This window comes from Caballeronia sp. PC1, from assembly GCF_021353155.1.
In the GTDB taxonomy this organism is placed as follows: domain Bacteria; phylum Pseudomonadota; class Gammaproteobacteria; order Burkholderiales; family Burkholderiaceae; genus Caballeronia; species Caballeronia cordobensis.
Genome location: NZ_JAJUBH010000003.1, coordinates 342,895 through 456,806, shown reverse-complemented (window position 1 = coordinate 456,806; position 113,912 = coordinate 342,895). Strand labels below are relative to the sequence as shown.

Here is a 113,912-nt window from a genome sequence, read left to right as displayed (position 1 = left end):
GCTCGAACAGATGATCAAGAAAGGCGCGCCTGCCGATTTCATTCAGGATGTTGCGTTGCCGCTGCCGTCGATGGTCATCTCCATCATGCTCGGCGTACCGTATCAAGATCACGCGCGGTTGCAGCAGTTGAGCAGCAATCGCATGAATCTCGACATCAGCCCGGAATTGCTCAGGCAGTCTGCGCAAGAAATGGAGCAATACATCGATTGTCTCCTGCGCGAAAAGGAACGCGATCCTGGCGAGGGCAAGGACCTCTTGAGCCGTCTCGCGATCGAGTGGATCAACCCGGGGAAACTGTCGCATGCAGACGCGGTGCAGATGGGCGTCCTGCTTTATCTGGCAGGACACGAAACGACCGCCAATCAGATTGGTCTCGGCCTCTTGAGCTTGCTGGAGGATCCGGGGCAAGTGAAGGCGCTCATCGCGGACCCTTCGCTCGTGAAGGGCGCGGTGGAGGAGATGCTGCGCTTTCATTCGATCACGCATATGAATTCCGCTCGTGTGGCGACCGCCGACGTCATGATCGGCGGTCAGCTCATTCGCAAGGGAGAAGGCGTATTCGCGCCGGTGCAGGCGGCCAATCACGATCCCGAGGCGTTCCCGGAGCCCGACCGTTTCGATATTCGTCGCGATGGCAAGGGCGCCTCGCATGTTGCATTCTCGTTCGGTGTACACCAGTGCCTGGGCCAGCCGCTTGCACGCCTCGAACTACAGGTCCTGTTCGAAACGTTGTTTAAACGGCTGCCGGCACTGCGTCTCGCGGTGCCGTTCGATGCGCTCGAGTTCAAGCGCAATGGCAATGTCTTCGGACTCGTTTCATTGCCAGTCGAGTGGTAGCTTCGTTCGAGGGAAAAAGATGACGCAATCCGAGCGAGCCATTCTCTGTGCGACGCTGACCGTACGCGAAAGCGACGAAGAGAACTTCGTCGCCTGGCACACGCGCGAGCATTTGCCGGAGCGCCTTGCCATTCCCGGATTTCTGCGTGGCAGGCGCTTCGAATGTACGGATGCCAGACGCAGCTATCTCATTCTCTACGATGTCGACAGTCTTTCCGTGCTGTCCCGGCCGGATTATCTCGAACGCCTGAACAATCCTACCTCCTGGACGCGTGCCACGCTTCCGGCCTTCCAGGATGGCCGTCGCTCCGCATACCGGTTGATGGCGAAAGCCGGAAATACCGAAGGGGCGTTTGTCATGATGGTCAGTGCGCGGCCTTCCGATCCGCCCAGATTGAACGAAGCGATCACGCCCGAGTTGCTTGACGGCTGGTGCAAACGGCCGGGCATCGCGCGGATTGTTTTCGCGCAACCTGACGAGACCGCTTCAACGCATGTGACGGAAGAGAGTCGTCGAAGCGGCAATCGCTTTGCCGAAGAGTGGATTTTTTTGGTGGAAGGGATCTCTGAAGCGCATCTTCGGGATTTTGCTCGCGATGAATTCACTGCTTCACGCTGCAATCTTTGGGGCGTAGTCGAAGATGAATGCTGGAAGATCTACGGTTTGCAGGTGAGTATCGGTGAGGTCTGATCGCGGTTGCGCGGCGAGGAAGCGAAGGCCGCGCAACCGCAAGGGCGCTTAACCGCCGCTCGCCTGATTCAACGTCAAATGCTTCGTCTCGGGCGCCCACGCAATCGACACGATCATGCCGACGAACAACACCGCGGCAAGCGCCATCATCGTCATCTGAACGCCGGCCTGCGCGATGCCGATTGGCAGCAGGAACGTGCCCACCGCCGATCCCAGGCGGCTGCACGCGATCGACAACCCCACGCCGCACGCCCGCGCCTCGGTCGGAAAGCACTCCGGCGGAAACACGCCGACGAGATTCGAGAACGCCGACATCGTCAGCGTGAAGAGGCCGAACGCGACGATCATCCCGAGATTCGCCGACGAAGGCAGCACGCTCAACGCAAACAGCGACAGGCAACACACCGCGAACGAGCCGATCAGAAACGAGCGGCGCGACAGCCTGATCGTGAGCCAGATGCCGAGCAGCGCGCCCAGCACGAGAAACGCGTTGAGCAGCAGATCGGCGCCCGAACCTTCGGGCAGACGGATCGCCGTGAGAATGCTCGGCAGAAACGTATAGATCGCGAAGTAGGGGATCACGAGGCACACGAAGAACGCGCAATTGAACACGGTGCGCCGGATCAGGTCCGGCTCGAACAGCCGCGCGAAGCCGCCCTTGCCGGCGAAGTGCTCGCCCGTATCGCCATCGAGCGTCACGTTCGGGCCGAAGTGTTTGCGCACGATGCGCATCGCTTCGTCCTTGCGGCCCTTGCCGAGCAGCCAGCGCGGCGATTCCGGCGTGCCCATGCGCAGAATCAGCACGATGAAAGCCGGCACGCCGGCGGATGCGAGCAGCCATCGCCACGCATCGGGCGATGCGTCCGCGTAATGCATGCCGAGCACGTTCGCGATCACATAGCCGATGGTCCAGATCACGCTGAACGAGCCGAGCAGCGTGCCGCGATGCTTGCGCGGCGAAAATTCGGCGAGGATCGCATGCCCGACCGCGAAATCGCCGCCCATGCCGAAGCCGATCAGCACGCGCAAACCGACGAGCATCGCGGGCGTGGTCGCGTAGAACTGCGCGAAGGCAGCGGCGGTGATGATGATGAAGCTCAAGAGGAAGATCTTCTGCCGCCCGAGTCTGTCGGAGAGCCAGCCGAACACGAGACTGCCGAGAAAAATGCCGATCAGCGCCGATGAACCGAGCAGGCCCATCCAGAACGCATCGAGCGGAATCTGTTTGTTCAGCGACGACAGCGCGTAGCCGATCGTGCCGAGCGCATAACCTTCGGTGAAGTGTGCGCCGAAAGTCAGGCCCGCGATTTTGACGTGAAAGCGGTTCAACGGCACGTCGTCGAGCGCGATGCGCCCTTGCGCGGCATCGATGAGCGCGGCGGCGCGCGGGGCGAGCGGTTGCGCGCCCAGGCTTTGCATATCCAAGATTATCTCCTCCACTTCCGAGTGGCGCGGCGCATCGTACGCCGCCTGAAAACCGCGCACGCGATGGCTTTATCGTTCGTGCGTGCGCGGCGAACCGGTGAATCAGCGGCCGAGGCCCGCCATCATCATGTACTTGAGCTCCATGTATTCATCGAGCCCGTACTTCGATCCTTCACGGCCCAGCCCCGACTGCTTCACACCGCCGAACGGCGCGACTTCGGTCGAGATGATGCCTTCGTTGATGCCGACCATGCCGCTCTCAAGCGCCTCCGCGACGCGCCACGCGCGCCCGAGATCGCGCGTGTAGAAGTACGCGGAGAGGCCATAGGGCGAGTCGTTCGCCGCGGCGATGACATCCGCTTCCGTCTCGAAGCGGAAGCACGCGGCCACCGGGCCGAAGGTTTCTTCATCGGCGATCAGCATGGAAGGCGCGGCATCCGCGAGCACGGTCGACTCGTAGAACGTGCCGCCGAGCGCGTGCGGCTTGCCGCCCGTCAGCACCTTCGCGCCCTTGCTCACGGCATCCGCGACATGCGCGCGCACCTTCTTGAGCGCGGCATCGTTGATGAGCGGTCCCTGATCGAACTCGCCTTCGAGGCCGTTGCCGACGCGTAGCGTGTGCACCGCGCGCGTCAACGCCTGCGTGAACGCGTCGTAGACGCCGTCCTGCACGTAGAAGCGATTCACGCACACGCAGGTCTGTCCGGTGTTGCGGAACTTCGACGCGATCGCGCCCTGCACGGCGGCGTCGATGTCGGCGTCGTCGAACACGATGAACGGCGCATTGCCGCCGAGCTCCAGCGACAGCTTCTTGAGCGTATCGGCCGATTGCTTCGCGAGCAGCTTGCCGACGCGCGTCGAACCGGTGAACGACAGCTTGCGCACGTCCGGCGATTCCGTCAGCACCGTGCCGATGGCCACTGCATCGCCGGACACGACGTTGAACACGCCCGCCGGAATGCCCGCTTCCTCGGCCAGCACGGCGAGCGCGAGGGCCGAGAGCGGCGTTTCTTCCGATGGCTTCAGCACCATCGTGCAGCCCGCGGCGAGCGCGGGGCCCGCCTTGCGCGTGATCATCGCGAGCGGGAAGTTCCACGGCGTGATGGCCGCGACCACGCCCACCGGCTCGCGCGTCACGATGATCTTCGAGTTGGGCTTCGGGCTCGGAATCACGTCGCCGTAACTGCGCTTCGCTTCTTCCGCGAACCATTCGAAGAAGCTCGCCGCATACGCGACTTCGCCGAGCGCTTCGGCCAGGGGCTTGCCCTGTTCGCGCGTGAGCAACTCCGCGAGCGTGTTGCGGTTCGCGAGCATCAGTTCGCCCCAGCGCTTCACGCGCGCGCCGCGTTCCTTGGCCGTCAGCGCGCGCCATGCGGGAAACGCGCGCTTCGCCGCGTCGATCGCCTGGCGCGCTTCCGCGCTGCCGCCGCGCGCGACATTGGCGATCACGTCGCCGGTCGCGGGATTGCACACCGGATACGTGCTCGCGCTCTCGCGCCATGCGCCGTCGATGTAATGATTCGATTGCAATAGGTTCGTCATGCCGCGCGCTCCAGTGCGTTTTCGAAGACGCCTTGTACGGCACGCGCCTCGCGCGCGATGCGCCGGCCCGCCGTGTAATCGTTGATGAGATCGCACGGCGTGTAGTTGCGGTCGAGCTCGTGCAGTTCCTCGTCGTCGAGCTTCGTGTCGAGCGCGGCGAGCGCGCTGTCGAATTGCGCCGCCGAATCCGCGCCGACGAGCATCGACGAAATGCCCGGACGGCTCAGCACCCACGCCTGCGCGATCTGCGCCGCCGACACGCCGCGCCGCGCCGCCACGCGCGCCACTGACGCCGCGATCTCGTGCGACACGCGATCGCCGTACATTTGCGCGGTGAAGAAATCGGTCTGATTGCGCGTGGATTTCGCATCCGATGTCAGCAGGCCGCGCGCGAGCGGGCTGAACACCGAGACGCCGACGCCCTGATCGATGCAGTACGGCACCATCTCGCGCTCTTCCTCGCGATACGCCACGTTCAACTGCAACTGCATGTTGATGGGCTTGTGCCAGCCGTGCTTCTCGCACGCCTGCATGATCTTCGCGAACTGCCACGTGTACATGGTCGACACGCCGATGTAGCGCGCCTTGCCCGCGCGCACGATGTCGTCGAGCGCCTGCATGGTCTCTTCGACGGGCGTGTTCACGTCGAAGTAATGCAGCATGTAGATATCGACGTAATCCATGCCGAGACGCCTGAGCGATCCGTCGATGCCGTCCATGATGTGTTTGCGCGAATGGCCGCCCGCGTTCGGATAGCTCGCCATGTCGTAGCCGACCTTGGTCGTGACGACGACTTCCTCGCGTTTCGCAAGCCGCTTCAGAATGCGGCCGACGACTTCCTCGCCGACGCCCGTCGAATAGAAATCGGCCAGATCGATGAAGTTCACGCCGCGATCGAGCGCGTGCTTCACGATCGGCTCGCTTTGCGCTTCATCGAAAATCCACGGCTTCCATTGCGGCGTGCCCATGTTCATCGTGCCGAGGCACAGGCGCGAAACCTTCAGGCCGGATTGGCCGAGACGCACGTATTCCATGTGATCGTCTCCTTACTTCTTCGGCGTGTAGAACGGGTTGGACACGTCGCGCGCGGCCTTGAACACGGCTTCCTTGCGCGGCAGGCCTTCCATCGCGGCGACGATCGCGTTCTTGCACGCGCGATAGTTGTTCTCGAAGACGGCGTCGAGATCGTCGGTTTTCGGGTTAACCCAGTTCGCCGACACGACGACCCAGTCGTTCTCCGCTTCGGGCGGCAGCGTGCCGTTTTCGAGCGATTCGGCCACCGCCTTCGCGATGCCCGCCTGCGATGCGCCCCACGTCGCGTTGCCGTGGAAATCGCCGTCGATCTGCGCCTTGTTGACGTAGAGCGTGAGCGGCTTGGTCGGCACGCCCGGCTGCGCGATCACGACGAACGGCGCGTGCCCGGCGGAGGGCGTCGCGAGCGCGGTCGCGAATGCCTGACCCGCGGGGCCGTTGCGCGGCCCGACCAGCACGTTGATATGGGCGAGGTTCACGCCCGGCCCTTCGAAGCCTTCGCCGATGAAAAGATTCTTGTCCATCTGTCTCGTTCCTTGTGTCCGGTTGCGCCACCGATGCGGTGGATGCAGGGCATTCTGCGGCGGGCTTCGCGCGGGGAGGAACCGACGATTTTTGAGGGCGGCGTTGAGGAAAGCTCAACTCGGGGTTGACCCGTAGGCTGGATTGTTGCGGTTTGCGCGCGGTTTTCGTCCTCTTAAGCGGTTCATAAGGTTCGCGTCCCGAAAATGTTGGTTTGTTCCTGAATGCGGAGCGTTCCGGCGCGAGTGTGCCGCCACCGCCGCCTCCGCAGACGCGCATGCCCGCCACCGACTCCATTCCCACGCCGCAGGCCGCCGACGCCCCGTGGCGCTATTTCGATCTCGCCAAGGCGCGCGTGCAGATCCACGAACCGCCCGCGCCCGGCGAGGTCTATCTCTGGCTGGTGCCGACGGAATTCCGCTTCGCATCGGCGTCGAACATCGGCAACTGGCTCAGCGCCGCCGAACGCCGGCGCGCGAAACTGCATCCGAACTCCGCGCTCGGCCGGCGCTTCAGCGTTGCGCGCGCCACCTTGCGTCTCGTGCTCTCGCACATGTTCGGCTGCACGCCGCAAGACGTGACCATGAACGATGAACCCGACGAACGCATCGTCGTCGCCCATGCGCCCGGCGAGCGCGCGGTTCACGTCGATGTCGCGTATTCGGGCGTGTGGATCGTGATTGCGGTGGCATCGGCGAAAATAGGGCTCGGGCTGACCGTCGAGACGGCCGGCGCGCACGATGCCGCCGCCCGACAAGCCGTGCGGGACGAGGCGGCGCACATCGGCAGAACGCGCGCGGAACGCGGCGGCGCGCGCGAGGACGCGCCCGCGCCCGACTGGCACAGCCTTACACTGCCGATGCCGGGCGGCATCTGCGGCGTGCTCGTCACAGACGCGCCCGTGGCGCGCGTGCAGGCGTTCGGCTGGGAACGGCCGGTCGAAGCGGAGGGCAGCGCGACAGCGTCCTGAGCCCGCGCGCGGCGGGCAATAACGGAGAAACAGGACATCATGGATTACACGGCGCTCGCGCAACGCCATGCGGTTGCGATCATCGCAATCGCGCTTTTCATCGTGCCGTCGATCGCGGCTATTGCCTGGCGTCTCGCCGCGCGCCGACGCCGCGCATCCGGCGCGACGATCATCGCGGCGGCGCTGGCGGCGGCCGTGCTCGGCGCGGCCGTGTTCATCGGGATCGCGACGCGCATTGCGCACGGCACGGCGTTTTCATCGGCGGATCAGCGTCTCGTCGACGCCGTGCGCGACGGCACGCCCGCCGTGCTCGCGCGAGGCTTCGCCGTGCTCACGCATCTCGGCGATCCGTGGCTCCTCACGACCCTCTGCGCGCTCATGTGCGTCGCGCTTCTCGTCACGCGCCGCTTCGGTCTCGCCATCTACCTCGCCGCGGTGACGGGCGTGGGCGGCCTGCTCAATCAGGCGCTCAAGGCGATGATGCGGCGCGACCGTCCCACCGGCTCGACGGTTCCGCTGCCCGAGAGTTTCGCGTTTCCGAGCGGGCACACGTTCGGCTCGATGGTCTGCTACGGCATGTGCGCGTACGTGCTGCTGCGCCTCGCGCCGACGCGCCGCGATCCGCTCATCGTCGCCCTGGCGTGTTTCATCGTGCTCGCGATCGGCACGAGCCGCGTCGTGCTCGGCGTGCATTTTCCGGGCGACGTGCTCGGCGGTTTCGCGTCGGGCGGCGCGTGGCTCGCGGCGTGCATCGGCGCGGCGGAATGGGTGCGCCAGCGACGCGCCCGTGCACTTTCGGACTAGGTCGATTGAACCGCGCGGCGGATGCCGATAGCTTCGGACCTTTTGCAAGGGCTGAAGCGAATGATCCAATCGAAAGCATGTCTGGCATGGGCGCTCGTCTGCGCCGTGCTCGGTCTGAACGGCTGTGCGGCCTTTATCCCCGACCCGAATCCGACCGAATTCATGAGCCGCGTGAAGATCGGCATGACGCGCGCGGATGTCGAGGACAGGCTCGGCCCGCCCGATGGCAACTGGGGACCGTGGCATTCGCAGTGCACGGAATACGGCTTCGGCAAGCATGGCGCCGACCGCTACGCTGTCTACTACAACAACCAGAGCCGCGTGGTGTTCACGGAGCACGCAAACTGCAACGTCGAGCGAGCGAAGGAAGTTGGCCTTCGCTGAGCGTCGAAACGAAAAACCCACGCAAATACGTGGGTTTTTTTTCAAGCGAACGATTCAGCGCATCAATTCGCCGTGGGCCGCCACTTCAGCAAACGATGCTCGACTGCGGTGAGCAGATAATCCGCCGCGAGCGCGACCACGGCCAGCACGATCATCGCCGCGAACACGCCGCTCGCGTTGAACGCGCCTTGCGCCGTCGAGATCAGAAGGCCGATGCCCTGCTTCGAGCCGAGAAATTCGCCGACCACCGCGCCGACGAGCGCGAAGCCGAAGCTCACGTGCAGGCTCGCGAGAATCCACGACAGCGCGGACGGAATCACGACCGACGTCGTCACCTGCCGCCGCGACGCGCCCAGAATCTGCGCGTTCGCGATCATGTAGCGGTCCGCCTCGCGCACGCCCTGAAACGCATTCGCGAACACCACGAAGAACACCATCACGACCGCGAGCGCCACTTTCGACGCCATGCCGAGACCGAGCGCGATCACGAATACCGAGCCGAGCACGACGCGCGGAATCGAATTGGCGATCTTGATGTAGAGGCTGAACACGTCCGAGAGCAGCTTGTTACGGCCGAGCACGATGCCGCAGACAATGCCGCCGGCCGAGCCGATCAGAAAGCCGAGAATCGTCTCCTCCAGCGTCACCCAGACTTGCGTAAGCAGCGGCCCTTGCGACGTGCCCTCGACGAACCATTCGACGATCTGCTCGAAGATCGCGGACGGCATCGAGAAGAAGAACGGATCGATCCAGTGCAGGCGTGCCGAGAGTTCCCAGCCGCCGAGCACGAACACGAGCACCGCGATACGCAGTCCGATCACGAGCGCATGGCGCTGCTTGATGCGCTTTTGCGCTTCGCGTTCGACTTGCGCGAGCGCGGCCGGGTCGATGCCCGCGGGCATCGCTTGTTGAGGCGTGGACATATTTGATGTTCCTTTCGGACAGGTTCAACCGATCTGCACTTCTTCGCGCAGGTCGTGCCAGATGTCGCGCGAAATCTCGATGAAGTGCGGGTGATAGCGGATTTCCGACGTGATGCGCGGACGCGGCAGGTCGATCTCGTACACCTTCTTGAGCGTGGCGGGCCGCGCGCTCAGCACGAACACGCGGTCGGCCAGCGCGATCGCTTCTTCGAGATCGTGCGTGACGAACACCACCGAGCCCGCATTGCCCGACCACAACTGCAGCAGTTCGTCCTGCATCAGCGTGCGCGTCTGCATGTCGAGCGCGGAGAAAGGCTCGTCCATCAGCAGGATTTCGGGCTTGTTGATGAACGTCTGCGCGAGCGCGACGCGCTTTCGCATGCCGCCCGACAACTGATGCGGATAGTGCTTGCCGAACTTGTCGAGGCCGACGCGGCGCAGCCATTCGTTGGCTTCGTCATAGGCGGCGGACTTCGAGCGGCCGCGATAGAGCGGGCCCGTCGCGACGTTGTCGAGCACCGAGCGCCACGGGAACACCGCGTCGGCCTGAAACACGAAGCCGATGCGCGGATCGATGCCATCGACGGGCTGGCCCATGACGCGCACTTCGCCGGTCGTCGGCTTGAGCAGGCCGGTGATCATGCTGAGCGTCGTGGACTTGCCGCAGCCCGTCGGGCCGACGATCGCGACGAACTCGCCCTTCGCCACCGACATGCTGAAATCGCGCAATGCGACGGTGGCTTTGCCGTCCGGCGAGATGAAGCGGCACGAGACGTGGCGCAGCTCGATTGCGGGTTGAGCGGATTGAGTCATCGTGAAAGCCTCACTTCGACGCCGTCGCCGTGCCCGCCACGTATTCGTTCGAATACGTGCGCGCGAGATCGATATGCTTGCCCTTCACCGAAGGATTGAAGGCCGAAAGCACCTTCAGCACGGTGTCGGGGCCGTCGGCGGGCATCTTGCCGTCCTTCGTGAACATCGGCAGCGAGGCCTTCAGCGCGGCCACGTACAGGTCCTTGTTCTTCGCGTAATAGTCCTTCGGCATCTTCGCGGTGATGTCTTCGGCGCTGTGCGTCGCGATGAAGTTGAGCGTCTTCGCGAACGCGCGCGAGAGCTTCGTGGCGTCGGCCTTGTGCGATTCGGCCCACGCGCGCTGCACGTAGAAGCTCGATGCCGGATACGTGCCGCCGAGCGCGGCGCGCGTGCCTTCGAGCGTGCGCATATCGACGAGCACTTTCGCTTCGCCGGTCTTGAGCAGCTGCGAGACGGTCGGCTCGGTGGTCATGCCCGCATCGATGCGCTCCTGCTTGATCGCCGCGATGAAGCTCGCGTCCGCGCCCACCGGCAGCAGCGTGTATTCCTTCGAGCTCACGCCCGCGCGCTGCGCGAGATATTGCGTGAGAAAGCTCGTCGATGAACCGAGGCCCGTGACACCGAGCGTCTTGCCCTTGACGTCGGCCATGCTCTTGATCTTGTCGGCCTGCTTCGTCGAGACCATTTCGACTTCGCCCGGCACCTGGCCGAAGATCACCAGCGCCTGCACTTCCTTGCCCTTGCTTTGCAGGTCGATGGTGTGATCGTAGAAGCCGACGACGCCTTGCACCGCGCCCGCGAGCAGCTCGTTTTCGGCATCCACGCCGGCGGGCTGCGAGAGAATTTCGACGTCGAGCCCTTCGTCCTTGAAGTAGCCGAGTTGCTCGGTCAGCTTGGCGGGCAGATAGATGATCTTGGTCGCGCCGCCGACCATGATGGAAATCTTTTCGGCGTGCGCGGACACGGACGTTGCCGCGAGTGCGAAAGCCATACCGGACACAGCAGCGATCTGGCGCAGAGTACGCATCAGAAGTCTCCTTGAGGTGGGGCCGCGTTGGAAGATGGGCCCGCTTTTCGAATGTGTGCGGCGATTATAGGAACGGGAAACCTTCTGCCAGCTTTCTATGCCGAAGGCAAAGCATGGGTGTTAACCCGATGCGATGCCCGGCGCCGAAGCCCCTACAATCGCGCCACCATGAAGCTGCTTCTCATCGAAGACAATCCGACGCTCTCGCTCTGGCTCGCGAAGATGCTGGAACAGGAGTCATTCGCGCTCGAAGCCGTGCAGGATGGCGAGTCCGCCGATCAGCGCCTGCGCACGAATCAGTACGATGTCGTGCTGCTCGATCTCAACCTTCCGCGCCTGTCCGGCAAGAACGTACTGCGAAGAATGCGCCAGCGCGGCGATGCGACGCCCGTGATGATCCTGACCGCGAGCGGTTCCATCGACGAGAAAGTGGAGTTGCTCGGCGCGGGCGCGGACGACTATCTCGTCAAGCCATTCGAAGTGCGCGAACTGGTTGCGCGCGTGAAGGTGATGATTAGGCGGCGCTCGGCATCGACGGCGAATGAAGTCGCGTGCGGCGATCTCGTCTTCGATATCGACACGCGCCAGTTCACGCTCAAGGGCGCGGCGCTCAACGTGACGCCGCGCGAGCGCAGCGTGCTCGAAGCGCTCATTCTGCGGCTGGGCAAGACGGTCTCGAAGGCGTCGCTTCTGGATGCCATCTTCACGCACGAAGACAGTCCGAGCGAGGACGCGCTCGAAATCTACGTCTCGCGGCTGCGCAAGAAGCTCGATGGCAGTTCGGCCGCGATCGTCACGCTGCGCGGGCTGGGCTATCTGCTGCGCAAGAAGGACGATGACCAGTAGATGACCAATAGCCTGCGCGTGCGTCTTTTGTGGTGGCTGCTCGTGCCGCTCGCGATCTACGTGTTCGTGACCGGCAAGGCCGCGTACGACAACGCGCGCCACACCGCCGATCTGGTGCAGGAGAACACGCTGCTCGCCTCCGCGCGGATGATCGCGGGCGAAGTGGAATGGTCCGATGGCCGCCTGCTCGTCGATATTCCGCCTGCCGCGCTGGAGGTGTTCGCGTCGCCGCAGGGCGATCAGGTGTTCTACAACGTGAGTGTGGACGACGGCCGTCTGCTCGCGGGCGCGCCCGACTTTCCCACGCGCGCGAGCGCGGGCCACGACGCACCCGTTTACTACGACGCCGATCTGCACGGCAAGCCGATTCGCGCGGTCGGCATCGTGCGCCAGATGTACGACAACGGCGCGATCCGGCGCGTGCTCGTTTCCGTCGGCAAGACGCAGGCGTCGCGCGATGCGATGCTGCGCGAGCTTTGGCGTCCGCAACTCGTGCGGCAGATCGAGATGGTGCTGCTGGCTGTGGCGCTGGCATGCATCGGCCTGACCTTCGAATTGCGGCCGCTCCTGAAGGTGAAGGAAGAGGTCATCGACCGCGATCCGATGCAGCTCGAACCTTTGCGCGTCGAGCGATTGCATACAGAGTTGCGGCCAATCGTCGAGGCGATCAATCAGTGCATCGCGAGGCTCGGGCTTCAGGTGGCGGCGCAGCGGCGCTTTATCGCGGATGCGGCGCATCAGTTGCGCACGCCGCTCACGTTGCTGGAGACACAGTTGCAGTTCGCGCGGCAGCATCGCGAGATGGAGCCGTCTTTGAACGAAGCGCTCGCGGCGATGCAGCGAAGCAACCGGTCGATGGTGGGGCTCACCAACAAGCTGTTGCTGCTCGCGCAGGCGGAAGCGGCGGACTACGCACAACTGGCGAAGCAGCGAGTCGATCTGGCGGCGATCGCGCAGGATGTGATCGAAGATCTCGCGATGTTCGCGCAGAAACGGGACATCGATCTCGGCGCGGAGCTGGTGCAATCGGCGCCGATGATCGGGCATGAGGGATTGCTGTCGGCGCTGGTCTATAACATCGTTGAAAACGCGATTCGCTATACGCAGCCGGGCGGGCACGTGACCGTCGCGGTGGCGTGCGATGCGGCGCGCGTGACGCTCTCCGTCACCGACGATGGCCCCGGCATTCCCGCCGAGGCGCGCAGCCGCGTGTTCGAGCCGTTTTATCGCGCTTCCGCGGATACGGAAGGCACGGGGTTGGGGCTTGCGATTGCGAGGGAGATCGTGCAGGCGCATCGGGGGGAGATTGGGCTGGGACACCGCGAGCATCCGGCACGCGGAGTCATCGTCACGGCAAGCTTCGCGATTTTCGACAGTCTTATGTAATGACCATTCGATTCCCGTCACCCGTTTCAAAATATACTTCTCGCTGCGAGGCATAGCCGCGGAGAAGAACGATGACGCGATTCAGAGCGGGGATATTTGCATTATTGTTAGGAATGCTGCTGAGCGCGTGCGGCGGAAGCGACAGCGACATCGGCGCTCAGGACAAAGCCACGAGCAAGGGCTACGCATTATCGACTGTCGTGTGGAAGCGGATGCCCATCGGCGTGTGTTGGGACATGAGCAATGCCGATTTCGCGCTTTACGCCACGCAACGCGACTGGAGCCGTCTGGCGGTCGAGGCGAGCTGGTCGGCGCACTCAGGCGCCTCGTTCACGGGCTGGCAGCAATGCACGAACGATCCGAACTACTACGGCATACGGATTTCGATCGAGGATAACGCCACGAACGGGCCGCACACGCAAGGCCTCGGAACGATGCTGAACAACGTCGTCGGCGGCATGGTGCTCAACTTCACCTTCCGGAACTGGAGCACGAGTTGCGTGGGCCGCGAAGCGTATTGCATCCGCAACGTAGCCGCGCATGAATTCGGTCACGCGCTCGGTTTCGCGCACGAGCAGAATCGGCCGGATACGCCTTCGACATGCAGCGAGCCCGCGCAAGGCACCTACGGCGACATGATGATCGGCGCGTGGGATCTCGCATCGATCATGAATTACTGCAATCCGGACTGGAACGGTAACGGTCAACTGAGCGCAACCGATGTGGTGATGGCGGAGATGTTCTACGGGCCGCCGCCGGCCGTCCAGGCGGTGACGCAAACAGCACCGTAAAGAGCAGAAGCGATCGCGAAACACGAGAACGCGCGTCCTAATATTTTGGATCCAAAATCCTTGATTCAATTTTAAGATAGGCGCACAATCGCCCGGTCAGCGTCCCATCTCACCTGAGGGAGCCATTAATGTCCGACCGCGCCAACGCCGTTGCGAACCCCTACGCCGCCGGCGACAGCCCACGCGTTTCGTCCAAATCCCGGCGCGCCGTCACGGCCGCGGTCGTCGGCAACATTCTCGAATGGTTCGATTTCGGCACCTACGCGTTCCTCGCGACCGTCATCGCCAAAGTGATGTTCCCCGCCGGCGACGATTTCGCCGCCATGCTCGGCACCTTCGGCGCATTCGGGTTAGGCTTCGCGGCGCGGCCGCTCGGCGCGATCATCTTCGGCTGGCTCGGCGACAAGAAAGGCCGCAAGTGGACGCTCACCTTCGTCATGCCGCTGATGGCCGCCGCCACGCTATTCATGGCGCTGCTGCCGTCGTATGCGTCGATCGGCATCATGGCGCCGATCCTGCTCGTCGCCGCGCGCATGCTGCAGGGCATCTCCGTCGGCGGCGAACTGGGCAACGCGGTCGCGTTTCTCGTGGAATGGGCGCCGCCGAACAAGCGCGGCTTCTACGGCAGTTTCCAGCAATGCAGCACGCTCGGCGGCATGCTGCTAGGCTCCGGCGCGGCCGCGCTCATGACGACGATGCTCAGTCAGGAAGCGCTGCTCGACTGGGGCTGGCGCGTGCCGTTCATCGTCGGCGCAATCGTGATCGGGCCGATCGGCTGGATCATTCGCAAGCGCAGCGAAGAGACGCCGGTCTATCAAAGCGCCTCCGACGAAGCGCCGAAAACCAAAGGCCGCTCACCCGCGCTGCTCGGCTTGCAGGCCTGCGGACTCGTCATCGTGTGGACGGTTTCGCTCTACGTGCTGCTCAACTATCTGCCGGCCTTCACGACGAAGTACGTCGGCATTCATGCGTCCACGGCGCTGTGGCTCAACACGGCGGGCCTGATCGTGATGACGGTGTCGATTCCGTTCTGGGGCGCCGCCTCGGACCGCTACGGACGCAAGCCGATCTACACCATCGGCTGCATCGCGTTTCTGGTGCTGCCGTATCCCATCTTCCATCTGATGCTCGAATACAAGTCGGCGGCGATGGTCGGCGCGGTGCAGGTGCTGGGCGGCGTGGTCATCGGCATCTTCTCGGGCGTCGGTCCCGCCGTGCTCTCCGAACTCTTTCCGACGAAAATCCGCACGACGTGGATGTCGATCGGCTACGGCATCGCCAACGCGGTGTTCGGCGGTTTTGCGCCGATGATCGCCATCGCGCTCATCAAGGCGACCGGCTCGCCGCTCTCGCCCGCGTATTTCGTGATGCTGGCCGCGCTGCTTTCGACGATCACGGTCTTCACGATCAAGGAGACGGCGCACGCGCCGCTGCAATGACGAGCGAAGCCATCCCGGATGTGGTGGTAGTCGGCGCGGGCATCGTCGGGCTCGCGTGCGCGTGGGCCGCGTTGCGCGAGGGCGCGCGCGTGACCGTGATCGACCGCGATTTCGAGGGCGACCGCGCATCGCACGGCAATGCGGGCGGCATCGCGGTGACGGAGAGCACGCCGATCGCCGTGCACGGCATGTTCACGAAAGCCGCGAAATGGCTGATGGACCCGCTCGGCCCGCTCGCGCTCGACTGGAAGCATGTGCCGAAGGCGCTGCCGTGGTTCATGGCGTTTCGCCGCGCGAGCGAGCCTGCGCGCTTCCAGGCGATCTCGCACGCGCTCGCGCTCCTGAACAACCGCGTCTACGACGACATCCTGCCGATGTTCGACGATATCGGCGCGAGCGCAATGCACTATCGTCGCGGCGCGCTCACCGTCTACGAAACCGACGAAGCCTTCGCCGCCGATCAGCCCGAATGGACGCTCAAGCGCGAACTCGGCGCGCGCTGGCATGCGCTGAACGCGCAAGAGGTGCGCGAATGCGAGCCGTCGCTGGCCCCCGTCTTCAGGCACGGCGTGTTTCTCGACGACTGGTCGCATATCGGCGATCCGCGCCGCATCGTCGCGCTGCTGCGCGAGCGCGTGCGTGCGCTCGGCGCGCGCTTCGTGACGGGCGTCGCGCGCGCCATTGAACCGGCTAATACGGTCCTGCTCGCCAACGATGAGCGCGTGCAGGGACGATGCATCGTGATCGCGGCGGGCGCGTGGTCGGCGGCGCTTGCGACATCGCTCGGCGACACCGTCTTGCTCGAAAGCGAGCGCGGCTATAACGCGACGCTGCCGAAGCATGGCGTCGCACTGACGCGCGAAGTGATCTTCGCGGAGCGCAAGTTCGTCGCGACGCCGCTCGACGTGGGCTTGCGCATCGGCGGCGCGGCGGAGTTCGCGGGGCTCGATGCGCCGCCGAACTATCGCCGCAGCGACGCCTTGCTGGCGCTGGGCAAGCGCTTCATTCCCGGCATCGACGATACGGACGCCGCAAAGTGGATGGGTCATCGCCCCGCGACGCCCGATTCCTTGCCGGTGATCGGCGCATCGCCGCGCGCGCCGTCCGTCGTCTACGCATTCGGGCACGGCCATCTCGGCCTGACGCAATCCGCGACGACCGCCGCGCTCGTCGCAGACATACTCGCCGGCCGCACGCCGCGCGTGCCGCTCGCGCATTACTCGATTGCACGCTTCGATAACCGAACCTCTTGAAGGAGCAACCATGCAAGTGAACTGGAAAGGCGTGTTTCCCGCAGTCACGACGAAACTGAAAGCGGACGGCTCGCTCGATCGCGATGCCATTGTGAGCGGGCTGAATCGCCTGATCGAAAACGGCGTCGGCGGCGTCGTGATGATGGGCATGGTCGGCGAGAACGCGCAACTCACGCCCGAAGAAAAGCGCACGGTGCTGAAGATCGCGGTCGAAACGGTGAACGGGCGCGTGCCCGTGATCTCCGGTCTCGCCGAACTGAACACGGCGAACGCCATGCAATTTGCACAGGATGCCGAAACAATCGGCGTGCAGGGATTGATGGTGTTTCCGGGCCTCACGTACCGTTCGGACGATCGCGAGACGGTCGAATATTATCGATCGATTGCGCGTTCGACGAAGCTCGGCCTCATGATCTACAACAATCCGCGCGGCTATGGCGTCGATATGCGTCCCGATCTGCTGGCGCAACTCGCCGATGAACCGAACGTCGTCGCGATCAAGGAAGAGACTTACGACACGACGCGCGTCACCGACCTCTACGCGCGCTTCGGCGAGCGCTTCGTCGTGTTCTGCGGCGTCGACGATCTGATCGTGGAATCCGTCGCGCTCGGCGTGAAGGGCTGGGTCTCGGGCATGGCGAACGCGATGCCGAAGGAATCCGTCGATTTGCTGAATTACGCGGTGAACGGCGAGTACGACCGCGCCCGCGCGCTGTATCGCGCGCTGATCGATCTCTTTCATCTCGACACGCACGTCAAGCTCGTGCAGTACATCAAGCTTGCGGAGAACATCACGGCGGGTTATCCGGAATACGTGAAAGCGCCGCGCCTGATGCTCGAAGGCGAGGAGCGGCAGCGGACCATCGCGATCGTGGAAAAGGCGATCGCGAATGTGAGGGCGCTCGCGCAATGAAGTCCACATTCTTCTGCATCGACGGACACACATGCGGCAATCCGGTGCGTGTCGTCGCGGGCGGCGCGCCGCCGCTCGAAGGCCGCGACATGATCGAACGGCGCGCGCATTTTCTGCGCGAATTCGACTGGATTCGCACCGCCTTGATGTTCGAGCCGCGCGGGCACGAAGTGATGTCCGGCAGCATCCTCTATCCGCCGACGCGCGCGGACTGCGATCTGGCGATTCTCTTCATCGAAGTGAGCGGCTGCTTGCCGATGTGCGGGCACGGCACTATCGGCACGGTCACGACCGCGATCGAGCACGGACTCGTGCGGCCTCGCGAGCCTGGCGTGCTGCGGCTCGATACGCCCGCGGGTCTCGTTCTCGCGCGGTATCGGATGAATGGCGAGCATGTGGATTCGGTGCAGCTCGTGAACGTGCCTTCGTTTCTGCATTCGCGTGAGTTGTCCGTCGAAGTGGAAGGCATCGGCGAGATTCGTTTCGATGTCGCTTATGGCGGCAACTTCTATGCGATCGTCGAGCCGCAGCCCAACTACGAAGGCCTGCATGCGCTGAAGCCTTCGGACATACAACGGCTGAGCCCGGTGCTGAGGCAAAAGGCCAACGAGAAGTACGCATTCGTGCATCCGGAAAACGATGCGATACGCGGACTCAGTCACGTCATGTGGACGGGCGAGCCGACCGTCGAGGGCGCGAGCGCGCGCAACGCGGTGTTCTATGGCGACAAGGCCATCGACCGTTCGCCGTGCGGCACGGGCACGTCGGCGCGCATGGCGCAGCGCGTCGCGAAGGGCCAGTTGAAAATCGGCGAGCGCTTCGTGCATGAAAGTATCATCGGCACGTTGTTCGAAGGCGTGCCGATGGAAGCCGCGCGCGTCGGCGACTACGACGCCATCGTTCCGTCGATAGAAGGATGGGCGCGCGTGACCGGCCACAATACGATCTTCGTCGACGACCGCGATCCGCTCGCGCACGGATTCCTGCTGAAATAAAGGGAGATTCACGTCATGCTGATACTGAAGAACGCCCGCGTGCTCGACGCCGATCACGAGCGCGACGACGGCCGCTATTCGATCGTGATCGAAGGCGACACGATTCGCGAAGTCACGCGCGAGCCAGTCGAGGCGAGCGGCGCAAAGGTCATCGATGTCGGCGGCAGGACGGTGATGCCCGGCATGATCGACTGCCACGCGCATGTGATCGCATCGGTTGCGCATCTCGGCAACAACAGCCGTTTGCCGAATACGTTCGCCGTCTTGCGCGCGGTGCCGATTCTCGCGGGCATGCTCAATCGCGGCTTCACGACCGTGCGCGATGCGGGCGGCGCGGACTACGCGCTCTCGCGTTCGATCGAAGACGGCACCATCGCCGGGCCGCGCCTCTTCGTCGCGGGCAAGGCGCTTTCGCAGACCGGCGGCCACGGCGATTTTCGCGAGCGCTTCGACAACTCGGACCCCGACCCGTGCGGCTGCAACCGCAACATGGGCGCGATCGGCCGCGTGGTCGACGGCGTCGATGAAATGCGCCGAGCCGTGCGCGAGGAAATGCGCGCGGGGGCGCATCACATCAAGATCATGGCGTCGGGCGGCGTGGCGTCGCCGACCGATCCCATCGGCAATCTGCAATTCTCCGTCGATGAGGTGAAGGCCGCCGTCGAGGAAGCGGAGTCGCATCAGACCTACGTGATGGCGCATGCGTACACGCCGAAAGCGATCGCGCGCGTGGTGAAGCTCGGCGTGCGCACCATCGAGCACGGCAATCTCGCCGATGAAGACGCCGCGAAGGTCATGGCGGAGCACGGCGCGTATGCGGTGCCGACACTCGTCACGTATGACGCGATGTCGAAGGTCGGCGCGCAAATGGGACTCGCGCAAGACACGCTCGACAAGAACGAATCGGTGCGCAAGCGCGGTCTCGAAGCGCTCGCGATGCTGCACGGCCTTGGCGTGAAGATCGGCCTCGGCACGGATCTGCTCGGCGACATGCATCAGTATCAGAGCGATGAACTCTCGATACGCGCGGATATCGTCGGCGCATTCGAGGTCATCCGGCAAGCGACGGCGACCGGCGCGGAGATCGTCAACATGAAGGGCAAGCTCGGCGTGATCGCGGCCAACGCGTATGCGGATCTGCTCGTGGTCGATGGCGATCCGCTGAAGGATATTCGCGTGCTGACGGGGCAGGGCGAGCGCATCGCGGGGGTGATGAAGAATGGCGCGTGGGTGCGTCAGACTTTGCTGTGAAACCGCGTGCTACGATGCCGCAACCCTTCGAATAGCACCGAAAAGCCATGTCTCGCGTCGCCACGAATCCGAGCCCAAGCGACTCCACGCACAAGATCGTGCGCACGACGACGGTCGAGCTCGTCACGACGGCGCTGCGGCAACGCATCCTGTCGGGCGATCTCGCGCCGGGCGAAGTGCTGCGCCAGGAAGCGCTCGCCGACGAACTCGGCGTGAGCCGCGTGCCGGTGCGCGAGGCGATCACGCGGCTGACCGGCGAAGGCCTGCTGACGAAAGTGCCGCACAAGGGCGCGTATGTCGCGGAGCTGTCGATCGAAGAGGTGCAGGAGACGTTCGAGATTCGCCTGCGGCTGGAGCCGTGGCTTTTTTCGCAGGCGATTCCGCGCATCACCGAAGCCGAAATCGCGAAGGCCGAACGGCTCGTGCGCGACATGGACGATGCGGATTCGGGCGTCTGGGGTCAACTGAACTGGCGTCTGCATGAAACGCTTTATCTGCCCGCGCGGCGCGACATCACGCTGCAAATGCTGCGCGTGCTGCACGATCGCAGCGACCGCTACTTCCGCTTTCAGGTCGTGCAGGTGCCGATCCGCGAGCAATCGCACGACGAACACATGAACCTGATCGACGCGTGCCGCAAGCGCGATGCGAAGCTCGGCGCGAAGCTGCTCGAACAGCACGTGAAGACGGCGGGCCAGCAGATCATATCGGTGGTCGAGACGATCATGGCGCGATGAAGCGCACCGTCGCGGGCTGTGCCGCATCGCGGGCATCGATTTCGATGTCGAGGTGCGCTTCGACGCAAGCGAGTTGCGCGAACGCGGCTTCATCGACCATCACGACGGGCACGTTCGACGCATAGAGCTCGTTTGCGACGATCGCCCCGATCGACAGGATGAGATCGCGCTCCGCGAGCACGATGCCGGCGGGCCCGGTGCCGTTGCGCAACGCTTCGGCCAGCACGCTGCTGCTGGAACTCGATCCGCGCGCCCGCGGCATCACGAGAATGCGCGACGCGAGACTTTGGCCGAGACCGGCATGCGTGGCATCGACGATCACGCCGCGTCCGGCGTCATAGCCTCCCCAGAAGCTGAGCGGCGGCAACGCGATGGCCGCGGCGCGCGCGCGTCCCGGCACGAGCGTGACGGCTTCAAACGAGTTCATCGATGCACACCTTTCCTTCGAACGCCGATCGCACACATTCGCTCATGCTGCCGAACGCGACGGTCACGCCGATATTCGCCGGCGCGTAGTGCGCCCATTTGCCCGAGTTGGTCATCACGAGCCCGCTGATCTGCTTCATCACCGGCGTGATGTACGTGCACGTGTCCACGACGATCTGCACGCGGCGCGCGGCGAGCCTGTGCGCAATGCCTTCCGCTTCGAGCTGCCAGAGCACGAAGCGGCTCGTGTTCACATAGACGTCGCAGCGTGGCGCGCCTTCGTGCTGATCGAAGAGCGCGTCGAGCGCGCGGAATTCATCGACGGAGAAATGCGGCGTGCCGAGACTCACGGCGGCGAGCGCATCGCCGGGCTTCGCGCGATTCCAGCGCTTGCGCACCGCGTGAAGATCCACCGCGCTCACGGCAAGCGTGCGTTCGGGCGCGTGGCCCTGCAACGCGAGATCGAGCGTCGCGGCTTCGGGCGTGATGCCGACCGCGTGAAACAGCGCCACCGCGCCGCTCGATGCCGCCGCCGCGCCGAGCGCCTTCAGCTCGTCTTCGGTGGTGTCGCCGGGCAGATTCGTGATGGCCGCGATGGTCGCGCCGGCTTCGTGGCCGAGCAGAAAGCCGAGCGCGGCGAAATCCGCATCGCGATGCGGCGAGGCGCGCAAGTCCGGCGCTTCGATCACGATGCGCGCCGCGCGGTTCGCGCTCACGTGCAGGCCCGCGTTGGGCACGCGGCCGGTGATGGCGGCGGCGAGATCGAGGAAATCGCCATAGCGGCTCGTGCGCGCGCCGAGCACGGAGTTGGCGAAGACGATCGCGTTCGATTCGGCCCATGCAATCTGCTCGCCGAGCTTCGGCCGATGCTTCAACTGATACGGCGCGCACGTGAAGCTCGCCTCGCAGCCGAGTTCGACATGCGCCTTCATGAGCCGCGTGCCCGCGCTCGCGATGGCGGCGTCGCCGCGAAAGAGTTCGGGATGAATGAGATCGAGCGAGCCGACATTGAGCGTGGTCGGCACGGCGACCTTCGCGCCGCTCGCCACGAAGCGCTCGACGAAATCGAGGCTCGCGGCGCCGTGATAGAGACAGCCGTCGATATGTGCGCAGGCAATGTCGATGAGCGTTTCGGCGTCCATGACGCGCGCCGTCGCCGCGACGATGCGCATCGCGAGCGCGAGGCCGTCGCCGAAATCGCCGCCGAGCATGGCGGTGTCGCGTGGGGAAAGAGTAAGCATCGGCTCCGATGACCAGCGCTTGAGGATGTCGTCGCAGGATAACGGATCGGGCGGAATCGATCTACCCGCGCGGGGTGGTCCCGTGCGGCGCGGAATCTGGCTTACTGGACGCGCGTGAATCTTTCAAATCTGGAGGGAAGTCGTCATGGGCGTATTGAGCGGAGTTCGGGTTCTGGAGTTCGAGGCGATCGGTCCCGCGCCGTTCGGCTGCATGTTGCTCGCCGATATGGGCGCGGATGTGCTGCGCATCGACCGGCCCGTCGCGGCGGCCGATCTCGGCCCGAAGGTCAGCGGCAAGCACAAGAACGTGATGGGACGCGGGCGGCGTTCGATCACGCTCGACCTGAAGAAGCGCGAATCGGCCGATGCCGCGCTCGACCTGATGTCGAAGGCCGATATCGTCGTCGAAGGGTTTCGCCCGGGCACGATGGAGCGGCTCGGGCTCGGCCCCGACGTGGCGCTCGCGCGCAATCCGCGGCTCGTGTACGGGCGCATGACGGGCTGGGGCCAGACGGGGCCGCTCGCCGCGCGCGCCGGCCACGATCTGAACTACGTCGCGCTGTCGGGCGTGCTGTCCGGCATCGGCCGCGCGGGCGAGGCGCCGGTGCCGCCGCTGAATCTCGTCGGCGATTACGGTGGCGGCGGCATGCTGCTCGCGCTCGGCGTGGTGGCAGCGCTCTTCGACGCGCAGCGCGGCGGCGCGGGGCAAGTGGTCGATGCCGCGATGATCGAAGGCGCCGCGCAACTCGGCACGACGGTCTGGGGCTTGCTCGCATCGGGCAACTGGCGCGAGACGCGCGAAAGCAATCTGCTCGACGGCGGCACGCCGTGGTACGACAGCTATCGCACGCGGGACGGGCACTACATGGCCGTCGGCGCGGTGGAGGCGCGCTTCTATTCGGAGTTGCTGGAGAAGCTTGAACTCGCCGATGAAGATTTGCCCGCGCAGCACGACCGGGCGGGATGGCCGGTGCTGAGGCAGCGATTCGCGGCGGTGTTCGCCGGGCGCACGCGCGAGGAATGGTGCCGCGTGTTCGACGGAAGCGATGCCTGTGTCGCGCCGGTGCTGGGATTTTCGGAGGCGCCGACGCATCCGCATCATCGGGCGCGCGGGAGTTTCGTCGAATTCGATGGCATCGTGCAGCCCGGCCCCGCGCCGCGCTTTTCGCGCACGCCGTCGCGGATCTCGCGGCCGGTGCCGCAGCGCGGAGAGGGCGGACGGGAAGCGTTGGAAGAGTGGGGATTCGACGACGCGCGCATCTTGGGCTTGCAGGCGCGCGGGCTGGGGTTCGTCGCGGAAGACTGAGCAAGGGGGAACGCCGCGAGCCTGCATGCGGCGTTTGCCGGCGGCTCGCGGCCCGCGGCTCGCGTGCTCAGTCGCTCGCGCGACGCGCGATATGTGAAGCCGGAGCGGCCTGATATAACGCGTCGATCAGATGCGCGCGGCGGGTTCGCGCCATCGCCTGATTGACGTAGCCCTTGTCGGCGATTTCATTGGCGTCGAGCGAGGGCGGCTCGGCCATCAGCATCAGCCGCTCGATGACGAGCGTGGCGCCGCCTGCCTTCTGCCGCGCAAGACGCCGGCTCAATTCGGCGACGACGAGCGGATGCGCGACGAGCGCGTCCGCGTCCAGCGCTTCGAGTTCGGGCGCGATGCGCCGGCACGCCGCGACGTTCGGCCATGCGAGCGCCGCCAGATAGTCGCGGTCGTGCCCGCAGATCACGGCGTCGGACAGGAGCGGCGCGCAGCCGTCGATGAGCGCGAGCCGCACCGCGCCCGTGCGCACCCAGGAGCCATTCGCGAGCTTGAAGTCCTCGACCGTGCGTCCGGCGAAGATCATGCCTTGCGCCGGGTCGGCGGGATCGGCAAGACGCACGGCGTCGCCGAAGCGGAAGAAACCTTCTTCGTCGAATGCGGCCGCGGTCAGTTCCGGCTGGCCGATATAACCGCCGAACACGTTCGGGCCGCGCAGGCGGATTTCATAGCGGCCGCCGCCGCCTTCAAGCGGCACGAGCTTCACTTCCGAGCCCAGCGCAGGCGTGCCGATGTTGCCCGGCGCGTCCGTCGGCCAGCTGCAGTACGTGCCCATGCCGCACGTTTCCGTCGCTGCAAGACCGGTGCAGAACGCGATGCGCTCGCCGATCGTCTCCTGCGCGACGGTCTGGATGCGATTGCACACGTCCGCCGGCAGGCTCGCGCCGCCGTAGCCGAAGAAGCTCGCGCGGGCGAAGAGACTTTCCGCGAGCTTCCGATCCCGTTCGAGTTCCGTGGCGAGCACGGTCCACGCGGACGGCACGGTCGCGAAAATGGTCGGCGACACGTCGCGCAGATTGCGCACCGTGCGCTCGATCATCCCGGCAACGGGCCGGCCATCGTCGATGTAATGCGTCGCGCCGAACTGGATCGCGCGGCCGAAGTGCAGCACGCCGCCCAGTCCGTGATGCCACGGCAGCCAGTCGAGAAACACCGGCTGCGCGTCGTGCAGCCATGCGAGGTTGTCCGAGAAATACGCGGCGACCGCGCCGAGATTGCCGTACGTGAGCCGCACGGCTTTCGGCAGACCGGTCGAGCCGGAAGTGAAGAGCACGCGGGCGGTGTCGTCGGTCCGGATGGCGGCGTGTGCGCGTTCGACTGCGCTTTTTGCGGTTTCATCGAGCGGACGATGCGCCAGCGTTTGCCACGCGAGCTGTCCTTGCCGCGCGCCCTCGACCGCGATGACGGGCGCGTCTGCGAAATCGATCGACGCGAGCGCCGGCGCATACGGCGCGGCCGACTGCACGAAGATCCCGCCCGGAGGCACCGACGCGCAGACGGCCTTCAGGCGCGCGAAGTCCTTGCTCGCCAGCGCATAGGGCGGCGAGACCGGCGCGGCCGGAATGCCCACGTATTCCGCCGCGAGCAGCGCCACGGCCTGCTCGATGGAATTGCCCGACAGCAACATGAGCGGACGTTGCGCGTTCAGTCCTGCTTCCAGCAGCGCGGCCGCCACCGACCGCACTTGCCGCCACAGTTCGGTCCAGCTGAGCGAGCGCCATTCGCCCTGTGCGTCGCGCTCGCAAAACGCGGCGGTGTCGCCGCGTCGCGCGGCCCAGAGCGCAACGAAGTCCACGAACGAACGCTGTTCGATGCGGGGCAGCGCGCGAGCGCTGCGCAGAATCAGCGTGCCGTCCGCGCGGCGCTCCACGAGCGTCTCGCGCTCGGGAAACCGCACGGGGCGATAGGACGGCGACACCTTGCCGCTTGCTTCGAGCGTGCTCATTGCATCTGTCTCCCGAGCATGAATGCCTGCCGGACGCGGGGTGCAAAGCCCCGCGCCCTTGTGCGAAGTTCTGGCCGCGCTCGCCTGCGCGAAACGCGGCCGCCCGGTTCTACATTAAGTGCGCGCGTGAATGGCATCGCCACCCGAAACAGGGAGGACAGGGAAAACGCGTCCCGCGCAATGTGTCACGCCGCGCGGACAGTCTGTCTTGGCGCGAGCGGCGGATGCGCCTCCACGGGCTTGTTCGCGCGAATGGCATCGTCCTTGCATGGGGGTGTTCCCTTGGTCTTTCGAACCCTCGTTCAGCCCTTCAAGGAGAGTGCTCATGAGTCTGGATCTGACGTTTCGCGCCGGCGAGGCAACCGTGCTGGCCGCGCCCGGACAAGCGACCGACGCCATGCCGGAGATTCTGATCGGCCGCGTCGACGGCCCGGTCGGCCACGCGTTCGCCAACATGATGGCGCAGTCGAAAGGTCACACCGCCATGTTCGCGATCCGGGCGTGCAACCAGCTCGTGCGCCCCGCGACGATGATCGTTCCGAAGGTCACGCTGAAGGACATGGCGAACATCGACCTGTTCGGCGGCGTGGTGCAGTCCGCAACCGCCGATGCCGTCGTCGATTGTCTGATCGAGGGCATCTTGCCGAAGGATCAGGCGAACGAGCTGTGCATCATCAGCCTGGTGTGGATCGATCCGCGTTGCGCGACGGACGCGAACCTCGACAAGAAGGACATGTACCGCACCAATTACGAAGCGACGAAGCTCGCCATCCAGCGCGCGATGAACAACGAGCCGAGCGTCGACGAACTCATCGCGAACCGGCACAGCATCAAACACGACATGGACGACTGGAGCTGATCAGCGGCTTCCCGTGGGACGCGGCTCGCGTTTTCGCGGCGCGGCGCGGCGGCGCGGGCGGCGCGATGGCGCGCTGCTTTCATCGATCGCGGATTCGGCCGTCTTGCCCGACGCGGCGCCGGGCAGCGCGAGATCGGCCGCCGTCAACGTGAAATTGACGTGCACGGTGTTGTAGGGAAACACGATGCCGCCCTGTTCGTCGTGTTGAAGCAGGCCGGCTTCGAGCAGCGCCTTGACATCGCGATGCACGCCTTTCACATCGCGCTCGAGCCGCCGCGACAGTTCGCGGATCGACATCGGACCCGCGCCGGTCATCGCGCGGATGATCTGCCAGCGCGGCGTGGTGAAGGTGCGAAACAGCAGTTCGGGGGTGGCGTAGCCGAAGAAAGCGCCGTGGTACTTGCCGGTATCGAGTTCGGCCAGCGTCTGCTGAGCGAATTCTTCCATCGTAGCGATGCCAATTCTCACGGTCTCATTCATCTCGACCTCCACCTGTTCCACACCTGCACGTTCAAAAATAAGTCGGCGCTCAATTGCTTGACCGACCTGAATTCATAGGGCGTCTCGGCGCTCACGAAATGACGGTGATCGCCCTTGCCCCGTTCATTGTCATAACGCAGCACACACTCGCCGTCCACAACGTAGGCGAGCCTGTACTTGTATGAATGCGTACAACCCGGGACGGGTTCGGGAACTTTCCAGATATTCAGTTCAACGAACCCTCCGGGACCTGCTTCCTCGCGTCTTTCTACAATTCTGATGGCTTTTCTGTTGGACATTTTGACAACACCCTCGTGTGTTGTCAAATACTCCAACATCTCGACGCCGCCGACCATTTCCCGAACGGACGACTTGACGCATCGCCGGATTCGGCGTTCGCGCATTTCATCAGCCAAGCGCGCGAGACGCTGATAGACTGAAAGACCCTGTCTCGTCATGCGAGGCACGTACGATCCGCAAGAAGCTTTCATGACGAACCGCAGCCTTCGTCATTCTGCACTGCAGCAAGCCGCGAGCAATTCGCAAGCGCTTTTCGTCTTATAGCCGTCTCCTATCAACGGCATTGCAAAAATCGCATTCTATTGAGGGTCGCTCTCACGTATTTTTTAAGGTGGAACAGGCCCGTCTCGACGATCCACGCATCGCCCGATGCAGGCCGCGAGCTCTCTTTGGCAGTCGGTAGCAGAACAACTAGTGGGTACGTCCTCGCAAGGAGATAACGCATGTCGAACGAATCGAAGTGTCCGTTTACTCATGCCGCAGGCACAGGCACGACGAACCGTGACTGGTGGCCGAAGCAACTACGGGTGGATCTGCTCAATCAGCATTCGACCAAGTCGAATCCGCTCGACCCTGGCTTCGACTACGCCGAGGCGTTCAAGCGCCTCGATCTCGCCGCGGTCAAGAAAGACCTCGCGGCGCTGATGACCGATTCGCAGGAATGGTGGCCTGCCGACTTCGGTCACTATGGCCCGCTCTTTATCCGCATGGCGTGGCATAGCGCCGGTACGTATCGCATCGGCGATGGCCGGGGGGGTGGCGGTCGCGGCCAGCAGCGCTTTGCGCCGGTCAATAGCTGGCCGGACAACGTCAGCCTCGACAAGGCGCGGCGTCTGCTCTGGCCCGTCAAGCAGAAGTACGGCCAGAACATTTCCTGGGCCGACCTGCTGATCCTTTCCGGCAACGTCGCGCTGGAAACGATGGGCTTCAAGACCTTCGGCTTCGCGGGCGGCCGCGAAGACACGTGGGAACCGGACCAGGACGTCTACTGGGGCAATGAAAAGACCTGGCTCGGCGGCGATGTCCGCTACGGCAAGGGCGCGGCCGGCAACGACGACGACCAGGGCGTGATCACCGCCGACGAACAGAAGCACGGCGAAGAAGTCAGCCGCACCGATAACGGCCGCAATCTGGAAAACCCGCTCGGCGCGGTGCAGATGGGCCTGATTTATGTCAATCCGGAAGGCCCCGACGGCAATCCCGATCCGCTGGCGGCGGCGCACGATATCCGCGAGACCTTCGCGCGCATGGCGATGAACGACGAAGAAACGGTCGCGCTGATCGCGGGCGGCCACACCTTCGGCAAGACGCATGGCGCGGGCCCGGCCGATAACGTCGGCCCGGAGCCGGAATCGGCCGATCTGGAGAACATGGGTCTCGGCTGGAAGAACAGCTTCGGCAGCGGCAAGGGCGCGGACACCATCACGAGCGGCCTCGAAGTCACCTGGACCACGACGCCGACGAAGTGGGGTCAAGGCTTCTGGGAGAACCTGTTCGGCTACGAGTATGAATTGACGAAGAGCCCGGCGGGCGCGAACCAGTGGGTCGCGAAGGATTCGGGCGAAACGGTTCCGCACGCGTACGATCCGTCGAAGAAGATCAAGCCGACGATGTTGACGACGGACCTGTCGCTACGCCTCGACCCGGAGTACGCGAAGATTTCGAAGCGCTTCTGGGAAAACCCCGACCAGTTCGCCGATGCCTTCGCCCGCGCGTGGTTCAAGCTGACGCACCGCGACATGGGCCCGAAGGCGCGCTACCTCGGCCCGGAAGTGCCGCAGGAAGAGTTGCTGTGGCAGGACCCGATTCCGGAGGTCGATCATCCGCTCGTCGATGATGCGGATGTCGCGTCGCTCAAGCAGAAAGTGCTGGCGGCGGGCCTGTCCGCATCGGAGCTCGTGTCGGCGGCGTGGGCGTCGGCATCGACGTTCCGTGGCTCCGACAAGCGCGGCGGCGCGAATGGCGCGCGCATCCGTCTTGCGCCGCAGAAGGACTGGGAAGCGAACCAGCCCGAGCAGCTCGCGAAGGTGCTGACGGCGCTGGAAGGCATTCAGAAGGCGTTCAACGGCGCGCAATCCGGCGGCAAGAAGATTTCGATTGCCGACCTGGTTGTGCTCGCGGGCGGGGCGGCGATCGAGCAGGCAGCGGAGAAGGCCGGCCAGAAAGTGACCGTGCCGTTCACGCCGGGCCGCATGGACGCGACGCAGGAAAAAACCGACGTGCTCTCGATGTCGGCGATGGAACCCGTCGCCGATGGCTTCCGCAACTTCATCAAGGGCAACGTGCGCGTGTCGCCGGAGACGCTTCTCATCGACAAGGCGCAACTGCTGACCTTGACCCCGCCGGAAATGACGGCGCTCGTCGGTGGATTGCGCGCGGTCGGTGTGTCCGCCGGAACGACGCCGCATGGCGTGCTGACCGACCGGCCCGGAACGCTGACGAACGACTTCTTCGTCAATCTCCTCGACATGGGCACGGAATGGCTGCCGCTGTCGTCGAGCCGCGATGTGTTCGAGGGACGCGATCGCAAGACGGGGCAGCGGAAGTGGACGGGCAGCCGCGTCGATCTGGTCTTCGGGTCGCATTCGGTGCTGCGTGCGCTGTCCGAAGTCTATGCGAGCAGCGACGGGCAGGCGAAGTTCGTCAAGGATTTCGTCGCAGCGTGGACGAAAGTGATGAACCTCGATCGCTTCGATCTGAAGAAGTAAGCCTCGCGGCGTCTTCGCGACGTGAAGCGGCTCCGGTTTTTCCGGGGCCGTTTTTTTTGGGGGGAAGACATGGGCGGGAGACGAAATCACGCTTGATTGCCTTGCGACGCATCGAGCAGCGCATTCGCGGCGAATCGCGTATCTTCTACGTTCCGCCCGATCATCGACAGGAGGCACGCCATGCCCCGCACCGTCGCCGAGAAACGCGCCGCTTTTCGCGCGCTGCACGAATCCGGTTGCTTCATGTTGCCGAATCCCTGGGATGCCGGTTCCGCGCGCTATCTCGAAACGCTCGGCTTCAAGGCGCTCGCGACGACGAGTTCGGGCTTCGCATGGTCGCAAGGACACGCGGACAATCACGTCTCGCGCGATGCCGTGCTCGCGCATCTGCGCGTGATGGTCGAGGCCACCGATCTGCCCGTCAACGCGGATTTCGAGAGCGGTTTCGGCGCGAGCCCGGAAGAAGTCGCGCAAAGCGTGAAGCTCGCGGTGCAGACCGGCGTGGCGGGCTTGTCGATTGAAGATTCGACGGGCGACGCAGCGGCGCCTTTGTTCGATATCGATGTCGCCGTCGCGCGCATGAAGGCGGCGCGGCGCGCGATCGACGAAAGCGGCGGCGATACCTTGCTCGTCGGCCGCGCGGAAAACTTCTTCGCCGGCAAGCCCGATATCGACGATGCGATCGCGCGTCTCAAGGCCTACGCCGACGCGGGCGCGGATTGTCTCTATGCGCCCGGCATCAAGACGCGCGAGCAGATCGAGGCGGTCGTCAAGGCGGCCGGCCCCAAGCCGGTGAATCTGCTGATCGGCGGCGTCTCCGAATTCACATTGAGCGACGTGGCCGGGCTCGGCGTGCGGCGCGTAAGTGTCGGCGGCGCGCTCGCGCGGGCCGCGTGGGGCTCGTTCATGCGCGCGGCGCAAGGGCTCGCCGATGGACGTTTCGACGGCTTCAGCGACGCCGCAGCGGGGAACGATCTCAATGCGATATTCGAGGGCCGCGCGTAGCCGGCGCGGGCCCTTCCGAATGAAGCCGCGCGCTCAATCCGCGTGCGCGCGGTCGAACGCCCAGACCTCGGGAAAACCCATCAGCTCGCACATGCCGGAGAACGAATACAACGCGTCGGCAGCGCCTTCCGTGCCCTTTTGCGCGAGGATCTCGCCGTACACATCCTTGAGCGCCTTCGCGACGGCGAGAAACCCCGACGCCGGATAAATCGCCAGCGAGAAGCCGAGCCGCTGCAATTCGGCAGGCGGCAATTGCGGCGTGCGCCCGCCTTCGACGACATTCACGAGCAGCGGCATATCGAACGCGCGCCCGATCTTCTCCAGCTCTTCCACACTCTCCGGCGATTCGATGAACAGCACATCCGCGCCGGCCTTCGCGTACGCCTCGCCGCGACGCAACGCTTCGTCGAGCCCGAGCGAGGTCCGCGCATCCGTTCTCGCGACGATCTGAAAGTTGCTGTCGCTGCGGCTTTCCACCGCGACCTTGATCTTGCGCACCATGTCTTCGAGCGCGATCACGCGCCGCCCCGGCGTGTGGCCGCATTTCTTCGGGAACTCCTGATCTTCGAGCTGGATGCCCGCCGCGCCCGCGTGCTCGTAGCCTCGCACCGTATGCGCGACGTTGAGCAGGCCGCCGTAACCCGTGTCGCCGTCGCAGATCATCGGCGTTTGAGTGCCGCCGCAAAACGCCGTGACGCGATTGACCATGTCGGTGTACGTGGCGAGGCCCGCGTCGGCCAGGCCGAGGTACGACGCGACCGTGCCGAAGCCCGTCATGTAGAGGCAATCGAAGCCCATCGAGTCGGCCATCTTCGCGGACACCATGTCGAAGATGCCGGGCGCGGTGACGATTTCCTTGCGCGCGAATCGCGCTTTCAATGCCTGACGCTTGTTTTCGTGCGTGACGCTCATGAGTGTGTCCTCTGAAAGTTTCAACGATGCGATTCCCGCGTGACCGCCGACGCCGCGAGCGCGCCATCCGTATCCGGCGCGGGCGCGATGTCTTCGAGCGAGCGCCGGTTCGTTTCGATGCCGAACACCGCCAGCACGACGGCCATCACGACCAGCGCGCCGATGATCATCGAAAGCACGTCTTTCACGCCGCCCGTGGCGTACATCACGACGACGAGCTGCGGCGCGAAGATGCCGGTGATACGCCCCGCGCAACCCGCGATGCCGTTGCCGCGCATGCGGTTTTCCGTGGCGAAAAGCTCGGGCACGTAGGTCGCGACGCCGAGCGCGACCATCAGATATGTCAGCGTGAAGAGCAGGAAGCCGAGCAGCGTGGCCATCGCGACGCCGGTGGAGTGGCCGTAGAGCCAGCCGATCACGGCCGCGAGCACCGACACCGCGATCAGCCCGTTCTTGCGCCCGACCTTGTCGGCGATCAGCACGCCGATGAGCGCGCCCGCCGGGCCGCCGAGCGACATCAGCGTCGTATAACCGAGCGACGACGCCATGCCGATACCCTGCTTCATCAGAAACGTCGGCACCCAGACGATGAAGCCGTAGATCACCATGTTGATCGTGATCTGCACGACGATCGCGAGAAACGTGCGGCGAATCTGCGAAGGCGAGAAGAGTTCGAGCAGCGTGGTTTTCTTCGTCACCGTGCGCGGCGCGTCGTCGACGGGCGGGAGCGGCGAGCGCTTGGCCGATTCCGCTTCGGCGTCGCGCAGGATCGCTTCGGCTTCTTCGTAGCGGCCTTTCGATTCGAGCCAGCGCGGTGACTCGGGCATCTTCTTGCGGATCACCCACACGAACAGCGCGCCGATGCCGACGATGGCGAACATCGCGCGCCAGCCGATCGACGGAATGATGAGATAGCCGAGAAAGGTCGAGAAAAAGAGCGCCGAGTTCGTGATGAGCGACAGATACGCCGACCATTTCCCGCGCACCGCGGGCGGCATGAATTCGCCGACGGAGCCGTATCCCACGACGATCTCCGCGCCCAGTCCCAGCCCCATGAAAAAGCGGCAGACGATGAGCCAGGTCATGTCCGGCGCGAACGCGCCCGCGAGCGACGCGAGCCCGAACACCGCGAGATTGAACTGATAGGTGAACTTGCGGCCTTTCGCATCGCCGAGCACGCCCGCCGTGAACGCGCCGATCAACATGCCGATGAAGGTCGACGAGAGAAACGCGGCGTTCAGCTGCATCGTCGACCAGCCGGTCTTGGCGAGCGCGCCGAGCACGCCGCCCGCGAGATAGATATCGAAGGAATCGAGAAACATGCCCGCGCCGATGAGCCATAGCACGCGCTTGTGAAAACCGGAAATGGGCAGCCGGTCGAGCCGTGGTCCGGCGCTGACGGTGCTTATGGTGGTGCTATCGGTGCTCAGCATGCGTGTCTCCAGTGGATTTCTGGTAATGCTGTTGCGGCCCGGACCGCCCGCGCGTGTCAGGGCGCGCGATGCTCTCTGTCGTAGCGGTCGAGCACCGCCTTTTCGGCGGCGAGGATATGGCAGCGCGTGACGGCTTCCGCCCACGCGGCATTGCGCTGTTCGAGCGCCAGAACGATTTCGAAATGCTGGCGCGCGCTGCGTTCGCGGTCTTCGTCGCTATAGGTGTCGAAGGTCCACTTGATGAGCGGCGTTTCCTTCATCGAGCGCAGCGAACGGTCGAGGCGCGCGTTGTTCGCGGCGGCCGTGATGATCGCGTGGAATTCGCCGTTCGCGGTGAACCACGCTTCGCAGGTTTCGGGCGTCGAGGGATGTTGCGTGATGGCGAGCATCGCATCGGCGAGCGCTTTCAGGCGCGCGATGTCCGCGGCGCCGATGGAAAGCGCCGCGCGCCCGGCCAGATACGGCTCGACGAGCAGCCGCGCTTCGAAGATTTCGCGCGCGTCCTGCAAGGTCCACGCTTTCACGCGCACGCCGTAGTTCGGGCGCGTTTCGACCCAGCCTTCGGCGTCGAGCCTGCGCAGCGCCTCGCGCACCGGCGTGCGGCTCACGCCCAGGCCCTTTGCAAGCTGTTCCTCGCGCAGATACTGGCCCGCGCCGTACTGGCCGCCGGCGAGCGCGTCTTTGATCGCGAGATAGACGTCGTCTGCCGAACGCGCGGGTTCGGGCGGGATTGTATGCAAAGCGGGTTGAGTCTGCGGCATGGCGGCCCCGTTTCAGACGGCTGACGGGAACATTGTATGCAAAGTGGCCGCGATGAAACGTGGGGATTTCCCTTAGTGCCCGCTTACTTCCGGTGCTTCGCCATATAGCCGAGATAGGCGATGACCGCATCGAGATCGCCGTCGCTGAGCGCGTTCTTGTCGAAGCCGGGCATCTTCATGTCGGCCCAGGCGCGAATCGACTTCGGATCGCGGATGAACGACTTCAGCACCCACGGCTGAAAGTATTCGGTCGGATTGTGCGGCCGGTTGAGGTCCGGGCCCATCGAGGCGTCGCCGGCGCCGTTGAGCTTGTGGCACACCATGCATTGCGTCGCGAAGACGCGCTGGCCGCGGCGGATCGGCGAATCCGCGGGCACGTTCTTGCCGACCGCGATCTGCGGCCAGCGCGCGGCGAGCGTCGGCGCGATGCGGATCGCATCGACCTTGAAGGGCCATTGCTCGCTGGACACGCCCGATGCGGCCGGATCGATCCAGACGAGATAGAACGGACCGATATCGCCGCTGCCCGAAACCTGCGGCCACGGCTCGTCCGGCGTCTCGATCGCGAGCCACGGTTCGGCGCGCTTTTTCGCATCGCCGAAAAGCAGCCTGGCGGGCAGGTGCGTGACGAAGCCGTCGGTGGCGGTGATCTGCAGTTCCTTGTCGGCGGGCAATGCGGCGATACCGAGCAGGGCGCGCAACGGCACCGCGCGATACGTCATCGTGCGATGAAACGTGACGTCGTTCGGCACGCGGATCGTTGCGGCATCGGGGCGCGCGAGCAGTTGTTCGGCCGTGAGCGAACGTTCGCCGCCCACGTTGATGACGAGGCTTGCCGCCATCGACGACGCGCAGGCGAGCATCAGGCCCGCCAGCGCGATCATGCGTTTCAGGTTCGTGTTCATCGCCGTCAGAAGAAAGGCCGCGCGAAGCGGCTCAACGTTCATCGCCCGCGAACTGCGTGCGCAGCGACTTGCGGATGACCTTGCCCGTGGCCGTCATCGGCAGTTCGGTGACGAAGCGCACGTCGCGCGGATATTCGTGCGCCGCGAGGCGTGTGCGGACGTGTTCCTGCAATTCGCGCACGAGCGCAGCGCCGGGCTCGAAGCCCTCGTTCAGCACGACGGCCGCGCACACGATCTCCGTGCGCTGCGCATCCGGCACGCCGATGACCGCCGCGAAGCGCACCGCCGGATGCCTGAGCAGGCAATCCTCGATCGGACCCGGCCCGATGCGATAGCCCGCGCTCGTAATGACATCGTCGTCGCGGCCGATGAAGCGGAAGAAGCCGTCGCCGTCGAGCGTGCCGAGATCGCCCGTCAGCAGGAAATCGCCGCGAAACTTCTGCGCGGTCGCGGCTTCGTCGCGCCAGTAGCCGAGGAACATGACCGGATCGGGCCGCGCTATCGCGATGTGTCCTTGCGTGCCGTTGGGCACGGGCATGCCGTCGTCATCGACGATCGCGACGCGATGCCCCGGCACCGCGCGGCCGATCGCGCCGTTGCGCGGCTCGAACCATGTTTCGCACGACGACAGCACCATGTTGCACTCGGTCTGCCCGTAGAACTCGTTGATGGTGACGCCGAGCATGGCGCGCCCCCACGACAGCAACTCCTCGCCGAGCGATTCGCCGCCGCTCGCCACCGAGCGCAACGCGAGACCGTCGCGCTTCGCGTGGGGCGTCGCGCGCATCATCTTGAGCGCGGTCGGCGGCAGGAACGTGTGACTCACCTTATGGCGCGCGAGCAAATCGAACGCGGCGACGCCGTCGAACTTGTCGAAGCGGCGCGCGAGCACCGGCACGCCGTGATGCCACGAGGGCATGAGCACGTCGAACAGCCCGCCGATCCACGCCCAGTCCGCGGGCGTCCAGAACAGCGTGGCATCGCGCGGAAAGCACTGCTGCGACATTTCCACGCCCGGCAAGTGGCCCGGCAGAATGCGATGCCCGTGCAGCGCGCCCTTCGGCTTGCCCGTCGTGCCGGACGTATAAATGATGACGGCGGGATCGTCCGCGGCGGTATCGACGAGCGCGTCGTCGTCGGATGCGGTTTCGATCGCGGGCCAGAAGTTCGTGTCGGTGTCGAAGAGGTGCTGCAACGCCGGCAGCGCGCCGCGAATCTGCGCGATTTTCGCGGCGCCCTCGGCATCCGTGACGACGGCCTTCGCGCCCGAATGCGCGAGCCGGAACTCGATCGCATCGATGCCGAACAGCGCGAAGAGCGGCACCGCGATGCAGCCCATGCGATACGCGGCGAGATGCGCGATCGCGGCTTCGACCGATTGCCGCACGAAGATCGCCACGCGGTCGCCACGCACGACGCCTTGCGCTTTCATCGCGTTGGCGAAGCGGTTGGAGAGGCGCTTGAGGTCGTCGAAGGTATAGCGCTGTTGCGAGGCATCGGCGGCTTCGACGATCAGCGCGAGACGGCCCGAGCCGTCGGCCCATTTGTCGCACACATCCTGCGCGATGTTGTAGCGCGCGGGAATGCGCCATTCGAACGGACCTGCGACGGCTTCATAGGCGTGGCCTGGCGGGAGCATGGGCGTGAGCGCGGGAGGGTGGATCGTGCGCTCATCATACTTCGAGACGGATCAGTCGATGCGCGTCTGCCAGGCCGCGACCGCGCTCGCGCACAGCGCAACGCCGATGATGAAGTAGAAGCCGTCGAGCGAGCTCAGGAAGTTCGCCTGCTGCGTGACGAGCCGGCCGATCTCGCCGACCGCGAGACTCTTCGCCGCCGCCGCGCCGTGGCCCATGCGTTCGAAACTGTCGATCAGGCCTTGATACGTGTTCTGGAAGACCGGATTGAACGGATTGACCGATTCGACGAGCCGCGTCTGGTGCAGCGCGGCGCGATGCTGTTCCAGAATGATGAGGGTCGCGGTCGAGAACGAGTAGGTCAGTTGCTTGACGATGTTCTTGAAGCGATAGCCGTGACTGTATTCGTCGATGGCGAAGATGCGGAACGTCAGGTTGGCGACCGGCAGCGCAATGAAGAGCAGCAGCATGCCGCGCAGGATCATGGGCGCGACGAGCCACGGCATGCTGACATCGGGCGGCATGTTGATCATCCACGCGCCGATGAACGCGGCGAGCAGAAAGCCCGTCATGATCAGCCACTTCTTGTGCTTGATGCGCGATGAAAAGCGAAAATACACGACGGCCATCGCGAGCGACGCCATCGACGTGAAGCCGACGAGCCGCCCCGCGTTCTCCACCGGATAGCCGAGCCCGGCTTCGAGCAGGCGCGAGACGAGAAAGCTCATCGCGTTGCTGATGTAGTAGAACGCGATGTACAGCACGATGCCCACCTGGAACGTCTTCTCGCGCAACGCGTGCAGCCGCAGCAACGGCTTCGGATGGTGCCACTGATGCCATACGAACCAGCCGAGCGCGACGAGTCCGGCGAGCGTCAGCAGAATCAGTTCCGGCGACGTGCTGAAGAGCTCGAACCGCACTTGCTGCATGACGATCTGCAACGCGCCTTGCGCGAACGCGAAGAGGATGTACGGCCAGAAATGCGACTCGCCGCGCGCTTCGGGATGCACGCGCCCCGAAGACGGCACCGCGACATATGCCAGCACGCCGAGCGCCACGCCCGCGAATGCGGTGCACGAAAATAGCGCGCGCCAGCCGACCCACGCGACGAGATAGCCGCCGCACAGCGGCGCGAGCGCGGTGCGGAGCAGGATCAGGTTCAGGAAGCGGCGCGTCGCGGCGGGGCGTGCCTGCGGCGTCAAGCGCGTCTGGATCAGAATGCGCGCGGCGCTCATCATCGGGCCGATGAAATAGCCCTGAAAGCCGCGTGCGAGCGCGAGTTCGATGGCGGACTCGGAAAACGTGGCCGCCACGGCGCCCGCGGCGAATAGAAACAGGCATCCGGCGATATAGCGGCGATTGCCGATCCGCTCGATCCACCATTGCTGCTGCAGAATGCCGAGCACCGACGCGACGGCATAGGCGCTCGACGCCCACACGAGTTCATCGGACGATGCATTGACGCCGCCCGCGATATAGCTCGTGAAGAAAGAGAAGATCGAGTTGTCGAAATAATCGAGACCCGTGGCGAGCGCGATGGACCACGGAAAGAGATCGCCGAGCAGGCGATCCGCAAGCTGCTTCGGATAACGAAACGACGCCGAGATCATTCGACATCCGTGCGCGGCTTGCGCGCGGCCATGCGTTCCTGCAACAGCGCTTCCTTGCTCTCGCCCGCGATTCTGCGTCTCAGATAGTCGAGATCGTGCGCCAGTTCGTTGCGCACCGCCTGCGCTTCCTTCAGTTCGCGGCGCACGGCGGCGATGCGCGCATCCACCGCGTCGAGCTGCTGCGCCAGCGCCTGCTCGATTTCCCGCAAGGACGACGCCGAAAAAGCGGTGCGGCCTTCGCCGAGCGTTTCCATCGGCCGTTTCAGTATTTCGACGATGCCTTGCAACGAGAAACCGAGCGAGCGCAGCCGCAAAATGCGCGCGAACAGTTCCAGATCCTGCTCGCTGTAGAGCCGGTAACGGCCTTCGCTGCGCGTGGGCGTGACGAGGCCGCGCTCTTCGTAATACTTGAGCGTGCGGGGCGTGACCTGCAGCCGTTCGGCGGCATCGCGGATGGTGAGCAGCGCGGGCTTGATCGTGGACATGGCGGGCATCGGGAGTGCGGAGTCGATGCCGTGCAGTATAACGCAAACCTGTACGTTCGCGTACAGGTTTGGCTGGCATGCGGAGTGCTAAGGAAAGGGGGCGCGATGATAGACTTGTCAGCTTCGCGGCGCCGGTTTTCGGCGCTGCCCGAACGTCACGAAAACCGAAACGCATGAAACGATTCTCGATGATCCGCGATTTCCACCTGGCGGACTGGTTCACGCTAGGCAATGCGGTGTGCGGCACGGGGGCGCTGTTCTCGTCGATGTCCTATCTCGACGACTCGGACGTGCTGCATATCTATCTGGCCTGCGCGCTGGTGTTCGCGGCGCTCGTCTTCGACGTGCTCGACGGCCGCATCGCGCGCTGGCGTCAGAAGGCGTCGCTGCTGGGCAAGGAACTGGATTCGCTCGCCGACGTGATCTCGTTCGGCGTCGCGCCGGCGATCATCGGCTACGGATTCGGCATGCGCGGGTTGTATGACCGCGTGATTCTGGCGTACTTCGTCGCGTGCGGCGTGTCGCGGCTTGCGCGCTACAACGTCACGACAGAAGAAATGTCGGGCGCCAGCGGCAAGGTCACGCACTTCGAGGGCACGCCGATTCCGACTTCGTTTCTGATCGTGCTGCTGCTGACCATCGGCGCGTGGTCCGGCGCGATCGGCGAAAGCATGTGGCTCGGCACATGGCGCATCGGCGGTTTCACGCTGCATCCGCTCGTGCTGATCTACGCGATTTCCGGCTCGCTGATGATCAGCCGCATCCGCATTCCTAAGCCATGACTTCGTGAGTTTCGAGCGGCGCAGCGCTGATCGCGGGCGCCGCATCGAACTTTTCCTTCAGCGACGCCGACAAAAACTCCACGAAGGTCCGGATTTTCGCGTCCACATGCTGGCGCGACGGATACACCGCGTACACGCTCGCGCCCTGCAGCGGATAGTCCGGAAAAAGGCGCACGAGCCGCCCGGCGCGAATGTCGTCGGCGACGAAATAATGCGGCATCGCCGAGACGCCCGCGCCCGCCAGCAAGGCGACGCGAAGCGCCTGCGCGTCGTTCACCACGATCTGATCGGCGGCTTCCGCCTGGGCCGCCGCGCAGGATGCAAGCTCCGCATGCCAGTCGCACGGATGCGCGAACGGCGCGTTGATGCGCGTGAGCGCGTGCATCGGCAGATCGCCGATCGATTCGACCGCGTTGCGCTTGAGATACGCGGGCGCGGCGACCAGCACGCGCTGAAACCGCCCGACGATCCGGTACGCGTTGCCCGAGTCCGGCAGCGCCGCGGCCGAGAGCACCGAGACGTCGAACTGTTCCTGCACGAGATCGGGCATGCCGGGAAGCAGTTTCAGATCGACCGTCACTTGCGGATGCGCACGGCGATACTCGACGATGGTGGACATCAGTTGCGTGAGCCCCAGATCCGGGGCCGCGTGCACGCGCAGGCGGCCGCGCGGCGTGGTGGCGGCGTCGCTGGCTTCGGCGTCGGCGGCGTCGATTTCGGCGAGAATCGTCTTGCACTTGCGGTAATAGCGCGCGCCGCTGTCGGTGAGCGAGACGCGGCGCGTCGTGCGCTGCAAAAGCCGCGTGCGCAGGTCGTCTTCCAGCGAGACGACCGCCCGCGACACGATGCCTACGCTGCAATCCATGTCCTTCGCCACACCGCTGAAGCTGCCGGTCTCGGCGACGCGCGAAAACACGCGCATGCTGAAGAGCTTGTCCATGTCCGCCTGCCTCCCGATTCCGCTGTTGTCCTCGATGGAATCAAGATACGTTCGCGCAACGCTTCACGCCATCAGCCGTGCATACAGGCAAGTCATCCTTGCGTATAGGTGTACGCGGCATGCCGGCGGCCGATCAGGACGAAATGCGCCATCGCGATGAGCGGGAAAGCCGTGGCGACCCAGGCGACGAGCGTCCAGCCGCCGCGCTCATAGAGCGGGCTCGCGAAAGCCGAGCCGATCGCGCCGCCCACGAAAATGCTCGTCATGTACACCGCGTTCAGCCGGTTGCGGCTCGCGGCGTGCAGCGCGTAGATTTCGCGCTGGCCGAGCACCATGTTCATCTGCACGGCGAAATCGAGCGCGATGCCCGTCACGACGAGCGCGCCGACGCCCCACGCCGGATGAAACACCACGGGCAAATACGCGAGCGCCGCGAGAATCAGCGCGATGAAGGTCGCGCGCACCGTGTGGCCCGCGTCGGCAAGGCGCCCGGCGATCGGCGCGGAGGTCGCGCCCGTCGCGCCGATCAGCGCGAAGATGCCGATGGCCGTCTGCGAAAGCCCGTAATGCCGCGTCAGCTCGACCGGAATGCCGGTCCAGAAGAGGCTGAACGACGCAAACATCAGCCCCTGATAGAGCGAACGGTGACGCAGCACCGGCATCGAGCGCACGAGATGGCCAAGCGAGCCGATCAACTGGAAGTACGTCGCCCGGTGATCCGGCTTGCGGTTCGGAATGGTGAGCGCGAGCACGGTCGTAATGCCGATCATGAGCACGGCGGCGGCCCCGAACATCGCGCGCCAGCCGAAGTGACCCGCGACGAGGCTCGATATCGGCCGCGACAGCAAGATCCCGAGCAACAGCCCGCTCATGATGGTGCCGACCACTTTGCCGCGCGATTCGTCCGGCGCGAGGTGCGCCGCGAGCGGAATCAGAATCTGCACCGCCACCGAGGAAAAGCCGATCAGCAGCGAAATCACGAGGAACCAGCCGGGCGTGTGCGTGAACGTGGCCGCCGCGAGACTCGCGATCGAAACCAGCGCGGTCGCGATCATGAGCTTGCGGTTTTCGACCAGATCGCCGAGCGGCACGATAAAAAAGAGCCCGAGCGCATAGCCGATCTGCGTCAGCGACACGATCAGGCTCGCGGTGCCGCCCGCCATGTGCAGATCGGGCGCGATGAGTTCGGTGATCGGCTGCGCGTAATACAGATTGGCGACGATCGCGCCGCAGCAAAAAGCGAACAGCGCGATGAGGCCGCGCGTCAGCGGGACGTGCCGGGCCGGGTCGAGCGAGGTCGATGTTGGGGTCGACATGGGGATTCCTTGGATGGCAGTCCGCGACTATACGTCGCCGATGCATAACGCGCTTGCACGGTCCGCGATTCCGTCATATGAAAGGTTCGCGCGGCGTCCCACATATACGTACATATGATTTCGCCGCCGCGGCCGCGTGCGTAAGATGACTTCATCCAAGCGGCGGACGGTCCCATGCCCGCCGAAATTCAGGACAACGCCCTTGCAACCGCCTTCAAGAGTCTCCGTGATCGACGATGACGAATCTGTCCGCGTCGCCTCCTCCAGCCTGCTGCGTTCGCTCGGCTGGGAGGTGAGCCTGTATCCGTCGGCCGAGTCGTTTTTCGATGCCGATCCGCTCGACGGACTCGCGTGCGTCATCACCGATCTCAACATGCCCGGCATGTCCGGCCTGCAACTGCAGCAGCGTCTGCGCGCGCTGAAACCGCGCGTGCCGGTCATGTTCATCACCGCGTTCGCTTCCGATGCCGCGCGCCGGCAGGCCATCGACGGCGGCGCGGTGTGCTTTCTCAGCAAGCCCGTCGATGGCGCGGCCGTCGCCGATTGCCTGGAACGCATCAAAGAAGGCTTTTTGAAGGGATAGAATGCAGTGCGTCATCCGGCCTTTCGCGCCGCGATGTTCTCAACGAACGCTCTTTTCGAACGCCCCATGACCCTGCCGCTCGTTTCGTTCGTCGTTCGTCTCCATTCGCCGGGCTTGGACCGGCTGTGATGGAGACATTTCAAAGCGCGCCGCGCCCGGTGCGTCACGATATCCGCATCGTGTCGATGCTCGCCGCGGCCATCGCACTCGCCGTGTTTCTCATCGACGCGCTCACGCCGCTCGATATTGCCATCGCGGTGCTGTATGTCATCGTCGTGCTGCTGGTCGCATCGACGGGCAATCGCACCGCGACCGTCAGCACGGCCTGGGGCTGCGTGATCCTCACGCTCGTCGGCTTCATTCTTTCGCACGACGAGAATGTGTCGGGCGGCGCGCTCGCGCGTTGCGCCGTGAGCCTGCTCGCGATCGGCACGACGGCGATTCTCTCGCTGCGCAATCTCGCCACCACGACGAAGATGCAGGAGCAGCTCGAACTGCTCAATCTGACGCACGACGCGATCGTCGCGCACGACATGAACGACCGCGTGACGTTCTGGAACCGCGGCGCGGAAGCGCTTTACGGCTTTACGGCGCAAGAGGCGATCGGCCAGCCGATCCAGCGCATGACGCAATCGAATTCGCCCGTGCCGCATACGCAGATACACGCCGAACTGCTGCGCTCGGGCCGCTGGGACGGCGAAATCACGCGCGTTCGCCACGACGGCGGCGAGATCGTGATCGCAAGCCGCGCGGCCTTGCTGCGCGACGCGAAAGGCCTGCCGCACGCGGTGCTCGCGACGAGCAACGACATCACCCCGCGCAAGCGCATGGAAGCCGAACTGCAGTGCCAGCGCGATGCCTTGCAGCGCAGCGAGGCGTTCCTGCTCGACGCGCAGCGCCTTTCGCGCACCGGCAGCATCGCGACGCGCCTGCCCGCCGGCACGATGTGGTGGTCCGACGAGGCGTACCGCATCTTCGACTATCCGCGCGACATCACGCCGTCCATCGACGCGGTGCTCGCGCGCACGCATCCCGACGACCTCGAAATCGTGCGCGGCGCGCATCAGGCGGCCGAGGCGGGCGCGTGCGACATCGAGATCGAGCATCGGCTGCTGCTGCCGGACGGATCGGTGAAGCACGTGCATTTCGTCGCGCATCGTGCATTGACGGAAAGCGACGGCGACGAATATGTCGGCGCGCTGATGGACGTCACCGACACCAAGCGCGCGCAGGAAGCACTCGCGCGCTCGACTGCCGAGCTTGCGCACGTCACGCGCGTCACGATGCTGGGCGAACTGGCCGCGTCGATCGCGCATGAAGTCACGCAGCCGATGGCCGCGATCGTCACGAGCGGCGACGCCGGGCTGCGCTGGCTCAACCGCCCGCAGCCGGAGATCGCCGAGGCGCAGCAGTCGATCGCGCAGATGATCCGCGACGCCAAGCGCGCGAGCGAGGTCATCGCCCGGATCCGCGCGATGGCGCGAAAGCGCGACAGCCAGCTTGCGACGCTCGACGTGAACGAGATCGTCGGCGAGACGATCGAACTGGTGCGGCGCGAGCTCGACCGGCATCGCGTGGACGTGCGCACCGAACTGGCCGCACCTTCGCCGACGGTGCGTTGCGATCGCGTGCAGTTGCAGCAGGTGCTCATCAATCTGATCATGAACGCCGCGCAGGCGATGTCCGGCGTACACGGGCCGCGCGCGCTGCGCATCGTGACGGGCGCGAGCGCGAGCGACGCCGGCTATGCGCAGATCACGGTGCAGGATTCCGGCACGGGCGTGAGCGAAGAAAATGCGCGTCGGCTTTTCGACGCCTTCTTCACGACCAAGGCCGAGGGCATGGGCATGGGCTTGTCGATCTGCCGCTCGATCATCGAGGCGCACGGCGGCAGGATCTGGGCGGAAGCGCCCGAGGAAGGCGGCGCGCGCTTGTGCTTCGTGCTGCCCGACAACGAAGGGGACGACGATGAGCTTTGAGAAGGACGGCGCGATGGTCTACGTGGTCGACGACGACGAATCCATGCGCGATGCGTTGCGCATGCTGCTGCGCTCCGTCGGCCTGAACGTGACGACGTTCGCGTCCGCGCACGAGTTCCTCGCGTACGACATGCCCGAGGTGCCGAGCTGCCTGATTCTCGACGTGCGGCTCAAAGGGCAGAGCGGCCTCGCCGTGCAGGAGCAGATGGCCGCGAGCCAGTTGGGCTTGCCGATCGTCTTCATGACCGCGCACGGCGATATCGCGATGACGGTGAAGGCGATGAAGGCCGGCGCGAAGGACTTTCTGGCGAAGCCGTTCCGCGATCAGGACATGCTCGACGCCGTCGCGCAGGCGCTGGACGCCGACGAGGAGCGGCGCGCGGCGAGCCGGTCGGTGGCGGACTTGCGGCGCTCGTATGAATCGCTCACACCGCGCGAGAGAGAGGTGATGGCGTTCGTCGTGTCGGGCCTGATGAACAAGCAGATCGCGGCGGAGATGAGCCTGAGCGAGATCACGGTGAAGATTCATCGCGGCCAGGCGATGAAGAAGATGGCGGCACGATCGCTCGCGGACCTCGTGCTGAAGGCGGAGGCGCTCGGCGTGAAGATGCCGCTAGGGGCGTCGGTGGCTTCGCGGGCGCAGAGGCTGTAAGTTTCTCGCTGCCGCGGCGAGCGCCGCGTCACTCACTCGTGCGTCTTCAGGACCATCGCTGCTTCCATTGCCGCCGCCCGCTCCAGCGGCAATTCCGTGTCGTGCCCCGCACGATCCAGCGCGCTCCAGTCATGCGGCGCGCTGAACGAATACCACGCGCCGAACGCCAGCACGGCGGCGCAACCCGATAACAGCCTGCGTGTCGATGTATCGCTCATGATGCGCTCCCGCTGCGTGACCATGACATCAGCTTAGAGAAGCGCACGCGCGCCGGCCATTCTACGAACGACTCGGCGCGCTCATACGAACGTTTGATGCCGATACTGCTTCCTCTGCGCAGCTACCATGCGCGGCCGCGGTCGGCGATCGCGGCGACGGCCTGCTCGTCGTTCGTGACGGCTTCGCCGTCGCCATCGGAAAAGCGATAGCTGCCGCGCGCTTCCGATTTCGCCTCATAGAGCGCGGCGTCGGCGCGTTTCAGCGCGCTTTCGAACGGCTCGCCGACGCGCGCGAGCGCAATGCCGACGCTCACGCCGACGCGCAGCGTCAGCCCGCACGAGAGCGCGTAGGGCACCGAGAGCTCGCGAATGATCTTGCGGGCGAAGGCCGCGCTCGATGCATCCGCGACATAGGCCGCGACGATGGCGAATTCGTCGCCGCCGAGACGCGCGGCCAGTTCGCCGCGGCGCATCGCGTTGCGCAGGCGGTCGGCGACGAGCTTGAGCAGTTCGTCGCCGGCGTTGTGGCCGTGCGTGTCGTTCACGCGCTTGAAGCCGTCGAGATCGACGTACATCACCATCACCTTGTCGCGGCCCGCGCCGCTCGCCATCATCCGTTCGGCGTGGTCGCCGAGATAACGCCGGTTCGGCAGCCCCGTGAGCGAATCGTGATGCGCCCAGTGCAGGATTTTCGCTTCCGCTTTGCGGCGCTCCGTCACGTCCTCGATGATGATGACCGCGCTGCCGTCCGGCACCGGGTTGCGGCTCAATTCGAGATGCCGCCCGTCGCGCAAGGGCAGATCGAGCGGCAGGCAGCCCTCCTTCAGCCAGTGCGCGCAGCGCTCGGGAAACTGCGCGCGCAGCGTGTCGCCGAATTTCGCGAGCCCGACATAGCCGATGAATTCCGGCAAGGACACGTCGAGCCGCAGCATGTCCGCGCTCGCGCCGAACAGTTCCGCCGCCTTGCGGTTCGCGATCACCACCTTGCCGGAGGCATCCACGGTGCACAGGCCATGCGGCATGTGCGCGAGCGCCGCGTCGAAGCGCGCGGCGATTTCGGCATGGCCGCGCTCGGCCGTCATCAGCGCGACGAGGCCGCGGTAATGGCGCTGGACGACCGCGCACATCGCGACGATGTATAGAAAGAGCGGCGGCACGAGTATCCAGTAACCCGCCGGCCCGAAAAGCCCGCCGACGCCGATGGGCAGCGCGCCCAGGCAGACCTGCGCGATCGCGAGATGCGGCGTGCCTGCATTGCGCGACGCGACGCCGCCGAGCAGTCCCGCCGTCACCATGATCGCGAGCGCAGCGAGCACTGCGTCGCCGGAAATGACGCAGGCCATCGTGCCGAGGCCGGTCGCAAGACACGTCAGGAGCGCGAACGGTGCATAGCGCGCGGCCCACGGACCGGGTTGCGGCGCGCCCGGCCTGCGCTGCGCGCGATAACGGCACACGATCGCAAGCCGCACGGCGAGCAGAAACAGGTCGCATGCGATCCAGATGACCGTCCACACCGCCGGCTGGCGGCCGAGCGCGATCAGCGCGACGAACGCGCCAGAGATGCCCGAGAGCAGCAGCGGACGAATATCCTCGACGAGCGTCGACAAAAGCCACGCGCGAATCGCGGGCGTGATGCGTCCGTCCTCTGTCGCCGGTGTGGCGAGAATCGAATCGATCAGGGACGGATTGCCTGACATACGGAAGACGGGCGGGCGCAATGAAAAACAACGGCGGTGCTCTCACCGCAGGTGTTCGTGTTTACGGCGTGGTTTGCACAAACTTTAGGCAGCGACGCGGCCCTCCGCGCCACAGGTCGAGATTATTCTCCCACAGCGCATTCTGACTTTCCTCTCAGCCGGATTATGTTTTCCAGGCGACATAGTAATTTACGTCCCAGTCCTTCCAAATTCACCGCGCGCACGGGTTTTGCCTCATCGAAAGCTTTCGTTTCAAAGACGATCATGAGTGGATGTCCCTGCGCGCCGCGCATCGGATGCCGTCGAGTGAAACTGTGATATCGCTGTAAGGACAATGTCGCGAAGCCGGCCGCAAGAACCGTCGCGCGACCCAAAAATGGAGACATCATGGATACGAACTCTGTCACACCGCCCGGTGCAAAAGGCGCGTCGCACGCCGATAACCACAAGCAGACGAAGAAGGCGACCGCGAGCGGCTGGATCGGCTCGGCGCTCGAATACTACGACTTCTTCATCTACGCGCAGGCCGCCGCGCTGATCTTCCCGCAGCTTTTCTTTCCATCGGGCAATCCGAAAGTGGCGATCGTCGCGTCGCTCGCAACATATGGCGTCGGCTACGTCGCGCGGCCGATCGGTGCATTCGTGCTCGGCCACTGGGGCGACACGCACGGCCGCAAGACCGTGCTCGTGCTGTGCATGTTCCTGATGGGCGTCTCGACGATGGCCGTCGGCCTCTTGCCGACGTATCACAGCGTCGGCATGCTCGCGCCCACGCTGCTCGTGATCCTGCGTCTGGTGCAGGGCTTCGCGGTCGCGGGTGAAATCTCAGGCGCGAGCTCGATGATTCTCGAACACGCGCCGTTCGGGCGGCGCGGCTTCTTCGCGAGCTTTACGCTGCAAGGCGTGCAGGCCGGGCAGATTCTCGCCGCGGCCGTGTTTCTGCCGCTCGCGTACTACATGCCCGAGGACGCGTTCAATGCGTGGGGCTGGCGCATTCCGTTCCTGCTCTCGGCGTTCGTGCTGATCGCGGGCTACATCATCCGGCGCGAAGTGCACGAGACCCCCGCGTTCGAGAACGAAGGCGAAAAGGGCGCGGTGCCGCGCTCGCCGATCGTCGATGCCTTCAAGTACAACCTGGGCGACATGTTCCGCGTCGTCTGCATGGCGCTGATGAACGTGATTCCCGTGGTCGCGACCATCTTCGGCGCGGCGTACGCGGTGCAGGCGGCCTACGGCGTCGGCTTTCACAAGAGCGTGTATCTGTGGATTCCGGTCGTCGGCAACATTCTCGCCGTGCTGGTGATTCCGCTCGTCGGCAACCTGTCGGACAAGATCGGGCGCAAGCCGCCGATCATCGTCGGCGCGCTCGCTTCCGGGGTGCTGTCGTATCTGTATCTGTACGCGATCAGCATCCACAACGTCTGGCTCGCGATCTTCGCGTCGCTGATCATGTGGGGCATCGTGTATCAGGGCTATAACGCGATCTTCCCGAGCTTCTATCCCGAGCTCTTCCCGACGCGCACGCGCGTCTCCGCGATGGCCATCTCGCAGAACGTCGGCACCACGATCACGGCGCTGCTGCCCGCGCTCTTCGCGACCGTCGCGCCGCCCGGATCGACCAACATTCCGTTCACGATCGGCTCGATCACGCTCGCCGTGACGATCATCTCGGCGATCGCCGCGTGGAGCGCGCGGGAGACGTATCGCATTCCGCTCAACCAGCTCGGCGAAGCGAACGCGCGGCCCGTCGAGAAAGCGGAGTACGACCGGCTGCGGGCGGAATCGGTCGCCAACGCGCGCGCTTCTTAAATCTCCTTTGCTTTTTTCCTTCTCGGGCGGTGCGTGAAAACGCGCCGCCGGGGTGAACTCGCGTTTTCTTTTTGACACGGTGGAATCGAAGTGAACACAGACTCAGGCAAGACACGTATCGCGGTGGCGGGTGCGGGCTATATCGGACAGGCGCACATGGGCGTCGCGCAGACGAGCGCGGATTGCACGCTGTCGGCCATCGTCGATCCGGCGCCGGCGGCCGCCGCCATCGCGGAAAAAGCGGGCGTGCCGCTCTACAGGACGCTCGATGAACTGCTCGCGAAAGACCGTCCCGACGGCATCGTGCTCGCGACGCCGAATCAGTTGCACGTCGAGCATGCGCGCATCTGTCTCGCGGCGGGCGTGCCGATGCTACTGGAAAAGCCGATCGCGCCGACCGTCGAGGAAGCGCAGGCGCTCGTCGACGAAACCGAACGCTCGGGCGTGAAAGTGCTGATTGGGCATCATCGCGCGCATAGCCCGATCATGGCGCGCGCGAGGCAAGTGATCGAGGAAGGGCGGCTCGGCAAGCTCGTCGCGGTGATGGGCAGCGCCGTGTTCTTCAAGCCCGACGAGTATTACGCGAGCGCGCCGTGGCGGCGCGAGCCGGGCGCCGGCCCGATCCTCTTGAACATGATCCACGAGGTGCACAATCTGCGCATGCTGTGCGGCGATATCGTCGCGGTGCAGGCGTTCGCTTCGCACGCGACGCGCGGCTTTCCCGTCGAAGATACGGTGGCGATCAATCTGCGTTTCGCAAGCGGCGCGCTCGGCACGTTCATGCTGTCCGATACGGCCGCGTGCCCGCGCAGCTGGGAGCAGACCTCGCAGGAGAACAAGGCGTATGCCACGTATCCCGACGAAGACTGCTACGTGATCGCGGGCACGACTGGCTCGCTTTCCGTGCCGACGATGCGTCTCAAGTCCTACGCCCGCGCCGAAGATCGCTCGTGGTGGAAGCCGTTCGAGGAAAGCATCGTGCCGATGACGCGCGACGATCCGCTCGCGCATCAGATGGCGCATTTCGCAAGTGTGGTGCGTGGCGAAGCCGAGCCTATTGTCAGCGCGCGCGACGGGCTGCAGAATCTGCGCATTACCGAGGCTATCGTGCTTGCCGCCAGCACGGGCGGCATCGTCGAAATCGCTTGACTCCGCTTAACTCTCCACGCAAGGAAATCTCATGGCAAAGATCCTGACGCTCCATGGCGTCAACCTCAACATGTTCGGCAAGCGCGATCCGAAGCAGTACGGCACGGCGACGCTCGCGCAAATCGACGAGCAAATGGCCGCGCTAGGCAAGGAGCTGGGCGTGGACGTGGAGTGCTACCAGACGAATATCGAAGGCGAAATGTGCTCGCGCATTCACCGCGCGTTCGAGGAAAAAGTCGATGCGATCGTCATCAACGCGGGCGCGTGGACGCATTACAGCTACGCGATCCGCGATGCGCTCGCCATTCTGAGCGCACCGATCATCGAAGTGCATATGTCGCACGTGCATGCGCGCGAGGAATTCCGCCACAAATCGGTATTCGCGGAAATCGCGAAGGGACAGATTTCGGGATTCGGCGTGGACAGCTATCTGCTGGGCCTGCGTGCGGCGGTCGCCGCGATCAACGCGGGCAAGTAAGGCCGATCAGGCAGGTGAAGCAAGCGGCGAGGCGTGGTTGCGCCTCGCCGGTTCATCGGGTCAGGCCGGGCGGCTGAAATCCTGCGAGCGGCCCGCTTTCGGCTCGCGCTCCGCCTGCGGACGCAGCGGCTCCGGATTGCGCTGCGCTGCGCCGCGGATGAACAACACCGCGCACACTGCGCACAGTCCCCACACTACGGCGATGATGGTCAAGTAGTTCATTTTCACTTCCCCGATGAACGCGGAGCGGCGTGCGTCCGCTCTCGCGCTTAGATCTTGTTTCCTGTTTCCCGGTCCCTTGGTCCTGTCACGCCTGCGACGCGGGCATCGCCAGCAACCGGCCGATCAACTGCTCCGCGAGCGCCTGCTGCTCGGTGATCGACACGGCGTCGGCGTCGGTGGCATCGCGCCCGGCGTGCAAACGCCCGGCGAGTCGCATGATGTTGTCCGACACCGACTGCAGCGTGCTCAGCAACTCGGCCTGCGTGGCCGGCGTGCCGTCCTGCGGTGCTTCAGCGAAACGCTCCGCCGTACGATGCGGCCTGGCGTTTCCTTCCATCGACTGATACATGGCGACTCCCCGTGAGTGGATGATGCGATTGTCCGCCGTCGCGCCGAAATCAATCCTCCGAATAACACCTGATTCCGGTCTCAAATCGTTTGTTGTTCGCTCTGAAGATTGGCGCGCGATCGCGGGTTGTCCACTCAGCAAGGTCTGCGGGCCGCCGGGCGGTAAAATCGCAGACTCCCTTGCCGAGATAGTGAGCGTTTTTTCCGCCGGCCAATATGACCATCCGCACCAAAAAACCACACTTTTTGCCCGATTGGCGGTGCGTGCGAAGGTCGGAATGAGGCAGGAAAGCGAGCGGCGCTTCTAAAGCGGTAATTTGTGCGATACAGCAGGCATTTAACATCGACATGGTTCAGGGCAACACGAACGAAGCTTCTCTCAAGCGCGGCCTGAAAAGCCGCCACATTCAGCTGATCGCGCTCGGCGGCGCGATCGGCACCGGACTTTTTCTCGGCGTCGCGCAAACGATCAAACTCGCCGGGCCCTCCGTGCTGCTCGGCTACGCGATCGCCGGCGTGATGGCGTTTTTCATCATGCGGCAACTGGGCGAGATGATCGTGGACGAGCCGGTCGCGGGCTCCTTCAGCCATTTCGCGGACAAGTACTGGGGGCACGCGTCCGGCTTCATTTCGGGATGGAATTACTGGGCCATTTACATCCTGGTGAGCATGGCCGAGCTCTCGGCGATCGGCATCTACATGCAGTACTGGTGGCCGGCTTTGCCGACGTGGGTATCGGCGCTCGCGTGCTTCGTGATCGTCAACGCGATCAACCTGACGAGCGTGAAGTCGTACGGCGAGACGGAGTTCTGGTTCGCCATCGTGAAAGTCGCGGCGATCGTCGGGATGATTCTTTTCGGCGGCTATCTGCTCGCATCGGGTAAGGCCGGTCCGGAGGCGAGCGTCGCGAACCTGTGGCAACTCGGCGGTTTCTTTCCGAACGGCGTGAACGGACTCGTGATGTCGATGGCCGTGATCATGTTTTCGTTCGGCGGCCTGGAACTCGTGGGCATCACGGCGGCGGAAGCGGAAGATCCGTCGAAAAGCATTCCGCGCGCGACCAATCAGGTCATTTACCGCATTCTCATTTTTTATGTCGGCGCGCTCGGCGTGCTGCTTGCGCTGTATCCGTGGGACAAGGTTGCGACCGGCGGCAGCCCGTTCGTGCTGATTTTCCGCGAGATGAACAGCACGCTCGTCGCCAACGTGCTCAACGTAATCGTGCTGACCGCCGCGCTGTCCGTGTACAACAGCGGCGTCTACGCGAATAGCCGCATGCTCTACGGCCTCGCGCAGCAAGGCAACGCGCCGCGCATGTTTGCAAACGTGAGCGCGCGGGGCATTCCGCTGACAGCGCTCGGCGTCTCGGCGCTCGTGACGGCGGCGTGCGTCGTCATCAACTATGTGATGCCGGGCCGCGCGTTCGGCCTGCTGATGGGGCTCGCGGTGTCGGCGCTCGTCATCAACTGGGCGATGATCAGCATCATCCATCTCAAGTTCCGGCGGCAAAAGCGCGCGCGCAACGAAACGACCCTGTTCCGCAGCTTCGGCTATCCGCTCACGAACTACGTGGTGCTCGCGTTCCTCGCGGGGATCGTCTGGGTGATGTTCGAGACGCCGGACCTGCGGCTGTCCGTGTACCTGATCCCGGTTTGGCTGGCCGTTCTCGTAATCGGCTACTATCTCAAAAAACGGGGCGCTGACGCGCAACGCGCCGGCCGTCTCGAATCCCGCTGAAATCCTCGCTCCGACACACATACCATGTTCGAACATATCGATGCCTACCCCGGCGACCCGATCCTCTCGCTGAACGAAAACTTCCAGAAGGACCCGCGCACGAACAAGGTCAATCTGAGCATCGGCATTTACTTCGACGACGAAGGCCGTCTGCCCGTGATGCAGGCGGTTCGCGAAGCGGAACTGTCGATCCTGAAAGAGCTCGGCCCGAAACCGTATCTGCCGATGGCCGGTTTCGCGCACTATCGCGACGCCGTGCAGCAGCTCGTGTTCGGCCACGACAGCCCCGCGCGCGCCGCGGGCCGCATCGCCACGGTGCAGACGCTCGGCGGTTCGGGCGCGCTGAAAGTGGGCGCCGATTTCATCAAGCGCTATTTCCCGCAATCGAAGGTGTGGGTGAGCGATCCGACGTGGGAAAACCATCGCTTCATCTTCGAGCGCGCGGGTTTCGAGGTGAACACGTACCCGTATTACGACGAAGCCACCGGCGGCCTGCGCTTCGATGCGATGCTCGAAGGCATCGACGAGCTGCCCGCGAAGAGCGTCGTGCTGCTGCATGCGTGCTGCCATAACCCGACGGGCGTCGATCTGGATCAGGCGCAATGGCTCAAGCTCATCGACGTGCTGCAAAAGCGCGATCTGCTGCCGTTCGTCGATATGGCGTATCAGGGCTTCGGTTCCGGTCTCGACGACGACGCGTTCGCCGTGCGCGAACTCGCGCGCCGCGGCGTGCCGGCGTTCATCGCCAATTCGTTCTCGAAGAATTTCTCGCTGTACGGCGAGCGCTGCGGCGGCCTGCACGTGATCTGCGACGACGCCGCCGAAGCCGACCGCGTGCTCGGCCAGTTGACGAGCGCGGTGCGCGCGAACTACAGCAATCCGCCGACGCACGGCGCGAAGATCGTGACGCACGTGCTGAACACGCCCGAACTGAAGCAGTCGTGGGAAAAGGAACTCGCGTCGATGTGCCAGCGCATCGCGCGCATGCGTCAGGCGATCCACGACGGACTGAAGGATCATGTGCGCGGCGAAATGCTCACGCGCTACGTGAAGCAGCGCGGCATGTTCACGTACACGGGCCTCGTCGCGGAACAGGCCGACCGGCTGAAAGAAGAGTTCGGCGTGTATATCCTGCGCTCGGGCCGCATGTGCGTCGCGGGCCTGAACGAGCGCAACGTGCAGGCCGTCGCCGATGCGATCGGCAAGGTGCTCGCGCCACAGTAAGCGCTACAGATCGGGGCAGGACAGCACGTTCTGCCTCGGCAGGCTGCCCGGCCCCGTCTCCACTTTCGTGCCGCGCACTGGCGTGAGGATGAGCCTCACGCTCGTCGTGCCTTCGTTCGCGAGCACGTACACGTCGCCGCTGCCTTCCGGCTGCCAGTACACGCGAAACACCTCGCCTTCCTTGTAAACGTGCAGCGCGCCGTGCCTCACGACGCCGCCGCGCCAGAAATTCACGCTTTCCCCTTCGCGCAGCGCGAACATGCCGTCTTGCCCGTTCGTGGCGCTTTCGAGCGTGCCGCATACGGCGTCGGCGGCGCGCGCATGGGTGCAGACGGCGAGCGCCGCCGCGCACAGGATGATCGATCCGCGGTTCATCGGTCATGCCCTCCTCATGAAAAATTATCGGCAGGCGCGTTCATCGTAAGCGCGTGCGCCGTGCCGCGCTCATCGCAAGATATGCGCCGACGTTCCGCCGCGCGTGTGCTAATTTGAATGGAAGCACTTCGATCTTGGAGGGCGTCATGACCGTGATCGCACCGGACGAAAGAGCGGATTTTCTGGCGATCCTTGCGCGGCATCGGCTGGAGGAAAGCGATTTTCTCGTGCAGGAAGGCGGCGCGTCCGATGTCGTGGACGATGTTTATCCGCTGCAGGGCCACGTCACCATCACGCGGCGTTCCACATTGAAGGAACGCGAATATCGCATCGGACACGGCACGGAATGGACCGCCGCGTTCGAAAAGGATTTGAACAAGGGCGTGTTCGGCTGAACAGGCACGCCGCAGTCAGGTTTTTCACGCACTTTTTCGACGCGGAGCACGCGATGAGACCGTCCGAATTCGAATCGTTCAAGGCGCATGTCGCGATGCTGCTGCGGGATTTGCCGCGCGGCATGACGGCGGATCTCACCGATGTCGCCGTCGCGTACTGGAACGGCACGCAGGTCGTCGGTGCGTATCTGCGCGATAACGGCCGCATCGACGAAGATTTCGAATTCGACGAAAACGCGTGGGGCAACTGGCGCGACGAATTTCTGCTCTGGTTCGACGCACCCCGTTTCACCGAGCGCGCCGACTTGAAGGCCGCGTTCGTCGCCGGCGTCATGACCGCGAACCTGCCCGGCGGGCGCTGGCCGCGTCCGCTCTGACGTCCGCTTTGACTTCATCCCCGACTTCATCCCCGACTTCATCCCTGACGAAGTCCTTGCAGGCACGCCGTTCATTCCTTAGAACGGCACAACGATTGCTCCCTCCGACGACGCCCCAGGCCCGAACCGCGACCGCCCGACGGCCGCGTTCCGGCATCCATCGTCACGGAGGAATTTCGCATGGCTGTTCACGGCAGACTTCATCCGCTCACGTTCTTTACGGCCATCGTGTTCATCGTCATCGGCGCGGCGCTGGCGGCGGGCGGCGCGTATCTCGTGACGCTGAAAGGATCGTGGTACTACGCGATCGCGGGCGCGGCCATCGTCGTGAGCGGGCTTCTGCTGCTGATACGGCGGCGTTCCGCGCTGCTGCTCTTCGCGCTCATGCTGTTCGCCTCGACGATCTGGGCGGTCGTCGAAGTGCGTTTCGATTTCTGGCAGTTGATGCCGCGCCTGTGGATCTGGCTGCTGCTCGCGATCTGGCTGCTGATGCCATTCGTGCATCGCGGCGCGCTGTTCGGGCCGCCGTCGACCGCGCGCGCGGCGCGCACGCCGCTCGCTGCGGCGATCGTGATCGTGCTGCTGCTCGGCATCGGCACGTTCTTCAACGATCCGCACGACCGACCCGGACGCATCGACGTGGACGTGGCCGCCGATGCCAATCAGCCCGATCTCAACGCCGCGACGGGGCGTAAGCCGGGCGACTGGATCGACTATGGCGGCTCGCCGCTCGCGCAACGCTATGCGCCGCTTGCGCAGATCGCGCCGCAGAACGCGCATCAGTTGAAAGTGGCGTGGACGTATCGCACCGGCGACATGCCCGGCGAGGACGATCCCACCGAAACCACGGACGAGAACACGCCGCTCAAGGTCGGCGACACGATCTTCCTGTGCACGCCGCACAGCAAGGTGATTGCGCTGGATGCCGCGAGCGGCAAGGAAAAATGGCGCTTCGATCCGCAGATTCAGAGCCCGGTCGGGTTCAAGCACTGGGAGCACATGACCTGTCGCGGCGTCGCGTATTATGACGCGGCGATGCATCCGATGCCTGCGGCTGCCGCGCCCGCAGCGATCGAAGCGAGCGCGCCCGATGCCGAATCGGCGACGCCCGAAGCGCCCGCGCAGACGCCCGCCCAGACCACCGCGCTGGCCGAATGCCCGCATCGCCTGTTCCTTCCGACGGCGGACGCGCGCCTGATCGCCCTCGACGCGGACACTGGCAAGGCGTGCACGCGCTTCGGCAAGAACGGCGCGGTCGATCTGCGCGCGAACATCGGTCCGTTCACGCCGGGCGGCTACTATTCGACCTCGCCGCCGGCGGTGTTCCGCAACCTCGTGATCGTCGGCGGCCACGTCACCGATAACGAATCGAACAACGAGCCTTCAGGCGTGATCCGCGCGTTCGACGTGAACGACGGCCATCTCGTCTGGAACTGGGACCCGGGCAATCCCGACGCCACCGAGCCGATCGCGCCCGGCGGCACCTACGTGCGCAATTCGCCGAACATGTGGTCGATGTTCAGCGTCGACGAGCAGCGCGGGATGATCTATCTGCCGATGGGCAATCAGACGCCCGATCAGTGGGGCGGCGAGCGCACGCCGCAGGCGGAGAAGTTCGCCGCGGGCCTCGTCGCGCTCGACGCCGCGACGGGCAAGCTGCGCTGGAACTATCAGTTCACGCATCACGATTTGTGGGACATGGATGTTGGCGGCCAGCCGACGCTCGTCGATTTGCAGACGGCGCGGGGCATGCAGCCGGCGGTGATCGCATCGACGAAGCAGGGCAGCATTTACGTGCTGAACCGCGAAACCGGGCAGCCGATCGTGCCGATCGCCGAGACGCCTGTGCCGCAGGGCGCGGCCAGGGGCGACCGCACCGCGCCGACGCAGGCCGTCTCCGCGCTCAATTTCAATCCGCCGCGCGTGAAGGAATCGGACATGTGGGGCACGACGCCGTTCGATCAACTCTGGTGCCGCATCAAGTTCAAGAGCCTGCGTTATGACGGGGCCTTCACGCCGCCCTCGGAGCAGGGCACGCTGGTGTTTCCGGGCAATTTCGGCGTGTTCGACTGGGGCGGGATTTCCGTCGATCCGGTACGGCAGATTCTCATCGCGAATCCGGATTACATGGCGTTTGTGTCGAAGCTGATTCCGCGCGAGCAGATTCCGGAAAGCAATGGCGAGAAGAAGGGCAGCGAGACGAGCGGCATCAAGCTCGCGCGCGGCACGCCGTTCGGCTATGAGATCAGCGCGTTTCTTTCACCGCTCGGGATTCCGTGCCAGGCGCCGCCGTGGGGCTACATGGCGGGGGTGGATCTGCGCACGAACAAGATCGCCTGGATGCACAAGAACGGCACGATCCGCGACAGCGCGCCCCTGCCGATTCCCATGCCACTCGGGGTGCCGAGTCTCGGCGGGACGATGGTGACGGCGGGCGGCGTCGCATTCCTCACAGGCACGCTCGATCAATACGTGCGTGCCTACGATGTGCGCGACGGCAAGAAGCTGTGGGAGGCGCGTCTGCCGGCGGGCGGACAGGCCACGCCGATGAGCTATGCCGATGCGAGCGGCAAGCAGTACGTGCTCGTGACGGCGGGCGGTCATGGCTCGCTCGGCACGAAGGCGGGCGATTACGTGATCGCCTACACGTTGCAATGAAGCGCGGGGGCCTTCGTCGTGCTTTACGCGCGGCGGTAGGCTTCAGCCATCAGGGCGCTGACTTTCGCGCGTGCGGCCAGGGCGTCGCGCGCGGCGCTTTGCAGCTTGGCGGCGATGAACGAAACGAAAGCGATAGGGGTGGCGGCGATGATGCCCATGAGCGAACTCCTGACTAGGGTAACTAACTAGGTAATAACCCTAGGTTAGCATATTCGACGCATTGCAACAAATTCCTTTCGGGAAATGGACTATGCGCGCGGGCGAATCGTCGATGCGCTATATTTATGCATATATAGCGCATCGACCGTTTCATGCTGACGCAAACCATCGAATCCTCCAGCCGTGAGTCCGCCGGCGTCGGCTACGGCGCGACCATCATCACCGTCAAGGCGGCGCGCGATCACGAGCGCGCCGAATCGATACGCGATCTCGTCGATGCGCATCGGCGCTTGCACGGCAGCGTGCTGCGCTTTTTATCCCTTTTCGACGGTGGACGCGCCCGCATCGCGCGAAGCGCGCCGCAATCGCTCGAAGCGTTGGCCGGGCTGCTGGAAGAGAAAGCGCGGGCGGCGGGATTCGGCCGCATGCGTGAGCTGAGCGCGGCCGTGCAATCGGCGCGGGTGGCCGCCCGTCAGCGCGAGTTGCTTTTCTTCGACTCCTTCGGCACCGATACGCCCGCGTTGCGCGAGGCCGCGTGCGCGCTGGAGCGCCTCGACGCGACGCTCGTCGGACTATGCGTGGAGCATGTTCTGCGCGTGAACGCGAAAAGCGCCACGCGCCGCGGCTAGACCGGCGGATCGATCTTCTGCGGCACGGCGTCGAGTTGCCGGAACACGCTGAGCCAGTCTTCGAGATGCCAGGTCTTCGACACGCGGCCGTCGCGCAGTTCATGGAACGAATGGATCGCGAAGCGGATCGGCTTTTTTGTCGCGGCAATGCCCATCAGCGGGCCGGACTGTGTGCCGCTCACTTCCGCGCGCGTGCCCACGCGGTTGTCCTGCACCAGCATGTCGAGAATCTGGATGCGCATGTCGGGCAGCGCGCTCGCGAGATCTTTGAAGATGGGGATCATCTGATCGGGGCCATGCCGTTGTCCGGGCGGCTCGGGAAGGTATTCCCAGTCGGGCGTGACGGCCTCGCGCAAGAGCGCGACGTCCTGCGTGGCAAACGCGCGATAGAGACGCTCGACCGCTTCGCGCGCGGCCGGCTGGGTCAGATGGGCTGCCTGCATGGTGCCTCCTTGGAAACGGTGAGGGCGCGGCACTGCGGATTCACTCTATCCCAATGGGCCTGCGAGCGCAGGAACGGCCGCGCAGCCGTGTTAAGCTCACGTTTCTTCGCTGGGGAGTAGCCGGCTTTTCCGCACCGGAAAAGCGCTCATGTCAACACGCTCGGCCGTTCAGGTCGTGGCATGAGCAGCCGTCACAGGTTGGCAAGACCATCGACAGAATTCGCGACCGGTCGGGCGCGCGTTCTGTCGTTCCATCTTGCCCGACCAGAGCGCTACTCGATGAACCTCGCATCCACGATATTCCTTGCTTTCGCCATGTCCACCGACGCCTTCGCCGCCGCGGTCGGCAAGGGCGCGAGCCTGCACAAGCCCCGCATCGCGGAAGCGCTGAAGACCGGCGTGATCTTTGGCGTGATCGAAGCGCTGACGCCGCTCGCTGGCTGGGCGCTCGGCAAGGCGGCCGCGCAATACGTGACCGCCTGGGATCACTGGATCGCGTTCGGGCTGCTCGGCCTGCTCGGCGCGCGCATGATCCGCGAGGGCTTCGGCGCGCCGAGTCACGAGGAGGAAAAGCCCAACTCGCATTCGTTCTGGGTGCTGGCGCTGACGGGCTTTGCGACCAGCATCGATGCGATGGCGGTCGGCGCGGGCCTCGCGTTCATCGACGTCGATATCTTCTCGACCGCCGCGACCATCGGCTTCGCGACCATGCTGATGGTGACGATCGGCGTGATGGTCGGCAGGATCGTCGGCGCGACGATCGGCAAGCGCGCGGAGATTGCGGGCGGGGTGATGCTGATCGGCGTCGGCAGCGTCATTCTGGCCGAGCATCTCGGCTATCTGAGCTGACGGCGAAGGGCGGCGAATCAGGCGTATCGACTGAAAATTGGCGGAAAAATATTAACAACCACTGCCATTGAATCGATACGATCGGTCAATCCACTGCCTATTGACTGAAATACAGATCGCCATGCCACGTCCGATTTCCGCGCGCATCCATCTCGATGCCATTCGTCACAATCTCCGGGTCGTCAAACGCACCGCGCCGTCTTCGCGCGTGTGGTCCGTCATCAAGGCGAATGCGTACGGTCATGGCATCGAGCGCATCTATCCGGCGCTCGCGGAGGCCGACGGCATCGCGCTGCTCGATCTCGACGAAGCCGTGCGCGTGCGGGAACTGGGCTGGACGAAGCCCGTTCTGCTGCTCGAAGGCGTGTTCGAACCGAGGGATGTCGAGACGGCGGACCGGCATCGGCTGACCGTTACCGTGCATTGCGACGAGCAGCTTGCCATGCTCGAAGCCGCGCGGCCGCGCGAGCGCATCGATATCCAGTTGAAAATGAACTCCGGCATGAACCGGCTCGGCTTCCGGCCGGGCGAGTTCGAGCGCGCGTGGCGGCGCGCGTCGGCAATCGGGTCGATCGGCGCCATCGGTCTGATGAGCCATTTCGCGAACGCGGACGACGGCGCCATCGACTGGCAAATCGACGCATTCGACGCCGTCACGCGCGATCTGCCCGGCACGCGCTCGCTGGCCAATTCGGCGGCGGTGCTATGGCATCCGCGCGCGCATCGCGACTGGGTGCGGCCCGGAACGATCCTGTACGGTGCATCGCCGACGGGCTGCGCGCGCCATATCGAAGACGCCGGTCTGCGCGCCGCGATGACGCTGTCGAGCCGCATCATTGGCGTGCAGACGCTTACGCCCGGCGAAACCATCGGCTATGGCCGCACGTTCGCCGCGGATCGCCCGATGAAGATCGGCGTGGTCGCATGCGGCTACGCGGACGGCTATCCGCGCCACGCGCCCGCAGGCACGCCCATCGCGGTGGACGGCGTGCGCACGCGCATCGTCGGACGGGTGTCGATGGACATGCTCACCGTCGATCTCACGCCGTGCCCCGCAGCGGGCATCGGATCATCGGTCGAGCTGTGGGGCGAGCGGATCAAGGTGGATGAGGTCGCGGAGCCTTCCGGCACGATCGGCTACGAGCTGATGTGCGCGCTCGCGCGGCGCGTGCCCGTTGCCGTCGATGCGGGGGTGATGGCTGAAAAGGAAGCGCATACCGTTTGACCCTCACCGGATTGCGCACACCGCCGGCGCTTATCCGCGCGCTGTCGCAAAACTTGAAATCGACCTTTCGTCCCGCTATACCTTCAAAGAATCGGGAGTAAATCTGTAAGGAATCGCTGTTGCCCGGGCGCTCGCGTATCCGGCGGCGTGTCGTTTCGTCCGGACCGCGGGCACGTTTCGAATCCAGGATCAACGAGGAAACGACATGTACCATCAGACGTACAACCCGCTGGGCAATGTCTTCCTTTCTACGATCGTCGCGGCGATTCCGATTCTCACGCTGCTTTATTTCATTGCGCTGCATCGCCATCGCGACTCGCAGGGCAACGTGCATCTGGGCATATCGGCGCCGTATGCGGCGTTCTTCGGCGTGATTGCCGCGTTCATCATCTCGTGCCTCGTGTTCCGGATGCCGGTGACATCGGCGGTGTCGGCGTTCGCGCTCGGCTCGCTTTCGGGATTTCTCGGCATCATCTGGATCGTGCTGGCCGCGATGTTTCTCTACACGATGAGCGTCGTGACCGGCAAGTTCGAGATCGTCAAGGATTCGATCGTCCATATCTCCTTCGACCGGCGCTTGCAGTGCGTGCTGATCGCGTTTTCGTTCGGCGCGATCATCGAGGGCACGTCGGGATTCGGCACACCGGTGGCGATCGCCGGGGCGGTGATGGTGGGACTCGGCTTCCGGCCGTTCCAGTCCGCCGTGCTGAATCTGCTTGCGAATACGGCGCCTGTCGCGTGGGGCGCGATCGGCACGCCGATCGTCACGCTCGCCGCCGTCAGCGAGCTCGATCAGGTCACGCTCTCCGCGATGGCGGGCCATCAGTTGCCGCTCGTCTCGGTGCTCGTGCCGTTCTGGCTCGTCGCGACCTTCGTGAAAATGGAAGGCGGCTCGTGGAAGGAAGTCTTCGAAGTGTGGCCGGCGATGCTCTGCGCGGGCGGCTCGTTCGCGATCATGCAGTTCTACGCGTCCGGCAGTCACGCGCTGCATTTGATGACGGACGTGGTGTCGGGCGTGTTCTCGGTGATCTGCACGGCGCTGTTCCTGCGTTTCGTGTGGCATCCGAAGACGCGCTTTCTGCTCCGGTCCGAGCGCGAGGCGTTGGCGCAGCAGGGCAAGACCACGACGACGGTCGCGTTGAACAAGGCGGAATGGAAGTACAAGTATTCGGTCGGCGAGACGATCTATGCGTGGATGCCGTGGGTGATTCTGATCGCGTGTTGCGCCCTGTGGGGCGTGCCCGAGTTCAAGAAGTTCCTGAATAACGTGTTCGCGGGCGTTCCGTTCTCAACGACGCTTTTGGGCTCGCCGTTCAAGGGCACGCTGTCGCTGCCGGTGTGGGACATGCCCGCGCTTCACAACCTCGTGCAACGCATGCCGCCGGTCGCGCCTGTCAATGCGAAGGCGGAAGCGGCGCGCTTCACGATCAACTGGCTGTCGGCGGCGGGCACGGGCGTGTTCGTCGCGGCGATGCTCTCGGGCTTCGTGCTGCGTCTGTCCGCGTCGCAATGGAAGGATGCGTTCACGCAGACCATGCGCCGCATGAAGATTCCGGTGCTCGTCATTGCGCAGGTGCTGGGTCTTGGCTTTCTCACGCGCTACTCGGGCACCGATGCCGTGCTCGGCCTGGCGTTCACGGGCGCGGGCGTGTTTTATCCGTTCTTCGCGGCGTTCCTCGGCTGGCTCGGCGTGTTCCTGACGGGTTCCGACACGGCTTCGAACGCGCTCTTCGGCAGCCTGCAGCGCATCACCGCGCAACAGCTCAATCTCAATCCGATCCTTATCGTCGCAACGAATTCGACGGGCGGCGTGATGGGCAAGATGATCGATGCGCAATCGATCATGGTCGCGTGCGCCGCGTGCTATGACGATCCGAAAGAGCGCGCGTTTGCTTTAGGGCCGATTTTCAGGACGGTGTTTTTCCATTCGATCGCGGGGGCGGCGGTGATCGGTGTTATCGCGATGCTGCAGGCTTATGTGTTCCCGTGGATGATTCCGGTGCCGCCGGGGGGGTGAGGGGGGGGGGTTTCGCGGACGCGAAGAAGATGGCTGCGTCATCAACGCTTCAATGGCAGGTTGCGGAGCGGTTCGGGATTCAGCCCGATTTCTCTGGGACGGCAGACCGGCCTTAGCCGACGTCGAGGCTGGTTCCGTTTAACGTCAGCAGCACTGGCGGAGTGCTGGCCTTGCAGCGTCGCGCGGCAGCACCGCAACGGCCTGCATCCCATGCTGTCTCGTAACGAACAACCGCAGAGCCTTAACAGACGTTCTTATCAGACCTCGTCGAGTGGCTACACGCGGCTAGAGCCACGTCGCGATTGCTTCCACGCACCGGTCTATGCCTTCGAGCCCCTCCGAGTATGCGCTGATCACACCCACACCGAAGGTCCCCCATGTCTCACATCGCTCGAGCGAATCGACCTCTGACGCGCCAGGTAACAGGAGAAGAGACAGATCGGGACGACGATTGTCCAGAAAAAGAGAGTCGTGATAGATGTGTGCCGAAGCCATCGCGTCCAGCACATTGCCTCTCCCGCTGCGATACTTTGCGTCAAGAATCAGCATCCTGTGTGCGCTACCTCTGGACGCTACAAGTACTATGTCAGGACGTCGCTCTCTGGACAAACTCCACGCTATTCTTTTGCTGCGTGTTCCGTCGGAACGAAACGTCGCCTGGAACATCAGTTCAAGCTCGTCACCGTTTGGCAGTCGCGCGGCCAAGGTCAGCTCCGGCGACACATCGTCGAATCGTGACTTTCCCGGCTTTAGCCTGACGCCCAATCGCGATTCCAATGCGTTCGCCAAAGCCACGTAACACCATGTCTCATATATGCCCCATGATGGACTGACATGCAGATGTTCTGCTGAAGCATGGTCTTCCACGCCAAGACGCAGGGCCTCGGTACCGGTACGAAAGGCACGCGAATAGATGGGATTCGCAGCGATCTGCGTGAGGCCGGCTGCGGTAATCTCGGGCTTGTCGATAGCCCGGAACGGATAGCGACCTAGCAAACGACCCACGTTCGCATCCAGAGAACGAAGAATGGCCAAACGCCTGTTGCGTCGCCCGAGTGCCTCAGCATCGGACAGTTCTCCACGGTCGGACATAGCCCATGATTCCAGCCCGATGATGGCTCGTTTGAATCGGTTGAGCAGCGCGCAGATAGCCCGGTTCGCTGCAGTATCAACTGTCGCGACAGGCACTTGAGTATGCAGCCGGATGGAATCGATACGCTCGTGCTCGGATAGCCGCCCCGTAGCGAGCGCGACGATTCGTCTGTCGCGCAGTGCGGCCACAGGCAGCCGCTTTATCTGCATCAATGGCAGCAGTTGCCGCATTGGCTTGAGCTTCGCATGAGGTATGCGCGTGATCGATTCCACACACTTTAGAAAAGCGCTGCCGTGCCGCTTCACGCGCTCCCAACGGACGAGTTCGTCGAATTTGCCGCTCATCCCGGCGTTGCCGAATCCCAGACATGCGGAAGCCTGCCCCAGAAGGAGCCGCTGATCGAATCGCCGGATGGCGTCGATCATCGATGCGAACTGGGCGGTGTGCAGTTTGCTGTTTGCCGGAGCGACTTCGAGATAGAACGAAGTTTGCGCTCCCTTCTGGTCGGCAGCAGTGACTTCGACGCGCCCGGCAAAGAAACCAGACGTCCACATGAAGTATCCGTCATTCGCCTCCGCCAACGGCACATCGTCCACATACAAGCGTGTTGCGCCGCTGACCTTTAGAAGATAAGTGGTGTCTTCCCTGAGACCGGAAATTAGCCCTCCCGGACCGATGTTGCCCAACTCTTCCCTAGCCAGGCCCATGGCATGGATGACGAGGTGTTGCCGTGGATCCATGTTATCGCCAGAACCGGGTCGAGCCGGCTTCGTTCAGATCACGCAGCATGTCCTGCACTTTACTGGCGCATCGGGCCAGACCATGCTCCAGGCAAATGGCCTGAGCCTGAGACATTGCTCTGGCCAGGCGATCGGAGTGCTCGCCGCGCAACTTGGGTAACACTTTTGCATAGAGGACATCATCCAGCGCCTTGTTGGAATCGACGCCCAATCCTTGTGTGAATACAAGGTAACTCACGACATCGTCTATGGTCCGCAAACCGAAGTGCAGGCGCACCGGTTCGAGCGCATCCATCAACTTTCCGAGGACGCCTTTGACTTTATTTCGAACCTCTTCAGACGCGAGGTTTGACCACTTCGGGTAGTTTTCCGGGTCGATCTTCCAGAATTCCAACGTATATGCGCGATCGAGGACCTTGTCAGAGAGCCCATGGGTGGTCTCGTCCATGTTGACGGTGCCGATGATGGCAAGATTCGCCGGGTATCTGATCTGACTCGGCACGCCGACGACGTCTTCATCCATTTGATGAAGGTCGATCACGCCTTGTGTTTCCATCGCGGACAGAATCGGGGCGAGATATTGCTCGGGATGAGACAGATTCATCTCGTCCAGAACGGCGACGTACGGACTCGTCGGGTTCTCTGCCGCTCGCAGGAGAAGCTCCAGGAAAGGCGTACCGTCATAAACGTTCTGCAGAAGCGTGTTCATCTGTCCAAGCAAGGGGCCTGTATCGAACCAGCCGGGCTGAATCGGAAACACCTTCACGCTTTCCTGTCCCGCTCGCTGCGGGCCGCACAGCGCCAGTGCGTAGTTGAGCGCGAGCTGCGTCTTACCGGACCCTGACAAGCCAGCCATCACTGCGAAATGACGCACGGGATGAAACCACAGGCCACCGTGCAACTGCTCGATGAGACCTTTGTCCCACCTGAAGTTGTCCGCTGCGGCTTCGGCGAGACGGGATTGCAGCGTCGCCCAATCTGGAAGGGTGAGCTTCGCATCCACCTCCTCCTGAATCTCGATCACGGTGTCGGCAACCTTGGGAAGAGTCGGCGGATCCCATGTTATGAGGTCGTTCCATTGGCGGCCCTCATCCGTCAGGCTATAGCCGTTCGCGGGCTCGTAAGAGATGACCTGCAGACTCATTAGCCAGCCTAGCAACGAGGACGGCGCAAACCCTGTCGTCCAGCCGGGATTGACAGTCTGCAGTATCGCGATCAGTTCAGCCTTGGATTTCGAACCCGCAGCTAAAGTCCGAATGACATAGTCGACACCCAGAACCTTTGTCAGAAGCTGGTCAGCCAGTTCCTGAGGGTCCTGCGAGTCGAGAACGTTGATGCCGCGAGCGGAAAGCTGATAAACCGAGCCGTTGCGCTTACAGAGGTCGAACTCTCGCATGACGACGTTAATGACCGTTCGGATGCTGTTGTCCACCAATGCTGGATTCGATTCACGAATGAGATCGCGAAAGTCCTCGTCGCTCAGACCATCGCCACTCAGCGCCGGCAGATATCCAAGAAGCGTCTGGAAGTAGCCTTTGATGGCCGTGAGGCCCTTGCGGCGAAGCACGGCCGGCACGGGAACCAGCCCGCCTTCGCGAACGGCCTCGGACTGGGCGACGACCGGCTCCTTTTCATCGTTGATACGCTCGTAGAGAAACCACGACAGGCACATTTGCTTCACATCTTCCATCGTTCCTGGGTCCGCCGGGCCAACAATGGCTCTGATCTTCCCGCGGATAGCGTCATGCATCTGAACGGCATGGGCTCGTCCTTTGCCTCCCAGTGCGCGATAAAGCTCGGTGAGCTTCCCCTCGTCTGCCAGCGTAGTAAAGAAGTCAGGAAACAATGCGGACAGCGCCCGGTTGATTTTGAGCAGCGGCCGCTTCCCGCACAATCTTTTAAATCTGGCTGCAAGTTCGTCATGTAATTCAATGAGCCGCGCCGTTGCCTCGTTCGGGTCCGATGGAAGAGGCCTGGATGCATGCTCGGAGAACCAGGCCACGAATTCTTCATCATTGATCGCCGGCGCCACTCTGATGGTACACATGCCTGTCGCCGACACGTTCTCGGAATCGAACAAAGTCTTCAGAAAGTCTTTGTCCCGGAGTTGGACAGCGGATGCGCCACGTGTCGCGATCAGATGACGATGCAACCTCGGCATCCAGTTCTCGACCGCCCACGTCGGCGGCGTCTTATACAGAGATTCGATATCTGCCTGAAATGCAGTTTGATTGAGGGATTTCCCCGTCACTTTCGGCTCCGTCACTTCGGGCGGACGCTCGACCACGGCTTTGCTGCTGGAAAGAGCTTGCTCTGCATCGACAATGCTCAGGAACTCAGCAACGGTGCCGTCGAATTTACGCAGAACGTCTCTCCCTGCCAAAGTAGAAGAAATAGCGAGCTTCACCGTTACAGATTTGCCGTCAGCGGTGCGGCTCACGCGCAACAGACGCTTTGCTGGTTCGATGCCATTCGATAGCCAGATCGAACACCCGTCGCTTCGCGGCTCCACTTTCATTTCCGGCCGCTGTTCTTGGACACTGGCAACAATCTCGTCGAAAATCATTACTTCCCTTTGGGTTTTTGCAATACTTGGCTTGGACACGTCTGAAGGGCGGCCGATTCTGCGCCGGACTTCCCAATCCGCGGAATTGTACTAGTCGAAGGCTCACCGACTGCGTGCTGTAGCGGCTAAGCAGTGGAAGTGGCCCCAAGTTGCGCGCTTGCATCGAATACTCAAGTCGGAAGAAGAATGAACGGCGGCGACTACCCGATACGCGTGCGCAACAAGATGGTGGCGATGACGATTGCCGCAGCGAACATTCAGAACATCGATAGGTGTAGGAAAGCCAAGCAGTCCCGGTTTTGATCGGATCGCATCGTTTGGCGGTCAGGCGGATCACGCGAGAGGAGATCGCAATGAAAAATAGCGCCGTAGCCATTTTGTGCATGACGCTGCTCGGCAGCGCGTTTGCAGCAAGCGAACCTTCGATAACGGAATACCGAGGCATCTGCGACGCTTCGGCGGCCATCGCGCTGGACGAGAATCTGTTCGCAGTAGCCGACGACGAGCACAACGTACTCAAAATATATCGTCGCGGTCAAGCGAAGGAAGTATCGAGCGTGTCGGTCATCGATTCGTTGGGCAATGACGAATCGGATCTCGAAGGCGCCGCGAAGATCGGAAACAGAATCTTCTGGATCGCGTCTCACGGAAGAAACGCGAAGGGGAAACTACGCGAGCAACGGCATCGCTTCTTCGCGACCGACATTGTCGGACAAGGCGATTCAGTGACCCTGAAGGTGGTTGGAACTCCGTACACTCGACTTCTCGATGACTTGCTCGCCGACACCGATTTGAAACCGTTCAAGCTCGACGTCGCGAGTAGCCTGGCAGCCGAAGCGAAAGATGGGTTGAACATCGAGGGACTTGCGGCGACGCCCGATGGCCAGCTCTTGATTGGATTTCGCAACCCGATCATCAAGGGAAAGGCGCTCATCGTGCCGTTGGAAAATCCGCAGGAGATGATCGAGGGAAAGAAGGCACGGCTCGGGGCGCCTATTGCACTCGATCTCCAGAAACGAGGGATACGCAGCATCGAACGGGTGAAGGGCAGCTACCTCATCGTTGCAGGTCCGCCGGCAAAGAAGGGGACGTTCGCCCTGTTCAAGTGGTCGGGGAAGCCGTCGGATGCGCCGGAGCCGGTGAGAAGCGTCGGCTTCGATGGCTTGTCGCCGGAAGCACTCTTCGAAATCCCTGATAAGGAAGCGATTCAAGTGCTCAGCGACGACGGCGAAAGAAAAGTCGGCGATCGGGAATGCAAAGAAATCGAAGATGCGGATTTTCGATTGTTCCGAAGCATGAGCATCCAGATTCCGTAGGTTTCCTTAGACGTTCTTCCTCACTTTAGCGTGGGATGTGCGCGCGCGCGTTCTTTCAAACCGTGCGAGCCATCTTCGTCTTCTTCGACATAGCTGCACGTCGAGCAGGTCGGCACGACAGGGCGGGGGTGTCACATGAGCGATTCGAATATCGACGAAGAGCAGGATGATGGGCCTCGAAGGGTTTCGGTCCTGGATCATTGGGAGAGGAATATCCCGCTCGCGGTCTTCGTTCTGCTGTGCCTGTTCGTTATCGCGTCGTCGGCATCGGTCATTTTCAGCGCTGTCCACCGGCGCGACGGCGAGTCCTGGCAGGGCGTGCTGACGATCGTTCCTTTCGTCGTGTTCATCGCCTTGACGCTGGCGTTTTCGGCGTGGTTCATCGCCTGCTTCACGGGTGCGCCGACCGACGAAAAGCGCCGCCAGAGCTTCCGCTTCGCCTACGCTTTCACGATCACATCGTTCGTCGTGCTGATGATTCCGGTCGCCAACCCTTGGCAACCCGAGATACTCGGACCGGTGAGCCTGATCCGCGGTTGTGTCGTACCCGACTCACCCAACGACAATTCTGTTCCACGCGCCGTCAGCTGCGTTCAGGGCGAAGAGGCCTATTTTCCGAAGAAGACAGGTGCGGCGAATGACGTTCACGATACAGGGGCTCAGACCGTCGTCGTGACGCCGGGCGCGGCGAAGGACATCAGCGCCTATCCGTGGCTCGTGACCATCGGCGGGTTCAACGGTCTGGTCGTCGACACCAAGCCGTCCGGCGGACGCGCGCGCTACAACGTGGTCAGGGGCGGTTTCGTCGTACCGTTCTATGTCGTGCTGCTCGCGCTGGTGGGCGCGGCGGTCAGCCTGACGCGCCGGATTCCCGAGTATCAGAAGCGCAGCGAGATGACGTTCGTTGCAACAAGCGACGTGTCCGCGCTGACGCTGCTCGAAACCCGCGAGGTGGTGGTCTTTCAGATCATGCAACTCATCAGCGCGGGGTTCATTGCGATCGTCGCGTTCTATGCGCTCGCCCCCAACTCGATGAGCACCGCCATCGCGCTCGCCTTCATGTCCGGATTTTCGTCGGAACTGATCCTTCTGCAGATCCGGTCGATCGTGGAGGGGCTTCAGCCCAAGACGACCAAGCCTGTGTCGGCGGGAACAGCCGACGCAAAGGGCAGCATCGAGGGCACGGTCACCAATGCCAGCGGCGTGCCTGTCAAGGATGCGAAGGTGACGATCGACGGGCATGAAGGCTTCAAGGCGCTCACGGACGTTGCCGGCCGATATCTGCTGTCAGGCGTGCCGCCTGGCGATTACACCGTTATGGCGACTGTCTCGGATGCAACCCGGAGGGTGAGGGTGACCGTAGGCGCCGGAGAAAAGGCGACGACGAACATCAGGCTCTAGGCAGGCGATTCATTTTGGCGGGAGGGTGTATGGCATCGAACAATGAAGTCATCGTTTTTACCTTGCGCGGCTCGATCGCCGGCGTTCCCCAGGTTACCGCGCAGGCTGGTGTGCCGCAGAGCCTTGCCAGCAAGACTGAGGTGCTGAATCAGGCGACCGAAGCGGAGATCCGCTCGATCCTCGGCGAGGGTGTCACCGTCACATGCCTGCTCGATTTCCCCCCGTCAAACACGATGCTGCGCGGCTCGGTTATCTTCAACGTGGGCGAGCGAGGCCTTTCCTACAGCGTTCGACGCGCGTTGCCCGACACGATCAAAGCGGCGCTGGCGAGTGTCTTCAACGCCGATCAGGATGTAGCCGCTAATTTTCGACTCACGGTCGTGCACGCCTTTCCCGCGAACCTTGGCGCTTTACCTAGCGAGCCGGCACGAAACCGTCCGCCCATGCGGGAGCGACGCGGCATCGGGCTGGTGGTGTCGCTGCTGATAGGCATCGCGGTGAGCGATGTGTAATGGCTCGTCGCGCGCAGCGAGAAAGCCGACGCGGCGACCTCCTCCGTCGTCTCGAACGCCGACGCGTCGACTGGGCCGATGCGCAGCGCAACGGACCTTCAGGCGCTCTACGCGCGCTCCATCGAAGAGGCGGCCGTGCACACGCCCGACATGCGCGTGACGTTGCGTCCGATCGTCGACGACCCCGTGCGCGTAGTGTCGTTTTCATCGCGTTCTCCGCTCGAACAGGAGAAGACCAGGAACTATACCTGGGTCAGTCAGGCCGTCGATCTCATCGCATTCTGCAAGCGAGCGGCCGACCCTCTGCTCACCGTGCAACAGACACTGGGCCTGCCGCCTTCTCAGAGCGTCGAGGATATGCAGGCGATGCGCGCTTACGTGATGATTGTCAGGAAGGCCGATATCTTCCGGCCCTGCGTGAGCAGCACGGATACCGGCACGACCAGTTGCGAGGTGAACGCGCCCGACTTCCGCGCAGCGACGCAAGCGGATTCCGAAGAACGCCGGATGGTGATGTGGCAATTATGGAAAGCGCACAAAAGCGGCTTCGGCGACCCCGGCTATCCGTTCACCGGTATGGGCTGGACCTACAACTGGAATCCGTCGTCGCGAGATCACATCGGCGTGTCCGAGTATGTCGTGCGGCCGGGCGCAAGCGTCGAGAAGATGCAGGCGATGACCCCTGCCGATTTTTGCTCAGCAACCTTCTAATCTCCTTTGCGAGGTGCACGTCATGGATCCAGCGAACTATCCTGCCGCGGCGAAAGCCGAACTGGTCTTCAAGGATCAGCTTTCCATAGGCGCCAACGGACCCGCCGTGCGGCGTGTGCAGGAATGGCTGAACCTGCATGGACCAGGAGTGAGCATCGATGGAAAATTCGGCACAGCGACCGCGCACGCGCTGAGCACGTTTCAGAACGCGAACCGTATCGCGGCGACCGGCAAGCTCGATCTGGATACATGGAACGCGCTCGTCGCGCCCATGACGGCCGCCCTGCGAACCGCCACTGCCGCGGCCTTTCCGGCGCACGTCGAGGCGGTCGCCCGGCAACATCTCGTGGCCGGAGCGCGCGAGGCAGGCGGCGACAATTGCGGGCCGTGGGTCCGGCTTTACACCGGCGGGCGCGACGGCGCGCAATGGAAATGGTGCGCGGGTTTCGTCACCCTCGTGCTGCAACAGACGGTGAACGAACTCGGAATCACGATGCCGCTGCCCGGATCGCTTTCATGCGACACGCTCGCGGCGCAGGCGCAAAGGAGCGGCCGCTTCGTCTCGGGCGACGATATCGCGACGGGAAAAGTGCCCTGGGTGGAACTCGGCGCATCGTATGTGTTTCTGGTGCAGCGCACGGAGAACGACTGGTCGCATACTGGCTTCGGCTTCGGCGGTACACCAGATCACTTCAACACGCTCGAAGGCAATACGAACGACGACGGCAACGCCAACGGTTACGAGGTGGCGGAGCGCGTGCGGGCAGCGAAAGGCAAGGATTTCATCCGGCTTCAATGATGGACCATCGTGGCCACGCTTCGCTGCGCGGCCACCAACGAGCATCGGATTGCCGTTCGGCTGACGCAAGCCATCCGGGCGTAGGTGCATCGCGAAACGTATCAGTCGTTGCGAATATCACGCCGCTGAAAACAATCTGGATCAGAACCACGCACGTCACTGCGATCGTCACGTGATTCATCAAAGGAAAGCTTGCGGGTTTGGTCGAAGGTTCTTCAACAAGTTGGATTCCAAAGATATGTGCGTCTTCGCACACTGCGAGCGCACACAGGTAGCGGGTGAGGGCACGCCGGCCTATAAAAAAATGGGTGCATCGTCCGTCTTTTAGTTATCGACGCGCGAACGAAACGCGTCATAGTTATTAAGGATTAGAAAATGACTCTACCCTTGCTTTCTCAGATCAATGATCCATTGCCGCTCGACAAGCTGGATGACGCGAGCTTAGCGGAACTGCAAACCGCATTGGTCATGCTCGGTTATCCCGCAGGCGAAAGCGACGGCATGATCGGCCCGAAAACCCGCACTGCCTGGGCCGAATTCAAGGCGGACGTGTTTCAGGGCAATCCCGACATGATCGGACCCGGCGCCGTCGCCGTGCTAAAGGACAAGCTCAGTGCTTTCGACACCGCCGGCCTCGACTTCTCCAGCAAAGCCGGGACCATCGCCTCGATCAAGATCGGTTGTCAGCGGCACGGTATCGGCTTGCCGGCACAAGTGGCCTATGTGCTCGCCACCGTGGAATGGGAGACCGCGAAAACATTTCAGCCGGTCAGAGAGGCTTTCTGGAACAGCGAGGACTGGAGACGCATCAACCTGCGCTATTTCCCGTTCTACGGACGCGGCTACGTTCAATTGACGTGGAAGAACAACTACGAGACGTACGGAAAACTGCTGGACGCCGATCTGGTCGGAACGCCGGACCTCGCGCTCGTGCCGCGCTCGGCTCTATTCGTTCTGTGTCATGGATTCAAGACCGGCACCTTTACCGGACGCAAGATCACCGACTACATCACCGATGGAAAAACGGATTTCATCGGCGCGCGACGCTGCATCAACGGCACCGATCGTGCGTCCGAAATCGCGCAACTCGCCAGTGGTTATCTCAACGGACTCTAAGTCGAAGCCCATCGACGTTCGATCGCGAGCAGGGTGCGGGGCCTGTAGCGCGAAAGGAGACAGACATGATTGACGATGACAGTCGCGCGGACATCAAGCGCCGGGCCATCGGAATCGTCGCGCAGGTCGAGCCGGGCGACGAATTCGTCGTCGAGGATGGCTTCGACGCGCTGATCGACGACTGGGACCAGGCAAAGGCGCCGGATGAAGGACGCTTCGGCGGCACGACGGAAGCGGCGAGCTTCGCCGGGCTGGTCGTGCCGTTTCTGCTCGGGTTCATCGGCGATGTGGCCAAGGATGTCGTGAAAGATCAGGCGAAGAAGGCCGTGGGCGCACTCATCGACAAGCTGCTGGCCCGAAAGGCCACGACCGATGATGCTGCGGAACTGAAGTCCGCCATCGAGTCGGCCATCGTCAAGAGCAGGTTCTCGAGCGCGGAAAAGCTGGAGTTGTCCGGCGGATTCGACAAGCTGTTCGACAAGATCAGGCAGGACCGTGATTCAGGAACGTGAGAATGTTCATCCGGCCGTTCTGCTGCAGGGGCTGGGTGTATCCGAAACGCCGACAGGCATCGGCGTCGCGTTGGTCGCGGCGTTTCAATACTTTTTTCTGATCAAGCTGTGGGAAGGTTATGTACTGAGACGGCTTGGCGACGTTGTTCACCCGTTCATTGGCATGACCGGCATGATGACCTCCGTGGCCGGTGCCGGCGCGATCTTGTGCATCTTCCGATTGCGACAGAAGCGCCGTAGCAAAGCCAATCACCGCATCGAGAAGCCCGCCACTAACGCGTCGTTCACGGCGATTCGCAGGTCACTCGAGCGCGTCGTTGGCCGCTCGACGCTGAAGCGCTCGCCCGAGCTCCGCTACTCGCCGAAAGACGCGCTGGCCTTGACTTCGCGCGAGACGGCATCGGGCGACGGACAGTCGATTGTCGTAGGTCTGCATCAACGCGAGCGGCAAGGAGCGGACCCTGATGCATTCGAAGCGCAGCTCGCACACGAAGTCTCGCATCTGGAGCTTGCGGCGACGGCGATCGAAAGCGGCGTGCGGCGTGCCGTTGCGCTGCATTTTTGCGTGCTTGGCTGGCTGGTCGCGGTCTTCACGCTTACGCTGGGCTTCGTCAATCCGCGCGGTATCGGCAGCGGCTTCGAACCGGTGTTCGACGCGCGCCTCTATTTCCGCCTCATTCCGCACGCGCTCGTCCTCGCGTTCTCGACCGCGATCGTTTTCGTGTACTCGTATTTCTTCGTCGTCCGACGTGAGCATATCCACGACTTTCGCGGATGCCAACTGGCGGGCAACGATCTGCTCGCCACACGCATCTTCGAAGCCGCTACGACGCGTGATCGGTTCGGGCAGGGCATCGTCGATTTTTTTCGGATTCATCCGACGGCGAGCGCGCGGCGTCGCGTTTTGCTGACGCGCGACCTCATTCTGCTTTCGCCGCTGCTTTATCCGCTCATCGTGGCGGGCATCATGCCGACGATGCTGCTGCTTCTCGCCGGATGGCGCGACGTGTTTCATATTGATCCGATCTCATGGCACGTCGGACTCACGATCGCGGACGGCGTGATGCTGTTTCTGCTGTTGAGAGCCGATATCGCGCGGTTGGGATTGAGCGTGCTCGTGCGACGGCGTTACCTGCTTCTCGTGCCGCTCTACGCGATCACGGCGGGCGTTGCGACGCAGATCCCGCGCCTGCTTTTGGAAGCCTCGACAGGCATACAGAAAGGCCGGTCGATGGATGCAATCGCGAGGCGCACCATTGCGGATTTCATGAGCGGTGGTCTGCATGTCACGGTCATGATCGCGCTGACGCTCGTGCTGCTTGCCTATCTGACCGGCGTGCGTATTGCGGTTGTCGGGGAAACGCGTGGTACACGGCGCGGGCACGATCTCATGCTGGCCGTCATCGCCGTCTGTGCATTCACGGCGATCAGCCTGCAAACGGCGGCATTCATTTTCACGGTCATGGTCGTGGCGGGTGGAATCAGCATGCTTTACCTGCTACTCATTCTCGTAACAAGACGTTGCGTCGCTTGCGGGCGCCACCGGCTATCGGCGCTAAGGCTCGCTCCCCGATGTCGATGCGGTCATGACCTGCTGCCGAATATTCATGTCTGGACGCGGCAAGGCTATGCGCATCACCTTCCGGCTCGCCAATTCCCGGTACGCGAATGACGCGTGGGATTGTTGACGCTTTGCAAGCGGGTGTTGAATGTCTCAAACTGTCGCCGCCGAGAATGACGTGAGCGTGTTCCAAGCCGGAGCAAGCCAGTTGAAAATGCGAGGCAACCGGGCTTGGGAGCGTCCAACGATACTACGCAGCAAAGCTTCTTCGTCGCCCATCGCTGGTTTTACCGCCAATGCACCGGACGCTTGCCTGTAAAATGACAAGCAGCGCGCTGAAGGAAACTGAAACCCCATGCCGACGTGCCGTAAGGCCCGGTCGACGGAAAGGGGCGGCGTAGCAAGGCTTCAGATCAAAAGTGTTCAGGTACAAGATGGTACAAGTAAAGCGAGTTAAGTTAGCAGCCCTTCTTTTTGGGGCGCTGGCAATCAGAGTTGCCTCACTGAGTGCGTGTAATAAGCCGGCTGAAACGCCGAAAGAAGTCGTGCCGAAGCAAAGCGCTGCGGCACCTGTTCTGAGCACATCCTTCAGCCCGATATATGGTTTGATCGTTCCACTTAGGATTGAAGGAAGAGATTATCGCTTCCTGTTGGACACGGGATTCGGCTACACGGTCCTGGATAATCATTTCGCCTCGACGATCACGAAACCCGGTAACTATCAGACGGCCACCGTTTTTCGTTCAGCAATAGACCGGGGCATAAGTGCAGCGGATGGTGAGAAATTGGCGAAGGACCGGCTGCGCCTATGGAAAGCTCAACCTATCGAAATCGGCAGCCACGTCGTACCGGACTTCTACCCATGGTTTGGCGTCGATTTATCGATACTTGCTATGGCGAAGAAAACCGCGCCGATCGACGGTATTCTAGGTGTCGAGATTTTTCGCCAGTTCAGTTGGGTTCTCGATAATCGCAAGAAAACGCTCACCATCTGGCAACATCCACCGGCGAACGAGCATTTTGCGCACTGCGTGCCTTATCGGGATGGGCCGCCGGTGACTGGGCCCGCGCTCTATCTGCGCACGGGAGATCAGTTTATCGAGTTTGCTATCGATACAGGCGCGGAAGGTTCGAGCATCGATGCTGAGACGCTCAAGCTGCTTAAACAGGCCAAAGCGGCCAAACTCACCGGGACACGTCAGAGTGGATCCATCAACGGATTGGAGACATCCTCCGACTATTTCGTCACCGGATTTTCGCTGGACAAGCAGCCGATTGGCGGCTTTGAGTTTTCTTACGTGAATGGCAAGAAAGGCAGTAATCTGCTGGGCCGCGATTTCTTGGCCAAGCTCGACCGCTATATGTTCGTGCCCAGCACGTTTGAGTTCTGTTTCGACGAAAGCCATCTCGCGCAGGACAATCCGATCGAAGTTCGTCGACTCGGTGTTCGCTTGATCGATGGCAAAGTGACGTTCGCCGCTAACACGTCGAAGTCCTTCGAAGAGCAGGATCTCAGAAACGGAGATGTGCTGATCGAGGTTAATAGTCAGCCAGCCTATCCTGCTTCTCTGGATGAGATCAGTTCCGCGTTGAATACCACGGCGAAGGGCAAACTGTCACTCGTTATCGAACGGGACGGACAACGTCGTACCGTGCGAATGTAATCGTGAAGATCAAGCAACTCGGCCAGGAGCGCGCTGCCTCTCAAGCAGGAAGTCCACGAACGTGCGCACCTTGGCCGAAAGATGCCGGTTGGTCGGATAGACGGCAAAAATCGGTTGAGGCAGCGGCCGATATTGCGCCAGTACTTCCACCAGCCGACCATCGCGCAGATCGTCTTCAACCGTGAAATCGAACAGTTGTGTGACGCCCCCACCGTTGACCGCGCAGGCTAACGTCGCGAACGGATGATCGAACGTCATTGCAGGGCGCACAGGAATTTCGTAGGCAGTCTTGGCTTCCTCGGCGAAAGACCATGGCAACGGACGTCCGCTATCGGGCATGACAAATCCTAGACACACGTGATCGCGCAATGCTTCGGGCCGAGCCGGGGCGGGGTGACGGCGCAAGTATTCGGGCGATGCCACCACGCGAAGCTGGGCGTTGTGAAGAAGCCGCCCAACGAGGCGTGAGTCGGCAACCTGGCCCAGACGAATCGTCATGTCGAAGTCCTGTGTCGCGAAATCGGCGACGGCGTTGCTCAGGGACACCACAACCTCCACTTTCCCGTCGTAACGCTCGACGTATTGCGGTATCAGCGGGACGATGTGCTTGATGCCGTAGCTTGGCGGCACGCTGATTTTCAGCTCGCCGCGCGGTTGACCATGCGCCGTCAGAGAATGTTCGGTTTCCTGAATATTCTCCAGCGCCAGACGGCAGGCGTCGTAGTAGACAAGACCATCGTCCGTAAGGCGGACCGCGCGAGTCGTGCGATGAAACAGTAGCAAGCCGAGACGGTTTTCGAGGCGGCCCACAGCCTTGCTGATCGCGGACGGTGTCACGCCGGCCGCCGCCGCCGCGCCAGTGAAACTTTGCGCCTTAGCCGCAGCGCAGAAGAGCTGGATCTCGCCCAGTCGATCGATGGCCGAATCTTTCATGCGCGACGTTCCTTATCGACAGCGGTTCGACGTTTCCAGTGATGCCCCAGAGTGTACGTCGTGTCACCGATTTGTGCCCGTGAGGCACAAATAAAATGCCGGCCAGCCTCTTTATCGGCGACAGCGGGCCTCCTAAAGTTCCACACACAACGGAATCCGCCACGTGTGCGGCAAAGGGTTCGGCCACGCGGCGGCGGCCGCGTTAATGCCGGCAGATAACAGGAGTGACCTGAGTGAACACGCCACAACAGCCCATAGACATCGCTGCCGTGATCGACGCGGCGCCCTTGAGCCGCCTGCAGCTTCGAATATTGACGATGGTCGGCCTGACCGTCCTGATCGACGGGTTCGATGTCCAGTCGATGGGCTTCGTGGCGCCCGCAATCATTCATGCGTGGGGGGCGGACAAGGCGGCTTTCGGCATCGTGTTCGGCGCGGGTCTGCTAGGCATGCTGATCGGCTCGCTGGTGCTAAGCGTCGTTGCGGACAAGATCGGGCGCAGGCCCGTACTGATCGGGGCAACCTTTGCCTTCGGACTGTGCATGCTCGCGACGACGCAGGTCACCACGATAACCGGGTTGCTCGTGCTGCGCTTCGTGACGGGTCTGGGTCTGGGCGCGATCATGCCTAACGCGATGGCGCTGGCCGCGGAGTTCAGTCCGAAGCGCAGGCGCGTCACGCTGATGATGTGGGTCTCGTGTGGCTTTACGCTTGGCGCGGTGTTAGGCGGCCTGATTTCCGCAGCGTTGATTCCCGTTTGGGGATGGCAATCGGTTTTTGTCGTCGGAGGCGTGGTGCCGATTGCGCTCTCTGCAATGATGGCCTTTTACATGCCCGAGTCGATGTTGTTCTCCGTGGTTCGCGGCACCGGCCTCGTGCGCGTAGCCGACACGCTGCGACGCATCGATCCTGCTTCCGCCGCGACGCCTGAGAGCCAGTACGTCGTGCCCGAGGCGCGTCCGAAGAGCGCTCCGGTTGCCGAGCTGTTCCGTAGTGGCCGCGCGAAGACGACGTTGTTGCTGTGGGGCGTGAATTTCATGAACCTGCTCAACCTTTACTTCCTGTCCAACTGGTTGCCTACGATCGCAAAAGACCTTGGACTTTCAACCTCGACGGCTGTATTGGTTGGCACCACACTGCAGCTCGGCGGTGTTGCGGGAACATTGGCGATGGGGCCGGTTATCGACCGAATCGGATTCTATAAAGTGCTCATCCCCGCATTGTTCGTCGCGACGTTCGCGATTGCCGCGATTGGCCAGACGGGACTTCCGCTACCGATGTTGTTTGTCGTGGTCGGTATCACGGGATTCAGCATCATCGGGGGACAGCCTGCCATCAATGCGTTGGCGGCAACCTGGTATCCCACGTTACTGCGTTCGACCGGAGTGGGCTGGAGCCTGGGTGTCGGCAGGCTTGGCTCCATCATCGGCCCGGTCATTGGCGGAGAGCTCATGCGGATGAACTGGTCGAACGACAGTCTTTTCCTTGCGGTGGCGATACCAGCCATAGTGTCCGCGGGTATGCTCGTTCTAATGGCCTCAGCGCGTAATGGGGTGCCGTCATCGGTCACGCAGTGCTGATGCAGCCTTCACATGTGAGCATGGCCCTGCGTTGCAACAACAATCTGGAACTGAAAAATGCGATATACGCTCTTCGAAAATCAAAAAGACGAACTCCTGTTGATCGGGCGGGTGCTGCTGATGATCCTGTTCGTTCTCTTCGGCTGGAGCAAACTGACCCACTATTCAGACACCGTCGCCTATATGACGTCAACAGGCGCACCCGCGCCGGCGCTTTCCGCCATTGTTGCGATCGTCATGGAGTTTTTCGTCGGCATTGCAATCGTGATTGGCTTTTATACCCGTCCCCTCGCCGCGATCTTTGTGCTTTACACGTTAGGCACGGGGTTTATCGGCCACCATTACTGGACGATGACCGGCGCGCAGCAGTACGCGAACATGATTAATTTCTACAAGAACGTCAGCATCGCCGGCGGACTACTTTTGCTGTGCGTGACCGGCCCCGGGAAGTATTCAATCGACCGGCGCTAAAACGCACTCGATTCGCCGCGTTTGTTTCATTTTGCAATGACATGAATTGCACTCTGCGGTCTGGCGAGTCTCTCTAGAAAAGTTCTTGACCTTGAAGCCACTTCAAGGTGTGTACTGTGAGCATACGGCCCTGATCGATGATGCTTCGCAGGCAAAAGGGCTGCAAGGACTCAACCAAACTGGAGGAAAGCCATGAGCTGGCTTGAAAGAATGTTGGGAGGCCATCACGGTTTCCGAAACCGCGGGGGACATGATCGCGGGCACGGCGGGTCGCACGGTCAATCGCACGGTCAATCGCACGGTGGATCGCATGACGACAGATACGGCCATCACGGCAACAGCCACAGCAATGCTGGCGGGTATGCCGACGAACGCACTTGCGCTCCCAATGAAGGGTGGGGCTGTACGCCCGGCCGCGCTGCTTCCCCGGCGCAACCGGGCGTGATGTGCCCCAAATGTAGTGCGGCCAATGCCGAGGGTGCTCGCTTTTGCACTCAATGCGCGACCTCGCTCACACCACAGGCCTGCGCGAAATGCAATCAGCCGATGGCGGCAGGCACGAAGTTCTGTAGCCAGTGCGGCACGCCGGTAGCCACGTGACGCCCGCGGTTAAACTCGCGCTCCTCACGCTGCCGCCCGTGCTCGCTGCTGCCGCCGGCGCGGCTATCGCTTCGGCGCGCAAGCCCGGCGCGCGCACCACCAGCGTCATCCAGCACTTCACGGCGGGCATCGTGTTCGCCGCCGCAGCGCTCGAATTGCTTCCCGAAGACCGCAAGCATTCCCTGTGGCCGGTCGTTATGGGTTTCGCACTGGGCCTGGGATTGATGTTGGGCATCAAGGCAGTCTGCAACCGCCTGGAGACGCGGCTTGAAGATTCCACGCTCCCGACCGGTCTCCTGGTCGTTACAGCAGTCGACCTCATCATCGATGGCCTTGTGTTGGGCATCGCTTTCGCGGCGGGCGAGGAAACCGGCGTGATTCTGACCATCGCGCTCACGCTCGAAGTGCTCTTTCTGGCGCTCTCGGTTAGCACAGCGCTGAGCGCTGCCGGAGTGCGCAGCCTTTGGGCAATCGTCGTCCCGATTGCGCTTTCCGTGTTGCTCTCGGCATCAGCCGTTGCAGCCCACGCGGTGCTTGCCAACTTGCCCTCGGTCTATTACCCGGGCCTCCTCGGTCTGGGAACGGTTGCGCTTATCTATCTCGTGACGGAAGAACTCCTCGTCGAAGCGCATGAGGTGGCCGAGACGGCGCTGGCCACCACTGCATTCTTTGTCGGTTTCATCGTCTTCTTCGTGATTGAAGCGACGGTCAAGACGGGATGATCGGAGCGTTATCATTGAATTCGACGTTGCTGCGGCCCGTTCTCCGACGGGCCGCGCGCGCTTACACCTGAACAGAAGCGAGGAGCTCGACGTACTGAGTTGCCAATCGGGTGATTAGCGGCTTGCCCCGACGATGACAGAAATATCATTTTCGTCTCATCGGGCGCTAGAACAAAGAGAGGATCTGATCGATGACTTCAACTGGGTGGCTCGTACTGGCGCACATGCTTGTTCGCTTCGTTTATCGTGTTACGCAACCCCTGCATATGCTCATTCAGCAGGCTTGGATTCAAGGCGCTGAGAAGCGCAAAAAGATGCAGATAGGCGCGTTGCATTCGAACACGCCGGAAGTCCTTGCCATTCGTCTCCAGCTCAACAAAAAAATTGAGGACAACGGGGGCCCAGCGCTGTACGGGGTTAGGTGAAGACGCTTCCAGGCATTCAATGTATCGACCATAGCCCATCACTGTTCTGACTGTAGCTCGGCTCTCGATCATCGATTCACCGATAGCCCGTAGTTCCTCACGGAAGATCAGTGTGTCCCTCCATTGATACCAGTCGCTTTCTTCGTTGATGTGACCGTCTGCGAAATCGCTTCTGAAATGACCCACGGCACGCTCCAGTGCTTGCGCATGAGCGTTGCTCTTCGAGTGCAGGAAAGTGATCTCCTGACGGTAGAGCTCAACCCACCCTAGCACGGCACTGAGTCGGTACAGTGTGCTCACGAGCTTGTATCGCCGATAATAAGGATCGTCGAGATTGTTCTCGAGTTGATGGGCGGGCCTGGAATTCCACACGTTGTTGGTTAGAAACACAGTCGGATAATCGCTCACGATCTCGCCAATGCGATCGGCCAGTTCCCGGGATGCCAGCGTCAGGGGGTCGCGGAACCGTTGGTAGAGTTGCTCGAGTGTCTCCTGTTGTTTCCAGCGCTCGAAAGAGCGGGCGAAGAAATAGTCCTTGATCAGCACCCCAGCGAGCGCTCCGAAAGTTGAAATCGCAGCGGCGAGAACGGCGAAGCTAAGCCAATTGTTCATGGATGATCTCTTGGCGAAACGGGCTGCCGATCCCCTGTCCGAGTTGAATACTTGCAACGGTCGAGCGAGGTGTCTCCCTTGATTGCCAGAAGTTCAGATCTCATTGGTCGGGGCGGGCGCCACGAACTACGTCTTCGCGATGAGACTAAGCAACGCATACGCCGTTTCCAGCTTGCTGATATCCGAATGCCCCGAAATGACGGCATCGCAATTGAGATTGTGCAGATGCCCCGGCATGAACTCGTTTGGAGAACCAACGGCGCCGAGCACGACCGTGTTGGCTTCGGGCGTGTGCTGAGCGCCGTTGCGTCCCAGTCCGCCGAACGGATCGTTGGCATCGCCGATTCCCGCGGCGTTTTGTCCGGCGATCAGCGAAGCCAGGGGATACGCGAGCCCGACGGCCTTGTCGTTCACCGTGAACGTGATGGCGATGGGACCGCTGATCTTTGATTCGCTCACGACTGTTCGGAAGAAGCCGTCGTTCACCGTGTCGAACTTGCTCGCAAAGCCGTTGTGCGAAAACGCCGCCTGCAAAAGCATCATGGATGCGGGCTTGAGCGGCAACGCCTTCGCTCCCGAGCCAAGCACGGCGGAGGTCACGAGGCGCGCGCCAAAGCTATGTCCGATGAGGTGAATCTTCAGCGACGCGTCGCGCGCGGCAATGGCGCTCAGCATGTCGAAGAGCGCGGTACGTCCGACGAGACCCGCACGCTCCTTCATCTGATAGTAGGTCGTGAAGTTCAGCAGGTTGAGTGCGCCCGACTTGATGCCGTTGAAGAAGTTGCCCAGGCCCGCGGCGCCCCCTGCGTCGCCGAGGTCCGCCGCGCCGCCTTCTGCTTCGGTCGGCGGGGCCTGCATCGCGGGCAGGCTGAGACGCTGCATGAGTACGCCCGCATCAAGATCGAAGAACTGTCCGGACGCATCTTCAGCGTTCAAGGTCTCACTCGATTTCTGTTTCGGCGCGACCGGCAAAGAGCGGATCAGTTTCACGAATTCCTCTTGCACCGCCGGATCGTCTTCGAGCCTGTCGATGAGTTTCACGGCCTCGACAAGCCGATCGTCGGCTTGCGGATGATCGAAGACGCCCTTAAGCCTCTTCAGTTTATCTTTCAGATACGCCGTTGAAATCGAGCCGTCGAGGGCCGCCGCGCCGCCGGGAATGAGGTCTTCGTCCGCGAATTTCTTGGACGGCCAGAATATGCCCAGGACGGCGTACTTGCGCGCGGCTCCCGGCGGCGCCGCATTGTCCAGCACCTCGCGCACCTTGCCGAAGAACGCTTCATACAGTTTGCGTGCGTCGGCCTTGTCATTGTTCCAGCCGTGCGAGACGACGAAAAGGTCGGTCACGCCAGCCGCGGAAATCGACTCTGGCGTCGTCTGGTGCGCATTCGGATCGACTGGCTTGCCTTCTTTGTCGACCTCGAATTCGAAATAGGGAAAGCCTGCGATTTGGGTCATCGGATTCTCCGTTGGCTTCGAGTGCGTGCCTCAGACGGACTGGATCGCGCGCATGAGGTCGACCAGTCCGCACCCTTGGAAGTATCGTTCGCGCTTCAGATCCGTCGCGGTGGAGAGAAAAACCTGCTTCACTTGTTCCGGCCGTCCGATGAATTCGCGTCGCACGGACAGGAAAGCGGCAATCACACCGGACACGTGAGGCGCGGCCATGCTGGTTCCGCTGTCTTCCTTGTAGCGGGCCGTGACTTTCGCCGGCACGGCGTCGGGCGGACGCGGCGTGCTCCAGTCCTTCATGCGTTGCGCGAGGTCCTTCATCGTCTGCGCGTCGGCCTGGGCGGCCTCGGGGCCATCCGGACCGTCGCGCCGCCAGCAGGACGCGCAGGACACGATCTTCTCGCCGGGCGCGACGAGATCGGGCTTGGCACGGCCGTCTCCGGTCGGTCCCTTCGAAGAGAAGTACGAAACACCGTAGACGTGCGGCATGTCGCGGTGGGTCGAGCCGACCGTGATGGCGAGATCGGCATTGCCGGGGTCGTTGATGGTAAGCCCGAGTCCGGCGGCGACCGTGCCCTTGGCTTTGGTCTGCGTGAATCCGTAGCCGGTATTGCCCGCCGCGACAACGACAACGACGCCCGACTTGACCAGCCGGTCGACCTCCACGCAAAGCGGGCTTTGTCCGCAGGCAAACCACTCGGGCTCGAAGTTGTAGCCGACGCTCATGTTGAGTCCGTGGATACGAATGTACCTGCCGTAGCCGTTGATGCGCTGGATGTCCTCAAGTGCCGCGATCAGACTGCTCGTCTTGCCGACGCCCTTATCGTCGAGCACTTTCAGACTGAGCAGCTTGCAGCGTGGCGCCATGCCCGACATGAGCGGCGGGCTTTGCACCTGCTCCTTCACCTGGCCGGACTCGTCACGATAGCGCGTGACCGCGACGATATCGCCTTGCTGTGCGGACATACTCCCCGCGATGATGCCGGCGACGTGCGTGCCATGTCCGTACTTGTCGACGAGCGCGCCGGTGTCGTCCCCGTTCATGACTGTGAAGTCGCGATGCGCGAGCGGGGGCACAGAGGTGAGATTCAGGTTGTCGTATTTAGCGAAGTGGGGGTGCAGCGCGTCGATTCCCGAGTCCATGACGACCCAGACAATGTCGGCGCCCGTGGTGGAAAACGAGTTGAGCGCCGCATCTGCCTTGACAGTGCTGATGGACTTGTTGACGAGCGGCCTCACGTCGAAGTCCGGCCAGATCCTGTAGATCGCGCGCTTCGAGGTGCTCGACTCCGTCGTGATGGACTGGCCGCCCGCGGCGGCGTCGCGCCGGATCAGTTCCCTGATGAGGCGCCCGTCGAATCTCGCAAAAAGATACTGCTCCGACAGGTTGCTTTTTTTCTGGTCGATATTCTGCTGCGCCGGATCGATGCTCCAGTCGGCGCGCTTGTCCTTGAGAATCTGCTTGACGATGTTGCGGACCCGGACTCGCGCGTTCCTGCGTCCGCCCGGAAATTGCAGATGCAGGTCGATGATCACGTCATACAACTTGCGCTCCAGGTCAGGGTCGGCCTCGAGCGCCTTTTCTTCGGCGATCATCTCATCGAGCAAGGGGAGGGCGATGGCCGTGCGGTCGAGGACGAGGGGCGTGAATTGATCCTCGTCGGGATCGCTTTGAGGAAGCGAGCTCATGCCCGTGATTTCCGTCGCGGTCTGCACAGGCGGTGCAGGTCGCGGCGCGGCTACCGGCTCGTGCCGTATGGGCTTCTCCGTCGCACTTTTCGCATCACGCTGCACTGCGGGGCGCTTGCGCGTGGCGGTTTTTTTCGCCTGCTTTTTTGTCGCCATTTACGAAAGCTCCTGAAGTGGCGCGCAAGGCGGAATTGGAATCGCCGGGCACGCAGCCCCGCCGCGTGAAAACAAGATTAGTTCACGGCTTCGCAACTTGCGGCCTTTTTCGAGTCCATTTCCGCCACGCAGGACGCTCGATGCGGGCCGAATCTTGCCTGCTCCGAATGACTTTCCAATCGGCTTGCATGTCCTTCTCCTTACGGCTATAAATCACTTTGATTTCCGAATCAAACGTCTTCGACTCGATCGAAAGGTAGAGGTCACCGCGGTACACCGCGCAACCGGGTTTCCGGCCGCGCAACGCATGCGCATTCGTATGCTCGATGAAGACGGAGGCACCATGGCCGATGCTCCACTCGCCGCCCGACCCGCAAGCCATGTATGCCTTCAGTTCTCCGCTGCCGGCGTCGATCGCGCTTCGAAGGATTCCGACAAGAGTCTCTCGGCGGTGCAGTCGGTCGGCAAAACGCTCTGGCTCGCCGGGGACGAATCGAGCTCGATCGAGCGGCTGACGAGCGACGATCGAGGCAACTACGCGAAGCATCGCAGCTTCGACCTTTCCCGGTACTTCGAGCTTCCGGGAAAGCCTGGGGAAGAGGTGGATATCGAAGGACTGGCATGCGACGAAGAAACGCGACGCCTCTGGCTAGTCGGTTCGCATAGTTATCGGCGCGCGAAGGTCAAACGCGGCATGTCGGACGATGAAGCCCTTGCGGCACTGTCCTCCGTCGATCGTCAGGCCAATCGATATCTCCTTGGCTATCTGCAATTCGACGCCGACCTGAAGGACATCACGGCTGAACCCTCTAAAGGCTTTGCGCTTCCCTTCGGTAAAGAGAGCAGCGAACTGGTCGACGCGATGCGGGAGAACGCGACATATGCGCCCTTTCTCGATCTGCCGTCGAAAGACAATGGCTTCGACATCGAAGGACTCGCGGTCGCCAATAGTCGTGTGTTCGTCGGTCTGCGAGGGCCCGTTCTGAGGGGATGGGCCACGATACTGCAACTCGCGACCGAGGTAATCGACAACAGCACGCTTAACCTTTCTCGTCGCGCCGACGGGAAACACGACCTTGTGCAGCACGTTCTCAATCTGGGTGGCCTCGGCATCCGCGATCTTTGCCCGTGGAACGAGAACTTGCTCATCCTCGCGGGTCCGACGATGGAACTCGACGGCCCGATGCGGGTGTTCCTGTGGCGCAATGCGTTTGTGCACGATCGCAGCCGCCGCATCGACGGCAACCAACTCGAGTGGCTGTTCGACATTCCGTACGGCGACCGCCATGATCACGCGGAAGGCATTGCAGTGGTCGCGGGCCAGGGCACGGACGCGCGGTTGCTCGTTGTTTATGACAGCCCCGGAAAGGAACGATTGCATGACGGCGCCTGCTACGACGCCGACCTGTTTCGGCTCTGATCGCCTGACATGATCGAGTTCCCCGAACCGCCGACATCGCGATAGAACGAACAGGCCTTGAGGGCGCCATCGCATCCTTCGCCGCCGCCACCGGCTACTTCGCGATCTCGCTCCCGGCACAGCCGCGCGCAAGGCACTGTTTTCGACCTAGGAAAACGCACCCTTCCAGAACGTTTTCCCGAAGCACCCTCGGCATTCGGGTGAAGGCTTGAAGGATTATTCTGGAGCGATCACATGGACTTCCTGCTTATGAAGATAGTCCCAGTCGTAATCGAGCGTTAGCCGCCGATGCTGTTGACTCACATCCAAGTCCAAAAATTCACAGAAGATCGGATGTATAATAAATCGGCAATTTTCGAATCCCTCGTTGCGCATTACGTCGAAAGGCTCATCGCCCGCGTTGAACCAAAAGATGTCCATATTAAGAAGGTGAAGGCGCTTCGTAATTCGAGAATCTGCTTCCAGGCCTAGAAATCCGACCTCATATAAAAAGCGAAGATTCACGGACAAATCTAAACACGGTACTTCGTGGTCGACGAACTTAAACGGGCATCCTCCAAGTGCGTGCTCAATATCATTCATTTCCATGATCTGTTTGAAACGTCTAAATCTGGTAATTATGTCACTTAGATTTAGACAGTGCCGCTGAAACTCGCTCAAAAACTCGGTTTTGATTATTTCGCGCGTCGTGTCGGAGATGCATTTGCTAACCGCAAAATGAGCGGAATCGATGTTGCGCTTATGTAAGTCTTTTAGCACCACGATTATCTTGGCAAAATAAATTAGTATCTCTCTTGGGCGCCAAAACGTATGTCGCAAAACGTCGATAAAAATAGGTAAAGAATAATCCCTGCCGTCGACATTAGTAATGGTTTGTAGAGGTATATAAGGGAATCGACTTTTTAAGATCTTGGACAATCGCTCTTGGGGTGCCAGAGTGCGACGATCAGCCTTTCCATAATGCACTTCAAGGCGCTTCGATAGCAATATACACAGTTCGATCGCGGACCATCTTATTTCGTGGACTTTTCCGATGTACACGAACGAGTCCCTCTCGTCGTTCCTGATTTCCATGAACCTGTCTTTTGGGATCGTCGCACAGAAATCAATCCATTGACACAACGGGGTGCGTGTGGGTGATGATTTCATTTCCATTGCAATGTGGGCGAATCCTTTTAACCAGTTCAGCTCATATAGCGTGCGTTTCTGCCGTGCTGAGGCATCGGCTATCCGTTGAGTGGTGACGCGAAACTCTTCAAAGGCTGTGTCGAACCCGTCGAATGAAATAAGGAACCGCTTGCTTCTCGAGAGGAGAATCCGGTTAAAAGCTTCGAAGCATTCTTTGGTCAGTGAGGCCCTTAGGACATTCTCTGGTTCCGTGAAGCGCGTCAAGTCATAGGTAAAGTCAGCCGCGTCCTTGCGCGCTTTGTCAATTGTCTCGTTAACCTGCTCTAACACCCGGACGTAGCACCAGCGATATGCAGCAACGTAGTTCAACTTACGTTCGGTGCCATGGTCGCCTGCGATATCGTCCAACAAGCGTGACAGAACGGCGAATGGACCGGCTTGGCCGGGCATAGTACCTGCCTCACGATGTTCACTAACAACAAGGTCAATACAACATAAATAGATAAAGAGTTCCCAGACAAGCTCGAAAAAGCGAGCGGGTTCAACAAGCATGTCGATATCGGACAGTGACTGAGCAGAACTAGCGATAGTGTAGAGAAACTCCAAGTGGAAGTTATTGACGTTAATATCAATCGCATGCCCGTATTTTTCATCTGTTTCGCGCGCCAGATAATCCACGATCGTTGACTTTCCGCTGCCTTTACGTCCGACAAGCAGGTAAGATGTCTGATCTCTGATCTTTTTGTATGCGAACGTTTTTACAAAGACCTTCTCTACGGCACTTTCAAATAAAGGATTTTTCTGTAGATGTTCGCGCTTCGTATTTCGAAAGAACGCTGATAAATACTCTTCGAACGATTGTTTTACTTCAGGGGTTTTCTCTGCATAGTGCGTGAAGATGACGTTCGTTATACGCGAAATATCTTTAGCGTATCGGCTCGCCACTTGAGGTGTAACGCAGAGCTGCCCGTCTTTGTTTCGATTCGCTCGATAGTTTCCAAAGTTGACGCAGATATTGTGTGCAATATCGGAAGGGCATGATCTCTCATAGGAGCCTGAGAAAATTAGAGGGATCATTGCGAAAGGAGCGGGTACCGACTGATATGGAAATTCGTCTTCATCGGCATCGACAGTTATGGTCGACGTCAGGTTGTTAGCGTCCGCGATCAACTCCTCATACCGCCGGATAATTTCTGAATATTCAATGTAGACTCCGCCCTTTCTGTCTTCGACCCGCAACTTGTACTCAGGCGTTAAAAGAAGTATCACGGCGTCGACCGTCCGTAGTTTCTCCATAAACTCCATTAAAGCGGCGCCCGGCGCCAGATCTTCGTCAAAGAGAAACTCAATCTGTTGGCCAGATTCTTGTTTAAGGGTTCTCAAGAGATGGTCAACTGAATTTCTATCGGCACCTTCGCGGCAATAGGACACAAAGCACGTCGGGCGGGCTTTCTGCATTTCTATCTCCTCTGGGCCAGCTTTGTCTTGGCGGCTTCAAGTCTACGCCGAGAGCGCTTCCGTTGGAGGAATTTGACGCGGCGATTTCCGATGCGTCCGCTCTCTGACTAGCATATCGATGGCAGGTCACTAGGTCGTTCGCATAACGAAGATTTGTCTAGAGAGAGTGTTAAACGCGACCAACGTCAAAGAAAGCCATGGCCGATAACCGCGCGTGAAACATCGGGTGGTTTTTTGAGCACACCACTCTTTCGACTGACGACTGCGAGCCTTAGGCGAAGGGCAGAAATTAGTCCGAGAGCAGACCGAGAAACCAGTATTCCTCGCTAACCATAACGCCCGCGAATACCTCCACTCCAAAGCGTGCGGCGGTGATCGGCATGGATGATGCCAGTACCGCCAATGAAGTGAGGAAGGCGCCGCAACCCTACCGCCGCCTCTCCCACGCCCCCTCACCGCTCCAGCGACTGCATCAACCGCCCAAGATCCCTAGGCTCCACCCGAATCATCCCCCCTTTCGGGCTATCGATATCCGCAATCAATGCAAGCGACAGCGCGACCGTCGTCGGAAGAATCGTGATAAGCAGGCCTTTCCGCAGACTCCCCTTAGCGCCATAACCCTGCACGACGCAGCCAAGCAGCGCGATGATGATCATCAGATACCAAGCGCCTAGCGGAATATGATTGATGCGCGCCGCCTCCGAATAGTCCTGAGAGTTCAGGACGTCGTTCATGCCGGACACGACCAGCGCGCCGATGGGCGTCGGCTGCGCTTTCGCCACCTGGGTCGCGAGTTGCCACAGTTCCGCCTCGACGTTCGTCGTATCGCTCACGATTTTCGCGAGCGCGTCGGGGGCGCGCGTCTTGTAGTTCGCCAGGCGCAGCTTCGTATAGCGGATCAGCGCGGACTTGATCTTTGCCGCGGTGGCCGCATCGGCGAGATCCGCGCGGGAATATTCGGTGCCGATCGCATTGGTTTCGCTTTCCTCCAGCGTCTTGCGCAGGTCGTAACGGTTCACCGCCATCGACAGGCTGAAGCCGATCAGCAGCGCGAGCAGCGTCAGTGTGGAAGTCTGGACGAGGTTGAAGTCTTCACGGTCGTTCTCCGGCAGCACCGCCCAGCGGCGCAGCACGAACGCGCCGAACGCCACCGCGCTCACGAAAAGCGCAAGCAGAACGACGAACAACACAGCCGGGTGGTCGATAAAAGCTCTCATTCCGTGCCCCTGTTTCGTCCTCGCTCAGCGCGCATCGACCACGAGAGATTCGGCGTCCGCGAGCATGGCCGTCGCGCCGGTCAGATAGATGTTGCGCCGTGGCGCGGGTCGCTCTTGAGGAAAACTCTGCGGTGAAGCATGACGACGCATTGAAGCAATACTTGAAAAGCGGGGCGTTGACGGATGAATTACGTCTATCGGCGGCATCTTTCAATTGATGAAGATGAAGCGTGGCCGCGAAGCATCGGCACTGCGACTAAAAAAAATGCTCGCTTGACAAATGCTTTTTAACGAGGCTTCCGTCTTCTTCGACGAAACGGGCCAACAACTTCCGTCGAAGCCCTTCGATTCAACTTTTCGCCGGCGATGGCATCCCCGACATCCGTTTGTTCAACAGCCGCCGCTTCTTTAACTCGATTCAGTGACTCCCGATCGACAAGTGCAGCGAGGGCGTCGTAAATGAGCCTGGAAGTCTCTTGCGGCGTACCCTTTCCATTTATCCGGATAAACTGGGCTAAGCTGTCCGGCGGAGGGGTGTCGTCTAGAGCAACGACCAGAATCGGCTTTCTTCTCTCGATACATGCCGATATTGCGCTCCCGAGCTCGAAATGCACCCACGGTGCGTCCTTGCAGTGTTTCGACCAAAAGATAGTAAAGTGACTAGACTCGGTCAAGCCCGCATTCAACGAAAGCCCGAGAGAGTCTGACGGAAGCATTCTCTCTTTGTCCAACCAGGTCGAAATTCCGGTTTTGAACAGATTATCCGAAATGGCTTCTACGACAGGCTTGTCCACCGAACGGTGGCTGAGAAATAAACAGACCCCGCGAAAACGAGCGATGGACCCCAGCCTTTCATGATTCTCGACGGCTGCCCGGAGATGTCGGATTATATTGATAATCCACTCGATGTTTCCGTGGCTTTTTTTAGTCACATAATCCGATGAGACTCTGGCTGCGATTGCAACCAGATAGCCTCTTCCCAGTTGGCAGACCGACGCGAAAGGCCCGAAGCTGCCTCTGCCCATCGGACTTTGTGGGTGATAACGAAGGCTGTGCGGATCGAATCCAGTCGCAGGGTGTTCCCACCAACAGTCTTCACACATGGTTCCCATAGTACGACTGACAACATTGGCAAGCCAGCTTTGACAATTCCGCAGCTCTAAAGGACCACCTACCAGAATAGTGGAAAGGCCGTTGTATATTGGCTGGAGCCATTCCGCGCAATGGGTTCGCGCAGCTTCACAATCGACCCAAATCTCTGACCAATATGAATTCTCACAGCGTCCCGGGTCGACGATTTCGATCGGATTACCTTGCCTGCCATCTTCACGTCGAAACCATGCCTTGAAGAGACGTCCGAACCGGTCCTCGTCGATCGACTGTGCGATGTTGATATCAAGATCCGATACGACGACAATCCCTCCACGCCTTGCGAACTCCTCGATCATTGGAGCCGACATCTTCCAGTCTGAGCCGTCGAACCCCGTCAGACAGTGGGAATCTAATCCGCCCTCTAGATACACCACGTTGACGCCCGACCGATGGAATTCGCTCTGCGTGATTACGTCATCGAGGATAGATTGTGGAAGTCCCTCGGAAACAGAGTCAGGAATGATCATATGCGAAGTCACTGCAGCATCGAGGTCCGTCTTTAATGCCTCGTACAGCAGTTTTCCCATCATGGCGTCCGGACCGTCGAGTCCAAAATGTCGGCGGTGCAGATAAAGAAGCCGGTGTTTCGCCATTGATACCCCCACGAATCGACCGATCACTCCGGTGCGACACCGGCCCGATCGATTCCTCATAGTAGGAGGAGGATACTTTTAAAACAATCCTGTCTGCGGGCTAGATGGGCCCCTTACCACCTCGCCGCCGACACCCCCGGCCTCTCCGACCGCCTCACATACCCCGCCCCCGTCCGCTCCAGTTGCGCACTCGGCGTCACCGCCACCAACTCCCCAAACCCCGACTCATACCGCTCGACAAACCCCGCGATATCCGGCTTCACAACCTTCAATCCGCCATCGACGCGACCCAACCCCCGCAACCAGTGCCCCGTCTGCGCGAGCGAAACCTCCACATGCCAGCTCCCGCCTTCCCGCTGCTGCTTCCACAACGCTGCCGCAGCCCCAAAAGCCATCAAAAACCCGCTCGCCATATCGAGCATCTGCATCGGCAACGGACGCGGCTTGCCATCGCCCGCCGCCTCGCCTTCGGCCGCATTGAAGCCCATCGCGGTCTGCACGAGCGAATCGAAGCCACGCCGGGAAGCCCACGGTCCACGCGTACCATAAGCCGTCAGCGACGTATAAACGATCCCCGGCCGGCGCGCCGCCAGCGCCTCCGGCCCGAACCCGAGCGACGCGACTCCGCCCGGCCGATAACCCTGCGCAAACACATGCGCCTCATCGATCAAACGCCAGAGCATGTCCCGCTCCGAAGCCGACCGCAGATCGAGCAACGCCGAACGTTTGCCGCGGCTCGTATCCGCGATCGCCGGAATGTTCGGCAGATGCGGCCCGTTCACGAGCATCACATCCGCGCCGAACGCAGCCAGCGCGCGCCCGCCGACCGGTCCCGCGAGAATGCGTGTGAGATCGAGCACGCGAACGCCATCGAGCGGACGCGCGTTAGCCGATAAAGCCGGCAACGCAAGCGCAGGCCCATCGCCGATACGCGTGATCGTCATCAGCGGCTGCGCGGCAATGGCGCGCCCCTGCGGCGTCGCATCCCATTCGTCGAACGTGCGCAGCATCGTCGCGACGAGCCCCTGCGCCGCCGCCGCATCCTCGAAATCGCAACCGCGCCACGCCAGCAACGCGCGCTCGGCATCCTCGCGCGTCGCCGTCTTCGGGTCGAGTCCGAGCAAACGCAGCGCGCCATCCTGATGATGTTCGAAGTTCGCGTGAATGCGCACGTAGCCATCGGCGCATCGATAGAGACCGGAGAAGCGCCCCCACGTCTCGGGCTCCTTGCCATCGAGGGTGAACGCGCCCGTGCATTCGACGGCCGCATGCGTCATGTCGACCGCCACGCGCTGCCGCTCGACGCCGCGTGCATGCGCCAGTTCGCACGCAGCGAGCGCCGCCGCGCCGATGGTGGCCTGCGCGGCGGTGCCGACAGCAAAGGTGGAAGGAAAAACCGGATCGCGACCGGAAAGGTCGACGAAAGAAAGCGCATCGTCGGGCAAGCCGGCGATGCGCCATAGGTTGCGCAGCGTATCGAGAGAAGCAGTCATGACGGGCGCTCGCACATATGTGAAGCGCCCATTATCACGCCATACGCGTCAATGACGCCGTGTCGCCAGTTCCGCGCCCTGACGCAGCGCTTCGAGCATGCTGCCTTCGTCGGCGATGCCCTTGCCGGCGATATCGAAGGCCGTGCCGTGATCGACCGACGTGCGGATCACGTCGAGCCCGACCGTCACGTTCACGCCGGCTTCGAGGCCGAGCACCTTCACGGGACCGTGCCCCTGATCGTGATACATCGCGACGACGAGATCGAAATCGCCACGCCCCGCGCGATAGAACAGCGTGTCGGCGGGCAGCGGGCCGGTCACGTCCAGGCCGCGTTCCTGCAGCACTTTCACGGCGGGAATGATCTTCTCTTCTTCCTCGCCATAGCCGAAGAGACCGTTTTCGCCCGCATGCGGATTGATCCCGCACACGCCGATACGCGGCTTCGCAATGCCCGCCTTCACGAGCGTCGCATTGCCGCGCTCGATCGTGCGCTCGACGAGACCCGGCTCGATCTTGCGGATCGCATCGATGATGCCGATATGCGTCGTGACGTGAATCACGCGCAATTGCGGCGCAACGAGCATCATCGAGACTTCGTCGACGCCGGTCAGATGCGCGAGCATTTCCGTGTGGCCGGGAAACTTGTGGCCGCCCGCGTGCAGCGCTTCCTTGTTAAGCGGCGCGGTGCAGATCGCGTCGATCTGATTCGCCTGCGCCAACTCGACGGCGCGCGCGATGTACTGGTAGGCCGCATCGCCCGCGACCGCAGACAGTTCGCCGAAGGGCAGGTCGTCGGGAATCAGGCCGAGGTCAATGCAATCGATCACGCCCGGCTCGTAACGCGCCTCGGTGGCGTCCTTGACGCGCCGCACCGTCGCCTTGCCGCCGGTGATCTGGTTCGCGCGTTCGAGACGCCGCGCGTCGCCGATCACGAGCGGACGGCACTGCTTGTAGACCGCATCGTGCGCGAGGCTCTTGACGACGACTTCCGGGCCGACGCCGGTCGCGTCGCCCATCGTGATGCCGATTACGGGAAGATAGTTGCTCATGATGTTCGTCTGGTGATGTCTGTTCTCAACGCGCGACGGGAAGGTCCGCGCCGCGCAAATGCAGGTAAGCGCCGAGCAATGCGTGCTCGCTGCCGAACGCGCCGGCTTTCGTCACGATCGACGGTCCGCTTGAAGTTCCGTTTCCATTCGATGGCCGCCCGAGTGCGACGCCCGCCTCGATCTCGGTCACGAGTTCCAGGCTGCCGACGTGAGCCGCCGCGAGCATCGCGCGCGCGGTTTCGCCGCCGGTCGCGATGAGCCCGCCGAGCGCATCGAAAGAGGGCGCGACGAGCGCCGCCAGCGCAGTCGAGAGCAGCGCGCCCTCGGCGGGATCGAACGCGTCGTCGCGACCGATGCGCACGATCGCGTCGATCTGATCGCGCACCGAAGCGCCGATGCGCTCGCTCCACGCCTGCCATTCCGGATGCCGCGCGCCCTCGCGCAACACGGCGGGCGGCACGATCATTTCCTGGACGCCGGCTTCGGCGCAGAGCATCGCGCATTGACGCTCCGAAATCGCCGAAAGACTGCCGACGAGCGCGAGGATCGGGCCGCGCGCAGGCTCGACGGAACGCGCCGCCGGCACGGAAGCTCTCGCATCGAACAGATCGGGCAAGGCGGCCAGCTCGCGGGCGAGGCCGCCCGAGCCGACCCAGAAAAACTCCGCGTCCACGGCGGTGGTCACGCGTGCGAGCGTGGCGAGATCGTCGCTGGTTTCGGCATCGACGACGATCGCGTCGATGCCTTTCGCCGTCGCCGCCGATGCCACCATTGCCGCGATGTCCCGCGGCGCGGCGCGCAACGCGTCGAGCGAAACATGCGCCGTGCGCAGGCCGACCATGTCGAGCATGACGCGCAGTTCGGCTTTCTGCCCGGCGTTTTCGAGCTGCCACGTTTCGGTGTCTTCGAGCGGCACGCCGCGCACGATCACGCGGCCATCGCGCACGATGCGGCCCGTCGCCGGAAACGCGGGCGTGACGATCGCCGGGCCGGCGAGCTTCGTCAGCGCCGCGACTTCGGCGGTCCAGTTGCCGCGCAAGGTCGAATCGATCTTCTTGTAGAGGCGGCGTCCCGGCGCGCGCAACGCCTGCCACGCGGCCGTGGTGCGCTTCGCGGCTTCGGCGGGCGTGAGGCGGCGCGTGTCGGTGTCGGCGGCGATGACGGCCGCGTCGTCGTGCGGCGCGTTCGCATCGAGCGAGACGATCGTCTTCGAACCCGCCGCCGCGAACGGAATCGCGCAGTCGGCCGCGCCCGAGAGATCGTCCGCGACGATCAGCAAGCTCTTCATTGCGTGGCCCCGCGTGCCTTCGCGCGTTCCTTCGAATCGGACGACGCGCGCGCCTCGTTGCGCGCATTCACGCGCTTCGCGATGGACGCCGTCAGGATCGGCGAGATGATCGCGGTGACGACGACGCAAGCCGCGACCAGCAACGTCGCCGATTTCGCCGCTTCTTCATAGACCGGATTGGCCGCCGCGATCAGCGCCGGAACGGCCGCCGCGTTGCCCGCGGTATTCGCCGCCGCCGCGCCCGCCACGCCCGTGCCGCCCGTCAGACGATCCGCGAAGTAGAGCGGAATGCCCGTCACGATGACGACCGCGAGACCCAGGCCGATGCCGAGCAGGCCCGCCTGCCAGACCTTGTGCAGATCGAGCCCCGCGCCGAGCGCCAGCGCGAAGAACGGAATCATCACCGGCACGGCGCGGGCGAGGAAGTCGCGCATCTCGCGATCGAGGTTGCCGAGCAGCATGCCGACTGCGAGCGGCAGGATGCTGCCGACGAGCGTCGGCCACGGGAACGCGGAGAGGCCCGCGACGCCGAGCGTGACCATCGTCAGGAACGGGCCGGATTCGAGCGACATGATCGTGTATGCGCCCACGTCCTCCGAGCGGCCGTACTGGCCCATCAGCGCCATGTACAGGCCGCCGTTCGTATCGTTCATCGCGGCGACGACGGCGAGCGTCGAAAGGCCGGCGAACAGGCCCGACGTGATCGGCTGCTCGCCGAGGAAATGCCCGAGCACGATGCCCGCGACGATCGCCGTGCCGACTTTCGTCGCGAACAGCGCGCCGCCTTTCTTGATGAGATACGGCGTCGCCTTCACGTCGATGCTCGCGCCCATGCAGACGTAGAACACCGCGAGAATCGGCAGCGCGCCGGTGAAAAGCGCGCTCGTGAACGAGCCGAAGAACTTCGGCATGCCGGGCAGGAAGGTCGCGATCAGCGAGCCGATCAGGAGCGGGACGATCATCATCCCGCCGGGTACGCGCTCGACGGCGCGCTTGATGTGAATTTGAGCCATGCAAGTCTCCACTGTGGTTTCCGTCCGATTCGATCAATAAGTGATTGAATCGATCAAATCGGAGTGTAGTCGTCCGGGGTGTTTTGCGCAAATCGGTCGATCTACGGGTTTACTCTGATCGATTCGCGCGCTTTCGCCTGCTCGAATGATCGAATCAGTCAAAATGTTTGACGCGGTGCCGGGCAGGGCGAGCATTCGATGGTCCCGGCCAGTTCGCTACACTAAGCCTCGCCGCCGCAACCGCAAGAATTCAGGGAACAGGATGAAAGTCGAGAAACGCCGCGAGGCGATGCTCAAGGCCGTGCTCTCGGGCATGAACGATGTCGCCGCGCTGTGCGATCACTTCGGCATGTCCGAGGCGACGGTGCGGCGCGACCTGCGCGCGCTCGCGGACGAACGGCGCATCGTGCGCACGTATGGAGGCGCGGCGTCGGTGGGGATGCACGAGCCGGAAGAATCGCTCGATACGCGGCGCGAGAGTTTTCGGGAGCAGAAGGAAGCGATCGCGCGCGCGGCTGCGAAACACGTGCAGGACGGCGACACGATCTTTCTCGACGGCGGCACGACCACCGCCGCGCTCGCGCGCTGCCTTGCCGGACGCACGCAGATTCACGTCGTCACGAACAATCTGCTCGCGGTCGGCGTGCTCGCGGCGGCGGATGTGCGCGTGACGCTGATCGGCGGCGACGTGCGGCCGTCGAGCATGAGCACGCTCGGGGCCTTCGCGCAGGTGGCGCTCTCGCGCGTCACGTTCGACAAGGCGTTTCTCGGCGCGGACGGCGTCGTCGCGGGCCGCGGGCTGTGCGAAGCCACGGCGGAGCAGGCGTTTCTGAAGGAATGCATCGCGCGCCAGGCGGCCGGGTTGTTCGTGCTGGTCACGTCGAACAAGCTGGAGCGCGCGAGCCAGCAGCACTGGACGCCGCTCGCGCGCGACTGGACGCTCGTGACCGATGCGTTGGCCGAAGCGCCGGTGCTCGCGCGCTTCGAAGAGCAGGAGAATGTGACGGTGGAACTCGCCGATCCCAACGACTGATCAGGTCGACAGAATCGTGACCAGCGCGACGGCCGAATCGCCCGCGAGCTGACCGCCGTTGTTTTCCGCGAGCGCGACCTTCGCGTGAGGGCGTTGCCGCGCGCCCGCCCGGCCGCGCAACTGCTGCGTCAGTTCCACGATCTGCGCGACGCCCGTCGCGCCGACCGGATGCCCGCGCGACAGCAAGCCGCCGCTCGGATTCACGCTGATGCGCCCGCCGATATCCGTCTCGCCCGAACGGATCAGCTTCGGCGCATCGCCGGGCGCGCACAGGCCGAGGTTCTCGTAGTGAATGAGCTCGGCGGGCGCGGATGCATCGTGCAATTCGACGACATGCACGTCCTCCGGCCCGATGCCCGCTTCCTCATACGCCTCGCGCGCCGCGCGCACCGCGACCAGTTCGCCGGAGCCGTCCGCTTTCGCCGAAACGATCGAGCTTGCGCGGATGAACACCGGCTGAATGTCGTGTTTCGCCGCGAAGTCTTCGGAGCAGATGAAGACGGCAGCGCCGCCATCGCCGATCGACGAGCACATGAAAAGCGTCAGCGGATCGCTGACCATGCGGCTCGTCAGCACTTCCTCGACGCTCGTTTCTTTGCGGAACTGCGCGTGCGGATTGAGCGAACCCGCATGACGGCTCTTCACGACGACGCGCGCGAAATCGCTCGCATCGGCGCCGGTCTTTTCCATCCACTTGCGCGCCTTTGCCGCGTACAAGTCCATGAAGAGCGAGCCGGTTCCGGTCGTCACGCCTTCGGGCAGCGGCTCTTCGAGATCGACCGCCTTCGCGAACGCGCCGAACGAAACCGACTTGTCCTCGTGCGAGAGCTTCTCCACGCCGACGACGAGCGCCGTTTCCACTTGCCCCGACGCCACCGCGAGCCACGCGAGATTCAGCGCCGAACTGCCCGACGCGCACGCATTCTCCACGTTGAACATCGGCTTGCCATCGAGGCCCGTGTTGCGCAGCGACGACTGCGCGCGAATCATCTCCTGCCCGGTGACGACACCCGCCGCCGCGTTGCCGAAGAACACGCGGTCCACATCGTTCACGCCGACGTGCGCGTCTTTCAGCGCGAGCGACACCGCTTCTTCCGCGAGCGACTTCAGATTGCGTTCGAGAAACTTGCCGAAGGGCGTCATGCCGACGCCGCCGATCACTACTTTGCGCATGGTTGTCTCCATTGCATGTAAAGAAAGAAGGTCTTAATCGAGCGTCTTGCCGCGCGTTTCCGGCATGCGCGCATAGACGACGCAGCTCGCCACGCACACGGCCGCCACGTAGATCCACAGGTAGTGCGCGAGACCGGCGTTGTTCATCGCGGTGACGATGGTCGGCAGCGTGCCGCCGAAAAGCGCCGCGGAGATCGCATAGGGAAGCGCGACGCCCGTGGCTCTCACATGCGCGGGGAACTGCTCGGCCATCACGGTGGCGCAGGTCGCGGCGAAACCCGACGACAGCACCATGCCGATGGTGACGATGAGCGTCGCGGTGCCGTAGTCGTTGCTGAGAAAGTGCAGCGCGGGCCAGGCGAACAGCGCGGAGCCGGCGGCGAAGGCGAGCAGCACGGGCTTGCGTCCGATGCGGTCCGACAGGATGCCGAGCAACGGAATCGCGACGAGCGAGACGACGATCGACACGACGCTCGCGCTGAACGCATCGCGCAGCGGCAGGCCGCGCATATGGGCGAGCGTCGGAAACATCACGAGCCAGAGATAGACGCAGAGATTGCCCGCCATTGCGATGCCGATCACGCGCAACGCCGCGCGCCGGTGTTCGCGCACGATCGTGACGAACGGATGCCGCGTGTGCTGCCGTGCCGATGCGCTCTTCTTGAACGCATCGGTCTCCGCGACGGCAAGACGGAACCACAGCGCGACGAAGCCCATCAGCCCCGCGATCGTGAACGCGACGCGCCAGCCCCACGCGGCCATCGAAGGCGCGTCGATCATCGACGTGAGCAGCGCGCCGATCGAGGCCGCCACGAGCACGCCCGCGTTCACCGCGAAGTGCTGCCACGATCCCGCGAAGCCGCGTCGCGCGGGCGTCGCCGATTCCATCAGGAAAGTCGATGCCGAGCCGAACTCGCCGCCCGCGGCAAACCCCTGCACGAGCCGCGCCGCGACCAGCACGAGCGGCGCGGCGACGCCGATCGACGCATAGCCCGGACACGCCGCGATCACGAGCGAGCTGCCCGCCATGAGCGCCACGGAGAGCGCGAGGCCGTTCTTGCGCCCGTGGCGGTCCGCATACGCGCCGAGCAGCGCGCCGCCGATCGGCCGCATCACGAAGCCGACCGCGAAGACCGCGAAGGTCGCGAGCAGCGCGATGCTGGCGTTGTCGGCGGGAAAGAACTGGCGCGAGAACAGCGAGGCGAACGTCGCGTAGATGATCCAGTCCGTGAACTCGACGATGGTGCCGAGCGTCGCCGCGACGATCGCTTTTTTCTGCGCTCGCGTGAGTGAAGTCGCGGCGGGCTGCGCGACGTTCGGAAGCGTGGTGTCCATGATGTCGTCTCCGTATGGGTATGGGATGGACGCATCGTAGAGTTGGCTTTGCAGGCGCTCAAACGACATTTTTTGCGCGCTCGATTGACTTCTTGTTAAGCAAAAAAACTCAATCGAGCGCGCAAAAAATGTCGTTTGAGCGCGTGGCCGATGAAGTCCTAGCATCGGGGCATTCGTTCAAGGAGACAGCAATGAATGCATCGAAGGAAGTCGCGATCGTCACGGGCGGCGCGAAAGGCATCGGTTTCGGCATCGCGCAGGGTTTGGCCCGCGACGGCAAGCGCATCGCGCTATTCGATCTCGATCGCGTGGCGCTCGACGAAGCCGCGACGCGACTCGCCACGCAAGGCGCGGACGTGATCGCGCTGCCGGTCGATGTGACGGACAGCGCATCGGTGAATAACGCGGTGGACGCCGTGATCGAGCGCTTTCAAAGAATCGACGTGCTCGTGAACAACGCGGGCATCGTGCGCGACAAGCGCATCACGCGCATGAGCGACGACGACTGGGACGCGGTCATCGACGTCAATCTCAAGTCGCAATTTCTCTGCTGCCGCGCCGTGCTCGCGCCTATGAGCGCCGCGAAGTACGGGCGCATCGTGAACATCTCGTCGCGCGCGTGGCTCGGCGGCGCGGGGCAGGCGAACTATTCGGCGGCGAAGGGCGGCGTCGTGAGTCTCACGCGCAGTCTCGCGCTCGAATGGGCGAAGGACGGCGTGACGGTGAACGCAGTCGCGCCCGGCATCGTGGATACGCCCTTGTTTCAGGCTTTTGATATCGAGCTGCAGGAGAAGCTGAAGAAATCCGTGCCCGTGCAGCGTATCGGCACGCCGGACGATATCGCGGAAGCGGTGCGTTTTTTCGCGCGTCGCGAGGCGTCGTACATCACGGGCCAGACGCTTTACGTGTGCGGCGGGCGCTCGCTCGCGTCGCCGAGCGTGTAAGGAGACGACGATGAGCATTCGCTACAGCGTGTCCGGCCATGTGGCCATCGTGACGCTCGATCGGCCCGAAGCGCTCAACGCGCTCGATCTAGACAGTCTTGTCGAACTGCGCGCGCGCCTCGCCGATGCCCGCGACGATGACGACGTGCGCGTGATCGTCCTCACCGGCGCGGGGTCGAAATCGTTCTGCGTGGGCGCGGATCTGAAGCGCACGCTGCCGCCTTCGACATCGTTCGGATCGTCGTTCGTGAAGTCGCTCGATCGCGCGGGCGCGGAAGGCATTTACGTGCGGCTGATGGAGCTGAGTTCGCTGCGCATCTTCAAGCCGATGATCGCCGCGATCAACGGCTATTGCCTCGGCGGCGGGCTCGAACTCGCGCTGCAATGCGATCTGCGCATCGCATCGAAAAGCGCGGTGTTCGGCTTGCCGGAAGCGGTCGTCGCGAGCATTCCCGCCGTGTGCGGCATACAGGCGTTGCAGCGCGCGGTGCCCTCCGCGATTGCGATGAAGATGCTTTTCACCGGCGCGAAGATCGATGCGGCATATGCGCATCGGATCGGTTTGATATCGGATATCGCGGAGCCGGACGCGTTGCTCGACGATGCGCTCGCACTCGCGCGAAGCATCGCATCGAACGGACCGCTCGCGGTCCAGATGATCAAGAAGGTCATCGAGACGAGCGCCAACGTGCCGCTCGCGCAGGCGCTCGAATTCACCGAGCTGGCGTGGGGCGCGATGCGCGAATCGGAAGACCGCGTCGAAGGACGCAAGGCGTTCGCGGAGAAGCGCCAGCCGGTTTATCGCGGGCGCTGAAACATCAGGCGGCCAGCAGCCACGTGCGGAACGCGGCGAATTCCGGATTCGCAAGATGCGCGGGCGGATAGATCAGGTAGTACGTGAACGCGCCCAGATCGAGCACGAAGGAAAACGGCATGACGAGCGTGCCCGCGCGCAACTGCTCTTCGACGAGCACGCGCTGGGCGATGGCAATGCCGTGCCCTTGCGTGGCGGCGAAGTACGCGAGGATCGAGCTTTCGTAACTCAGGCCGCCGAGCGGATTCACGCCGCGCACGCCGGCGGCGTCGAGCCACTTGGCCCAGTCTTCGCGGCGCGCGAGCGAATGCAGGAGCGGTACGTTGCGCAAGCTTTCGGGCGTGGCGTCGCCGAGATCGGGATGCGCTTGCAGGAACGCCGGGCTGCATACGGGCACGAGTTCGTTCGGCACGAGCCGGTCGAAGCCGAAATCGGACGAAGGCGCATGCGACAGGCGAATCGCCGCATCGACGTCTTCGGCGTTGAAGTCGACCGGCTGAAGCGAGGTTGTCAGGCTCACTTCGATATCCGGATGATCGCGATGAAACGTCGAGAGACGCGGCAGCAGCCAGTTCATCGAGAACGTGGTGTAGGCGCGGATTTTCAGCGTGCGCCGCCGCCGCGCCTCGGTGAGATTGACGGTCGCGGTGCGCAGCGTGTCGAAGCTGCGAATGACGTCGGCGAGATAGCGCGAGCCCATCGGCGTGAGCGTGATCGCGCGATGTCCGCGCTCGAACAGCAGCACGCCGAGCTGGTCTTCGAGCAGCTTGATCTGCCGGCTGACGGCGGCGGGCGTGACGTTCAGTTCATCGGCGGCGAGCTGAATGCTGAGCAGGCGCCCGCAGACTTCGAAGGCGCGCAGCGCGTTGAGTGACGGAAGGGTTCGCATCGAAAAATGGTAGCAATGTGCGCGATGGCGCGCCAGCGGTGGAAACAAGGAGACGATCATGCTGGAAGGTGTGCGAGTGCTGGCCTGCGGCGGGCGCGATGCGGTGACGCTGTGCGCGACGCTGCTCGAACGGGCGGGCGCGACGGTGGACTTTTGCGCGAAGGATTCGATCGATTACGACGTCGTAGTCGTTTCCTCGGATGTGGATGGGGCGGCTGACTGGAGGTCATCGGGCGCGGCTATCGTGTGCGACATCACCGCGACGGGTCCGCAAGACTCGCGCGCGGGCACGCCCTGGTCCGATGCGCACATTCAGGCGATGAGCGGCCTCATGGACACGACCGGTTTCGCGCAAGGCGCGCCGGCGCGCATCGGCGTTGCGTTCACGGAAGTGTCGGCGGCGCTGTATGCATCGGCGGCGATTGCCGCGGCGGTGCGCGTGAAGCGCAGGCGCGGCATCGTGCAGAACATCGACGTGACCTTGAGCGGCTGCGCCGCGAGCGCGCTCACGACGTTTCTGCCGGCGGCGTTCGCGGGGCGCACGGCCGGTCGCGTCGGCAATCGCCATCCGGCGTGCGCGCCGTGGAACGCTTATCGCACGCGCGACGGCTGGATTCTCATCTGCACAAGCACGGAAGAGCAATGGCGCAAGCTCAGGCAGGAAGCCCGCGTGCCGCAACTCGACGACGCCCGCTTCGCGACGCTTGGCGATCGCGTGCGCCACGCCGACGAACTCGATGCGCTGATCGAATCGTGGACGGCGACGCTCGCCACCGACGCCTGCACGCGCATCTGCGAGCGCATCGGCGTGGCGGCGGGGCCGATCGTCGGCATCGGGGAATTGTCGCGCGAGCCGAACTTTCGCATGCGTCATGCCGAGACGGCAGAGGCGATCGAAACAAGCGGCATCGATGCCGATACGTACAAGCAGGTGTCGATCTTCGAAACGTCGGCGTTGAGCCGGACGCCAGCCATCGCAAAGCCGCCAACAGGCGAATACGGCGGGCCGCTGGCGGGCGTCAAGGTGATCGAGATCGGTCAGTACACGACGGCGCCGCTCGTCGGCAAGCATCTCGCTGCGTTGGGCGCGAAGGTCGTGAAGATCGAGCCGCCCGAAGGCGAAGTCGCGCGTTCGTGGCTGCCGGGGCAGGGCGGCACCAGCTATTTCTTCGCGCTCAACAACACGGACAAGGAGACGATTGCGCTCGATCTCAAGCAGGAAAGCGATCGCGCGCACCTGCGCACGCTGCTCGCCGACGCCGACGTGCTCGTCGAAAACCTGCGGCCCGGCGCGCTCGCGAAGCTCGGCTTCACGCGCGAGGCGCTCGGCGCGATCAATCCGCGTCTTGTCTATTGCTCGATATCGGGCTTCGGCATCGCGTCGGCGTATCCGTCGCGGCCCGCGTTCGACACCGTGATTCAGGCGATGGGCGGCCTCATGGATCTCACGCGCGGCGAGGGCGCGCCGGTCAAGATCGGCGCGTCGGGCGCGGATATTCTCGGCGGGCAGGCGGCGCTTTTCGCGATCGTCGCGCGCCTTGCCACGCGAAGCGAAGAGGCGGAAGAGGCCGGCACGTTCATCGAAATAGCGATGCAGGATGTCGCCGCGTGGTGCGCGCTGTTCGCGGCGGGCCGCGAGCGGCCGCCCGGGCAGGCGCTCGCGTGTCTGGACGGCCACGTGTGGATCGAGCGCGATATCACCGACACCGAGCGCGCATGCTGCATCGCGCTGACGAGGAAAGAGGCGGCGGCAAGGCTCGGCGGCGCGACGCCGGTCGCGCGCGTCGACGAACTGCTGGAAGACGGCGATTTTCTCGCCGACGTGCTGAGCGCCGCCCGCGATGCGAACGGCGCGTTCTGGCCGGTGCTGAAAGTGCCTTACCGGCTGTCGAAGACGCCCGCCAGCGTGCGCGCCGTGCCGGGCGCGCCGCACAGGATCAGACGCGCCCGGCCAGCGACAGCACCCGCTCCAGTTCCGGAAGATCGACCGGCTTGACGAGATGCGCATCGAAGCCGGCGGCGCGCGTGCGGGCGATATCTTCGTCCGAACCGAGGCCCGTCATGGCCGCGACGATCACGCGCGTGCCGGGCCTGTCGTTCTCGTCGCGCATGCGGCGGATCACGTCGAAGCCCGTCAGTCCCGGCATCGACAGATCGAGCAGCACGACCTGCGGCCGCGACGCCTCGAAAAAATCGAGCGCGGCCGTGCCGTCGTAGGCGGCGCGCGCGCTGTGGCCGAGCATATCGACGAGCAAGGTCATGCTGTCGGCGGAATCGCGGTTGTCGTCGACGACGAGCACGTCGAGCTGGCGCCCCGCGATCGCGGGCGGGGCCGCGCCGTGCTCCGTGCCGCGCGCGGGCGGCTCGGCGAGCGGCAGCCACAGCGAAAACGCGCTGCCTCGCCCCGCGCCGCCGCTTTTCGCTTCGACATGACCGCCGTGCAGTTCCGCGATCGCGCGCACGAGCGTGAGTCCGATGCCGAGGCCGCCTTCGTCGAGATGCGCGCCCGGCGGATGCTCCTGCACGAAAAGATCGAACACCATGCCGAGCGCTTCCGGCGAAATGCCGCGGCCCTCGTCGATCACGCGCACCATCGCCGAGCCGCCGCGCGGGCCGGCTTCGAGCGTGATGGTCGAACCGTGCGGGCTGAACTTCGAAGCGTTGTTGAGCAGATTGTTGAGCGCCTGCACGAGCCGCGTCGGATCGCCGTTGACAAAGAGCGGCTGGCCGCCGTCCTGCACGACGATGCGCTGCCCGCGGTCGTCGCACAGAGGCTGGCTCGCCTCGACGCTCAGATGCACCACGTCGGCGATATCGACGGTTTCGGTCGTGAGGCGGATCTTGCCCGAACTCATGCGCCCGGCTTCGAGCAGATCGTCGACGAGCTTGGTCAGATGCGCGAGCTGGCGATCGACGATCTGCCGGCTGCGGATCACGTCGGCGTCGTTCGATGCTTTCAGCTTCAGGATGCTGACGGCGTTGCGGATCGGCGCGAGCGGATTGCGCAACTCGTGCCCGAGCAGCGCGAGAAACTCGTTCATGCGCCGGCTCGACGCTTCGAGTTCTTCCAGCCGCCGCCGCGCCGTCATGTCGCGCGTGATCTTCACGAAGCCCTGCACGCCGTCGCCGTTGCCGGGCAGCGCGCTCAGGATGACGTGCGCCCAGAACTCGGAGCCGTCCTTGCGCACCTGCCAGTCTTCGTGCTCGACGCGCCCGCGTGTCGCCGCGAGGATGAGATCGTCGCCGGGACGGTCGCGGCCGTGTTCGTCGGCGGTATAGAAGAGCGCGAAGTGGCGGCCGATCGCTTCGGCCGGCGTGAAGCCGTAGATCGCCCGCGCGCCGTCGTTCCATGAGCGCACGTAGCCTTTCTGGTCGAGCATGCAGATCGCGTAATCGCTCACCGAGTCGATGAGCAGGCGCAGACGTTCGTTCGCTTCGGTGGCCGCGCGCCGGTCGGTGATGTCGTGCACGAAGCACGCGAACTGGCGCTGGCCTTCGTACCAGACTTCGCTGATGGTCAGTTCGGCGGTGAACTCGCTGCCGTCGCGGCGCAGCGAGGGCAGTTCGACGCGCTCGTTGATCATGCGCGCCTCGCCCGTGGCGAGATAGCGCGTGAGCCCGGCGCGATGCCCGTCGCGAAAGCGCTCGGGCACGATGAACGCGGCGAGTTCCTTGCCCGCGACCTCGCTGGCCTTCCAGCCGAACAGCAGCGCGGCGGCCTCGTTCCAGTCGACGACCATGCCGGCTTCGTCCATCGACACGAAGGCGACGTGTGCATTGTCGAGCACCGTCTGACGGCGGCGCAGGGCGTCGGCGAGTTTCTTTTCATACTCGATGCGCAGCGTCGATTCGACGGTCAGGTCCGCCGCGACGCTCGCGTTTTCCTTCAGCAGCTTGCGGTTTTCCTGCGCGCTTTCCTCACGCGCGATGGTCTCCGCGATGCACGCGCAGAAGGCATCGAGAATGCTGATATCCGACTGCCCGAAATGATCCGTTTCGCCGGAGATGAGCTTGAGCACTGCGACCGAGCGGCCGTTGTAGACGACGGGCGCGACCACCATCGACACTGCGCCCACCGCTTCGCATGCGGCGCGATCGACGCGGTGATCCGTCGCCGAATTGCGGCAGATGAGCGCCTGCTGGCGCGTGATGCAGAGTCCCGAGAGGCTGCCGGCCGTGGGCAGCCGCACGCCGATGTGCGCCGCGGCCGCGCCGCTCGCCGCGCGATACAGCAGTTCGTCGCCTTCGATCCATTCCACGACGGCGGACGCGACGCCCGCCACTTCTCTCAGCGTGTCGGTGACTTTCTGGAGATAGGCGGGAAGCGGCAGACGCGAGTGCGCGAGACTCGCGAATGTGGCGAACCAGCGCTGGAAATGCGCCTGACGCCTGTGCTCCGCCTTGATTTTCCTGTCCGGTGTCGATGCCTCGTATTGTGTCCGCATAGGCCCTGTCCGATCGATGCATCGCGATGGTGGATCGCAGAGGTATCGGGGTTTTCGAAACGGATATTCGGAAGCATTGAAACATAAATCGCGGGCAATCGTTTGCGGAGAGCGGAGAAGACTCAATACGCATACCGCCCGACCACTTCCGCAACCCGCTTCAACGCGCCCTCCAAAGTCGCCGCATCCACCGATCCCAACGCCAGCCGCAGCGCATGCGGCACATGCGCCGAGGTGCAGAACGGTCCGGCCATCGATACCGAAATGCGCTCCTCCGCCAGCGCCGCCGCGATGCGGTCCGCGCGCACCTCCTCGGGCATCGGCAGCCATACGAAGTACGAAGCCGGATGCGCAACGCGCGTAAGCCGACCGAGTGCGCGCGACGCGATGACCTGCCGCATCGAGGCGTCCGCGCGCTTTTCCGCTTCGAGCCGCTCGACGGTGCCGTCGTCGAGCCAGCCGCACGCGATCGCCGTCATCACACCGGGCGTGTTCCATGTCGTCACGCGGATCGCGCGCTCGATCTTGCGCACCCATTCGAGCGGCGCGGCGACGTAGCCGACGCGCAAACCCGTCGCGACGTTCTTCGAAAAGCCCGAGACATACACCGTCAGTTCGGGCGCGATCGCGGCAATGGGCGGCGGCGCGTCGTCGGCGAGAAAGGCGTAGGCGGCATCTTCGATGATGAAAAAACCCTGCTTGCGCGCGAGCGACGCCACCTGTTTGCGGCGCGTCGCCGTCATGACCCAGCCGAGCGGATTGTGCAGCGTCGGCATGGTGTAGAGCGCGCGCACGCGGCGGCGCTTGCACAGCGCATCGAGCGCGTCCGGGTCCGGGCCCGCGCCCGATGCCGGCAAGGGCGCGAGTTCGAGCCCGTACGCCTCGGCCAGCATCTTGAAACCGGGATAGGTCAGCGTATCGACGGCGACGACATCGCCCGGTTTCAGCAGCGCCATGACGGTCGTCGCGAGGCCGTGTTGCGCGCCATCGACGAGCACGACGCGCTCGCCGCTTGCCGCAAGCCCGCGCCGCGCCAGATGCCGCGCCACAGAAGCGCGGTCGCGCGCGCGTCCGCCATGCGGCTGATAGCGCAGGAGCGCTTCGAGATCGCCCGCCGACGCCAACTGCCGCAATGCCTGGCGCAGCAGATCCGCCTGGCCCGCCAGCGCGGGATAATTGAAGTTGAGATCGACCATGTCCGCGGCGATCGCGACCTGATCGATGCCGAGTTCGCGCGCGAGCGTCGTTTCCTTCACGAAGGTGCCGCGGCCCGTTTCGCCGCTGACGAGCCCCATCGCGTTCAGTTCCGAATAGACGCGCGTGGCGGTCACGATGCCGAGCCCTTCGCGCGCGGCCAGTTCGCGATGCGTCGGCAATCGCGTGCCGGGTTTCAGGCGGCCCGTGCGGATATCGTCCGCGAACCGGTCGACGATTTGCTTGTAGCGCGGCGCTTGCGGCATGACGTGGCAGGTGTATCCATGACAATGTTTTGATTGTATTCGCTCATGGCCGTAGCATGGGTCCATGCGCAATTCATGCGCCTGAAGGAGCACATCGTGCATATCGCCATACTCACGTTCGAGGGCTTCAACGAACTGGATTCGCTGATCGCGCTCGGCATACTGAATCGCGTGAAGACGCCGGACTGGAAAGTGTCGATCGCGTGTCCGTCGGAAGAAGTGCGGTCGATGAACGGCGTCGTGCTGAAAGCGCAGGCGACGCTGGAAGACGCGTCGCGCGCCGATGCCGTGATCGTCGGCAGCGGCATGCTGACGCGCGAAGTCGTCGCCGATGCCGCATTGATGGCGCGCATCAGGCTCGATCCCGCGCGTCAGTTACTAGCGGCGCAATGCTCCGGCACGCTCGTTCTCGCGAAGCTCGGCCTGCTCGCCGACGTGCCTGCCTGCACCGATCTGACGACGAAGCCGTGGGTCGAGGAAGCGGGCGTGCGCACGCTCGATCAACCGTTCGTCGCGCACGGCAACGTGGCGACGGCGGGCGGCTGTCTCGCGTCGCAGTATCTCGCGGCGTGGGTGATCGCGCGGCTCGAAGGCGTGAACGCCGCGCGCGATGCGATGCATTACGTCGCGCCCGTCGGCGAGAAAGAAACGTATGTGGATCGCGCGATGCGCAACATCGCGCCGTATCTCGACGTCAGCGTGCCGGCGTGAGTCGTGCCCGCTTTCATGCTCGCTTCTTTTCGCGCGCCGTTTCGTCCGCGCGCTTGCCTCGGCCTTTGCCCGGCACGACCTTCAGCTTCGTGTGCATGAGCGCGAGGGCTTCCGACTTCGTCGCGACGCATGGGCCGGAGCCGAGCAGCGGCTGGCGCGCCGTCTCGCGCAACGCGCGCACGGACACGATGCCGATCACCGATGCGGCCATCAGGTAGTACGCGGGCACCATCAGGTTGCCGGTCGCATCGACGAGCCATGCGGCGACGAGCGGCGTCGTGCCGCCGAAGAGCGACACGGACACGTTGAAGCCGATGGCGAGCGCGCCGTAACGAATGCGCGTCGGAAAGAGCGCGGGCAACGCCGACGGCATCACGCCCGTGAAGGTGGAAAGCAGCGCGCCGAGGATCAGCAGGCCGAGAAACACCGGCAGGAGCGCGCCCGTGCGCACGAGCAGCAGCGCGGGAATGGCCAGCACGAAGAGACCGACGCAGCCGGCCATCATCACCGGCTTGCGGCCGATCCTGTCGGAGAGATGACCCGCGAAGAGCGTCATCGGGATCATCAGCACCATGACCAGCAGCACGAGAAAGAGGCCGTGCGTTTCGTCGAAATGCAGTGTCGCCGAGAGGAAACTGGGCAGATACGACAGCGCCATGTAGTCGGTGACATTGAAAATCAGCACGAGGCCGACGCATTGCATCATGGGCCTGAACTGCTGCCGCAGCAGGTCGAGAAACGATTGCTTCGGACGCGACCGTTCGTGCGCTTCGCGCGCTTCCGCCTCTTTCCTGAAGGCCGGCGTCTCTTCGAGCTTCATGCGGATATAAAGCCCCACGAGCCCGAGCGGCCCCGCGATCATGAACGGCACGCGCCATCCCCATGAAAGCAGTGCGTCGTGCGAGAGCGTCGCCGTGAGGAGCGCAACCGTGCCCGCGCCGAGGATATAACCCGCGAGCGTGCCGACTTCGAGAAAGCTGCCGTAGAAACCGCGCCGCGCATCCGTCGAAAACTCGGCGATGAACGTGGCGGCCCCGCCGTATTCACCGCCCGTCGAAAAGCCCTGCACGAGACGCGCGACGAGCAGCAGCACGGGCGCGAATATGCCGATCGAGGCGTAGCTCGGAATCAGGCCGATGCAGAAGGTGCCGACGGCCATCATGATCATCGTCATGGCGAGCACGCGCTGGCGGCCGATCTTGTCGCCGAGCGGGCCGAACACCATGCCGCCGATGGGCCGCACGAGAAAAGCCGCGGCGAACGTGCCGAAGGTCGCGATCAGTTGCGCGGACGGGCTGCTCGACGGAAAGAACACTTTGCCGAGCACGACGGCGATATAGCTATACACGCCGAAGTCGAACCATTCCATGGCATTGCCGAGCGCCATCGCGCCGACAGCGCGTTTCAGCAAGGCTCGATCGACGATGGTGATATCGCCCAGCGTGGGCGGCGGCGGTGATTTGCTTCGGGCAGTGCGATCGTGCGAGGGGCTCAATTGTCTCACTCCTGATTTCCGATGAGCGCGCGGCCCCCGGCTTGATGGTCCGTCAGAGTGTGCGCAACGCGGCGCATGCATGCCTTCGCTCACGCGTCTGGAAATCGGCTGAAAACGACACTGGCGCGGCGGCGCTGTCGGGTGGCGGCAACCACACGCGGGTCAAGCGTTGGCCGCGCTCCGACAGGCGTGCCCGCGCGCGGCGGGCGCGTGCCGCCGCGCAACCCTTTGCCCTCAAGGCTTTCAGCGATTCGAAGCGCGCCGCCGATACGACTGGCATGGGCCATGCATCGTTGGGCGTGGGCGCGATGAACCCTCGGCACACAAGGTTCGATGTCCGGCGAACGTGTCGACGGTTCCATCGCGCTTCTTTTTATCGACACGCTATTGGAGTCGCAATGAAAGCGAAATACCTCGCCGCTATTCTGGCCGCGCATGCGGTCGCGTTCGCCGTTCCCGCTTTCGCGGACGAGTGCACGGCCGACATGGTCGTTGGCGCCGCGGCCGCCGCACCAGCATCGCCGGGCGAGCAGACCATGCATGCGATGGCGGCGAAAGACGCCAGGCACGATATGCACGATATGCCCGACGTCGGCGGTGCGGATGCGTACAAGACGCAGTCGGGCAAGCACGAAGCACGCGACAGCATCGACGCGTGGCTTCGCGGAGGCTGATCAGTCGAACGTGATGCCGTCGAAGCGATGCCCGCCGAGCGGGCTGATCAGATAGCCGTGCACCCGCTTCGAGATCGGCTGAAAGATGTTCGCGTGCGCGAGCGGCGTGTACGGCACCTGATCCTTGAACACGACCTGCGCTTCTTCGTAGAGCTTCGTGCGCGCGTTCTGATCCGTGACGAGGCGCGCCTTCGCGAGCAGATCATCGAACTGCCTGTTGCACCACTTCGCCACGTTGCTGCCGTGAACCGCATCGCAGCCGAGCGTCGTGCCGAGCCAGTTGTCGGGATCGCCGTTGTCGCCGAGCCAGCCGTAGAGAATCGCGTCGTGCTCGCCGTTCGTTTTCGCGCGCTTGTTGTACTCGGCCCACTCGTACGTGACGATGTTCGCCTTCACGCCGATCTTCGCCCAGTCCGACTGGATCAGTTGCGCCATCAGCCGCGCGTTCGGGTTATAGCCGCGCTGCACGGGCATGGCCCAGAGCGTGATCGCGAAGCCGTTCGGAAAGCCGGCTTCCTTCAGCAGTTCCTTCGCCTTCGCGGGATCGTGCGGCGCGTCTTTCAGCGCCTTGTTATACGACCATTGCGAGGGCGGCATGGGATTCGTCGCGACAGTCGCCGCGCCTTCGTAGACGGTCTTGATGATCGCCTGCTTGTCGATGGCCATGTCGAGCGCGCGGCGCACGTTGACGTTGTCGAGGGGCTTGTGCGTGGTGTTATAGCCCACGTACGCGACGTTGAAGCCGACGCCCGACAGCACCGTGAGCTTCGGATCGTTCTTCGACGCGGCGATGTCGGCGGGGCGCGGGAACGACGTCACCTGGCATTCGCCGCCCGAGAGCTTCTGCTGACGCACGGCGGCATCCGGCGTGATGGAAAACACGAGCTTGTCGATATGTACGTCCTTGCGGTTCCAGTACGTCGGGTTCGCGTCATAGCGGATCGTCGCATCTTTCTGATAGTCGCGGAACACGAACGCGCCCGTGCCGACCGGCTTCTGATTGAGGTCCTCCGGCTTGCCGAGCTTCAGCAATTGCGCGGCATACTCCGCCGATACGATGGATGCGAACTCCATCGCGATGTTGCGCACGAACACGACATCCGCTGTCTTGAGCGTGAAGCGCACGGTGTAGTCGTCGAGCTTGTCGACCGATGCGACGTTCTTGTCGTAGCCGAGGTCGGTCAGATACGGAAAGCTGACAGGATGCGCCTTCTGGAACGGCTCGTTCGGATCGATCATGCGCCTGAACGTGAACACCACATCGTCCGCATTGAAGTCGCGCGTGGGCTTGAACCACGCGGTCGATTGAAACTTCACGCCGCGCCGCAGATGAAACGTGAAGGTCTTCGCATCCGGCGACTCGTCCCACTTTTCCGCGAGACCGGGCACGAGATCGAGCGTGCCGCGCCTGAATTCGACGAGCTGGTCGTAGACGGCATGCGCGCCCGCGTCGAAGTCGGTGCTGGTCGTGTACTGCGCGGAGTCGAAACCGGCGGGGCTGCCTTCGGAGCAGAAGACGAGCGTCTTGCTCGCGGCCGATGCGTTATGCGCGGTGAATGCAAGCGCGGCGGAAAGAGAAACGGCAAGAGAAGCAGACAACACGCGTCGTGAAAGAAGCATTTTTCTTGTTT

103 protein-coding genes and 1 riboswitch (1 of these 104 running past the window's edge) are annotated in these 113,912 nt (G+C 63.2%); of the genes, 55 read left to right on the top strand and 48 right to left on the bottom strand.

Annotation, left to right across the window (positions count from 1 at the left end):
- Together LY284_RS26715 and LY284_RS26710 are read left to right on the top strand one after the other, a co-directional pair.
- A protein-coding gene (locus LY284_RS26715; RefSeq protein WP_233389084.1) for a cytochrome P450 crosses the window boundary here: on the top strand, window positions 1–838 show its 3' portion. It extends 404 nt beyond the left edge of the window; only the last 838 of its 1,242 coding nucleotides appear in the window; its start codon lies beyond the left edge, outside the window; the stop codon is at window positions 836–838.
- A 19-nt stretch (window positions 839–857) separates the two neighbouring features.
- Window positions 858–1,529 carry a DUF4286 family protein gene (locus tag LY284_RS26710; protein WP_233389082.1) on the top strand — a complete coding sequence of 224 codons (672 nt, stop codon included), beginning with the start codon at window positions 858–860 and terminating at the stop codon, window positions 1,527–1,529.
- 48 nt (window positions 1,530–1,577) lie between these two features.
- Here LY284_RS26710 and LY284_RS26705 read toward each other — a convergent pair whose 3' ends face one another.
- The 4 genes from LY284_RS26705 to fae (LY284_RS26690) all read right to left on the bottom strand — a co-directional run bounded on the left by LY284_RS26705 (window position 1,578) and on the right by fae (LY284_RS26690) (window position 6,052).
- A complete protein-coding gene (locus LY284_RS26705; RefSeq protein WP_233390979.1) occupies window positions 1,578–2,948 on the bottom strand; it encodes an MFS transporter in 1,371 nt (456 codons plus the stop codon).
- Window positions 2,949–3,056: 108 nt separating this feature from the next.
- The gene (locus LY284_RS26700) at window positions 3,057–4,496 is read right to left on the bottom strand and encodes an NAD-dependent succinate-semialdehyde dehydrogenase (RefSeq protein WP_233389080.1); all 1,440 of its coding nucleotides are present in this window, start codon (window positions 4,494–4,496) and stop codon (window positions 3,057–3,059) included.
- On the bottom strand, window positions 4,493–5,530 hold the full coding sequence (locus tag LY284_RS26695; protein ID WP_233389078.1) for an aldo/keto reductase: 1,038 nt from the start codon (window positions 5,528–5,530) through the stop codon (window positions 4,493–4,495). Before LY284_RS26695 ends, LY284_RS26700 begins: the two co-directional genes overlap by 4 nt.
- A 12-nt stretch (window positions 5,531–5,542) precedes the next feature.
- Window positions 5,543–6,052 (bottom strand): formaldehyde-activating enzyme, encoded by a 510-nt coding sequence (gene fae, locus LY284_RS26690; RefSeq protein ID WP_233389076.1) that lies wholly within the window; start codon window positions 6,050–6,052, stop codon window positions 5,543–5,545.
- Window positions 6,053–6,327: 275 nt separating this feature from the next.
- Between fae (LY284_RS26690) and LY284_RS26685 the strand changes: the two genes are divergently transcribed.
- From LY284_RS26685 to LY284_RS26675, 3 genes are read left to right on the top strand one after another with little or no spacing between them, the layout of a single operon-like run.
- Window positions 6,328–7,020, top strand: a complete 693-nt coding sequence (locus LY284_RS26685) for a hypothetical protein (RefSeq protein WP_233389074.1) — start codon at window positions 6,328–6,330, stop codon at window positions 7,018–7,020.
- Window positions 7,021–7,059: 39 nt separating this feature from the next.
- Window positions 7,060–7,824, top strand: a complete 765-nt coding sequence (locus LY284_RS26680; protein ID WP_233389072.1) for a phosphatase PAP2 family protein — start codon at window positions 7,060–7,062, stop codon at window positions 7,822–7,824.
- Window positions 7,825–7,884: 60 nt separating this feature from the next.
- Window positions 7,885–8,208: an outer membrane protein assembly factor BamE gene (locus LY284_RS26675; RefSeq protein WP_233389070.1), complete on the top strand. Its 324-nt coding sequence runs from the start codon at window positions 7,885–7,887 to the stop codon at window positions 8,206–8,208.
- A 62-nt stretch (window positions 8,209–8,270) separates the two neighbouring features.
- Here the strand turns inward: LY284_RS26675 and LY284_RS26670 are convergent, their stop codons facing one another.
- The 3 genes from LY284_RS26670 to LY284_RS26660 are packed head-to-tail and all read right to left on the bottom strand — an operon-like array spanning window position 8,271 to window position 10,971.
- Window positions 8,271–9,131, bottom strand: a complete 861-nt coding sequence (locus LY284_RS26670; RefSeq protein ID WP_077160443.1) for an ABC transporter permease — start codon at window positions 9,129–9,131, stop codon at window positions 8,271–8,273.
- 24 nt (window positions 9,132–9,155) lie between these two features.
- Window positions 9,156–9,944 carry an ABC transporter ATP-binding protein gene (locus tag LY284_RS26665; protein WP_233389068.1) on the bottom strand — a complete coding sequence of 263 codons (789 nt, stop codon included), beginning with the start codon at window positions 9,942–9,944 and terminating at the stop codon, window positions 9,156–9,158.
- A 10-nt stretch (window positions 9,945–9,954) separates the two neighbouring features.
- A complete protein-coding gene (locus tag LY284_RS26660; protein ID WP_233389066.1) occupies window positions 9,955–10,971 on the bottom strand; it encodes an ABC transporter substrate-binding protein in 1,017 nt (338 codons plus the stop codon).
- 168 nt (window positions 10,972–11,139) lie between these two features.
- Between LY284_RS26660 and LY284_RS26655 the strand changes: the two genes are divergently transcribed.
- The 9 genes from LY284_RS26655 (at window position 11,140) to LY284_RS26615 (ending at window position 20,582) form a co-directional block, all read left to right on the top strand.
- Complete coding sequence (locus LY284_RS26655; protein WP_041733596.1) at window positions 11,140–11,817, top strand: response regulator transcription factor; 678 nt, start codon at window positions 11,140–11,142, stop codon at window positions 11,815–11,817.
- The gene (locus tag LY284_RS26650) at window positions 11,818–13,203 is read left to right on the top strand and encodes a sensor histidine kinase (protein ID WP_233389064.1); all 1,386 of its coding nucleotides are present in this window, start codon (window positions 11,818–11,820) and stop codon (window positions 13,201–13,203) included.
- A 71-nt stretch (window positions 13,204–13,274) separates the two neighbouring features.
- Window positions 13,275–13,994 (top strand): M12 family metallopeptidase, encoded by a 720-nt coding sequence (locus tag LY284_RS26645; protein ID WP_233389062.1) that lies wholly within the window; start codon window positions 13,275–13,277, stop codon window positions 13,992–13,994.
- 128 nt (window positions 13,995–14,122) lie between these two features.
- Window positions 14,123–15,433 (top strand): MFS transporter, encoded by a 1,311-nt coding sequence (locus LY284_RS26640; protein ID WP_233389060.1) that lies wholly within the window; start codon window positions 14,123–14,125, stop codon window positions 15,431–15,433.
- Window positions 15,430–16,686 carry an FAD-binding oxidoreductase gene (locus tag LY284_RS26635; protein ID WP_233389058.1) on the top strand — a complete coding sequence of 419 codons (1,257 nt, stop codon included), beginning with the start codon at window positions 15,430–15,432 and terminating at the stop codon, window positions 16,684–16,686. Before LY284_RS26640 ends, LY284_RS26635 begins: the two co-directional genes overlap by 4 nt.
- Before the next feature lie 10 nt (window positions 16,687–16,696).
- On the top strand, window positions 16,697–17,599 hold the full coding sequence (locus LY284_RS26630; protein ID WP_053571862.1) for a dihydrodipicolinate synthase family protein: 903 nt from the start codon (window positions 16,697–16,699) through the stop codon (window positions 17,597–17,599).
- Window positions 17,596–18,594, top strand: a complete 999-nt coding sequence (locus tag LY284_RS26625) for a 4-hydroxyproline epimerase (RefSeq protein WP_233389056.1) — start codon at window positions 17,596–17,598, stop codon at window positions 18,592–18,594. Before LY284_RS26630 ends, LY284_RS26625 begins: the two co-directional genes overlap by 4 nt.
- A 15-nt stretch (window positions 18,595–18,609) precedes the next feature.
- On the top strand, window positions 18,610–19,845 hold the full coding sequence (locus tag LY284_RS26620; protein ID WP_233389054.1) for an amidohydrolase family protein: 1,236 nt from the start codon (window positions 18,610–18,612) through the stop codon (window positions 19,843–19,845).
- A 47-nt stretch (window positions 19,846–19,892) separates the two neighbouring features.
- A complete protein-coding gene (locus LY284_RS26615) occupies window positions 19,893–20,582 on the top strand; it encodes a GntR family transcriptional regulator (protein WP_014253069.1) in 690 nt (229 codons plus the stop codon).
- Here the strand turns inward: LY284_RS26615 and LY284_RS26610 are convergent.
- Entirely contained in the window at window positions 20,569–21,009 is a 441-nt protein-coding gene (locus tag LY284_RS26610; protein WP_233389052.1) for an aconitase X swivel domain-containing protein, read from the bottom strand. The two genes, LY284_RS26615 and LY284_RS26610, sit on opposite strands and share 14 nt — an antisense overlap.
- On the bottom strand, window positions 20,996–22,249 hold the full coding sequence (locus LY284_RS26605) for an aconitase X (protein WP_233389050.1): 1,254 nt from the start codon (window positions 22,247–22,249) through the stop codon (window positions 20,996–20,998). The genes LY284_RS26610 and LY284_RS26605 overlap by 14 nt, the downstream gene beginning before the upstream one ends.
- Before the next feature lie 145 nt (window positions 22,250–22,394).
- On the opposite strand from LY284_RS26605, the gene LY284_RS26600 reads away from it, so the two are divergent.
- Entirely contained in the window at window positions 22,395–23,555 is a 1,161-nt protein-coding gene (locus LY284_RS26600) for a CaiB/BaiF CoA-transferase family protein (protein ID WP_233389048.1), read from the top strand.
- A gap of 67 nt (window positions 23,556–23,622) precedes the next feature.
- On the opposite strand, the gene LY284_RS26595 is transcribed toward LY284_RS26600, so the two are convergent.
- Entirely contained in the window at window positions 23,623–25,509 is a 1,887-nt protein-coding gene (locus LY284_RS26595; RefSeq protein WP_233389045.1) for a feruloyl-CoA synthase, read from the bottom strand.
- Between the two features lie 325 nt (window positions 25,510–25,834).
- Between LY284_RS26595 and fae (LY284_RS26590) the strand changes: the two genes are divergently transcribed.
- Window positions 25,835–26,368, top strand: coding sequence for a formaldehyde-activating enzyme (gene fae / locus LY284_RS26590; RefSeq protein WP_053571869.1), 534 nt, complete (start codon window positions 25,835–25,837; stop codon window positions 26,366–26,368).
- Here the strand turns inward: fae (LY284_RS26590) and LY284_RS26585 are convergent, their stop codons facing one another.
- Window positions 26,369–26,848 (bottom strand): transcriptional regulator, encoded by a 480-nt coding sequence (locus LY284_RS26585; RefSeq protein ID WP_233389043.1) that lies wholly within the window; start codon window positions 26,846–26,848, stop codon window positions 26,369–26,371.
- Window positions 26,845–27,306 (bottom strand): DUF6516 family protein, encoded by a 462-nt coding sequence (locus LY284_RS26580; RefSeq protein ID WP_233389042.1) that lies wholly within the window; start codon window positions 27,304–27,306, stop codon window positions 26,845–26,847. The genes LY284_RS26585 and LY284_RS26580 overlap by 4 nt, the downstream gene beginning before the upstream one ends.
- Window positions 27,307–27,591: 285 nt before the next feature.
- On the opposite strand from LY284_RS26580, the gene katG reads away from it, so the two are divergent.
- Together katG and LY284_RS26570 are read left to right on the top strand one after the other, a co-directional pair.
- Complete coding sequence (gene katG, locus LY284_RS26575; protein ID WP_233389040.1) at window positions 27,592–29,856, top strand: catalase/peroxidase HPI; 2,265 nt, start codon at window positions 27,592–27,594, stop codon at window positions 29,854–29,856.
- Between the two features lie 180 nt (window positions 29,857–30,036).
- The gene (locus tag LY284_RS26570) at window positions 30,037–30,861 is read left to right on the top strand and encodes an oxaloacetate decarboxylase (protein WP_233389038.1); all 825 of its coding nucleotides are present in this window, start codon (window positions 30,037–30,039) and stop codon (window positions 30,859–30,861) included.
- Window positions 30,862–30,894: 33 nt separating this feature from the next.
- Here LY284_RS26570 and LY284_RS26565 read toward each other — a convergent pair whose 3' ends face one another.
- The 7 genes from LY284_RS26565 to LY284_RS26535 form a co-directional block, all read right to left on the bottom strand.
- On the bottom strand, window positions 30,895–31,773 hold the full coding sequence (locus LY284_RS26565) for an oxaloacetate decarboxylase (protein ID WP_233389036.1): 879 nt from the start codon (window positions 31,771–31,773) through the stop codon (window positions 30,895–30,897).
- 20 nt (window positions 31,774–31,793) lie between these two features.
- Window positions 31,794–33,206 (bottom strand): MFS transporter, encoded by a 1,413-nt coding sequence (locus LY284_RS26560; protein ID WP_045459628.1) that lies wholly within the window; start codon window positions 33,204–33,206, stop codon window positions 31,794–31,796.
- Between the two features lie 56 nt (window positions 33,207–33,262).
- A complete protein-coding gene (locus LY284_RS26555) occupies window positions 33,263–33,967 on the bottom strand; it encodes a GntR family transcriptional regulator (protein ID WP_233389033.1) in 705 nt (234 codons plus the stop codon).
- 83 nt (window positions 33,968–34,050) lie between these two features.
- A complete protein-coding gene (locus LY284_RS26550; RefSeq protein ID WP_233389031.1) occupies window positions 34,051–34,914 on the bottom strand; it encodes a cytochrome c in 864 nt (287 codons plus the stop codon).
- Window positions 34,904–36,511 (bottom strand): acyl-CoA synthetase, encoded by a 1,608-nt coding sequence (locus LY284_RS26545; RefSeq protein ID WP_233389029.1) that lies wholly within the window; start codon window positions 36,509–36,511, stop codon window positions 34,904–34,906. The genes LY284_RS26550 and LY284_RS26545 overlap by 11 nt, the downstream gene beginning before the upstream one ends.
- A 51-nt stretch (window positions 36,512–36,562) precedes the next feature.
- Window positions 36,563–38,119 carry an MFS transporter gene (locus LY284_RS26540; protein WP_233389027.1) on the bottom strand — a complete coding sequence of 519 codons (1,557 nt, stop codon included), beginning with the start codon at window positions 38,117–38,119 and terminating at the stop codon, window positions 36,563–36,565.
- A complete protein-coding gene (locus tag LY284_RS26535) occupies window positions 38,116–38,604 on the bottom strand; it encodes a MerR family transcriptional regulator (protein ID WP_233389025.1) in 489 nt (162 codons plus the stop codon). The genes LY284_RS26540 and LY284_RS26535 overlap by 4 nt, the downstream gene beginning before the upstream one ends.
- Window positions 38,605–38,777: 173 nt before the next feature.
- Here LY284_RS26535 and pssA point away from each other — a divergent pair, with 173 nt between their 5' ends.
- Window positions 38,778–39,386, top strand: a complete 609-nt coding sequence (gene pssA, locus LY284_RS26530) for a CDP-diacylglycerol--serine O-phosphatidyltransferase (protein ID WP_014253085.1) — start codon at window positions 38,778–38,780, stop codon at window positions 39,384–39,386.
- On the opposite strand, the gene LY284_RS26525 is transcribed toward pssA, so the two are convergent.
- Together LY284_RS26525 and LY284_RS26520 are read right to left on the bottom strand one after the other, a co-directional pair.
- Entirely contained in the window at window positions 39,376–40,326 is a 951-nt protein-coding gene (locus LY284_RS26525) for a LysR family transcriptional regulator (RefSeq protein ID WP_233389023.1), read from the bottom strand. The two genes, pssA and LY284_RS26525, sit on opposite strands and share 11 nt — an antisense overlap.
- Window positions 40,327–40,418: 92 nt before the next feature.
- Window positions 40,419–41,642, bottom strand: a complete 1,224-nt coding sequence (locus LY284_RS26520; RefSeq protein ID WP_233389021.1) for an MFS transporter — start codon at window positions 41,640–41,642, stop codon at window positions 40,419–40,421.
- A gap of 226 nt (window positions 41,643–41,868) precedes the next feature.
- Between LY284_RS26520 and LY284_RS26515 the strand changes: the two genes are divergently transcribed.
- The 3 genes from LY284_RS26515 (at window position 41,869) to LY284_RS26505 (ending at window position 44,856) form a co-directional block, all read left to right on the top strand.
- Window positions 41,869–42,225, top strand: coding sequence for a response regulator transcription factor (locus LY284_RS26515; RefSeq protein WP_144404117.1), 357 nt, complete (start codon window positions 41,869–41,871; stop codon window positions 42,223–42,225).
- A gap of 128 nt (window positions 42,226–42,353) precedes the next feature.
- On the top strand, window positions 42,354–44,204 hold the full coding sequence (locus LY284_RS26510; protein WP_233389019.1) for an ATP-binding protein: 1,851 nt from the start codon (window positions 42,354–42,356) through the stop codon (window positions 44,202–44,204).
- Window positions 44,194–44,856 carry a response regulator transcription factor gene (locus tag LY284_RS26505; protein WP_233389018.1) on the top strand — a complete coding sequence of 221 codons (663 nt, stop codon included), beginning with the start codon at window positions 44,194–44,196 and terminating at the stop codon, window positions 44,854–44,856. Before LY284_RS26510 ends, LY284_RS26505 begins: the two co-directional genes overlap by 11 nt.
- Before the next feature lie 32 nt (window positions 44,857–44,888).
- Here the strand turns inward: LY284_RS26505 and LY284_RS26500 are convergent, their stop codons facing one another.
- Window positions 44,889–45,074: a hypothetical protein gene (locus LY284_RS26500; protein WP_233389015.1), complete on the bottom strand. Its 186-nt coding sequence runs from the start codon at window positions 45,072–45,074 to the stop codon at window positions 44,889–44,891.
- A gap of 122 nt (window positions 45,075–45,196) precedes the next feature.
- The gene (locus LY284_RS26495; protein ID WP_233389013.1) at window positions 45,197–46,771 is read right to left on the bottom strand and encodes a sensor domain-containing diguanylate cyclase; all 1,575 of its coding nucleotides are present in this window, start codon (window positions 46,769–46,771) and stop codon (window positions 45,197–45,199) included.
- Window positions 46,772–47,158: 387 nt separating this feature from the next.
- On the opposite strand from LY284_RS26495, the gene LY284_RS26490 reads away from it, so the two are divergent.
- The 3 genes from LY284_RS26490 (at window position 47,159) to aroQ (ending at window position 50,207) form a co-directional block, all read left to right on the top strand.
- Window positions 47,159–48,580, top strand: coding sequence for an MFS transporter (locus tag LY284_RS26490; protein WP_233389011.1), 1,422 nt, complete (start codon window positions 47,159–47,161; stop codon window positions 48,578–48,580).
- A gap of 90 nt (window positions 48,581–48,670) precedes the next feature.
- Window positions 48,671–49,729 (top strand): Gfo/Idh/MocA family protein, encoded by a 1,059-nt coding sequence (locus LY284_RS26485; protein ID WP_075644318.1) that lies wholly within the window; start codon window positions 48,671–48,673, stop codon window positions 49,727–49,729.
- 31 nt (window positions 49,730–49,760) lie between these two features.
- Window positions 49,761–50,207: a type II 3-dehydroquinate dehydratase gene (aroQ, locus tag LY284_RS26480; RefSeq protein ID WP_014253094.1), complete on the top strand. Its 447-nt coding sequence runs from the start codon at window positions 49,761–49,763 to the stop codon at window positions 50,205–50,207.
- Between the two features lie 60 nt (window positions 50,208–50,267).
- Here aroQ and LY284_RS26475 read toward each other — a convergent pair whose 3' ends face one another.
- A complete protein-coding gene (locus LY284_RS26475) occupies window positions 50,268–50,429 on the bottom strand; it encodes a hypothetical protein (protein WP_233389009.1) in 162 nt (53 codons plus the stop codon).
- An 85-nt stretch (window positions 50,430–50,514) separates the two neighbouring features.
- A complete protein-coding gene (locus tag LY284_RS26470) occupies window positions 50,515–50,778 on the bottom strand; it encodes a hypothetical protein (protein WP_233389007.1) in 264 nt (87 codons plus the stop codon).
- On the opposite strand from LY284_RS26470, the gene LY284_RS26465 reads away from it, so the two are divergent.
- The 3 genes from LY284_RS26465 to LY284_RS26455 are packed head-to-tail and all read left to right on the top strand — an operon-like array spanning window position 50,777 to window position 53,738.
- Window positions 50,777–51,085: a hypothetical protein gene (locus LY284_RS26465; protein WP_233389005.1), complete on the top strand. Its 309-nt coding sequence runs from the start codon at window positions 50,777–50,779 to the stop codon at window positions 51,083–51,085. The two genes, LY284_RS26470 and LY284_RS26465, sit on opposite strands and share 2 nt — an antisense overlap.
- A 40-nt stretch (window positions 51,086–51,125) precedes the next feature.
- Complete coding sequence (locus LY284_RS26460; RefSeq protein ID WP_233389004.1) at window positions 51,126–52,514, top strand: amino acid permease; 1,389 nt, start codon at window positions 51,126–51,128, stop codon at window positions 52,512–52,514.
- 24 nt (window positions 52,515–52,538) lie between these two features.
- Window positions 52,539–53,738, top strand: a complete 1,200-nt coding sequence (locus LY284_RS26455; protein WP_233389001.1) for an amino acid aminotransferase — start codon at window positions 52,539–52,541, stop codon at window positions 53,736–53,738.
- A gap of 3 nt (window positions 53,739–53,741) precedes the next feature.
- Here LY284_RS26455 and LY284_RS26450 read toward each other — a convergent pair whose 3' ends face one another.
- Window positions 53,742–54,113 carry a hypothetical protein gene (locus LY284_RS26450; protein ID WP_045459649.1) on the bottom strand — a complete coding sequence of 124 codons (372 nt, stop codon included), beginning with the start codon at window positions 54,111–54,113 and terminating at the stop codon, window positions 53,742–53,744.
- Window positions 54,114–54,259: 146 nt separating this feature from the next.
- On the opposite strand from LY284_RS26450, the gene LY284_RS26445 reads away from it, so the two are divergent.
- The 3 genes from LY284_RS26445 (at window position 54,260) to LY284_RS26435 (ending at window position 57,543) form a co-directional block, all read left to right on the top strand.
- Window positions 54,260–54,508, top strand: coding sequence for a hypothetical protein (locus LY284_RS26445; RefSeq protein WP_014253098.1), 249 nt, complete (start codon window positions 54,260–54,262; stop codon window positions 54,506–54,508).
- A 53-nt stretch (window positions 54,509–54,561) separates the two neighbouring features.
- Window positions 54,562–54,885 carry a hypothetical protein gene (locus tag LY284_RS26440; protein ID WP_014253099.1) on the top strand — a complete coding sequence of 108 codons (324 nt, stop codon included), beginning with the start codon at window positions 54,562–54,564 and terminating at the stop codon, window positions 54,883–54,885.
- A gap of 180 nt (window positions 54,886–55,065) precedes the next feature.
- Window positions 55,066–57,543, top strand: a complete 2,478-nt coding sequence (locus LY284_RS26435) for a glucose/quinate/shikimate family membrane-bound PQQ-dependent dehydrogenase (RefSeq protein WP_233389000.1) — start codon at window positions 55,066–55,068, stop codon at window positions 57,541–57,543.
- A gap of 23 nt (window positions 57,544–57,566) precedes the next feature.
- Here the strand turns inward: LY284_RS26435 and LY284_RS38790 are convergent, their stop codons facing one another.
- A complete protein-coding gene (locus tag LY284_RS38790; RefSeq protein ID WP_255724752.1) occupies window positions 57,567–57,701 on the bottom strand; it encodes a hypothetical protein in 135 nt (44 codons plus the stop codon).
- 153 nt (window positions 57,702–57,854) lie between these two features.
- Between LY284_RS38790 and LY284_RS26430 the strand changes: the two genes are divergently transcribed.
- Complete coding sequence (locus LY284_RS26430) at window positions 57,855–58,331, top strand: hypothetical protein (protein WP_233388997.1); 477 nt, start codon at window positions 57,855–57,857, stop codon at window positions 58,329–58,331.
- Here LY284_RS26430 and LY284_RS26425 read toward each other — a convergent pair.
- Window positions 58,328–58,774: an ester cyclase gene (locus LY284_RS26425; protein ID WP_233388994.1), complete on the bottom strand. Its 447-nt coding sequence runs from the start codon at window positions 58,772–58,774 to the stop codon at window positions 58,328–58,330. The genes LY284_RS26430 and LY284_RS26425 overlap by 4 nt on opposite strands.
- Before the next feature lie 99 nt (window positions 58,775–58,873).
- Window positions 58,874–59,044: riboswitch (yybP-ykoY riboswitch) on the top strand.
- 9 nt (window positions 59,045–59,053) lie between these two features.
- Here LY284_RS26425 and mntP point away from each other — a divergent pair.
- From mntP to LY284_RS26410, 3 genes are all read left to right on the top strand, one after another.
- Window positions 59,054–59,623 (top strand): manganese efflux pump MntP, encoded by a 570-nt coding sequence (gene mntP / locus LY284_RS26420; RefSeq protein ID WP_233388992.1) that lies wholly within the window; start codon window positions 59,054–59,056, stop codon window positions 59,621–59,623.
- 121 nt (window positions 59,624–59,744) lie between these two features.
- Window positions 59,745–60,848 carry an alanine racemase gene (gene alr / locus LY284_RS26415; protein ID WP_233388989.1) on the top strand — a complete coding sequence of 368 codons (1,104 nt, stop codon included), beginning with the start codon at window positions 59,745–59,747 and terminating at the stop codon, window positions 60,846–60,848.
- A 205-nt stretch (window positions 60,849–61,053) separates the two neighbouring features.
- The gene (locus tag LY284_RS26410) at window positions 61,054–62,865 is read left to right on the top strand and encodes an L-lactate permease (RefSeq protein ID WP_077160479.1); all 1,812 of its coding nucleotides are present in this window, start codon (window positions 61,054–61,056) and stop codon (window positions 62,863–62,865) included.
- 285 nt (window positions 62,866–63,150) lie between these two features.
- On the opposite strand, the gene LY284_RS26405 is transcribed toward LY284_RS26410, so the two are convergent.
- Entirely contained in the window at window positions 63,151–64,698 is a 1,548-nt protein-coding gene (locus tag LY284_RS26405) for a nuclease domain-containing protein (RefSeq protein ID WP_233388987.1), read from the bottom strand.
- Window position 64,699: 1 nt separating this feature from the next.
- Window positions 64,700–67,264, bottom strand: coding sequence for an McrB family protein (locus LY284_RS26400; protein WP_233388984.1), 2,565 nt, complete (start codon window positions 67,262–67,264; stop codon window positions 64,700–64,702).
- Between the two features lie 353 nt (window positions 67,265–67,617).
- Between LY284_RS26400 and LY284_RS26395 the strand changes: the two genes are divergently transcribed.
- The 9 genes from LY284_RS26395 (at window position 67,618) to LY284_RS26355 (ending at window position 76,856) form a co-directional block, all read left to right on the top strand.
- Entirely contained in the window at window positions 67,618–68,580 is a 963-nt protein-coding gene (locus tag LY284_RS26395; protein ID WP_233388982.1) for a DUF3616 domain-containing protein, read from the top strand.
- Between the two features lie 135 nt (window positions 68,581–68,715).
- Window positions 68,716–69,981 (top strand): carboxypeptidase-like regulatory domain-containing protein, encoded by a 1,266-nt coding sequence (locus tag LY284_RS26390; RefSeq protein WP_233388979.1) that lies wholly within the window; start codon window positions 68,716–68,718, stop codon window positions 69,979–69,981.
- 29 nt (window positions 69,982–70,010) lie between these two features.
- The gene (locus LY284_RS26385; protein WP_233388977.1) at window positions 70,011–70,493 is read left to right on the top strand and encodes a hypothetical protein; all 483 of its coding nucleotides are present in this window, start codon (window positions 70,011–70,013) and stop codon (window positions 70,491–70,493) included.
- 78 nt (window positions 70,494–70,571) lie between these two features.
- A complete protein-coding gene (locus tag LY284_RS26380) occupies window positions 70,572–71,204 on the top strand; it encodes a hypothetical protein (RefSeq protein ID WP_233388975.1) in 633 nt (210 codons plus the stop codon).
- Window positions 71,205–71,226: 22 nt separating this feature from the next.
- Window positions 71,227–72,003, top strand: a complete 777-nt coding sequence (locus LY284_RS26375) for a peptidoglycan-binding protein (RefSeq protein WP_233388973.1) — start codon at window positions 71,227–71,229, stop codon at window positions 72,001–72,003.
- Window positions 72,004–72,378: 375 nt separating this feature from the next.
- Entirely contained in the window at window positions 72,379–73,119 is a 741-nt protein-coding gene (locus tag LY284_RS26370; RefSeq protein WP_233388971.1) for a hypothetical protein, read from the top strand.
- Window positions 73,120–73,184: 65 nt separating this feature from the next.
- Window positions 73,185–73,631 (top strand): hypothetical protein, encoded by a 447-nt coding sequence (locus LY284_RS26365; RefSeq protein ID WP_233388969.1) that lies wholly within the window; start codon window positions 73,185–73,187, stop codon window positions 73,629–73,631.
- On the top strand, window positions 73,615–75,303 hold the full coding sequence (locus LY284_RS26360; RefSeq protein ID WP_233388967.1) for a hypothetical protein: 1,689 nt from the start codon (window positions 73,615–73,617) through the stop codon (window positions 75,301–75,303). Before LY284_RS26365 ends, LY284_RS26360 begins: the two co-directional genes overlap by 17 nt.
- Before the next feature lie 323 nt (window positions 75,304–75,626).
- Window positions 75,627–76,856, top strand: coding sequence for a retroviral-like aspartic protease family protein (locus tag LY284_RS26355; RefSeq protein ID WP_233388964.1), 1,230 nt, complete (start codon window positions 75,627–75,629; stop codon window positions 76,854–76,856).
- Window positions 76,857–76,865: 9 nt separating this feature from the next.
- On the opposite strand, the gene LY284_RS26350 is transcribed toward LY284_RS26355, so the two are convergent.
- Entirely contained in the window at window positions 76,866–77,789 is a 924-nt protein-coding gene (locus LY284_RS26350; RefSeq protein ID WP_233388962.1) for a LysR family transcriptional regulator, read from the bottom strand.
- A gap of 233 nt (window positions 77,790–78,022) precedes the next feature.
- On the opposite strand from LY284_RS26350, the gene LY284_RS26345 reads away from it, so the two are divergent.
- The 4 genes from LY284_RS26345 (at window position 78,023) to LY284_RS26330 (ending at window position 81,162) form a co-directional block, all read left to right on the top strand.
- The gene (locus LY284_RS26345) at window positions 78,023–79,369 is read left to right on the top strand and encodes an MFS transporter (RefSeq protein WP_233388960.1); all 1,347 of its coding nucleotides are present in this window, start codon (window positions 78,023–78,025) and stop codon (window positions 79,367–79,369) included.
- Window positions 79,370–79,426: 57 nt separating this feature from the next.
- Complete coding sequence (locus tag LY284_RS26340) at window positions 79,427–79,840, top strand: DoxX family protein (RefSeq protein ID WP_233388958.1); 414 nt, start codon at window positions 79,427–79,429, stop codon at window positions 79,838–79,840.
- A gap of 192 nt (window positions 79,841–80,032) precedes the next feature.
- On the top strand, window positions 80,033–80,440 hold the full coding sequence (locus LY284_RS39085) for a zinc-ribbon domain-containing protein (RefSeq protein ID WP_309243215.1): 408 nt from the start codon (window positions 80,033–80,035) through the stop codon (window positions 80,438–80,440).
- On the top strand, window positions 80,437–81,162 hold the full coding sequence (locus tag LY284_RS26330) for a ZIP family metal transporter (protein WP_233388955.1): 726 nt from the start codon (window positions 80,437–80,439) through the stop codon (window positions 81,160–81,162). Before LY284_RS39085 ends, LY284_RS26330 begins: the two co-directional genes overlap by 4 nt.
- A 197-nt stretch (window positions 81,163–81,359) precedes the next feature.
- Here the strand turns inward: LY284_RS26330 and LY284_RS26325 are convergent, their stop codons facing one another.
- From LY284_RS26325 to LY284_RS26315, 3 genes are all read right to left on the bottom strand, one after another.
- Window positions 81,360–82,199: a hypothetical protein gene (locus tag LY284_RS26325; protein WP_233388953.1), complete on the bottom strand. Its 840-nt coding sequence runs from the start codon at window positions 82,197–82,199 to the stop codon at window positions 81,360–81,362.
- Window positions 82,200–82,325: 126 nt separating this feature from the next.
- Window positions 82,326–83,657, bottom strand: a complete 1,332-nt coding sequence (locus tag LY284_RS26320; RefSeq protein WP_233388950.1) for a hypothetical protein — start codon at window positions 83,655–83,657, stop codon at window positions 82,326–82,328.
- Window positions 83,658–83,687: 30 nt separating this feature from the next.
- On the bottom strand, window positions 83,688–85,340 hold the full coding sequence (locus tag LY284_RS26315; RefSeq protein WP_233388948.1) for a S8 family peptidase: 1,653 nt from the start codon (window positions 85,338–85,340) through the stop codon (window positions 83,688–83,690).
- Window positions 85,341–85,815: 475 nt separating this feature from the next.
- Here LY284_RS26315 and LY284_RS26310 point away from each other — a divergent pair, with 475 nt between their 5' ends.
- Window positions 85,816–86,916, top strand: coding sequence for a DUF3616 domain-containing protein (locus LY284_RS26310; protein ID WP_233388946.1), 1,101 nt, complete (start codon window positions 85,816–85,818; stop codon window positions 86,914–86,916).
- A gap of 216 nt (window positions 86,917–87,132) precedes the next feature.
- Here the strand turns inward: LY284_RS26310 and LY284_RS26305 are convergent, their stop codons facing one another.
- The 7 genes from LY284_RS26305 to LY284_RS26275 form a co-directional block, all read right to left on the bottom strand.
- Window positions 87,133–89,502 (bottom strand): toll/interleukin-1 receptor domain-containing protein, encoded by a 2,370-nt coding sequence (locus LY284_RS26305; RefSeq protein WP_233388944.1) that lies wholly within the window; start codon window positions 89,500–89,502, stop codon window positions 87,133–87,135.
- Window positions 89,503–89,954: 452 nt separating this feature from the next.
- Window positions 89,955–90,719 carry a hypothetical protein gene (locus LY284_RS26300; protein WP_233388942.1) on the bottom strand — a complete coding sequence of 255 codons (765 nt, stop codon included), beginning with the start codon at window positions 90,717–90,719 and terminating at the stop codon, window positions 89,955–89,957.
- A 287-nt stretch (window positions 90,720–91,006) separates the two neighbouring features.
- Window positions 91,007–92,401 carry a toll/interleukin-1 receptor domain-containing protein gene (locus LY284_RS26295; protein WP_233388940.1) on the bottom strand — a complete coding sequence of 465 codons (1,395 nt, stop codon included), beginning with the start codon at window positions 92,399–92,401 and terminating at the stop codon, window positions 91,007–91,009.
- A 176-nt stretch (window positions 92,402–92,577) separates the two neighbouring features.
- Complete coding sequence (locus tag LY284_RS26290; RefSeq protein WP_233388937.1) at window positions 92,578–93,957, bottom strand: CoA transferase; 1,380 nt, start codon at window positions 93,955–93,957, stop codon at window positions 92,578–92,580.
- Between the two features lie 48 nt (window positions 93,958–94,005).
- Window positions 94,006–95,007 (bottom strand): 4-hydroxythreonine-4-phosphate dehydrogenase PdxA, encoded by a 1,002-nt coding sequence (gene pdxA, locus LY284_RS26285; RefSeq protein ID WP_233388935.1) that lies wholly within the window; start codon window positions 95,005–95,007, stop codon window positions 94,006–94,008.
- A gap of 25 nt (window positions 95,008–95,032) precedes the next feature.
- Window positions 95,033–96,295: a four-carbon acid sugar kinase family protein gene (locus LY284_RS26280; RefSeq protein WP_233388933.1), complete on the bottom strand. Its 1,263-nt coding sequence runs from the start codon at window positions 96,293–96,295 to the stop codon at window positions 95,033–95,035.
- The gene (locus tag LY284_RS26275; RefSeq protein ID WP_014251792.1) at window positions 96,292–97,308 is read right to left on the bottom strand and encodes a 2-keto-3-deoxygluconate permease; all 1,017 of its coding nucleotides are present in this window, start codon (window positions 97,306–97,308) and stop codon (window positions 96,292–96,294) included. The genes LY284_RS26280 and LY284_RS26275 overlap by 4 nt, the downstream gene beginning before the upstream one ends.
- 262 nt (window positions 97,309–97,570) lie before the next feature.
- Between LY284_RS26275 and LY284_RS26270 the strand changes: the two genes are divergently transcribed.
- Window positions 97,571–98,341: a DeoR/GlpR family DNA-binding transcription regulator gene (locus LY284_RS26270; RefSeq protein WP_233388931.1), complete on the top strand. Its 771-nt coding sequence runs from the start codon at window positions 97,571–97,573 to the stop codon at window positions 98,339–98,341.
- On the opposite strand, the gene LY284_RS26265 is transcribed toward LY284_RS26270, so the two are convergent.
- Window positions 98,342–99,514: a thiolase family protein gene (locus tag LY284_RS26265; RefSeq protein WP_233388929.1), complete on the bottom strand. Its 1,173-nt coding sequence runs from the start codon at window positions 99,512–99,514 to the stop codon at window positions 98,342–98,344.
- A 33-nt stretch (window positions 99,515–99,547) separates the two neighbouring features.
- Complete coding sequence (locus LY284_RS26260; RefSeq protein WP_233388927.1) at window positions 99,548–100,849, bottom strand: MFS transporter; 1,302 nt, start codon at window positions 100,847–100,849, stop codon at window positions 99,548–99,550.
- 191 nt (window positions 100,850–101,040) lie between these two features.
- On the opposite strand from LY284_RS26260, the gene LY284_RS26255 reads away from it, so the two are divergent.
- Window positions 101,041–101,793 carry an SDR family NAD(P)-dependent oxidoreductase gene (locus LY284_RS26255; protein ID WP_233388925.1) on the top strand — a complete coding sequence of 251 codons (753 nt, stop codon included), beginning with the start codon at window positions 101,041–101,043 and terminating at the stop codon, window positions 101,791–101,793.
- Between the two features lie 10 nt (window positions 101,794–101,803).
- Window positions 101,804–102,607 (top strand): enoyl-CoA hydratase/isomerase family protein, encoded by an 804-nt coding sequence (locus LY284_RS26250; protein ID WP_233388923.1) that lies wholly within the window; start codon window positions 101,804–101,806, stop codon window positions 102,605–102,607.
- A 4-nt stretch (window positions 102,608–102,611) separates the two neighbouring features.
- Here LY284_RS26250 and LY284_RS26245 read toward each other — a convergent pair whose 3' ends face one another.
- Window positions 102,612–103,496: a LysR substrate-binding domain-containing protein gene (locus tag LY284_RS26245; protein WP_233388921.1), complete on the bottom strand. Its 885-nt coding sequence runs from the start codon at window positions 103,494–103,496 to the stop codon at window positions 102,612–102,614.
- A 58-nt stretch (window positions 103,497–103,554) separates the two neighbouring features.
- On the opposite strand from LY284_RS26245, the gene LY284_RS26240 reads away from it, so the two are divergent.
- On the top strand, window positions 103,555–105,492 hold the full coding sequence (locus LY284_RS26240) for a CoA transferase (RefSeq protein ID WP_233388919.1): 1,938 nt from the start codon (window positions 103,555–103,557) through the stop codon (window positions 105,490–105,492).
- On the opposite strand, the gene LY284_RS26235 is transcribed toward LY284_RS26240, so the two are convergent.
- Both LY284_RS26235 and LY284_RS26230 read right to left on the bottom strand, forming a co-directional pair.
- A complete protein-coding gene (locus LY284_RS26235; protein ID WP_233388917.1) occupies window positions 105,434–107,941 on the bottom strand; it encodes a PAS domain S-box protein in 2,508 nt (835 codons plus the stop codon). The two genes, LY284_RS26240 and LY284_RS26235, sit on opposite strands and share 59 nt — an antisense overlap.
- Window positions 107,942–108,063: 122 nt before the next feature.
- The gene (locus tag LY284_RS26230; RefSeq protein ID WP_233388915.1) at window positions 108,064–109,401 is read right to left on the bottom strand and encodes a PLP-dependent aminotransferase family protein; all 1,338 of its coding nucleotides are present in this window, start codon (window positions 109,399–109,401) and stop codon (window positions 108,064–108,066) included.
- A gap of 96 nt (window positions 109,402–109,497) precedes the next feature.
- On the opposite strand from LY284_RS26230, the gene LY284_RS26225 reads away from it, so the two are divergent.
- A complete protein-coding gene (locus LY284_RS26225) occupies window positions 109,498–110,112 on the top strand; it encodes a DJ-1/PfpI family protein (protein WP_233390961.1) in 615 nt (204 codons plus the stop codon).
- Window positions 110,113–110,125: 13 nt separating this feature from the next.
- Here the strand turns inward: LY284_RS26225 and proP are convergent, their stop codons facing one another.
- Complete coding sequence (gene proP, locus LY284_RS26220; RefSeq protein WP_233388914.1) at window positions 110,126–111,607, bottom strand: glycine betaine/L-proline transporter ProP; 1,482 nt, start codon at window positions 111,605–111,607, stop codon at window positions 110,126–110,128.
- A gap of 398 nt (window positions 111,608–112,005) precedes the next feature.
- Between proP and LY284_RS26215 the strand changes: the two genes are divergently transcribed.
- Window positions 112,006–112,281 (top strand): hypothetical protein, encoded by a 276-nt coding sequence (locus LY284_RS26215; protein ID WP_233388912.1) that lies wholly within the window; start codon window positions 112,006–112,008, stop codon window positions 112,279–112,281.
- On the opposite strand, the gene LY284_RS26210 is transcribed toward LY284_RS26215, so the two are convergent.
- The gene (locus LY284_RS26210; protein ID WP_233388910.1) at window positions 112,282–113,901 is read right to left on the bottom strand and encodes an ABC transporter substrate-binding protein; all 1,620 of its coding nucleotides are present in this window, start codon (window positions 113,899–113,901) and stop codon (window positions 112,282–112,284) included.
- Window positions 113,902–113,912 lie beyond the last annotated feature (11 nt).

What these genes read in the sequence shown, in the direction of transcription:
- LY284_RS26710 (WP_233389082.1), top strand. Translation starts at nt 858, where the DNA reads ATGACGCAATCCGAGCGAGCCATTCTCTGTGCGACGCTGACCGTACGC.
- LY284_RS26705 (WP_233390979.1), bottom strand. Translation starts at nt 2,948, where the DNA reads ATGCAAAGCCTGGGCGCGCAACCGCTCGCCCCGCGCGCCGCCGCGCTC.
- LY284_RS26700 (WP_233389080.1), bottom strand. Translation starts at nt 4,496, where the DNA reads ATGACGAACCTATTGCAATCGAATCATTACATCGACGGCGCATGGCGC.
- LY284_RS26695 (WP_233389078.1), bottom strand. Translation starts at nt 5,530, where the DNA reads ATGGAATACGTGCGTCTCGGCCAATCCGGCCTGAAGGTTTCGCGCCTG.
- fae (WP_233389076.1), bottom strand. Translation starts at nt 6,052, where the DNA reads ATGGACAAGAATCTTTTCATCGGCGAAGGCTTCGAAGGGCCGGGCGTG.
- LY284_RS26685 (WP_233389074.1), top strand. Translation starts at nt 6,328, where the DNA reads ATGCCCGCCACCGACTCCATTCCCACGCCGCAGGCCGCCGACGCCCCG.
- LY284_RS26680 (WP_233389072.1), top strand. Translation starts at nt 7,060, where the DNA reads ATGGATTACACGGCGCTCGCGCAACGCCATGCGGTTGCGATCATCGCA.
- LY284_RS26675 (WP_233389070.1), top strand. Translation starts at nt 7,885, where the DNA reads ATGATCCAATCGAAAGCATGTCTGGCATGGGCGCTCGTCTGCGCCGTG.
- LY284_RS26670 (WP_077160443.1), bottom strand. Translation starts at nt 9,131, where the DNA reads ATGTCCACGCCTCAACAAGCGATGCCCGCGGGCATCGACCCGGCCGCG.
- LY284_RS26665 (WP_233389068.1), bottom strand. Translation starts at nt 9,944, where the DNA reads ATGACTCAATCCGCTCAACCCGCAATCGAGCTGCGCCACGTCTCGTGC.
- LY284_RS26660 (WP_233389066.1), bottom strand. Translation starts at nt 10,971, where the DNA reads ATGCGTACTCTGCGCCAGATCGCTGCTGTGTCCGGTATGGCTTTCGCA.
- LY284_RS26655 (WP_041733596.1), top strand. Translation starts at nt 11,140, where the DNA reads ATGAAGCTGCTTCTCATCGAAGACAATCCGACGCTCTCGCTCTGGCTC.
- LY284_RS26650 (WP_233389064.1), top strand. Translation starts at nt 11,818, where the DNA reads ATGACCAATAGCCTGCGCGTGCGTCTTTTGTGGTGGCTGCTCGTGCCG.
- LY284_RS26645 (WP_233389062.1), top strand. Translation starts at nt 13,275, where the DNA reads ATGACGCGATTCAGAGCGGGGATATTTGCATTATTGTTAGGAATGCTG.
- LY284_RS26640 (WP_233389060.1), top strand. Translation starts at nt 14,123, where the DNA reads ATGTCCGACCGCGCCAACGCCGTTGCGAACCCCTACGCCGCCGGCGAC.
- LY284_RS26635 (WP_233389058.1), top strand. Translation starts at nt 15,430, where the DNA reads ATGACGAGCGAAGCCATCCCGGATGTGGTGGTAGTCGGCGCGGGCATC.
- LY284_RS26630 (WP_053571862.1), top strand. Translation starts at nt 16,697, where the DNA reads ATGCAAGTGAACTGGAAAGGCGTGTTTCCCGCAGTCACGACGAAACTG.
- LY284_RS26625 (WP_233389056.1), top strand. Translation starts at nt 17,596, where the DNA reads ATGAAGTCCACATTCTTCTGCATCGACGGACACACATGCGGCAATCCG.
- LY284_RS26620 (WP_233389054.1), top strand. Translation starts at nt 18,610, where the DNA reads ATGCTGATACTGAAGAACGCCCGCGTGCTCGACGCCGATCACGAGCGC.
- LY284_RS26615 (WP_014253069.1), top strand. Translation starts at nt 19,893, where the DNA reads ATGTCTCGCGTCGCCACGAATCCGAGCCCAAGCGACTCCACGCACAAG.
- LY284_RS26610 (WP_233389052.1), bottom strand. Translation starts at nt 21,009, where the DNA reads ATGAACTCGTTTGAAGCCGTCACGCTCGTGCCGGGACGCGCGCGCGCC.
- LY284_RS26605 (WP_233389050.1), bottom strand. Translation starts at nt 22,249, where the DNA reads ATGCTTACTCTTTCCCCACGCGACACCGCCATGCTCGGCGGCGATTTC.
- LY284_RS26600 (WP_233389048.1), top strand. Translation starts at nt 22,395, where the DNA reads ATGGGCGTATTGAGCGGAGTTCGGGTTCTGGAGTTCGAGGCGATCGGT.
- LY284_RS26595 (WP_233389045.1), bottom strand. Translation starts at nt 25,509, where the DNA reads ATGAGCACGCTCGAAGCAAGCGGCAAGGTGTCGCCGTCCTATCGCCCC.
- fae (WP_053571869.1), top strand. Translation starts at nt 25,835, where the DNA reads ATGAGTCTGGATCTGACGTTTCGCGCCGGCGAGGCAACCGTGCTGGCC.
- LY284_RS26585 (WP_233389043.1), bottom strand. Translation starts at nt 26,848, where the DNA reads ATGAATGAGACCGTGAGAATTGGCATCGCTACGATGGAAGAATTCGCT.
- LY284_RS26580 (WP_233389042.1), bottom strand. Translation starts at nt 27,306, where the DNA reads ATGACGAGACAGGGTCTTTCAGTCTATCAGCGTCTCGCGCGCTTGGCT.
- katG (WP_233389040.1), top strand. Translation starts at nt 27,592, where the DNA reads ATGTCGAACGAATCGAAGTGTCCGTTTACTCATGCCGCAGGCACAGGC.
- LY284_RS26570 (WP_233389038.1), top strand. Translation starts at nt 30,037, where the DNA reads ATGCCCCGCACCGTCGCCGAGAAACGCGCCGCTTTTCGCGCGCTGCAC.
- LY284_RS26565 (WP_233389036.1), bottom strand. Translation starts at nt 31,773, where the DNA reads ATGAGCGTCACGCACGAAAACAAGCGTCAGGCATTGAAAGCGCGATTC.
- LY284_RS26560 (WP_045459628.1), bottom strand. Translation starts at nt 33,206, where the DNA reads ATGCTGAGCACCGATAGCACCACCATAAGCACCGTCAGCGCCGGACCA.
- LY284_RS26555 (WP_233389033.1), bottom strand. Translation starts at nt 33,967, where the DNA reads ATGCCGCAGACTCAACCCGCTTTGCATACAATCCCGCCCGAACCCGCG.
- LY284_RS26550 (WP_233389031.1), bottom strand. Translation starts at nt 34,914, where the DNA reads ATGAACGTTGAGCCGCTTCGCGCGGCCTTTCTTCTGACGGCGATGAAC.
- LY284_RS26545 (WP_233389029.1), bottom strand. Translation starts at nt 36,511, where the DNA reads ATGCTCCCGCCAGGCCACGCCTATGAAGCCGTCGCAGGTCCGTTCGAA.
- LY284_RS26540 (WP_233389027.1), bottom strand. Translation starts at nt 38,119, where the DNA reads ATGATCTCGGCGTCGTTTCGTTATCCGAAGCAGCTTGCGGATCGCCTG.
- LY284_RS26535 (WP_233389025.1), bottom strand. Translation starts at nt 38,604, where the DNA reads ATGTCCACGATCAAGCCCGCGCTGCTCACCATCCGCGATGCCGCCGAA.
- pssA (WP_014253085.1), top strand. Translation starts at nt 38,778, where the DNA reads ATGAAACGATTCTCGATGATCCGCGATTTCCACCTGGCGGACTGGTTC.
- LY284_RS26525 (WP_233389023.1), bottom strand. Translation starts at nt 40,326, where the DNA reads ATGGACAAGCTCTTCAGCATGCGCGTGTTTTCGCGCGTCGCCGAGACC.
- LY284_RS26520 (WP_233389021.1), bottom strand. Translation starts at nt 41,642, where the DNA reads ATGTCGACCCCAACATCGACCTCGCTCGACCCGGCCCGGCACGTCCCG.
- LY284_RS26510 (WP_233389019.1), top strand. Translation starts at nt 42,354, where the DNA reads ATGGAGACATTTCAAAGCGCGCCGCGCCCGGTGCGTCACGATATCCGC.
- LY284_RS26505 (WP_233389018.1), top strand. Translation starts at nt 44,194, where the DNA reads ATGAGCTTTGAGAAGGACGGCGCGATGGTCTACGTGGTCGACGACGAC.
- LY284_RS26500 (WP_233389015.1), bottom strand. Translation starts at nt 45,074, where the DNA reads ATGAGCGATACATCGACACGCAGGCTGTTATCGGGTTGCGCCGCCGTG.
- LY284_RS26495 (WP_233389013.1), bottom strand. Translation starts at nt 46,771, where the DNA reads ATGTCAGGCAATCCGTCCCTGATCGATTCGATTCTCGCCACACCGGCG.
- LY284_RS26490 (WP_233389011.1), top strand. Translation starts at nt 47,159, where the DNA reads ATGGATACGAACTCTGTCACACCGCCCGGTGCAAAAGGCGCGTCGCAC.
- aroQ (WP_014253094.1), top strand. Translation starts at nt 49,761, where the DNA reads ATGGCAAAGATCCTGACGCTCCATGGCGTCAACCTCAACATGTTCGGC.
- LY284_RS26475 (WP_233389009.1), bottom strand. Translation starts at nt 50,429, where the DNA reads ATGAACTACTTGACCATCATCGCCGTAGTGTGGGGACTGTGCGCAGTG.
- LY284_RS26465 (WP_233389005.1), top strand. Translation starts at nt 50,777, where the DNA reads ATGGCGACTCCCCGTGAGTGGATGATGCGATTGTCCGCCGTCGCGCCG.
- LY284_RS26470 (WP_233389007.1), bottom strand. Translation starts at nt 50,778, where the DNA reads ATGTATCAGTCGATGGAAGGAAACGCCAGGCCGCATCGTACGGCGGAG.
- LY284_RS26460 (WP_233389004.1), top strand. Translation starts at nt 51,126, where the DNA reads ATGGTTCAGGGCAACACGAACGAAGCTTCTCTCAAGCGCGGCCTGAAA.
- LY284_RS26455 (WP_233389001.1), top strand. Translation starts at nt 52,539, where the DNA reads ATGTTCGAACATATCGATGCCTACCCCGGCGACCCGATCCTCTCGCTG.
- LY284_RS26450 (WP_045459649.1), bottom strand. Translation starts at nt 54,113, where the DNA reads ATGAACCGCGGATCGATCATCCTGTGCGCGGCGGCGCTCGCCGTCTGC.
- LY284_RS26445 (WP_014253098.1), top strand. Translation starts at nt 54,260, where the DNA reads ATGACCGTGATCGCACCGGACGAAAGAGCGGATTTTCTGGCGATCCTT.
- LY284_RS26440 (WP_014253099.1), top strand. Translation starts at nt 54,562, where the DNA reads ATGAGACCGTCCGAATTCGAATCGTTCAAGGCGCATGTCGCGATGCTG.
- LY284_RS26435 (WP_233389000.1), top strand. Translation starts at nt 55,066, where the DNA reads ATGGCTGTTCACGGCAGACTTCATCCGCTCACGTTCTTTACGGCCATC.
- LY284_RS38790 (WP_255724752.1), bottom strand. Translation starts at nt 57,701, where the DNA reads ATGGGCATCATCGCCGCCACCCCTATCGCTTTCGTTTCGTTCATCGCC.
- LY284_RS26430 (WP_233388997.1), top strand. Translation starts at nt 57,855, where the DNA reads ATGCTGACGCAAACCATCGAATCCTCCAGCCGTGAGTCCGCCGGCGTC.
- LY284_RS26425 (WP_233388994.1), bottom strand. Translation starts at nt 58,774, where the DNA reads ATGCAGGCAGCCCATCTGACCCAGCCGGCCGCGCGCGAAGCGGTCGAG.
- mntP (WP_233388992.1), top strand. Translation starts at nt 59,054, where the DNA reads ATGAACCTCGCATCCACGATATTCCTTGCTTTCGCCATGTCCACCGAC.
- alr (WP_233388989.1), top strand. Translation starts at nt 59,745, where the DNA reads ATGCCACGTCCGATTTCCGCGCGCATCCATCTCGATGCCATTCGTCAC.
- LY284_RS26410 (WP_077160479.1), top strand. Translation starts at nt 61,054, where the DNA reads ATGTACCATCAGACGTACAACCCGCTGGGCAATGTCTTCCTTTCTACG.
- LY284_RS26405 (WP_233388987.1), bottom strand. Translation starts at nt 64,698, where the DNA reads ATGGATCCACGGCAACACCTCGTCATCCATGCCATGGGCCTGGCTAGG.
- LY284_RS26400 (WP_233388984.1), bottom strand. Translation starts at nt 67,264, where the DNA reads ATGATTTTCGACGAGATTGTTGCCAGTGTCCAAGAACAGCGGCCGGAA.
- LY284_RS26395 (WP_233388982.1), top strand. Translation starts at nt 67,618, where the DNA reads ATGAAAAATAGCGCCGTAGCCATTTTGTGCATGACGCTGCTCGGCAGC.
- LY284_RS26390 (WP_233388979.1), top strand. Translation starts at nt 68,716, where the DNA reads ATGAGCGATTCGAATATCGACGAAGAGCAGGATGATGGGCCTCGAAGG.
- LY284_RS26385 (WP_233388977.1), top strand. Translation starts at nt 70,011, where the DNA reads ATGGCATCGAACAATGAAGTCATCGTTTTTACCTTGCGCGGCTCGATC.
- LY284_RS26380 (WP_233388975.1), top strand. Translation starts at nt 70,572, where the DNA reads ATGCGCAGCGCAACGGACCTTCAGGCGCTCTACGCGCGCTCCATCGAA.
- LY284_RS26375 (WP_233388973.1), top strand. Translation starts at nt 71,227, where the DNA reads ATGGATCCAGCGAACTATCCTGCCGCGGCGAAAGCCGAACTGGTCTTC.
- LY284_RS26370 (WP_233388971.1), top strand. Translation starts at nt 72,379, where the DNA reads ATGACTCTACCCTTGCTTTCTCAGATCAATGATCCATTGCCGCTCGAC.
- LY284_RS26365 (WP_233388969.1), top strand. Translation starts at nt 73,185, where the DNA reads ATGATTGACGATGACAGTCGCGCGGACATCAAGCGCCGGGCCATCGGA.
- LY284_RS26355 (WP_233388964.1), top strand. Translation starts at nt 75,627, where the DNA reads ATGGTACAAGTAAAGCGAGTTAAGTTAGCAGCCCTTCTTTTTGGGGCG.
- LY284_RS26350 (WP_233388962.1), bottom strand. Translation starts at nt 77,789, where the DNA reads ATGAAAGATTCGGCCATCGATCGACTGGGCGAGATCCAGCTCTTCTGC.
- LY284_RS26340 (WP_233388958.1), top strand. Translation starts at nt 79,427, where the DNA reads ATGCGATATACGCTCTTCGAAAATCAAAAAGACGAACTCCTGTTGATC.
- LY284_RS39085 (WP_309243215.1), top strand. Translation starts at nt 80,033, where the DNA reads ATGAGCTGGCTTGAAAGAATGTTGGGAGGCCATCACGGTTTCCGAAAC.
- LY284_RS26325 (WP_233388953.1), bottom strand. Translation starts at nt 82,199, where the DNA reads ATGAACAATTGGCTTAGCTTCGCCGTTCTCGCCGCTGCGATTTCAACT.
- LY284_RS26320 (WP_233388950.1), bottom strand. Translation starts at nt 83,657, where the DNA reads ATGACCCAAATCGCAGGCTTTCCCTATTTCGAATTCGAGGTCGACAAA.
- LY284_RS26315 (WP_233388948.1), bottom strand. Translation starts at nt 85,340, where the DNA reads ATGAGCTCGCTTCCTCAAAGCGATCCCGACGAGGATCAATTCACGCCC.
- LY284_RS26310 (WP_233388946.1), top strand. Translation starts at nt 85,816, where the DNA reads ATGCTCGATGAAGACGGAGGCACCATGGCCGATGCTCCACTCGCCGCC.
- LY284_RS26305 (WP_233388944.1), bottom strand. Translation starts at nt 89,502, where the DNA reads ATGCAGAAAGCCCGCCCGACGTGCTTTGTGTCCTATTGCCGCGAAGGT.
- LY284_RS26300 (WP_233388942.1), bottom strand. Translation starts at nt 90,719, where the DNA reads ATGAGAGCTTTTATCGACCACCCGGCTGTGTTGTTCGTCGTTCTGCTT.
- LY284_RS26295 (WP_233388940.1), bottom strand. Translation starts at nt 92,401, where the DNA reads ATGATGGGAAAACTGCTGTACGAGGCATTAAAGACGGACCTCGATGCT.
- LY284_RS26290 (WP_233388937.1), bottom strand. Translation starts at nt 93,957, where the DNA reads ATGACTGCTTCTCTCGATACGCTGCGCAACCTATGGCGCATCGCCGGC.
- pdxA (WP_233388935.1), bottom strand. Translation starts at nt 95,007, where the DNA reads ATGAGCAACTATCTTCCCGTAATCGGCATCACGATGGGCGACGCGACC.
- LY284_RS26280 (WP_233388933.1), bottom strand. Translation starts at nt 96,295, where the DNA reads ATGAAGAGCTTGCTGATCGTCGCGGACGATCTCTCGGGCGCGGCCGAC.
- LY284_RS26275 (WP_014251792.1), bottom strand. Translation starts at nt 97,308, where the DNA reads ATGGCTCAAATTCACATCAAGCGCGCCGTCGAGCGCGTACCCGGCGGG.
- LY284_RS26270 (WP_233388931.1), top strand. Translation starts at nt 97,571, where the DNA reads ATGAAAGTCGAGAAACGCCGCGAGGCGATGCTCAAGGCCGTGCTCTCG.
- LY284_RS26265 (WP_233388929.1), bottom strand. Translation starts at nt 99,514, where the DNA reads ATGCGCAAAGTAGTGATCGGCGGCGTCGGCATGACGCCCTTCGGCAAG.
- LY284_RS26260 (WP_233388927.1), bottom strand. Translation starts at nt 100,849, where the DNA reads ATGGACACCACGCTTCCGAACGTCGCGCAGCCCGCCGCGACTTCACTC.
- LY284_RS26255 (WP_233388925.1), top strand. Translation starts at nt 101,041, where the DNA reads ATGAATGCATCGAAGGAAGTCGCGATCGTCACGGGCGGCGCGAAAGGC.
- LY284_RS26250 (WP_233388923.1), top strand. Translation starts at nt 101,804, where the DNA reads ATGAGCATTCGCTACAGCGTGTCCGGCCATGTGGCCATCGTGACGCTC.
- LY284_RS26245 (WP_233388921.1), bottom strand. Translation starts at nt 103,496, where the DNA reads ATGCGAACCCTTCCGTCACTCAACGCGCTGCGCGCCTTCGAAGTCTGC.
- LY284_RS26240 (WP_233388919.1), top strand. Translation starts at nt 103,555, where the DNA reads ATGCTGGAAGGTGTGCGAGTGCTGGCCTGCGGCGGGCGCGATGCGGTG.
- LY284_RS26235 (WP_233388917.1), bottom strand. Translation starts at nt 107,941, where the DNA reads ATGCGGACACAATACGAGGCATCGACACCGGACAGGAAAATCAAGGCG.
- LY284_RS26230 (WP_233388915.1), bottom strand. Translation starts at nt 109,401, where the DNA reads ATGCCGCAAGCGCCGCGCTACAAGCAAATCGTCGACCGGTTCGCGGAC.
- LY284_RS26215 (WP_233388912.1), top strand. Translation starts at nt 112,006, where the DNA reads ATGAAAGCGAAATACCTCGCCGCTATTCTGGCCGCGCATGCGGTCGCG.
- LY284_RS26210 (WP_233388910.1), bottom strand. Translation starts at nt 113,901, where the DNA reads ATGCTTCTTTCACGACGCGTGTTGTCTGCTTCTCTTGCCGTTTCTCTT.